General features: G+C 62.5%; 107 protein-coding genes, 3 tRNA genes, 3 pseudogenes and 1 riboswitch (2 of these 114 running past the window's edge). Of the genes and pseudogenes, 61 read left to right on the forward strand and 52 right to left on the reverse strand.

Going from position 1 to position 112054, the window contains the following annotated elements:
- On the reverse strand, positions 1-44 hold the 5' end (the start) of the coding sequence (locus N2597_RS00830; RefSeq protein ID WP_096764946.1) for an O-succinylhomoserine sulfhydrylase. It extends 1141 nt beyond the left edge of the window; the window shows 44 of its 1185 coding nt (coding positions 1-44); the start codon lies at positions 42-44; the stop codon falls past the left edge of the window.
- Positions 45-88: 44 nt separating this feature from the next.
- Positions 89-167, reverse strand: a riboswitch (SAM riboswitch).
- Between the two features lie 72 nt (positions 168-239).
- Between N2597_RS00830 and N2597_RS00835 the strand changes: the two genes are divergently transcribed.
- Entirely contained in the window at positions 240-1334 is a 1095-nt protein-coding gene (locus N2597_RS00835) for a 2'-deoxycytidine 5'-triphosphate deaminase (protein ID WP_170961364.1), read from the forward strand.
- A gap of 59 nt (positions 1335-1393) precedes the next feature.
- A tRNA-Gly gene (locus tag N2597_RS00840) sits at positions 1394-1467 on the forward strand.
- Positions 1468-1489: 22 nt separating this feature from the next.
- Here the strand turns inward: N2597_RS00840 and N2597_RS00845 are convergent.
- The gene (locus tag N2597_RS00845; RefSeq protein ID WP_039617748.1) at positions 1490-2077 is read right to left on the reverse strand and encodes a TetR/AcrR family transcriptional regulator; all 588 of its coding nucleotides are present in this window, start codon (positions 2075-2077) and stop codon (positions 1490-1492) included.
- Between the two features lie 98 nt (positions 2078-2175).
- Between N2597_RS00845 and N2597_RS00850 the strand changes: the two genes are divergently transcribed.
- The 4 genes from N2597_RS00850 to N2597_RS00865 all read left to right on the forward strand — a co-directional run bounded on the left by N2597_RS00850 (position 2176) and on the right by N2597_RS00865 (position 8175).
- On the forward strand, positions 2176-3294 hold the full coding sequence (locus N2597_RS00850) for an efflux RND transporter periplasmic adaptor subunit (RefSeq protein WP_096764947.1): 1119 nt from the start codon (positions 2176-2178) through the stop codon (positions 3292-3294).
- On the forward strand, positions 3291-6401 hold the full coding sequence (locus N2597_RS00855) for an efflux RND transporter permease subunit (RefSeq protein WP_183599024.1): 3111 nt from the start codon (positions 3291-3293) through the stop codon (positions 6399-6401). Before N2597_RS00850 ends, N2597_RS00855 begins: the two co-directional genes overlap by 4 nt.
- Positions 6402-6416: 15 nt before the next feature.
- Positions 6417-7061, forward strand: a complete 645-nt coding sequence (locus N2597_RS00860; RefSeq protein ID WP_183599022.1) for a TetR/AcrR family transcriptional regulator — start codon at positions 6417-6419, stop codon at positions 7059-7061.
- Positions 7062-7353: 292 nt separating this feature from the next.
- Positions 7354-8175 (forward strand): oxidoreductase, encoded by an 822-nt coding sequence (locus N2597_RS00865; protein ID WP_183599019.1) that lies wholly within the window; start codon positions 7354-7356, stop codon positions 8173-8175.
- Positions 8176-8311: 136 nt separating this feature from the next.
- Here N2597_RS00865 and N2597_RS00870 read toward each other — a convergent pair whose 3' ends face one another.
- A complete protein-coding gene (locus N2597_RS00870) occupies positions 8312-8590 on the reverse strand; it encodes a hypothetical protein (RefSeq protein ID WP_009994903.1) in 279 nt (92 codons plus the stop codon).
- A gap of 409 nt (positions 8591-8999) precedes the next feature.
- Between N2597_RS00870 and N2597_RS00875 the strand changes: the two genes are divergently transcribed.
- Positions 9000-9380, forward strand: a complete 381-nt coding sequence (locus N2597_RS00875; RefSeq protein WP_096764951.1) for a VOC family protein — start codon at positions 9000-9002, stop codon at positions 9378-9380.
- A 179-nt stretch (positions 9381-9559) separates the two neighbouring features.
- Here the strand turns inward: N2597_RS00875 and N2597_RS00880 are convergent, their stop codons facing one another.
- Positions 9560-11566 carry a methyl-accepting chemotaxis protein gene (locus tag N2597_RS00880; protein WP_183599017.1) on the reverse strand — a complete coding sequence of 669 codons (2007 nt, stop codon included), beginning with the start codon at positions 11564-11566 and terminating at the stop codon, positions 9560-9562.
- 341 nt (positions 11567-11907) lie between these two features.
- On the opposite strand from N2597_RS00880, the gene N2597_RS00885 reads away from it, so the two are divergent.
- Positions 11908-12774, forward strand: a complete 867-nt coding sequence (locus N2597_RS00885) for a transporter substrate-binding domain-containing protein (protein ID WP_106796845.1) — start codon at positions 11908-11910, stop codon at positions 12772-12774.
- Between the two features lie 28 nt (positions 12775-12802).
- Here the strand turns inward: N2597_RS00885 and N2597_RS00890 are convergent, their stop codons facing one another.
- The 5 genes from N2597_RS00890 to N2597_RS00910 all read right to left on the reverse strand — a co-directional run bounded on the left by N2597_RS00890 (position 12803) and on the right by N2597_RS00910 (position 15979).
- Positions 12803-13216, reverse strand: coding sequence for a tellurite resistance TerB family protein (locus N2597_RS00890; protein ID WP_009996104.1), 414 nt, complete (start codon positions 13214-13216; stop codon positions 12803-12805).
- 90 nt (positions 13217-13306) lie between these two features.
- Positions 13307-14020 carry a thermonuclease family protein gene (locus tag N2597_RS00895; RefSeq protein WP_183599015.1) on the reverse strand — a complete coding sequence of 238 codons (714 nt, stop codon included), beginning with the start codon at positions 14018-14020 and terminating at the stop codon, positions 13307-13309.
- An 11-nt stretch (positions 14021-14031) separates the two neighbouring features.
- Positions 14032-14718 (reverse strand): S24 family peptidase, encoded by a 687-nt coding sequence (locus tag N2597_RS00900; protein ID WP_183599013.1) that lies wholly within the window; start codon positions 14716-14718, stop codon positions 14032-14034.
- 124 nt (positions 14719-14842) lie between these two features.
- The gene (locus N2597_RS00905; protein ID WP_096765056.1) at positions 14843-15490 is read right to left on the reverse strand and encodes a response regulator; all 648 of its coding nucleotides are present in this window, start codon (positions 15488-15490) and stop codon (positions 14843-14845) included.
- Between the two features lie 90 nt (positions 15491-15580).
- On the reverse strand, positions 15581-15979 hold the full coding sequence (locus tag N2597_RS00910; RefSeq protein WP_038686735.1) for a hypothetical protein: 399 nt from the start codon (positions 15977-15979) through the stop codon (positions 15581-15583).
- Between the two features lie 118 nt (positions 15980-16097).
- Here N2597_RS00910 and N2597_RS00915 point away from each other — a divergent pair, with 118 nt between their 5' ends.
- Together N2597_RS00915 and N2597_RS00920 are read left to right on the forward strand one after the other, a co-directional pair.
- A complete protein-coding gene (locus N2597_RS00915; RefSeq protein ID WP_039623006.1) occupies positions 16098-16451 on the forward strand; it encodes a DUF952 domain-containing protein in 354 nt (117 codons plus the stop codon).
- Positions 16448-17536 carry a quinone-dependent dihydroorotate dehydrogenase gene (locus N2597_RS00920; RefSeq protein WP_183599011.1) on the forward strand — a complete coding sequence of 363 codons (1089 nt, stop codon included), beginning with the start codon at positions 16448-16450 and terminating at the stop codon, positions 17534-17536. Before N2597_RS00915 ends, N2597_RS00920 begins: the two co-directional genes overlap by 4 nt.
- Here the strand turns inward: N2597_RS00920 and N2597_RS00925 are convergent.
- From N2597_RS00925 to N2597_RS00935, 3 genes are read right to left on the reverse strand one after another with little or no spacing between them, the layout of a single operon-like run.
- Complete coding sequence (locus tag N2597_RS00925; protein ID WP_106796843.1) at positions 17512-18858, reverse strand: MATE family efflux transporter; 1347 nt, start codon at positions 18856-18858, stop codon at positions 17512-17514. The two genes, N2597_RS00920 and N2597_RS00925, sit on opposite strands and share 25 nt — an antisense overlap.
- A gap of 28 nt (positions 18859-18886) precedes the next feature.
- Complete coding sequence (locus tag N2597_RS00930; protein ID WP_106796842.1) at positions 18887-19384, reverse strand: CAP domain-containing protein; 498 nt, start codon at positions 19382-19384, stop codon at positions 18887-18889.
- Position 19385: 1 nt separating this feature from the next.
- Positions 19386-19652 (reverse strand): DUF6460 domain-containing protein, encoded by a 267-nt coding sequence (locus N2597_RS00935; RefSeq protein WP_038686743.1) that lies wholly within the window; start codon positions 19650-19652, stop codon positions 19386-19388.
- A gap of 194 nt (positions 19653-19846) precedes the next feature.
- On the opposite strand from N2597_RS00935, the gene N2597_RS00940 reads away from it, so the two are divergent.
- The 3 genes from N2597_RS00940 (at position 19847) to N2597_RS00950 (ending at position 21891) form a co-directional block, all read left to right on the forward strand.
- Entirely contained in the window at positions 19847-20779 is a 933-nt protein-coding gene (locus tag N2597_RS00940; protein WP_183599009.1) for a class I SAM-dependent DNA methyltransferase, read from the forward strand.
- A gap of 210 nt (positions 20780-20989) precedes the next feature.
- Entirely contained in the window at positions 20990-21625 is a 636-nt protein-coding gene (locus N2597_RS00945) for a YitT family protein (RefSeq protein WP_009993999.1), read from the forward strand.
- 131 nt (positions 21626-21756) lie between these two features.
- On the forward strand, positions 21757-21891 hold the full coding sequence (locus N2597_RS00950; RefSeq protein WP_009994000.1) for a hypothetical protein: 135 nt from the start codon (positions 21757-21759) through the stop codon (positions 21889-21891).
- 480 nt (positions 21892-22371) lie between these two features.
- Here the strand turns inward: N2597_RS00950 and N2597_RS00955 are convergent, their stop codons facing one another.
- Positions 22372-22833 carry a carboxymuconolactone decarboxylase family protein gene (locus N2597_RS00955; protein WP_106796841.1) on the reverse strand — a complete coding sequence of 154 codons (462 nt, stop codon included), beginning with the start codon at positions 22831-22833 and terminating at the stop codon, positions 22372-22374.
- Between the two features lie 21 nt (positions 22834-22854).
- Positions 22855-23355: an RrF2 family transcriptional regulator gene (locus N2597_RS00960; RefSeq protein ID WP_038686750.1), complete on the reverse strand. Its 501-nt coding sequence runs from the start codon at positions 23353-23355 to the stop codon at positions 22855-22857.
- A gap of 117 nt (positions 23356-23472) precedes the next feature.
- Between N2597_RS00960 and N2597_RS00965 the strand changes: the two genes are divergently transcribed.
- From N2597_RS00965 to pdeM, 3 genes are read left to right on the forward strand one after another with little or no spacing between them, the layout of a single operon-like run.
- Positions 23473-24105 carry a YitT family protein gene (locus N2597_RS00965; RefSeq protein ID WP_010057954.1) on the forward strand — a complete coding sequence of 211 codons (633 nt, stop codon included), beginning with the start codon at positions 23473-23475 and terminating at the stop codon, positions 24103-24105.
- A 48-nt stretch (positions 24106-24153) separates the two neighbouring features.
- On the forward strand, positions 24154-26664 hold the full coding sequence (locus tag N2597_RS00970) for a ligase-associated DNA damage response DEXH box helicase (RefSeq protein WP_096765064.1): 2511 nt from the start codon (positions 24154-24156) through the stop codon (positions 26662-26664).
- Positions 26665-26712: 48 nt separating this feature from the next.
- A complete protein-coding gene (gene pdeM, locus N2597_RS00975) occupies positions 26713-27438 on the forward strand; it encodes a ligase-associated DNA damage response endonuclease PdeM (RefSeq protein WP_038686755.1) in 726 nt (241 codons plus the stop codon).
- Positions 27439-27486: 48 nt separating this feature from the next.
- Here the strand turns inward: pdeM and N2597_RS00980 are convergent, their stop codons facing one another.
- The 6 genes from N2597_RS00980 to N2597_RS01005 form a co-directional block, all read right to left on the reverse strand.
- Positions 27487-28068 carry a transglycosylase SLT domain-containing protein gene (locus N2597_RS00980; RefSeq protein ID WP_038686757.1) on the reverse strand — a complete coding sequence of 194 codons (582 nt, stop codon included), beginning with the start codon at positions 28066-28068 and terminating at the stop codon, positions 27487-27489.
- Positions 28069-28381: 313 nt separating this feature from the next.
- Positions 28382-28939 carry a dihydrofolate reductase family protein gene (locus N2597_RS00985; RefSeq protein WP_183599007.1) on the reverse strand — a complete coding sequence of 186 codons (558 nt, stop codon included), beginning with the start codon at positions 28937-28939 and terminating at the stop codon, positions 28382-28384.
- A 191-nt stretch (positions 28940-29130) separates the two neighbouring features.
- A complete protein-coding gene (locus N2597_RS00990) occupies positions 29131-29931 on the reverse strand; it encodes a TIGR02186 family protein (RefSeq protein ID WP_183599005.1) in 801 nt (266 codons plus the stop codon).
- The gene (locus N2597_RS00995) at positions 29931-30851 is read right to left on the reverse strand and encodes a sulfite exporter TauE/SafE family protein (protein WP_038686761.1); all 921 of its coding nucleotides are present in this window, start codon (positions 30849-30851) and stop codon (positions 29931-29933) included. The genes N2597_RS00990 and N2597_RS00995 overlap by 1 nt, the downstream gene beginning before the upstream one ends.
- A 460-nt stretch (positions 30852-31311) precedes the next feature.
- Positions 31312-35088: a peptidoglycan-binding protein gene (locus N2597_RS01000; RefSeq protein WP_106796840.1), complete on the reverse strand. Its 3777-nt coding sequence runs from the start codon at positions 35086-35088 to the stop codon at positions 31312-31314.
- 337 nt (positions 35089-35425) lie between these two features.
- Entirely contained in the window at positions 35426-36109 is a 684-nt protein-coding gene (locus N2597_RS01005; protein WP_038686765.1) for a DNA-3-methyladenine glycosylase I, read from the reverse strand.
- A 250-nt stretch (positions 36110-36359) separates the two neighbouring features.
- Here N2597_RS01005 and N2597_RS01010 point away from each other — a divergent pair, with 250 nt between their 5' ends.
- The 4 genes from N2597_RS01010 (at position 36360) to N2597_RS01025 (ending at position 42515) form a co-directional block, all read left to right on the forward strand.
- The gene (locus N2597_RS01010) at positions 36360-38156 is read left to right on the forward strand and encodes an acyl-CoA dehydrogenase C-terminal domain-containing protein (RefSeq protein ID WP_183599003.1); all 1797 of its coding nucleotides are present in this window, start codon (positions 36360-36362) and stop codon (positions 38154-38156) included.
- A gap of 192 nt (positions 38157-38348) precedes the next feature.
- Entirely contained in the window at positions 38349-39557 is a 1209-nt protein-coding gene (locus tag N2597_RS01015; RefSeq protein WP_038686769.1) for an acetyl-CoA C-acetyltransferase, read from the forward strand.
- A gap of 70 nt (positions 39558-39627) precedes the next feature.
- On the forward strand, positions 39628-41844 hold the full coding sequence (locus tag N2597_RS01020; RefSeq protein ID WP_183599001.1) for a 3-hydroxyacyl-CoA dehydrogenase NAD-binding domain-containing protein: 2217 nt from the start codon (positions 39628-39630) through the stop codon (positions 41842-41844).
- 461 nt (positions 41845-42305) lie between these two features.
- Positions 42306-42515: a cold-shock protein gene (locus N2597_RS01025; RefSeq protein ID WP_003545273.1), complete on the forward strand. Its 210-nt coding sequence runs from the start codon at positions 42306-42308 to the stop codon at positions 42513-42515.
- A 163-nt stretch (positions 42516-42678) separates the two neighbouring features.
- On the opposite strand, the gene N2597_RS01030 is transcribed toward N2597_RS01025, so the two are convergent.
- Positions 42679-43179, reverse strand: a complete 501-nt coding sequence (locus N2597_RS01030; RefSeq protein ID WP_106796837.1) for a MarR family winged helix-turn-helix transcriptional regulator — start codon at positions 43177-43179, stop codon at positions 42679-42681.
- 58 nt (positions 43180-43237) lie between these two features.
- On the opposite strand from N2597_RS01030, the gene N2597_RS01035 reads away from it, so the two are divergent.
- Together N2597_RS01035 and N2597_RS01040 are read left to right on the forward strand one after the other, a co-directional pair.
- Entirely contained in the window at positions 43238-43642 is a 405-nt protein-coding gene (locus N2597_RS01035; RefSeq protein ID WP_183598999.1) for a GFA family protein, read from the forward strand.
- A 73-nt stretch (positions 43643-43715) separates the two neighbouring features.
- Positions 43716-44153, forward strand: coding sequence for a YybH family protein (locus tag N2597_RS01040; protein WP_106796835.1), 438 nt, complete (start codon positions 43716-43718; stop codon positions 44151-44153).
- A 15-nt stretch (positions 44154-44168) separates the two neighbouring features.
- On the opposite strand, the gene N2597_RS01045 is transcribed toward N2597_RS01040, so the two are convergent.
- Positions 44169-45359 (reverse strand): MFS transporter, encoded by a 1191-nt coding sequence (locus N2597_RS01045; protein ID WP_183598997.1) that lies wholly within the window; start codon positions 45357-45359, stop codon positions 44169-44171.
- Positions 45360-45497: 138 nt separating this feature from the next.
- Between N2597_RS01045 and N2597_RS01050 the strand changes: the two genes are divergently transcribed.
- On the forward strand, positions 45498-46055 hold the full coding sequence (locus tag N2597_RS01050; protein ID WP_183598995.1) for a TetR/AcrR family transcriptional regulator: 558 nt from the start codon (positions 45498-45500) through the stop codon (positions 46053-46055).
- Positions 46056-46060: 5 nt separating this feature from the next.
- On the opposite strand, the gene N2597_RS01055 is transcribed toward N2597_RS01050, so the two are convergent.
- A complete protein-coding gene (locus N2597_RS01055; RefSeq protein ID WP_183598993.1) occupies positions 46061-49564 on the reverse strand; it encodes a PAS domain-containing hybrid sensor histidine kinase/response regulator in 3504 nt (1167 codons plus the stop codon).
- Between the two features lie 222 nt (positions 49565-49786).
- Between N2597_RS01055 and mscL the strand changes: the two genes are divergently transcribed.
- The 5 genes from mscL to N2597_RS01080 all read left to right on the forward strand — a co-directional run bounded on the left by mscL (position 49787) and on the right by N2597_RS01080 (position 55296).
- Positions 49787-50233, forward strand: coding sequence for a large conductance mechanosensitive channel protein MscL (mscL, locus tag N2597_RS01060; RefSeq protein WP_009995006.1), 447 nt, complete (start codon positions 49787-49789; stop codon positions 50231-50233).
- Between the two features lie 327 nt (positions 50234-50560).
- Positions 50561-51727 carry a pyridoxal phosphate-dependent aminotransferase gene (locus tag N2597_RS01065; RefSeq protein ID WP_183598991.1) on the forward strand — a complete coding sequence of 389 codons (1167 nt, stop codon included), beginning with the start codon at positions 50561-50563 and terminating at the stop codon, positions 51725-51727.
- 208 nt (positions 51728-51935) lie between these two features.
- Positions 51936-52970, forward strand: coding sequence for a UDP-glucose 4-epimerase GalE (galE, locus tag N2597_RS01070; RefSeq protein ID WP_096763617.1), 1035 nt, complete (start codon positions 51936-51938; stop codon positions 52968-52970).
- A gap of 97 nt (positions 52971-53067) precedes the next feature.
- The gene (locus N2597_RS01075) at positions 53068-54120 is read left to right on the forward strand and encodes an enoyl-CoA hydratase/isomerase family protein (RefSeq protein ID WP_096768837.1); all 1053 of its coding nucleotides are present in this window, start codon (positions 53068-53070) and stop codon (positions 54118-54120) included.
- 237 nt (positions 54121-54357) lie between these two features.
- Positions 54358-55296: an MBL fold metallo-hydrolase gene (locus tag N2597_RS01080; RefSeq protein ID WP_183598989.1), complete on the forward strand. Its 939-nt coding sequence runs from the start codon at positions 54358-54360 to the stop codon at positions 55294-55296.
- 175 nt (positions 55297-55471) lie between these two features.
- Here the strand turns inward: N2597_RS01080 and N2597_RS01085 are convergent, their stop codons facing one another.
- Together N2597_RS01085 and N2597_RS01090 are read right to left on the reverse strand one after the other, a co-directional pair.
- The gene (locus N2597_RS01085) at positions 55472-57532 is read right to left on the reverse strand and encodes an ATP-dependent helicase (protein ID WP_086155890.1); all 2061 of its coding nucleotides are present in this window, start codon (positions 57530-57532) and stop codon (positions 55472-55474) included.
- 102 nt (positions 57533-57634) lie between these two features.
- Entirely contained in the window at positions 57635-57901 is a 267-nt protein-coding gene (locus N2597_RS01090; protein ID WP_086156412.1) for a hypothetical protein, read from the reverse strand.
- Between the two features lie 168 nt (positions 57902-58069).
- On the opposite strand from N2597_RS01090, the gene N2597_RS01095 reads away from it, so the two are divergent.
- On the forward strand, positions 58070-58333 hold the full coding sequence (locus tag N2597_RS01095; protein WP_009996062.1) for a hypothetical protein: 264 nt from the start codon (positions 58070-58072) through the stop codon (positions 58331-58333).
- Positions 58334-58619: 286 nt separating this feature from the next.
- Here the strand turns inward: N2597_RS01095 and N2597_RS01100 are convergent, their stop codons facing one another.
- From N2597_RS01100 to N2597_RS01115, 3 genes are all read right to left on the reverse strand, one after another.
- Positions 58620-58865: a DUF982 domain-containing protein gene (locus tag N2597_RS01100; RefSeq protein ID WP_009996061.1), complete on the reverse strand. Its 246-nt coding sequence runs from the start codon at positions 58863-58865 to the stop codon at positions 58620-58622.
- A gap of 451 nt (positions 58866-59316) precedes the next feature.
- Positions 59317-60591 carry an IS4 family transposase gene (locus tag N2597_RS01105; protein WP_341356215.1) on the reverse strand — a complete coding sequence of 425 codons (1275 nt, stop codon included), beginning with the start codon at positions 60589-60591 and terminating at the stop codon, positions 59317-59319.
- Between the two features lie 564 nt (positions 60592-61155).
- Positions 61156-61230: transfer RNA gene (locus tag N2597_RS01115), tRNA-Thr, on the reverse strand.
- A 155-nt stretch (positions 61231-61385) separates the two neighbouring features.
- Here N2597_RS01115 and N2597_RS01120 point away from each other — a divergent pair.
- From N2597_RS01120 to N2597_RS01165, 10 genes are all read left to right on the forward strand, one after another.
- Positions 61386-61580, forward strand: a complete 195-nt coding sequence (locus N2597_RS01120) for a hypothetical protein (RefSeq protein WP_009996058.1) — start codon at positions 61386-61388, stop codon at positions 61578-61580.
- Positions 61581-61671: 91 nt separating this feature from the next.
- Positions 61672-62964 carry a UDP-N-acetylglucosamine 1-carboxyvinyltransferase gene (murA, locus tag N2597_RS01125; RefSeq protein WP_038686791.1) on the forward strand — a complete coding sequence of 431 codons (1293 nt, stop codon included), beginning with the start codon at positions 61672-61674 and terminating at the stop codon, positions 62962-62964.
- A gap of 156 nt (positions 62965-63120) precedes the next feature.
- On the forward strand, positions 63121-63552 hold the full coding sequence (locus tag N2597_RS01130) for a DUF2948 family protein (RefSeq protein WP_096768833.1): 432 nt from the start codon (positions 63121-63123) through the stop codon (positions 63550-63552).
- A gap of 51 nt (positions 63553-63603) precedes the next feature.
- A complete protein-coding gene (gene hisD / locus N2597_RS01135) occupies positions 63604-64902 on the forward strand; it encodes a histidinol dehydrogenase (RefSeq protein ID WP_096768832.1) in 1299 nt (432 codons plus the stop codon).
- Between the two features lie 4 nt (positions 64903-64906).
- Positions 64907-65380, forward strand: a complete 474-nt coding sequence (locus N2597_RS01140) for a UPF0262 family protein (protein ID WP_038686797.1) — start codon at positions 64907-64909, stop codon at positions 65378-65380.
- Positions 65377-65862: an arsenate-mycothiol transferase ArsC gene (locus N2597_RS01145; protein WP_170961363.1), complete on the forward strand. Its 486-nt coding sequence runs from the start codon at positions 65377-65379 to the stop codon at positions 65860-65862. Before N2597_RS01140 ends, N2597_RS01145 begins: the two co-directional genes overlap by 4 nt.
- A 122-nt stretch (positions 65863-65984) precedes the next feature.
- Complete coding sequence (infA, locus tag N2597_RS01150; protein WP_003545338.1) at positions 65985-66203, forward strand: translation initiation factor IF-1; 219 nt, start codon at positions 65985-65987, stop codon at positions 66201-66203.
- A 55-nt stretch (positions 66204-66258) separates the two neighbouring features.
- Positions 66259-66879: a Maf-like protein gene (locus N2597_RS01155; protein ID WP_012482617.1), complete on the forward strand. Its 621-nt coding sequence runs from the start codon at positions 66259-66261 to the stop codon at positions 66877-66879.
- A gap of 32 nt (positions 66880-66911) precedes the next feature.
- Entirely contained in the window at positions 66912-67121 is a 210-nt protein-coding gene (gene yacG, locus N2597_RS01160; RefSeq protein WP_183600092.1) for a DNA gyrase inhibitor YacG, read from the forward strand.
- A gap of 178 nt (positions 67122-67299) precedes the next feature.
- Positions 67300-67375, forward strand: a tRNA-Phe gene (locus tag N2597_RS01165).
- Positions 67376-67608: 233 nt separating this feature from the next.
- On the opposite strand, the gene N2597_RS01170 is transcribed toward N2597_RS01165, so the two are convergent.
- On the reverse strand, positions 67609-68697 hold the full coding sequence (locus N2597_RS01170; protein WP_183600090.1) for a glycosyltransferase family 2 protein: 1089 nt from the start codon (positions 68695-68697) through the stop codon (positions 67609-67611).
- Positions 68698-69462: 765 nt separating this feature from the next.
- On the opposite strand from N2597_RS01170, the gene N2597_RS01175 reads away from it, so the two are divergent.
- Together N2597_RS01175 and N2597_RS01180 are read left to right on the forward strand one after the other, a co-directional pair.
- Entirely contained in the window at positions 69463-69687 is a 225-nt protein-coding gene (locus N2597_RS01175) for a hypothetical protein (protein ID WP_010060292.1), read from the forward strand.
- Positions 69688-69763: 76 nt separating this feature from the next.
- Positions 69764-70273, forward strand: coding sequence for a DEAD/DEAH box helicase family protein (locus N2597_RS01180; RefSeq protein WP_183600087.1), 510 nt, complete (start codon positions 69764-69766; stop codon positions 70271-70273).
- A 117-nt stretch (positions 70274-70390) separates the two neighbouring features.
- Here the strand turns inward: N2597_RS01180 and N2597_RS01185 are convergent, their stop codons facing one another.
- A complete protein-coding gene (locus tag N2597_RS01185; RefSeq protein ID WP_010060296.1) occupies positions 70391-70984 on the reverse strand; it encodes a TetR/AcrR family transcriptional regulator in 594 nt (197 codons plus the stop codon).
- Between the two features lie 167 nt (positions 70985-71151).
- Between N2597_RS01185 and N2597_RS01190 the strand changes: the two genes are divergently transcribed.
- The gene (locus N2597_RS01190) at positions 71152-71550 is read left to right on the forward strand and encodes a RidA family protein (RefSeq protein ID WP_077992598.1); all 399 of its coding nucleotides are present in this window, start codon (positions 71152-71154) and stop codon (positions 71548-71550) included.
- Between the two features lies 1 nt (position 71551).
- Here the strand turns inward: N2597_RS01190 and N2597_RS01195 are convergent.
- The 8 genes and pseudogenes from N2597_RS01195 to N2597_RS01230 all read right to left on the reverse strand — a co-directional run bounded on the left by N2597_RS01195 (position 71552) and on the right by N2597_RS01230 (position 79642).
- A pseudogene (locus tag N2597_RS01195) lies at positions 71552-72489 on the reverse strand (dihydrodipicolinate synthase family protein).
- A gap of 11 nt (positions 72490-72500) precedes the next feature.
- The gene (locus N2597_RS01200; RefSeq protein WP_183600085.1) at positions 72501-73454 is read right to left on the reverse strand and encodes an ABC transporter ATP-binding protein; all 954 of its coding nucleotides are present in this window, start codon (positions 73452-73454) and stop codon (positions 72501-72503) included.
- Positions 73451-74470 carry an ABC transporter ATP-binding protein gene (locus N2597_RS01205; RefSeq protein ID WP_183600084.1) on the reverse strand — a complete coding sequence of 340 codons (1020 nt, stop codon included), beginning with the start codon at positions 74468-74470 and terminating at the stop codon, positions 73451-73453. Before N2597_RS01205 ends, N2597_RS01200 begins: the two co-directional genes overlap by 4 nt.
- An 8-nt stretch (positions 74471-74478) precedes the next feature.
- Entirely contained in the window at positions 74479-75396 is a 918-nt protein-coding gene (locus tag N2597_RS01210) for a dihydrodipicolinate synthase family protein (protein WP_183600082.1), read from the reverse strand.
- A gap of 19 nt (positions 75397-75415) precedes the next feature.
- The gene (locus N2597_RS01215; protein WP_183600080.1) at positions 75416-76291 is read right to left on the reverse strand and encodes an ABC transporter permease; all 876 of its coding nucleotides are present in this window, start codon (positions 76289-76291) and stop codon (positions 75416-75418) included.
- Between the two features lie 3 nt (positions 76292-76294).
- On the reverse strand, positions 76295-77254 hold the full coding sequence (locus tag N2597_RS01220) for an ABC transporter permease (protein ID WP_183600078.1): 960 nt from the start codon (positions 77252-77254) through the stop codon (positions 76295-76297).
- Positions 77255-77329: 75 nt separating this feature from the next.
- A pseudogene (locus tag N2597_RS01225) lies at positions 77330-78914 on the reverse strand (ABC transporter substrate-binding protein).
- Positions 78911-79642, reverse strand: coding sequence for a FadR/GntR family transcriptional regulator (locus N2597_RS01230; protein WP_183600076.1), 732 nt, complete (start codon positions 79640-79642; stop codon positions 78911-78913). The pseudogene N2597_RS01225 and the gene N2597_RS01230 overlap by 4 nt, the downstream one beginning before the upstream one ends.
- 96 nt (positions 79643-79738) lie before the next feature.
- Here N2597_RS01230 and N2597_RS01235 point away from each other — a divergent pair.
- The 3 genes and pseudogenes from N2597_RS01235 to ku (N2597_RS01245) form a co-directional block, all read left to right on the forward strand.
- Positions 79739-79864 (forward strand): annotated as a pseudogene (locus N2597_RS01235) (ABC transporter permease subunit); the annotation flags it as partial.
- Positions 79865-80113: 249 nt separating this feature from the next.
- Positions 80114-81259: a right-handed parallel beta-helix repeat-containing protein gene (locus N2597_RS01240; RefSeq protein WP_183600074.1), complete on the forward strand. Its 1146-nt coding sequence runs from the start codon at positions 80114-80116 to the stop codon at positions 81257-81259.
- A 98-nt stretch (positions 81260-81357) separates the two neighbouring features.
- Positions 81358-82161: a non-homologous end joining protein Ku gene (ku, locus tag N2597_RS01245; protein ID WP_183600072.1), complete on the forward strand. Its 804-nt coding sequence runs from the start codon at positions 81358-81360 to the stop codon at positions 82159-82161.
- Between the two features lie 71 nt (positions 82162-82232).
- Here ku (N2597_RS01245) and ku (N2597_RS01250) read toward each other — a convergent pair whose 3' ends face one another.
- The 4 genes from ku (N2597_RS01250) to N2597_RS01265 all read right to left on the reverse strand — a co-directional run bounded on the left by ku (N2597_RS01250) (position 82233) and on the right by N2597_RS01265 (position 84716).
- On the reverse strand, positions 82233-83087 hold the full coding sequence (gene ku / locus N2597_RS01250; protein ID WP_077992586.1) for a non-homologous end joining protein Ku: 855 nt from the start codon (positions 83085-83087) through the stop codon (positions 82233-82235).
- 20 nt (positions 83088-83107) lie between these two features.
- The gene (locus N2597_RS01255) at positions 83108-83338 is read right to left on the reverse strand and encodes a DUF2188 domain-containing protein (protein ID WP_096763638.1); all 231 of its coding nucleotides are present in this window, start codon (positions 83336-83338) and stop codon (positions 83108-83110) included.
- A gap of 64 nt (positions 83339-83402) precedes the next feature.
- The gene (locus N2597_RS01260; protein WP_341356216.1) at positions 83403-84371 is read right to left on the reverse strand and encodes an IS481-like element ISRel2 family transposase; all 969 of its coding nucleotides are present in this window, start codon (positions 84369-84371) and stop codon (positions 83403-83405) included.
- 84 nt (positions 84372-84455) lie between these two features.
- Positions 84456-84716, reverse strand: a complete 261-nt coding sequence (locus N2597_RS01265; protein ID WP_077992582.1) for a hypothetical protein — start codon at positions 84714-84716, stop codon at positions 84456-84458.
- A 143-nt stretch (positions 84717-84859) separates the two neighbouring features.
- Here N2597_RS01265 and N2597_RS01270 point away from each other — a divergent pair, with 143 nt between their 5' ends.
- The 3 genes from N2597_RS01270 (at position 84860) to N2597_RS01280 (ending at position 87834) form a co-directional block, all read left to right on the forward strand.
- Positions 84860-85294, forward strand: coding sequence for an OsmC family protein (locus tag N2597_RS01270; RefSeq protein ID WP_077992580.1), 435 nt, complete (start codon positions 84860-84862; stop codon positions 85292-85294).
- A 48-nt stretch (positions 85295-85342) separates the two neighbouring features.
- Positions 85343-86824, forward strand: a complete 1482-nt coding sequence (locus N2597_RS01275) for an FAD/NAD(P)-binding protein (protein WP_183597524.1) — start codon at positions 85343-85345, stop codon at positions 86822-86824.
- Positions 86825-86928: 104 nt separating this feature from the next.
- Positions 86929-87834, forward strand: a complete 906-nt coding sequence (locus N2597_RS01280; protein ID WP_183597522.1) for a DMT family transporter — start codon at positions 86929-86931, stop codon at positions 87832-87834.
- Here the strand turns inward: N2597_RS01280 and N2597_RS01285 are convergent.
- Genes N2597_RS01285 through N2597_RS01305 form a run of 5 tightly spaced genes read right to left on the reverse strand, consistent with a single transcriptional unit; the run spans position 87800 to position 93820 of the window.
- Positions 87800-89482 (reverse strand): VOC family protein, encoded by a 1683-nt coding sequence (locus tag N2597_RS01285; protein ID WP_210281876.1) that lies wholly within the window; start codon positions 89480-89482, stop codon positions 87800-87802. The genes N2597_RS01280 and N2597_RS01285 overlap by 35 nt on opposite strands.
- 21 nt (positions 89483-89503) lie before the next feature.
- A complete protein-coding gene (locus N2597_RS01290) occupies positions 89504-91099 on the reverse strand; it encodes a response regulator (RefSeq protein WP_183597518.1) in 1596 nt (531 codons plus the stop codon).
- Between the two features lie 4 nt (positions 91100-91103).
- Positions 91104-91529: a response regulator gene (locus N2597_RS01295; RefSeq protein WP_064681164.1), complete on the reverse strand. Its 426-nt coding sequence runs from the start codon at positions 91527-91529 to the stop codon at positions 91104-91106.
- Positions 91516-93657 (reverse strand): PAS domain-containing sensor histidine kinase, encoded by a 2142-nt coding sequence (locus tag N2597_RS01300; protein ID WP_183736556.1) that lies wholly within the window; start codon positions 93655-93657, stop codon positions 91516-91518. Before N2597_RS01300 ends, N2597_RS01295 begins: the two co-directional genes overlap by 14 nt.
- Positions 93647-93820: a hypothetical protein gene (locus N2597_RS01305; RefSeq protein WP_170961361.1), complete on the reverse strand. Its 174-nt coding sequence runs from the start codon at positions 93818-93820 to the stop codon at positions 93647-93649. The genes N2597_RS01300 and N2597_RS01305 overlap by 11 nt, the downstream gene beginning before the upstream one ends.
- Before the next feature lie 28 nt (positions 93821-93848).
- On the opposite strand from N2597_RS01305, the gene N2597_RS01310 reads away from it, so the two are divergent.
- The 3 genes from N2597_RS01310 (at position 93849) to N2597_RS01320 (ending at position 95870) form a co-directional block, all read left to right on the forward strand.
- Entirely contained in the window at positions 93849-94226 is a 378-nt protein-coding gene (locus N2597_RS01310; protein WP_038686835.1) for a response regulator, read from the forward strand.
- 472 nt (positions 94227-94698) lie between these two features.
- On the forward strand, positions 94699-95403 hold the full coding sequence (locus tag N2597_RS01315) for a helix-turn-helix transcriptional regulator (RefSeq protein ID WP_009992967.1): 705 nt from the start codon (positions 94699-94701) through the stop codon (positions 95401-95403).
- 29 nt (positions 95404-95432) lie between these two features.
- Positions 95433-95870 (forward strand): response regulator, encoded by a 438-nt coding sequence (locus N2597_RS01320; protein ID WP_010058279.1) that lies wholly within the window; start codon positions 95433-95435, stop codon positions 95868-95870.
- Positions 95871-95906: 36 nt separating this feature from the next.
- Here the strand turns inward: N2597_RS01320 and N2597_RS01325 are convergent, their stop codons facing one another.
- The 4 genes from N2597_RS01325 to ybaL form a co-directional block, all read right to left on the reverse strand.
- On the reverse strand, positions 95907-96623 hold the full coding sequence (locus tag N2597_RS01325; RefSeq protein WP_096763644.1) for a sensor histidine kinase: 717 nt from the start codon (positions 96621-96623) through the stop codon (positions 95907-95909).
- 172 nt (positions 96624-96795) lie between these two features.
- The gene (gene secD, locus N2597_RS01330) at positions 96796-99342 is read right to left on the reverse strand and encodes a protein translocase subunit SecD (protein WP_106796811.1); all 2547 of its coding nucleotides are present in this window, start codon (positions 99340-99342) and stop codon (positions 96796-96798) included.
- An 84-nt stretch (positions 99343-99426) separates the two neighbouring features.
- Complete coding sequence (locus N2597_RS01335) at positions 99427-99807, reverse strand: hypothetical protein (RefSeq protein WP_039623014.1); 381 nt, start codon at positions 99805-99807, stop codon at positions 99427-99429.
- 54 nt (positions 99808-99861) lie between these two features.
- Positions 99862-101670 (reverse strand): YbaL family putative K(+) efflux transporter, encoded by a 1809-nt coding sequence (ybaL, locus tag N2597_RS01340; RefSeq protein ID WP_086155911.1) that lies wholly within the window; start codon positions 101668-101670, stop codon positions 99862-99864.
- A 79-nt stretch (positions 101671-101749) separates the two neighbouring features.
- Here ybaL and N2597_RS01345 point away from each other — a divergent pair, with 79 nt between their 5' ends.
- Positions 101750-102010 carry a helix-turn-helix transcriptional regulator gene (locus N2597_RS01345; RefSeq protein WP_009990767.1) on the forward strand — a complete coding sequence of 87 codons (261 nt, stop codon included), beginning with the start codon at positions 101750-101752 and terminating at the stop codon, positions 102008-102010.
- A 7-nt stretch (positions 102011-102017) separates the two neighbouring features.
- Here N2597_RS01345 and N2597_RS01350 read toward each other — a convergent pair whose 3' ends face one another.
- A complete protein-coding gene (locus tag N2597_RS01350; RefSeq protein ID WP_086155912.1) occupies positions 102018-103439 on the reverse strand; it encodes an ArnT family glycosyltransferase in 1422 nt (473 codons plus the stop codon).
- A 623-nt stretch (positions 103440-104062) separates the two neighbouring features.
- Between N2597_RS01350 and N2597_RS01355 the strand changes: the two genes are divergently transcribed.
- From N2597_RS01355 to cheD, 9 genes are all read left to right on the forward strand, one after another.
- Positions 104063-105697 carry a globin-coupled sensor protein gene (locus N2597_RS01355; protein WP_086155913.1) on the forward strand — a complete coding sequence of 545 codons (1635 nt, stop codon included), beginning with the start codon at positions 104063-104065 and terminating at the stop codon, positions 105695-105697.
- A 63-nt stretch (positions 105698-105760) separates the two neighbouring features.
- Positions 105761-106057 carry an STAS domain-containing protein gene (locus tag N2597_RS01360; protein WP_039617876.1) on the forward strand — a complete coding sequence of 99 codons (297 nt, stop codon included), beginning with the start codon at positions 105761-105763 and terminating at the stop codon, positions 106055-106057.
- A complete protein-coding gene (gene cheY1, locus N2597_RS01365; RefSeq protein WP_003570362.1) occupies positions 106054-106419 on the forward strand; it encodes a chemotaxis response regulator CheY1 in 366 nt (121 codons plus the stop codon). The genes N2597_RS01360 and cheY1 overlap by 4 nt, the downstream gene beginning before the upstream one ends.
- Positions 106420-106436: 17 nt before the next feature.
- Positions 106437-108722, forward strand: coding sequence for a chemotaxis protein CheA (locus N2597_RS01370; protein ID WP_039617880.1), 2286 nt, complete (start codon positions 106437-106439; stop codon positions 108720-108722).
- A gap of 4 nt (positions 108723-108726) precedes the next feature.
- Positions 108727-109194 carry a chemotaxis protein CheW gene (locus N2597_RS01375; RefSeq protein ID WP_096763649.1) on the forward strand — a complete coding sequence of 156 codons (468 nt, stop codon included), beginning with the start codon at positions 108727-108729 and terminating at the stop codon, positions 109192-109194.
- A complete protein-coding gene (gene cheR / locus N2597_RS01380) occupies positions 109191-110099 on the forward strand; it encodes a protein-glutamate O-methyltransferase CheR (RefSeq protein ID WP_038686855.1) in 909 nt (302 codons plus the stop codon). The genes N2597_RS01375 and cheR overlap by 4 nt, the downstream gene beginning before the upstream one ends.
- The gene (gene cheB / locus N2597_RS01385; protein ID WP_183597516.1) at positions 110096-111139 is read left to right on the forward strand and encodes a protein-glutamate O-methylesterase CheB; all 1044 of its coding nucleotides are present in this window, start codon (positions 110096-110098) and stop codon (positions 111137-111139) included. The genes cheR and cheB overlap by 4 nt, the downstream gene beginning before the upstream one ends.
- Positions 111140-111529: a response regulator gene (locus tag N2597_RS01390; protein ID WP_004672258.1), complete on the forward strand. Its 390-nt coding sequence runs from the start codon at positions 111140-111142 to the stop codon at positions 111527-111529.
- Positions 111526-112054, forward strand: the 5' portion of a protein-coding gene (gene cheD, locus N2597_RS01395) for a chemoreceptor glutamine deamidase CheD (RefSeq protein WP_012482667.1). The gene runs 26 nt beyond the window's last position; 529 of the gene's 555 nt are visible here — the first part of the coding sequence; it begins with the start codon at positions 111526-111528; its stop codon lies beyond the right edge, outside the window. Before N2597_RS01390 ends, cheD begins: the two co-directional genes overlap by 4 nt.

The raw sequence follows: 112054 nt of genomic DNA on the forward strand, positions 1-112054 counted from the left end.
CCGCCATGGACGAGTTGGGTTGCCGGGCGCCAGGTCTTGCTCATGCCATCACCTTCACATAACAAAAAAACCGGCCGCAAAAGCAGACCGGTTTCATAACCCGGTCTTTTTAGCCACTTGTTTAACGTGGCTGCAAGCCGACCGGCCAAATCACCACGGGATAATTCTGCAATACTGCTGTTAGCTGCTTGCGTCAATTCCCCGTATTTGGTTTTGTCGGCGCAAAAGATGGATGGGGCATGATGGCTCGCGAAACTGGAATTCTGGCGGACCGCGCGATAGCAGCGCTGTTTGAATCGGGGCGTCTTAACTCCGAGCGGGAGCTGGACCGTGATCAGATCCAGCCGGCAAGCCTGGACCTGCGCTTGGGATCCAAGGCCTTTCGCGTGCGCGCCTCCTTCATGCCCGGCCCCTCGCATCTTGTGTCGGATAAGCTCGATCGCCTCAGCCTGCACGTGATCGACCTGTCTCAGGGCGCAGTCCTTGAAACCGGCTGCGTTTACATCGTACCGCTGATGGAGAGCTTGGCGCTGCCGGCCGACATGTCGGCCTCGGCCAATCCGAAAAGCTCGACCGGCCGTCTCGATATCTTCACCCGCGTCATCACCGATTACGCCCAGGAGTTCGACAAGATCCCGGCGGGCTATTCCGGCCCGCTCTATCTCGAAATCAGCCCGCGCACCTTCCCGATCGTCGTGCGCCGTGGCTCGCGTCTGTCGCAGATCCGCTTCCGCGTCGGCCAGTCCCTGCTCGGCGAGCCGGAACTGTTGAAACTGCATGAAAGCGAGACGCTTGTCGCCAGCAAGCAGCCGAACGTATCGGGCGGCGGCATCGCGCTTTCGATTGATCTCAGCGGCGACAAGGACGGCCTGATCGGCTATCGCGGCAAGCACCACACCGCCGTCGTCGATGTCGACGAGAAGGATCAGCACGACATCTTCGATTTCTGGGAGCCGCTCTATAGCCGCGGCCGCAACGAGCTGATCCTCGATCCCGATGAATTCTATATCCTCGTCTCGCGCGAGGCCGTGCATGTGCCACCGGATTATGCCGCCGAGATGACCCCGTTCGATCCGCTGGTCGGCGAATTCCGCGTCCACTACGCCGGCTTCTTCGATCCGGGCTTCGGCCATGCCCCGGCCGGCGGCCGCGGCAGCCGCGCCGTGCTCGAAGTGCGCAGCCACGAAGTGCCGTTCATCCTCGAAGACGGCCAGATCGTCGGCCGCCTCATCTACGAACACATGCAGGAAAAACCGGCAAGCCTCTACGGCTCCGGCCTCGGCTCCAACTACCAGGCCCAGGGCCTCAAACTCTCGAAACACTTCCGCATCTGACAGTCAGCATTCTGTGCGACTTGACAGCGGCCCCCATCTGTTGGAAATCTCAACCCGTCGCGGGTGTAGCTCAATGGTAGAGCAGCAGCTTCCCAAGCTGAATACGAGGGTTCGATTCCCTTCACCCGCTCCAGCTCCTCATCACAACCGAAATCTCATTCTTCGTCCGTGTCGCCCGCGATGCGCTTGACTGCATCGGCGGCGGCATCCAGCAGTCGCTCCGACATGGCCTGATCGGTCATGATGCGAGAGATGGTTACGGCGCCGACCATGAGGGACAGCACGACCATGGCTTTGTCATAAGGTTTCGCGCGATCCGATGCCGGGATCAATTCGTCGAGAACCTGAAGGTGAGCTTCGATGCCGTTCTGAAATGGAGCCCGCACCTCCTCGCTCTGACGCGCCGCGTCGGAACCGAGCGCGGCCAGGGGGCAACCATCGCCTTTCTCTTCCTGGTGCCCGGTTGAGAGATACATGCCGACAACCGCGCCGAAGGGATCGGCGCTTCCGGCGGCAACCCTCGACCACCGGCGAATTGCACTCTCCATCGCTCGCCCGGACGCCAGCGCTGCGAGATCGTCTTTCGATTGGAACTGTTTGTAAAATCCGCCTTGAGTGAGGCCGGCACCTTTCATCAGATCTTTCAGCCCGATGCCGTCGAAACCATGCTCCCGGAAGAGCCGGCTTGCGACATTGATCACTGTTTCGCGGTTGGCCTCGGCTTGGGCACGACTGACTCTCATTTCGATCTCCAATTAGATTTCGTTTGACATCTATACCCCTTTTAGAGTTAGGTCGCAATCTAAATGATCTGCTGCGCCGGTCAATAAGGGTTAATGAGATGAATCGCAAAATATTACTCGCCGCTTTCGGTCTTGTGGCTGCTGCCGGCGCCACCGCTTTCGTGCTTTTCGAGGAGCCCTCCACGGCCAGTGCAAAAGCCGCCGATCCCCGCACGGCACCGCCCTTCGTCAAGCTGGTGGAGGCAAAAAATCCGGAGGCGGCCGAACGCACCTTCACCGGCACCATCGCCGCCCGGGTGCAGAGCAATCTCGGCTTCCGTGTGCCCGGCAAGATCGTGCAGCGTTATGTGGACGTTGGCGTGCAGGTCAAGGCCGGTCAGCCGCTGATGCGCATCGACGAGACCGATCTGCGTCTCGCATTGACGGCGAAACGAAACGCGGTCGCCGCAGCCCAAGCAGTGCTGGTCCAGGCGCAAGCCGACGAGCGGCGCTATGCCGCCTTGGTGAAAAACGGATTGGCCGCGACGCCGCAGCGCTATGAACAGGCAAAGGCAGCCCTCGACACCGCGACCGCGCAGCTTGCCGCGGCAGAAGCGGACGCGAAAGTCGCGGAGAACGAGACGGCCTATTCCGTCCTTGTTGCCGATACCGATGGGACGGTTGTCGAAACGCTCGGCGAGCCGGGGCAGGTGGTGACGGCAGGACAAACCGTCGTCCGGCTCGCGCAGGCCGGTCCGCGTGAAGCGCTGGTCTGGCTTCCGGAATTCCTGCGGCCTGAGATCGGTCAGACCGCCGATGCCAGCATCTACGGAAACGAAGGCCGGCGGGACAAGGCGCGGCTGCGGCAGATCTCCGACGCCGCCGACCCTCAAACCCGCACCTATGAAGCCCGCTGGGTTCTGGATGGCGCGGCAGCGTCGGCCCCGCTGGGCGCGACGGTGACGATCAGGATCTCCAACAGCAGCGACCAATCGCAGGCCGCGGTGCCTGTCGGCGCGGTTTTGGACGACGGCAGCCGAACCGGCGTGTGGGTCTTCGATGAGAAATCTTCGACCGTCCACTTCAGGCAGGTGAACATAGAGCAAATAGGCGAGGAGGTCGCGGTGGTTTCCAGCGTCAAAGCAGGCGAGCCGGTCGTCGCTCTCGGCGCCCATCTGCTGCAGGACGGCGCCAGCGTGCGCACCAAGGTAGAACAGGCAGAGGCGGCAAAACAATGAACTTCAATCTCTCCGCACTCGCCGTCCGCGAACGGGCCGTTACGCTGTTCTTCATCATTCTGCTGGCCGCCGCCGGCGCCTATGCCTTCGTCAAGCTTGGGCGCGCGGAGGACCCCTCATTCACCATTAAAACCTTGACCGTGACGACCGTGTGGCCGGGTGCCACGGCGCGCGAGATGCAGGATCTGGTCGCCGAACCGCTCGAGAAGCGCCTCCAGGAACTCACCTGGTACGATCGTGTCGAGACGACAACCCGGCCGGGATACGCCTTTCTGACTGTGACGCTGAAGGACAGTACGCCGTCCACTGCGGTCGAAGAGGAATTCTATCAGGCCCGAAAGAAGCTTGGGGATGAGGCCCGCAATCTGCCTCAGGGCGTCTTCGGACCTTTCGTCAACGACGAGTATTCCGATGTCAGCTTCGGTCTTTATGCGCTGAAGGCCAAGGGCATGCCGATGCGTGAGCTTGTGCGCCAGGCCGAGGTGATCCGCCAGGATCTTCTGCATGTGCCTGGAGTCAAGAAGATCAACATCCTCGGCGAGCGGCCCGAACAGATCTTTGTCGAATTTTCCTATGCCAAGCTGGCGACCCTCGGCATTTCGGCGCAAGACGTCGCGGCCGCTTTGCAGCGGCGAAACACCGTGACGCCGGCGGGGTCGATCGACACCCGCGGCCCGCAGGTCTTCATTCGCTTCGATGGCGCCTATGACAGCATCCAGGCGATATCAGACACGCCGATCGTCGCGGCCGGACGCACGTTGAAACTCTCGGATTTTGCCGAAGTGCGGCGCGGTTACGAAGATCCGGCTACCTATCTCATCCGCCATGACGGCGAGCCCGCCATCATGCTCGGCGCGGTGATGCAGCAGGGCTGGAACGGTCTGGAACTAGGCAAGGCGCTGGAGGAAAGATCCGCCGCGATCGCCAAGACCTTGCCGCTCGGCATGACGCTCGCAAAGGTCAGCGACCAGGCCGTCAATATCCAGGAAGCGGTCGGCGAGTTCATGCTGAAATTCGCCATGGCGCTCGGCGTCGTCTTGTTCGTCAGCCTCGTCAGCCTTGGTTGGCGGGTCGGGATCGTCGTGGCTCTGGCCGTTCCGCTGACCCTTGCCGTCGTCTTCCTCATCATGCTGGAGACCGGCCGGTTCTTCGATCGCATCACGCTTGGTGCGCTGATCCTCGCGCTCGGCCTTCTGGTCGACGACGCCATCATCGCCATCGAGGTGATGGTGGTGAAGATGGAAGAGGGGATGGATCGCATCGAGGCGGCGGCTTACGCCTGGAGCCATACGGCGGCCCCGATGCTGTCGGGCACGCTGGTGACGATCATCGGATTAATGCCGGTCGGCTTTGCCCGGTCGACCGCCGGCGAATATGCCGGCAACATCTTCTGGGTCGTCGGCTTTGCGCTGATCGTATCCTGGGTCGTCGCGGTGATCTTCACGCCTTATCTCGGCGTCAAGATGCTGCCGGCGATCAAGCCGGTCGAAGGCGGCCATCACGCCATCTACGACACGCCGAATTACCGGCGCCTGCGGCGGGTGATCGAGTTTACCGTGCGCCACAAGTTCGTCACTTGTGCGGTGGTCGGTATCGCCATGGGGATCTCCGTCGTCGGAATGGGAGCGGTGAAACAGCAGTTCTTCCCGACGTCGGATCGTCCGGAGGTTTTGGTTGAAGTGCGCATGCCTGAAGGGACCAGTATCGAGACGACGGCCGCCACGGTCGGGAAGCTCGAAGACTGGCTGCAGCAGCAGCCGGAGGCAAAGACAATCACGAGCTATACCGGTCAGGGCGCTCCCCGTTTCTTCTTTGCCATGGCGCCCGAGCTGCCGGACCCGTCCTTCGCCAAGATCGTCGTGCTGACGCCTGACGCTCACACACGCGAGGCTTTGAAGCTTCGCCTGCGTGCGGCCATCTCGGATGGCCTCGCTCCCGAAGCCTATGTCCGCGTTACCCAGCTGGTCTTCGGTCCCTATACGCCGTTTCCGGTCGAATTCCGCATCATGGGTCCTGATACCGACCAATTGTACCGGATCTCCGAAAAGGCCCTGGAGATCATGAAGAGCGTGCCGGATGTGCGCCAGGCAAACCGCGATTGGGGCAACCGCACACCGGTGCTGCGCTTCGTTCCCGACCAGGAACGGCTGGGCCTGATCGGCCTTTCGCCGGCGGAGGCCGCCCAGCAGATGCAACTGCTGCTGAGCGGGATCCCGATTACCGAGGTTCGCGAGAATATCCGCAACGTGCCTGTCATTGCGCGCAGTGCCGGCGACAACCGGCTCGATCCCTCGCGATTGGCGGACTTCTCGCTGATGAGCCGGGATGGTCGCCAGGTTCCGCTCGATCAGATCGGTCATTCCGAAATCCGGTTTGAAGAACCGATCCTGAAACGGCGCGACCGCACGCCCGTTGTCACGATCCGTTCCGATATCGACGAGGCGACGCAGCCGCCTGAGGTGTCCCAGCAGGTCATGAAGGCGCTTCAGCCGCTGATCGCCACCCTTCCTGTGGGCTATCGTATCGAGATGGGCGGGAACATCGAGGAGTCGCTCAAGGCCAACGCCGCCCTCGTCAAGATCTTCCCGGCGATGATTGCCGCCATGTTGATCGTTATCGTGCTGCAGGTCCGCAGCCTGTCGACGATGACCATGGTCATGCTGACAGGGCCGCTCGGTCTTGCCGGGGCGGTTCCGGTCCTGCTGCTCTTCAATCAGCCCTTCGGCTTCAACGCCATTCTCGGATTGATCGGACTGGCCGGAATCCTGATGCGCAATACCCTGATCCTCACCGAACAGATCAAGGAGAACAAGGCAGCCGGTCTCGACGATTATCACGCCGTCATCGAGGCGACGGTGCAGCGGACGCGTCCCGTTATTCTGACAGCCCTTGCGGCCGTGCTTGCCTTCATTCCTCTTACCCACTCGGTGTTCTGGGGGTCGATGGCCTACACACTGATCGGTGGAACGGCGGTCGGCACGGTGATGATCCTGCTCTTCCTTCCGGCTCTCTACGCCACATGGTTCCGCATCAAACCGACGAAAAATGAAAGCCATGAAAATACGCCGAAGGAGGTGGAACTACCAACAGCCATGGCTGCCGAGTGATTTCCGGAGGCGGCGATGATTTTTGCGGATCCGAGCGGAAGTGACCTTGAGCAGTCGAGGGCGCGGATTCTTGAGGTGGCGGAAAAGCATTTTCGGCGGATCGGCTATCATAAGACGTCGGTCGCCGACATCGCCGCGGAGGTCGGAATGAGCCGTGCGAATGTTTATCGCTTCTTTCCCTCGAGGACGGCGATCAACAGTTCCGTCTGCGGACTGGTGGTCAAAGAGGTTGCGGAAATCGCTCTCGCGATTGCGCGAACGGATCAGCCGGCGAGCAAAAAGCTGGTTGATCTTTTGACCGCCATTCACCGGCACAGCACGAGAATATTGGTGGAGGACAGACCAATGCACGAGCTGCTTGTCGCCGCCATGGATGGAAGTTGGGCAACCCTCAACGCACATAATGAGCAGATCCTGGCAATCCTCAAAGCGCTTGTCCGCGAGGGTGTGCAAGCCGGCGAGTTCGAGGTCGAAGACGCCGACGAAGCCGCGCGCGGCATCATCACCGCCTTCCTGCCGTTCTTCCATCCGGTTCTGGTCGAGCAGCGCGTTCAGGAGGGAAAGGCCACCGCAGTCAGCCTCCACGCGCAAATCCGCTTCATCATGAAGGCACTCGGCGCGTCGGACCGCGACACATCCCCGAAAGCGATAACCGCCTAATTCAGCGCTGCGACCTTTTTCTCTCCGACAAAGCCAGGGGCGGTCTGACGGCACGGATGGACGCAGCGCCATGCCTCCACGCGGTTGAAAGGCGCGATCATCGAAAAAACGCCGTGATGCAAAAAGGGCTTGATTTTATATTTCGAATGACATCTAAACCACGAATAGATGTCGATCGAAATCTTACGTGCTTAAATGCCAGGTTCTGAGAAGCTGTTGGCAACAAGGCTGAAAGGTTCCGACCCTTCTATGAAGCACGTAATCACCACTCGCGCCGAACCGAGGAGCATGCATGTCCAAAAATAGAGTTGTCGTCATCACCGGAGCATCCTCAGGGATCGGCGAAGCGTCAGCCCGCCTTCTTGCGCAAAACGGCTTCCAGGTCTTTGGAGGCGTCCGTAACCCGCAGCGCGCCAATGCCATTCCCGGCGTGCGCTATGGGACTGTCGATGTGACCGATGACGCCTCGGTCGCCAATTTTGTTGAATGGGTTTTGTCCGAAGCGGGCAAGATCGACATCCTGATCAACAATGCCGGCGTTTCGCTGGTCGGCCCTGTCGAAAACACGTCGCCCTCCGAAGCTCAAGCGGTATTCGATACCAACGTTTTCGGGCCTTTGCGCATGATCCGCGCTGCTTTGCCCTCTATGCGCGCCGCCCGGAGCGGGCTCATCATCAATATCAGTTCGGTCCTGGGCTTCCTGCCTGCACCGTTCATGGGAATATATGCCAGCAGCAAGCATGCGCTCGAAGGACTGTCGGAGTCGCTGGACCACGAGATTCGCGAGTTCAACGTGCGCGTGGTGCTGCTTGAACCGACCTTCACAAACACCAGGCTCGATGTAAACGCGGCACAAACCGCAGCACCCCTGGGTGCTTACGCAACACAGGCCGATGCGACCATCAAGGCGGTACAGGCCCAGATCAAAACCGCGCCGTCTGCGCTTGCAGTCGCAGAGAAAATCCTGGCCGCAATCAACGGTCCATACCGAATGCGCCAACCGGCCGGAGGCCAAGCAACGCTGCTCAGCCGGCTACGCAGGTTCATGCCGGCAAGCGCAGTCGACAGCAGCCTGCGAAAGACATTCGGCTTCGGCAAACGAAGCGCCTCCTGAATTTCGCTTGAACTTTCAGACGTCGTCGATTTCAACGGTATCATCAGGGTTCCCGCGGGGTCGCCGACGTCATCTATCTCTTGAACCAAGGCCGCAATTGAGCGCTCGACCTCCGGCAAGGCCATCCCCCTCAGACCTAATCTCCAAAGAACCGGATCGGCTTGTATCGCCGATGCGCGATGATCAGGCTTCTGTCGGGCTGGATGATGTAGGTTTCTTCCACCTGCCGGCCGTACTGGTCGATGAAATCATGCGGAAAGGCCGAACCAGCAGGCGATTTGGTGAGCTTGCTGCGCGGTTGACCATTGTAGGTGATGCTTCCGGGGATGGGTTCGAGGCCCGGTCCGTTGTAGCTGACGGCGCTGCATCCCGCGAGAACGAGTGTGCCGACGAGGCCAATGATTGCAGGTTTCATATCCATCCCTCCGTGAATGACATCACTCTACGCCTTAGCGAAGAGCGCGCACCACACAAATGCCCATGCCGCTCTTCAATCCTTCGCGAAGCGTCGCCGGGGCGCCGGATCGAGCGGTCGGCTGCCAGCTATTGAGATTAGGGCGAAAATCTCGCTCCACCAGGCGTGTGGCAACGCATCTATTGCCGAAACCGAAGCCGCCTGCTAGATCGGCTTGGTCGAAAAAGGCAGGATCGGTTGAGGTAAGCCCGGTCCCTTCCGTCAGAGCGTCAAAACGCCCTGACGAAGCTCTGCTCCGTGCCTCAGGGTGCGAGAACCCGCGACGTGATCCGCATGCAAATGCGGGATCCCGGCGGCGTGCGGAGACGGCAAACGGCAGTCCCGGGATTTTTTTGAACGGAGACTGTCAATGCGCCTGAACCATCTCGATTTTCACGTACCCGATATCGCCGAGACGGCGGATTTCTTCATCCGCCATTTCGGCCTGGAGCTGAAGGATATGCGCGGCAACAACGGCCTGGCGATCCTGGAGGATGACGCCGGCCTCGAAATTGTCTTCAGCCATGCCATCGCCAAGTTCGGCACCGCCGATCAGGTCGAACTGCAGCGCCAGACCTATCATATCGGCTTCATCCTGCCCGAAAGGGCTGACGTCGATGCCGTCCATGCCGGGCTTGCCGCCGCCGGTGCGGCACTCTCCGGCCCGCCGGCCGCCATGCGCGGCGGCTGGCTGTTTTATTGCACGGCACCGGGCAATATCCTCGTCGAGGTTGGTTGGCGGCCGGGTTAGAGTGAGCGGGAGTCCGGTAAACGCGGGGCCGAGGAATAGCCGCAACCTCGCGATTCCCTCTTCTCCCCGAGGGGAGAAGAGACTTGTGGCTGCCCCTCAGTTCCTCGAGCACCGCTCGCAAGCAAGTCCTCCTCGAGGGTGAGGGGCAAATCATAGGGCGCGAACCGCACAGCCGTGTTTCAGAACTCCGTCCAGTCCGCCTCCTGGCTTTTCGGCGTGCTGCCGCCGCCGAAGGCGTTGGCGAGCGTCTGGCCGAGGGCGCGGGCCGGTGAGGCGGTCGGGCGGGCGGTGCCTTCCCGGGCGACGCGGATCGCGGCGGACTTAGCCACCGGGCCCGCGGGCGCGCGCGGGGCTGCGGCCGGCGGCCGGGTAGAGGTGATCGGGGCGGCGACGGCGAAGCTGCCGGTGCCGGTCAGCCGGAACTGGCCGAGCAGAGTGTTGAGTGCCGTCGCCTCCGTGGCGAGGCTATGGCTGGCGGCGGTCGACTGCTCGACCATCGCCGCATTCTGTTGCGTGCCCTGGTCCATGGTGTTGACGGCGGTGTTGATCTCCTGCAACCCGATCGACTGCTCGCGCGAGGCTTCGGCAATCGCGTGGACGTGCTGGTTGATTTCCTGCACTTCAGTGACGATCGCATCGAGCGCCTTGCCGGTTTCGCCGACCAGCGACACACCGGTCTGCACATGCGCGCCGGAATTGGTGATCAGGTCCTTGATCTCCTTGGCCGCCTTGGCTGAGCGCTGCGCGAGCTCGCGCACTTCCTGCGCCACCACCGCAAAGCCCTTGCCGGCCTCACCGGCACGCGCCGCCTCGACACCGGCATTGAGCGCCAGCAGATTGGTCTGGAAGGCGATGTCGTCGATGACGCCGATGATGTTGCCGATCGCGACCGAGGACTGTTCGATCTGCTGCATCGCGGAGACGGCCTTGCGGACGATCTCACCGGATTTTTCGGCGCCGAGGCGCGTGCGGGTGACGAGCTGGCTTGCCTCCTCGGCGCGTCTGGCGGCGTCGCGCACCGTCGTGGTGATCTCTTCCAGTGCCGCTGCGGTTTCTTCGACCGAGGCCGACTGCTGTTCCGTCCGCCGGGAAAGCTCGTCTGCGGAAGACCGGATCTCGTTGGCGCCGGCGCCGATTGCCCGCGCATTGGCGCCGACCGCCTGCAGGGTCTCGTTGAGCTTCTCGACCGAGTGGTTGAAATCCTGGCGCAGCGCGTCGAGATGGGCGACGAAAGGCTCGTCGATATGCGAGGCGAGATCGCCGGCGGCAAGGCGGCGCAGGCCTTCGCCGAGGGCTGTGACGGCGCGCTCGAGTTCGGACGCTTCGCGCGCCTTCTGCGCCTCGCGTTCGCGGCGCTCGCCGTCGCTGACGCTGCGGTCTGCCTCGGCGCGGACCTCGAGCTGACGGCGCTCGATGGCGTTGTCGCGGAAGATCGAAACGGCCTTGGCCATCTGGCCGATTTCATCGCCGCGGTCGAGGCCGCCGATCTCGCTGTCGGTGTCGCCCTCGGCAAGGCGCGCCATGCGCAGCCGCAGCTGCGCCATCGGGCCTGCAATGCCCGACTGTGCGACCGCGACGCTGATGCCGATCGCGGCGAGAACGGCAATGCCGATCAGGAGGAGGCAGAAGGTGATCCGGCCGTTGACGGAAGCCGAGAGCGCGTCGCCGCCGTCATTGAGCAGCGCCATCATCGCATCATTGTTGGCGATCATCTTCGGCGTCAGCGTATCGAGCTTGGCATTGATTAGCGTGACGTTCGCCTGCGCGCCGGCGCTGTCCTTGGCTTTGCTCTGTTCGATGATCTTGTTCGCCAGGGCTTCGATGTCATCGATGCCTGCCTGCAGTTCGTCGATCGCCGCCTTGCGGCTCGGCACCAGCGCCAGCGCCTGTTTCAGCCGGTCGCGTGCCTGCGGCAGCTTGCTCGGCGTGGCGAGCGCCGTCTCGAAAGCCGGCGTATCGGGCTTCATCGCGGCCAGCAGGGAGACCTGCAGCACCGAGGCCACCACCGAGGCGCTGGCGCGTGCGCTCTGCGTCGAGGCCAGCGCCTCATGATCGATGAAGGCGCTGTAAGCGGCGTCCGCACGGCGAAAATCGGCGATGATATAGATCAGCCCGGCCATGGTGATCAGCCCGATGAGCGTCACGACCGCTATGATTTTCGTGCGGATTTTCAGATGCTTCAGCATGGAAATGTTACCCGATTGGCCGGGCGTGCCGCACCGGCGCTTTGAAATTAATTGTTACAAACAGAGCGCTGACGCCTGCATCATGCGATCGGCCGGCGGGTCCGATAACGTCGCCACAAATAAAGGGCACTATTCTTTAATTCCCCCCTAATGCCGGTGGGGAGAATGCCCGTAATTTTGAGGAACGAGCTTTACGCCGCAACCCCAGAGAGCCTGATCCTGAGGTGCCCGCAGCGGCCGCTAAGGAGAGCCCGGCGTTCCGGCGTCGGATACACGTATATTCCCCACCGGGCGTGACTCTGTTACATCACTCCAACCCCGCAACCCGAGACTGGATCACGATGACCGAATCCAAGCTGGCATCCCTGACGCTGAAGGGGTTTTTTGCGTTCGGGCTATTGCTCGTCTCAAGCCTTGCCGCCCCTGCCCAGCAGGCAGCGCCCTCGCTGCCGCTGCTCTTCGATGCGCGTGAGCGTCTTGCCAGACCCGATCTCTCCTCACTGGTTCGCCTGCGCTTTTTGACCTCGGTCGATTTCCCCCCCTTCAATTTCACCGACCAGAACGGCAAGCTTTCCGGTTTCAACGTCGATCTCGCCCGTGAAATTTGCAGCGAACTGGAAATATCGGACAAGTGCCAGATCCAGGCGCTCCCCTTTGCCGATCTTAAGGATGCGCTAGCAGCCTCGCAGGGCGATGCTGTCATTGCCGGTCTTGCGGTGACGCCGGAACTGCGCCGGCAATTCGTCTTCTCCCGGCCCTATCTGATGCTGCCGGCGCGTTTCGTGCGCAAGCTTTCAGTACCGGTGGAGGGCAAGACGGCGGCCGCTCTTGCCGGGCGCCCGGTCGGTGTCGTCAAGGGAACGGTGCACGAGGCGATGCTCGCTGCCTTTTTCCCGGCGCTGAAGGCCCAGACCTTCGACACCAAGGACGCCCTGCTTGCCGCCCTCAAGGACGGCAAGGTCGATGCCGCCTTCGCTGATGCGCTGCAGCTTTCCTTCTGGGTCTCTTCGCCGGCCTCGGACAAATGCTGCGCGCTGTTTGATGGCCCCTATCTCTCCGAGCATTTCCTCGGCGAGGGCATGACGATCATGCTGCGGCAGAAGGACAGCGTGCTGACTTCGGCCATCGATCATGCGCTTGCCGCGCTGTCGCGCAACGGCCGCCTCCAGGAAATCTATTTGCGCTATTTCCCCTATGGGCTCTACTGACAGGCAGGTCGCCTGAAGAGCTTCAGGCCTATCCCTTGCGGAAACGGGCGATGGCGCTGCGCTCGATCGCCGCGCAGGTGAGCTTGTCGAGGCCGAGCCGGTCGCGCAACAGGCTGAGCAGCCGCAGTTCCTCGGCCTTGACCGAGAGATCGGCGGAGGCCACTTCGACGGCAAGCGCATAGGCTGTGTCGTAGAGTTTTGTCGGGAGCGTGTCGCGGACGGTTTCGAGAACGACGTCGAGGCCCTCAGGCCCGGCAAGCAGCGAGGCGCAATCGCGCGCTATCGGAATCAGCCTGTCGTCATCGAAATCCTTGAAAACCGGCAGGAATCCGATCAACTGGCCCATCCTCGTCATCTCACGGTCGTTCATCGTGCTGTCGACGGCGGACGCCATCACCATCACGTAGATCAGTGCGTCATGGGCGGAAAGCGGCTTGTTCATCGGTGATTCCTTTTTCAAATCAGCCGAGATTAGGAATTGGCGATGGCCATTACAAGGGACCGGCGGCATCTCGCGTCCTGCGGCGGCCCGTCATTTGCGACGCGGGTCGTCGCCATAAATGCCTTTCTGCGCTTGCTTCGCCTTCTCGGCGATAGCGTCGAGCGGCGAGCCGGCCGCGGCTTCCGCCCAACCGTTTTCGGCGAGCCATGTGCCGAGATCCTGCGTACCGAGCCGGCAGGCGGCGGTCGCCATCCCCTTCCATTCCGCCGTCTCGAGGTCGCAGGTGAGGCTGCGGTTGCGCAAGAGCTGGCGCAGTGCCGTCTTCGCCATCATGCCGCAGGGCCATTGCCGGCTTGCCGGGCCGCATATCCTGTCGGCCGGTGTCGGGACGATGCCGGCAAGCTGAAGCCGGCGCTCGCCAAAGGAAAGCATGCCGGCATTTTCGGCCACAGGCCGCGCCAGCTCGATCGGCTTCTTGGCGGCCGGCCCCACCGCTTGCCCGCCGGCCAGTTCAGAGGGGCGCGGCGGATCGGCAGGCTTCGCCGCCACGGGTCCGGCCGGGGCGGGTGAGGGAGCGGCCGGTTGCGCCGCGCGCGCGATGATTTCGGCATCCGCGTCCGAGATCGGCGCCGATCGGCCTGTCGCCTCGGGGGTGATTTCCGCCGCCGTGTCGGTTGCCGGCGCCTCTGCGATAGTCGTATCCTCGCCGCCCGTGCCGCCGCCGAGCCTTGCTTCTGCTGATATCAGCAGGCCGGCCACGACCGCCATTCCTGCGAGACCGGTGAAGACGGCGGCAGGCCGCATGGAATATCTTCCTATTGGCTGGCCCAGATAATACGGGCGATCCACTCGACGTCGGACAGATCGAGCGTCCGGTTCGCATGTTCGGAATTGAGCGACATCAGCTCGATCGACCTTGGGCTCTGGCGCAGCAGTACCTTGGCCATCACCTCGCCCTCGCGGGTGCGCACGACGACGCGATCGTTGCGGCGCACCTGCGCGCCGGGCTCGACGATCAGCACGTCGCCGTCGCGATAGAGCGGCATCATGCTCTCACCCTGCACCTCCAGTGCATAGACGCCCGATTTCTGCGACGGCGCAGCCGGAAACTCGACCACGTCCCAGCCTTGCCCGGCCGGAAAGCCGCCATCGTCGAAGAAGCCGCCGGCGCCGGCCTGCGCGAAGCCGAGCAGCGGAATGGCGCCACCGTGCGGCTGAAACCTGCTGTCCGGCTGCCGGGCACGCTCGCCGGTCCGTTCTCCCGAAGCGTCGCCCGGTGGCAGGAGGGCGAGAAACTGCTCCATGGTCGCCCCTGTCGCGTCGAGCACCTTGGCGATCGATTCGGTCGAGGGCCAGCGCAACCGCCCGTCGGCCGAAAGCCGTTTCGACTTGTTGAAGGAGGTCGGATCGAGGCCGGCGCGGCGCGCAAGGCCGGATGGCGTCAGGTCATGCCGTTCGGCAAGCCTGTCGATCGCCTCCCAGATCTGCTCGTGTGACAGCATGTGCGCCCGTTTCCGTGCAGCCTATCCGGGCCGCGCTTCAGCCGGCCGGAAGTGTAACCGACCGGGCGGCGCGCGTAAAGGTAAAGGAGGAATAAAATCCTGCTATCGGCGGTTTCGGGCGCCCTCAGGCGACCATCGCCATATTGATCTTGCCGAGCTGAATGACGGCCTGGGTGCGGCTGTCGACATCGAGTTTCAACAGGATTGCCGAGACATGCGCCTTGATCGTCGCCTCGGAGACGCCGAGTTCATAGGCGATCTGCTTGTTCAAGAGCCCTTCGGCGAGCATGGTCAGCACCCGGCTCTGCTGCGGCGTCAGCGTGTGCAGGCGGTGGATCAGGTCGGCGACATCGGGGTCCTGCTCCTGGCCGTCGCGATAGCTTTCCGGTGTGGCGATATCGCCGGCAAGCACCGTCTGGATGCCGCGGCGAATGTCTTCGATGCCGGAGGATTTCGAAATGAAGCCGGAGGCGCCGAGTTCCAGCGCCCGGCGGATCGTCGTTGCGTCGTCGCTTGCCGAGACGATGATGATCGGCAGGCTGGCGAATTCGGCGCGCAATGCCATCAGGCCGGAAAAGCCGCTGACGCCGGGCATGGCCAGGTCGAGCAGCATCAGATCGGCGTCCGGATGGGCGCCGGCCGCGGTCCGCGCGGCGGCAAAATCGCCGGCTTCGACGATCGACTGGCGACCTTCCATGCCGATGACGGCCTGGCGCAACGCATCGCGGAAAAGCGGATGGTCGTCCGCAATGATGATGGTCTGTTCCTGCATCGAAAACTCCCTCCCAAGAGCCCGATCATGCTGCATGCGACGCCGTCCCCACTGCGATCCATGCATACCTTGCTGATAGATTATATCAGATCAGGTCTTCTGCGGAAGGGGATTGGCCTTTTCCTCGGCCTGGAACTCCTTCACCATCCCCATGAAACTCTTCATCATCTTCTCCATGATGCTGATCGAGCGCTCGACTTCGGCATCGCTCGGCAGCGCCCGCTCGATGAGGCCTCGCTGTTCCAGCTTGGTCACCCGCTCCGAAAGCCGGTCGAGTTCGTCCTCATAGGCCGCCCGCTCGTCGGCTGCCATGCGGCAGACGAGAGCGCCGTCCTTGTCCTGGCAGATCGACATGGCGCCGGTCTGGCGGTCGAGCCGGACGAAATGATCGCCGCTCTTTTCCAGCTGGAAGCGGCTCGCATCGGCCTCGGCCGCCACGGCTGCCAGCGGCAGGAGAACAGCGCCAAGTGTGAGAACCAAAATCTTCATCGTCTCATCCTCCGGATTTGCTTGTGCGGGTCCTGTTTTTTAGGCGCCGGGGCGTGGACATTGCCGCCTCTTTCCGGCAAAGCGCTGGTGATCGAGGACCAGCAATCGCGAGGCCATGATGACCCTGACACCGACCCTTTACAAGATCGTGACGGAACCGCTCTGGCAGCAAGCCAGACAAAGCGGTGTTTTTCATGGCGCCGGCATCGATCTCAAGGACGGCTTCATCCATTTCTCGACGGCTGACCAGGTCAAGCAGACCGCTGCCCTGCATTTCGCCGGCCAGTCCGACCTGATGCTGGTTGCCGTCGATGGCGGCGGCCTCGGTGACAAGCTGATCTTCGAACCTTCGCGTGGCGGCGATCTGTTCCCGCATCTCTATGCCGAGCTGCCGCTTGCGGCCGTGCTGTGGGAGGTGCGGCTGCCGCTCGACGAGACCGGCGCGCATATTTTCCCGGAGCTGCAGCCATGATCGATCCCTTCAAGCGTCTCGCCCGCAAGGGCCTCTTCCTGTTCGATCCGGAAACGGCGCACGGCATGTCGATCGCGGCGCTGAAATCCGGCCTCGTGCCCGCCTGCCAGATCACCGCCGATCCGCGCCTTCGCCAGACCGTCGCCGGCCTCACCTTCGAAAACCCGCTCGGCATGGCGGCAGGCTATGACAAGAATGCCGAAGTGCCGGAGGCGCTGCTGAGGCTCGGCTTCGGCTTTACCGAGATCGGCACGGTGACGCCGAAGCCGCAAGCCGGCAATCCGCGCCCGCGCATCTTCCGCTTGGTCGAGGATGAAGCCGTGATCAACCGTCTCGGTTTCAACAATGACGGCCATGACGCCGCCTTTACGCGCCTCGCCGCGCTGACGGGCAAGGGCATCGTCGGCGTCAATATCGGCGCCAACAAGGACAGCGAGGACCGCATTACCGATTACGTCGCCGGCATCCGCCGCTTCTATTCGGTCGCGCGCTATTTCACCGCCAACATCTCCTCACCGAATACGCCCGGCCTCCGCGACCTGCAGGCGCGCGAAAGCCTTGCGGCGCTGCTGTCATCAGTGCTTGCGGCGCGCGACGAGATGGCGGAGAAATCCGGCCGGAAGGTTCCGGTCTTTCTCAAGATCGCCCCCGATCTGACCGAGGAGGGCATGGACGACATCGCCGCCGAGGCGCTGGCGCATCCGCTGGACGGGCTGATCGTCTCCAACACCACGCTGTCGCGCGAGGGCCTCAAGGATCAGCGCCACGCCAAGGAGACGGGCGGCCTCTCCGGCGTGCCGCTGTTCGAAAAGTCGACCGCCGTGCTTGCCGGGATGCGCAAGCGCGTCGGCCCTGATCTGCCGATCATCGGCGTCGGCGGCGTTTCCTCGGCCGAAACGGCGCTGGAGAAAATCAGGGCGGGCGCCGACCTCGTCCAGCTCTATTCCTGCATGGTCTATGAAGGCCCCGGCCTGCCGGGCGATATCATCCGCGGCCTCTCCGGGCTCCTGGATCGCGAAAAAGCCGGCTCGATTCGCGACTTGCGCGACACCAGGCTCGATTACTGGGCGGCCCGAAAAGTTTGATCGGCCCGCGGCTTCACCAGCATCACCAGGAAGAAGCCGCGCAACAGCAGGAAGGCATTCATACCAAGCCACAGGCCGTGATTGCCGAAGAGCGGCACGAAGAGGGCGAGCATGGCGAGGTAGCCGGCAAAGGACATCAGCATCCGGTTGCGCATGTCGGCCGACCATGTCGCGCCGATGAAGACCCCATCCATCAAAAAGGCGAGCGCCCCGGTCAGTCCAGTCACCGCCGCCCAGGGCAGATAGGTCGCTGCCGCCTGCCGCACCTCGGGTGAGGTCGTCAGCACCGAGATCAGCCAGGGACCGGCGAGGAAGAAGAAGGCGGAAACGATCGCCGCCAGGCCGAAGGACCAGAGGATCGTAAGCTTCAGCCCGCGGTCGAAGGCCGGCCGGTAACGCGCGCCGACCGCCCGGCCGGTAATCTGCTCGGCGGCATTGGCAAGTCCGTCGAGGTAGTAGCCCGACAGCAGGAAAAAATTCATCAGCACGGCATTGGCGGCAAGTGTTACCGCGCCGAAGCCGGTGCCGATCCGCGTCATGATCGCGAAGGCGCCGATCAGCACGAAGGTGCGGATCAGGATGTCGCGGTTGAGCGCAAAAAGCTCGGCCAGCCGATGCCGGGAAAAGACCTCGGGCCATGCCGGCCGCTCCGATTTGGCAAAGCCGCCGAGCACGATGAACAGCCCGGCAAGCGCGCCGGCCACCTCGCCGGCCAAGGTTCCCCAGGCGACGCCGGCCACGCCCCAATCGAGCGACAGGCCGAGATAGATCGACAGCAGGATATTGATGCCGTTGATCAGCGCCTGCAGCAGCAGCCCGACACCGCCCCGTCCGCGCCCGAGCACGAAGCCGAGAATGGCGTAATTGGCGAGTGCGGCTGGCGCTGCCAGGATGCGGATCGAGAAATAGGTGGCGGTCGCCTCGGCGATCGCGCCTTCCGCGCCCATCAGCCGCAGACCCGCCACCTTGAGCAGCGGTGAAAGACAGAGCAGCGCCAGCCCGCAGCCGAGCGCCGAGATCAGTGCCCTGGCAAAGACCGCCTGCTGTTCGTGCTGGTCCCGCCGGCCATAGGCCTGCGCCGTCAGCCCGGTCGTTGATGCCCGCAGGAAATTGAAACTGCCCAGGATGAGATCGAAGAGCATTGCACCGATCGCCAGCCCCGCCAGCGCTTCCGGATCGCCCATATGGCCGACGACGGCCGTGCTCGTCAGCCCGAGCATCGGCGTCGTCAGGAAGCCGAGCGTCATCGGAATGGCGATCGAGAGCACCAGCCGGTGCGTGACCTCGAAGGCAAGGGAATGACTGCTGCTGCGCGTATCCATGCTTGCCCCATGTCGAGGCCGAATCGCCTCAGCTTGACAGCACCATCGCCCAATAGGGCAGGTTCCTGGAAGATGAATTGTGCGCGACGGCGACGCCGAGGCCGCCATAGTGCCCCAACATGTTTTCCAGATGATGCGGCGAGTTGATCCAGGCGGTCACCACTTCATCGACGCTCTGCTGGCCGGAAGCGATATTCTCCGCCGCCGGCAGCTGCACGCCGCTCGCCTTGACGCGGGCGCCGAAGCTGTCGGTCATGCCGATGAGATGCGCCATCTTGCCGGCGCTTGCCATGCGTTTGGCCTGGAAGAGGGCGGCCGTCTGCGCCGCCGGGTCGGGGCTAAGCGCCGGCAGCCCGTTCTTGGCCCGCAGCTGGTTGACGAGCGGCAGCACGCTTGCCGTCTCGTCCTCGCCGTCGGAGGGCGTGCCGGCAAGGCGCGGCGCGGTGGTGCAGCCGGCGATTCCGGCGGCCAACGCAAGTCCGGAAAGACGCAGCAGGCCGCGGCGGGAAAGATTGATGGAGGTCATGTTACCGGTGGTAGCTGAAAAGCCGAAGGATGAGGAAGAGCGGAATGACGATCGTCGCCCCGAGGAGGAGATAGTCGCCGACGCGCCCGAGTGCTGAAAAACCCCGATGCCAGATTTCCAGGATGAAGTCGCGGAAGCCATAAATGATGTTCCACGGCGTCAGGCCGAAGATGGTCATGACGAAACCAACGATCAGCGACACGACGATGAGTTTTATCAATGTGCGACCGAGGGAATCGCCGAGGAACCTGTTCACCTGATCGGACATGCGCCATCTCCTGTTTGCCCTTGGAATAAGGTTGCGGCGCGCCGCCCGCAAGCCCTTTCCAGAATTGGCCGCTTCGCCTGTGAAATAGGACTTGAGTTTTTTTGTGGCCGCCGCCAGATGCGGGCAGACGTATGTCATACAAACTGTGCAGCGGTTTGCGGTAATGACATGCGCAAGAGCCAACAGGTCTATTCATGCAGCCCCACCAGCTTTCTTCAGGCGATGTCATCGCCGACCGCCGCGCCGATTATGCCCGGATGCTCGAAGAGGGCGGCGAGCCGGAGGCGGCGGCCGAGTTGATGGAGCAGGCGCTCGAACTCGCACCGGCCTGGGCTGCCGGCTGGTATCGCCTCGCCACCTATCGCGAAAAGGCGGGCAGGGCGGAAGCCGCGATCGGAGCCTATCGCCGCACGCTTGCCCTCGATCCCGAAGATATTTTTGGCGCGGCCCTCAAGCTGGCCGTTCTCGGCGAAGGAGCTGCGCCCGACCGGCCGCCGAGCCGCTATATCGAGCGGCTGTTCGATGATTATGCCGAGCGTTTCGAAACCTCGCTGGTCGAAAAACTCGATTATAGCGTGCCGCAGAAGCTCGCAGCCCTCGTTTCTGCCACCGGCAGGCATTACACCTGTGCCGTCGATCTCGGCTGCGGCACCGGCCTGCTCGGCCCCGAAATCCATGGCCGCGTCGACCGTCTCGAAGGTTTCGACCTCTCGCAGAACATGCTGGCCAAGGCGGCCGAGAAGGCGGTCTACGATCACCTCGCCCAGGCCGACCTGTCGCTTGCATCAGATCTTTCCGGCCTCTTTGCCGAGGGGCCACGTGGCCGCGCCGACCTGGTGACGGCAGCCGACGTGCTGATGTATCTCGGCAATCTCGAAAGCGTCTTTGCCATCATCGACGATCTCGCCGCATCAGGCGCCGATCTCGCCTTTTCCGTCGAGGATGCGGGGGATGGCGGCGGCTTCCATCTCGCGCCGTCGCTGCGTTATGCCCATTCGGAAGCCTATGTGAGGATGCTGCTTGCCCGCCACGGCTTCGAAATCCTCGACATCGCCAAGACGGTCATTCGCAAAGATGGCGGCAATCCGGTTGCCGGCATTCTGTTCCTTACGCGCAAGCCGGCCTGAGCGAATGTTTCTTGCGATTTTCGAATAGGACAGTATTGCTTACCTATTCCGCTTGCTCGGACCCCGGAAAGCCTGATATTGCAGGGTATCCGAAGAGAGCGCGGCGATCAGACGCCGAGCGCTCCGGCTCATTTTCATAAGCAATAACCCACTGCGTCCGGATTTCTCCGGACGTGCTCGCGAACACGTCTGCTGTTGGAGACTGGCGACATGACACAGCTCATCAATGCCCTCGGCCTCTGGAATACGAGTGCTGCGCGTCACTCGCCGATCGAAGACGTGCAGGGCATATTCTCCGGCAGTCTCGTCGCAGCCCTCGGCCTATACGTACTTGCCAGCGCCGGCCTTCTCACCGGCAGCACGGCCGGCGTCGCCTTCCTTCTGCATTACGCTTTCGGCGTCAATTTCGGCCTCGCCTTCTTCCTGCTCAACCTGCCGTTCTTCTATCTCTCGTGGAAACGTCTCGGCATGGCCTTCACGCTGAAGACCTTCATCGCCATCGGCCTGACCTCGGCAATCGCCGATCTGCAGTCGCGTCTCTTTTCCATTTCGAGCATCCATCCGGCCTGGGCGGCTCTTCTCGGCGGTCTGCTGCTCGGCTTCGGCGCGCTGGCGCTCTATCGCCATCGCGCCAGCCTCGGCGGCGTCGGCATACTCGGCGTCTATCTGCAGGAGCGTTTCGGCATCCGCGCCGGCCTCGTCCAGCTGGCCATCGACATGTGCGTGCTGGCCGCCGCCTTCTTCGTCACCACGCCGCCGGTGGTCTTCTATTCCGTCCTCGGCGCCCTCGTCCTCAACCTCTTCGTCGCCATCAATCACCGCGCCGACCGCTACATCGCACTCTGACATTACAAATCGGTAACCCATTCTGAACAAAACGTAACTTGCCTGCGACCGGTCCCGGCGCGACATTTCTCCCCGCGCCGGATTTGATGAGGTGAGTTATGTCAGATTTGGAAAAACTTGTGAGACGCCGCATGCAGGAAGAATACGCCAAGGGCGCTTCCGCAGAGGAAATTACGAAAGTCGTCCGCGATCTGCTCAACAGCATCGACCTCTCGGGCACAGCGCCTGACGCCGTTGCCGCACGGGCCACGATCGATCGCGAATAACGGAATTTTCAACCGACCCGAAATTTCGGGTCGGTTGTTGGGATGCCATCATTCCCCGCGCGGCGCCGCCACCTCTGCATGGGTCGCCTATTTCAGCTGCGGCAAAGTTGCCCGTAGGACAGATGATGGGGCTGAGAAGCCCACGTCAAAATCGCAGCTCCGCCCGTATTCCTCGCTATTCTTGCTCCACAAACTACCCACACTCTGTCATCCTCGGGCTTGACCCGAGGATCCACGCCGCCGCCACCAGCGGGGCCATGGATCCCAGGCTCAAGGCCTGGGATGACGGAGGTTGGGGGCGTGTTTTGCCAAACTCGCCGTCGACGAAGCGGATGAAACGTCACACTTCCTGGTTCAACGCGCTGCCGGGTGTCCCATCCGCCTGCCGGCACGTTTGCCTGGGGCCTTAACCCCTCCTTCGGACTGAGGTGAGACGAGGATATGCCGCGACCTCTCCCCACTCACCTCTACGCATTGGCCTCAAGCCGCCTTTGTCACCGCATCGAGCGGATGCTGCGAGTGGAAGCCGACAGCGAGCCGGTTCCAGATATTGATCGCGCCGATCGCAACGGTGATCTTTGTCATCTCCTCCTCGGAGAAATACGCCTTCAGCGTCTCGTAGTCGGCATCCGGGGCGCCGGTTTTGGCGATGTTGGTGACGGCGTCGACCCAGCCGAGCAGGGCGCGTTCGCGCGCGTCATAGACCGGCGATTCCCGCCAGACGCACATCAGGTTGATCCACTGTTCGCTGAGCCCGTCGTGGCGGGCTTCCTTCACATGCATGTCGACGCAATAGGCGCAGCCGTTGATCTGCGAGGCGCGCAGCTTGATCAGGTGGATGAAGCGGCGCTCTAGGCCAGAGGTCTGGACATATTGTTCGAGTGCGGCGACCGCCTTGTAGGCATCGGGGGCGGCTTTGGCGAAGTGGAAACGCGGTTGCATGTCTTTCTCCTTTGATAGGGCTCAGCGAGCCGTCTTGCGTTCGTGGATTTCGAGGAAGGCGCAGCCTCGGGCTGCGATCGATCCGTCGTCGAGGGCATTCAATTCGATGCCGAGATCGGCAATGCTGGTCTTGGCGAGTTCGGCCCGGTAGACCCGCTCGGCCCGGAGCATCGCCGCGCTGATGTTGCAGGGCTTGGCGAAGAAGCGGTCGGAGACCGGGTTCGGGCCGCGCTGGCGGATTTCGGCGCAGCGGAAAGCCGGCGCCGGCCCCTCGACGGCGAGCAGGATATCGAGCAGCGAAATCTCTTCCGGCGCCTTCGCCAGCCTATATCCACCCCGCGGGCCCGGCACGGTATCGAGGATGCCGGCGCCCGACAGCGCCTGCAGATGCTTCAACAGATAGCTCGTCGACACGCCGTGGAATTCCGCCAGGGCCGCGGCCGAGAGCACGCCGCCTTCGGAGAGGCCGGAAAGCATCGCAACGCTGTGAATGGCCTGCTCGACGCCATCGCCCATCTTCATCGAAACAATCTCCAAATCGTGGATAAAAGATATCCATGATTATCTCGACTGTCAACTGGCGGCTGCTTGCCTTTCTCCTTGCGCCGGATAGAAGGAGAAAAACCGCAGGGGAACATCATGGCATCCAATGCCTTCGCAGGCCTTCTGAATTCCAGCGCCGACCGTCACTCACTTTTTGACGACGCGCAGGGCATCGTCGCCGGCAGCATGCTCGCGGTGCTCGGCGTCACGCTTCTTTCCGGCGCGGGACTGCTTGCCGGCGGCACCGCGGGCCTTGCCTTCCTCGCCCATTATGCGACCGGAATAAGCTTCGGCCTCTGCTTCTTTGCGGTAAACCTGCCCTTCTATTATCTCGCCTTCCGTCGCCTGGGCCCCGCCTTCACCATCAAGACTTTCGTTGCGATCGCGCTGACCTCGGTCCTGTCCGAATTCGCGCCCGGCTTCATCGGCGTGGCGCATGTCCATCCGGTCGCCGGAGCGCTCTTCGGAGGCCTCGTCATCGCCGCCGGCATGCTGGCGCTTTTCCGCCACCGCGCCAGTCTCGGCGGCATCGGCATCCTCGCCCTCTACATCCAGGATCGCTTCGGCTGGCGCGCCGGCCTCGTCCAGCTCGGCTTCGACGGCATCGTGCTGGCGCTCTCCTTCTTCGTCGCCAGCCCCTTCATCATCGCCTGTTCGGTGCTCGGCGCGGTCGTGCTCAACCTCACCCTCGCCATCAATCATCGCAAGGACCGCTATATCGCGATGTGAGCGGTCGGCCGCTCTTCTTTTTCGCCGGTGTTTCACTACCTTCAGGATGTGGACCAGATCGATTCCGAAGCCCGAGCCCTGCTTCCTGCCGCCTTTACCCGCTGGTTTGCGGAAAAGGGCTGGCGTCCGCGCGCCCATCAGCTGGAATTGCTTGCCCGCGCCGAGGCCGGCGAAAGCACCCTGCTGATTGCGCCGACCGGCGCCGGCAAGACGCTTGCCGGTTTTCTGCCGTCGCTCACCGACCTTACCCGTCGCGGCAAGATTCCACCCGGGTCCGCCTTCACCGGCATCCACACGCTCTATGTCTCGCCGCTGAAGGCGCTGGCGATCGATATCGAGCGTAATCTGATGAAGCCGGTCGCGGAGATGGGCCTGCCGGTCACCGTCGAAAACCGCACCGGCGATACGCCGAACGCCAAGCGCCAGCGCCAAAAACTCAGCCCCCCAGACATTCTGCTGACGACGCCCGAGCAGGTCGCCCTGCTTCTCGCCAACCGCGAGGCCGAGCGCTTCTTCAAGGACCTGAAATATGTGGTGCTCGACGAGCTGCATTCGCTCGTCACCTCCAAGCGCGGCCATATGCTGTCGCTCGGCCTTGCCCGTCTGCGCCGCCTTGCCCCAGGCCTCAAGACCATCGGCCTGTCGGCGACCGTCGCCGAGCCGATGGACCTGCAGAAATGGCTGGTCGCCCAGGAAGAGGGCAGGGAGCATCACGCCGGCCTCGTCGTCGTCGAAGGCGGCGCCAAACCCGACATTTCGATCCTGTCGACCGACGAGCGCATTCCCTGGGCCGGCCATTCCGCCAAATATGCCATTCCCGATGTCTACCGGCAGCTCCTCGATCACCAGACGACGCTGCTGTTCGTCAATACCCGCAGCCAGGCCGAAATGCTCTTCCAGGAGCTTTGGACGATCAATGACGACAACCTGCCGATCGCCCTTCACCACGGCTCGCTCGATGTCGCCCAGCGCCGCAAGGTCGAGGCGGCGATGGCCGAAAACCGGCTGCGTGCCGTCGTCGCCACCTCGACGCTCGATCTCGGCATTGACTGGGGCGATGTCGATCTGGTGATCCATGTCGGCGCGCCGAAGGGCGCCTCGCGCCTTGCCCAGCGCATCGGCCGCGCCAATCACCGCATGGACGAGCCGTCGAAGGCGATCCTCGTGCCGGCCAACCGTTTCGAGGTGATGGAGTGCCAGGCGGCACTCGACGCCAATTATATCGGCGCCCAGGATACGCCGCCGGTCGGCCGCGGTGCGCTCGACGTGCTCGCCCAGCACGTGCTCGGCATGGCCTGCGCCGAACCCTTCGACATGCTGGAACTCTATGACGAGATCACCAGCGCCTCGCCCTATGCCGATCTCAGCTGGGAAAATTTCGAACGCGTCGTCGATTTCGTCGCGACCGGCGGTTATGCACTCAGGACCTACGAGCGTTACGCCCGCATCCGCAAGAGCAAGGAGGGCCGCTGGCGCGTCTCCAACCCTGCTGTCGCCCAGCAATATCGCCTCAACCTCGGCACCATCGTCGAAAGCCCGATGCTGAACATCCGCATGGTCAAGCGCGGCGAGGGCGGCCGGATCGGCCGCGGCGGCGCCACGCTCGGCAAGGTCGAGGAATATTTCCTCGAGCAATTGTCGCCCGGCGATACCTTCGTCTTCTCCGGCAAGGTGCTGCGCTTCGAGGGCATCCGCGAAAACGAATGCCTGGCGTCGCAGGCCTTTTCGCTCGATCCGAAGATCCCGTCTTACAATGGCGGCAAGTTTCCGCTGTCGACCTATCTTGCCGAGCAGGTGCGGGCGATGATCGCCGACCCCGACCGCTGGCGCCATCTGCCCGATCAGGTGCGCGACTGGCTGTCGCTGCAGACGGACAAATCGATGCTGCCGAAGCGCGACGAGTTCCTGATCGAAACCTTCCCGCGCGGCAGCCGCGGCTACATGGTCGCCTATCCCTTCGAGGGCCGCCTCGCGCACCAGACGCTCGGCATGCTGCTGACGCGCCGGCTGGACCGGGCGGGCGCCAAGCCGCTCGGCTTCGTCGCCACCGATTATTCGCTCGCCGTCTGGGCGCTGGAGGATATGGGCCTGATGATCGGCAACGGCCGGCTCAGCCTTTCCGACCTGTTCGACGCGGACATGCTGGGTGACGATCTCGAAGCCTGGCTCAACGAATCCTTCCTGCTGAAGCGCACCTTCCGCAATTGCGCCGTGATTGCAGGCTTGATCGAGCGCCGCCATCCTGGCAAGGAAAAGAGCGGCCGCCAGATCACCGTCTCCGCCGATCTGATCTATGACGTGCTGCGCAGCCACGAGCCGGATCACATCCTCCTGCAGGCGACGCGGCAGGATGCGGCGACCGGACTTTTGGATATAGGCCGACTTGGCGATATGCTGATGCGAATCAGGGGCCATATCACCCACCGCCCGCTCGATCATATTTCCCCGCTCGCCGTGCCGGTGATGCTGGAGATCGGACGCGAAGCGGTGCCGGGCGAGGCCCATGACGCATTGCTCGCTGAAGCGGCGGACGATCTGATCGCCGAAGCGCTGGCGTAAGGATTGGACCTGACAGAATTGGGCCTGACGAGGGAAAAGACGACCGTGATGAACCGCCTGGCGCTGGCGCGCGACATATCGGCACTGGCCGCAGTACCGGCCGTCGAGACGTCGATCCACGGCATTGCCGCCGTCTGCGATCCGCTCGGCGCCCTCTATTTGCCCGATGCCGGCCTGCTCGTCGTCTCCGACCTGCATCTGGAAAAAGGCGCGGCCTTCGCCCGCCGCGGCATGATGCTGCCGCCCTATGATACGCTGGCGACCCTGACCGTACTGGCCGCCGTCATCTCGCGTTACGATCCAAGGCTCGTCGTCTCGCTCGGCGACAATTTCCACGATCGCATCGGCTCCGCGCATCTGCCGGAAAATTTCCGCGCGCTGATCGTCGGCATGGCGCGTGGCCGCGAATGGATCTGGATCAACGGCAACCACGATCCCGACGGCGTCGTCGATCTGCCCGGCGCCTGCGCCGACGAGATCCATTATGCCGGCCTGACCTTCCGCCACGAGCCGAAAAACGGCCTGCAGAGCGGCGAAATCGCCGGTCACCTGCACCCGTCGGCGACCGTGCGCCGGCGCGAGCGATCAATCCGACGCCCCTGTTTCGCCACCGACGGCGCCCGCCTGCTGATGCCCGCCTTCGGCGTCATGAGCGGGGGCTTGGATCTCGGCCACCAGGCGATGAAAGGCCTGTTCGACACATCGTCGCTGGTGGCGCATCTTTTGGGGCGCGATCGGATTTATTCTGTCAGGTATGGGAATTTGCGGGGGTAGCGATTGCTATTCGGATAGGGCCTGCCGTGGCCGCCCCTCAGACTATTATTAATCACACCCCCGCAACTGCTGCTGATAGGTTCCAGCCATCCGCGCGAACTTCTGCGCCGTCTGCTGCAATTGCCCGTTCGAGCGCCAGTCGCCGCGCTTGTATCCCGTCGGCCCGGAATAATAGGCGAGGTAGAGATTATAGGCATCGTTCAGCGGAATGCCGGTCTCCACGCTGTTTTGATAGTGGTACCAGCCGATGAAATCGATGGCGTCGGTGAAGTTCGTGCGCCGCGCCGCCCAGTTCCCGGTCTGCGACTGATAGTGATCCCACGTTCCGTCGAGCGCCTGCGAATAGCCGTAGGCGGTCGATGGCCGGGTCCAGGGAATGAAGCCGAAGAGCTTGGTACGCGGTGGCCGCGCATAAGGCTGGAAACCCGATTCGGTGTACATCGTCGCCATCAGGATCGGCACGGGCACGCCGTATTTCTTTTCTGTCCGCTCGGCCGCTCTCTGCCAGCTGGAAAAAAGCCCCTCGCGCTGGTCGAACACGGCGCAGATGTTTCTCGTCTGCTTCGGCGCCGTCGCGCAGCCGGCAAGTAGCGCGAGACCCACGGCGGTCAGAACGATACGAGTACGCATAACAGAACCTCTCGTTTCAGAGAGATTACTAACTCGTAAATGTTAAGAACCGGTTTTTAGTCGAATACGAAGCTTTTTGGAAAGGGCTGCCGTCGTCGACCGGGGCCGAGCCACGATCTAAGACCCCTCCCCAACCCCTCCCCACAAGGGGGAGGGGCTTGAATGCCGCGCCGACCTTATTCCCTTCACCGTCTCATCCGCAGAAGCGTTGATGTTTGTCGTGGGACGGTGCCGCGCATAGCCCCTCCCCCTTGTGGGGAGGGGTTGGGGAGGGGTTTCGCCCAGGCATCGCACAGCCATGGCCCGCAGCCTGCTACACCTTCACCTGCTCATAGCGCAGGATCACTGCGCCGCCTTGCGTCGTCGCGGAATCGATGAGCTTCAGCGGCAGCTGGGCCTCGGAGCGCTTGAAAAGCGGATTGCCGCCGCCGAGGATGACGGGTACCACGCAGACCCTGATTTCATCGATAAGGCCAGCTTTCAACAGGCTGTCGGCAAGCTCGGCGCTGCCGAAGATGAAGATCGTCTTGCCGTCCTCTTGCTTCAGCCGCGTCAATTCGGGGATCGGATCGCTGGCGACGCGGGCATTGTTCCAGCCGGGCTCGGTCATCGTCCGCGACACGGCGATCTTGGCGATGCCGTTCATATAGGCCTTGATCTTGTCTTCGCCTTGCGCCGTCGGCCAGTAGGAGGCCATGCCCTCATAGGTCTTGCGGCCGAAAACCAGGAGATCGCCTTCTTCGCCGAACTGCTCGGCCAGGCGCTGCAGCTCCGGCCCCCAGGCGAGATTGTGGAAGTCGATATCCCACGGCTTCGTGCCTTCGAAATACCCGTCGAGGGTCATCAGGTTCCAGACGATAAGCTTTCTCATGGCATCCTCCTTCTCGATTGTCGGATGTAAACCGGTTGCGAATAAAAACTGGTTCAAACCTTACGTGGCCGATAGCAAAATGCAAGCGGTTTTTACGAGGAGGAGCGGATGAGGTGCGCCGGGGCCAGCCGGCGCTCGACCGGTGGCCGCTATAACAGGACATTCGCGGGCGTACGGTGCCTTGCGGCGGCTCAGTCCCGGCGGAAGATGAGGCTGGCGCCCCAGCCGGTGACGACGGCGAGCAGCACGGCAACGCAGCCGTAGAGGATCGGCTGGTCATGTGCCGCATCGGTGATCGTCTGCTCGATGCCCGTCTTGATGACGCGCAGCGGCAGCGATTTCTCGGTGACGAGATTGCCGCTCTTGAAGAGATAAGCGCGCACCGTATGCACGCCGTTTGGAATATTTGCCGGCAGGCGCAGGCTCGCCTTGAACAGGTTCGAGGAAACGAACCGCACGCCGCTCGGGTTGCGGTCGTAAAGCGCGCCTCCCTGCTGCAGCCGCAGGAAAGCCTGGCGGAACTCGCCGAGATTGCTGCCGTCGCCGACGAAGCCGACCGGCGTCAGCGGAATGTGATCGATGCCGATCCCCTGATCGGTCAGCTCGAGCGGCGTCGTCAGATCGTCGATCATGCGCGAACTCGACATCGAATAGGAATGCGGCACCGCCTCGAAGGTCATCGAGCGCCTGTTCACCCAGATGCCGAAGACACGCTCCTTCTTGCGCACCGTCGCATCCTCGCGCGGGCCTTCCAGCAACACGACCACGTCATACTGGCCGATGGCGAGCAGCAGCTGGTCGGTGTTCGAGAGCGCCCCGAAGATCGTCAGATCCGCCCCGTGGAAATCCGAGGTGATGGCGATTTCGCTGGTCGACGTGCCGATCTCAAGGCCTTCTCGCACCGCTTCGGTTGATTGTCCCGGCAGCCATTGCGCGCCGGCCACCGCCGGCAGCAGGCAAAGAAGCGCGAGGAGGGCGACAAGCAGGCGCATCAGTTATCCCCCATCACCACCGAATAGACATCGGTCGGCGTTACCACCAACGCGATCGCCAGACGCAGGCCGACGGCCAGCACTAGCAGCCCGAGCAGGGCGCGCAACTGCTCGCCGCGCAGCTTCTGACCGACGCGAACGCCGTATTGCGCGCCGATGACGCCCGCCACCATCAGGATGAAGGCGAGCACGATGTCGACAGAGAAATTCGTCGCCGCCTGCACGATCGTCGTATAGGCGGTGACGAAGATGATCTGGTAGAGCGAGGTGCCGACCACGACATTGGTCGGAATGCGCAGGAGGTAGATCATCGCCGGCACCATGATGAAGCCGCCGCCGACGCCCATGATCGAGGTGAGGATGCCGATCGCAAAGCCGAGCGCGACGATCGGAATGACGCTGAGATAGATCTTCGATTTCTTGAAGCGCACCTTGAGCGGCAGCTTGTGCACCCAATGCTGGTGGCCCGGCTTGCGTGGCGCCGGCGGTTCGTTGCGAGCAGCCCGCCGCATGGCATTGATGCTTTCGAGCAGCATCAGCCCACCGACGGTCCCCAGGAAGATGACGTACATCAGCGAGATTATGAGATCGAGCTGGCCCACGCGGCGCAAAAGCGAAAAGATCCAGATACCGACCGTGGCGCCTGTAAGACCGCCGATCAGAAGCACAGTGCCGAGTTTCACATCGAGCGTGCCGCGCCGGAAATGGGTGATCGCCCCCGAAATCGACGACGCTACAACCTGGTTCGCGCCGGTGGCGACGGCGACGACAGGCGGGATATTGTAAAAGATCAGCAGTGGGGTGATGAGAAAGCCGCCACCAACGCCGAACATTCCGGAAAGGAACCCGACGGCCGCCCCCATGCCGAGAATGATGAAGATGTTCACCGACAATTCTGCGATGGGCAGATAGATTGTCACAACCGACCCCGAATGATGACCGCTCCTGCCGGGCGGTTTCCGTCACGTCCCCGTTCGAATGCGCACCTTACCGCGAAATCGTTGCCAGAGGCTTTCGATCAGCTCTGAGATGGAGATCGGTGGCAGAGATTCGCCGGATGCGCGAACGGATATTCCCGCATATTCCGGCTTTTTTCAGATTGCATGACGGGCGGGAGCAAAAAGCGGCGAAAGCCTTGCGGCATAGTGCCGCCAGGCTGGGATTTGCTGACGGAGTTGGCAGACTCCTTTCGGTTCGCGCCGCAATGGTTGCCCCTCACCCTAACCCTCTCCCCGTAAAAACGGGGCGAGGGGACGTGCCTTGCGAGATGCCAGTGAGGGAGGGAGAGGTCGCGGCAAATCCCCTTCTCCCCGCATGCGGGGAGAAGGTGCCGGCAGGTGGATGAGGGGCCGGTCTCGCCGATCTCCGGCGCGCCGCGCCTCAAATCGCCTTGGCCACCTGCTTGTTGCGCTCGAGCAGCGCCTTGACCGTCGCGTCGGTCACCTTGCCGTCCGGCTGCTGGCCGATCGACTTCTGGAAGTTCTTGATCGCGGTCACGGTCTTCGCGCCCATTTCGCCGTCGGGCACGCCGGCGTCGAAGCCGTTATTGTTGAGGATGGCCTGGATGTTGCGGATCGCCTTCTTCATGTCGACCGAGGCTGTCTTGGCGCCGGTGCCCGCCCATTCGTCGGGAATGTCGATGCCGTTGGCGCGGTGGTCGAGCGGCTCCGGCTTCCAGAGATCGGCCTTGGTGCGGGCACGCTCGAGCTGGTCCGGCTTCATCGCGTTGGCGACCTCGTCGCGCTTCTGGGCCGCATCCTTGTCGCCGGCCTTGGCGGCGATCGCGAACCACTTGTAGGATTCTTCGAGGTCGGCAGGAACGCCGTTGCCCCTCGCGCAGAGGATCGCCAGGTTGAACTGGCTGTCGGTGATGCCGAGGTTGGCGGCCTTGATGAACCAGGAGGCGGCCGTCGCATAATCCTGCTGGCCGAGCGCGCCGGAGGCGTAGAGGACGGCGAGGTTGTGCATGGCGCTGGCATTGCCCTGGTTGGCCGCCTGTTCGTAGAAGGACCTTGCCTTGGCAATGTCGCGTTCGACGCCGTTGCCCTTTTCGTACATGCTGCCGAGCCGGTACTGCGCCGGCGCAAAACCCTTGTCGGCCGAAAGCTGGTACCAGGTCGCCGCCTGCTTCTGATCGACCGTCACGCCGTTGCGGCCGTCCGAATAGCGCGCGCCGATCTCGAACAGCGCCAGCGCATCGCCGCCCTGCGCCGCATCGGCAAGCGATTTCGGCTGCACGGTGTCGGGAATGGTGATGGCGGCCTGCGGTGCTGCGGCCGGCGTATTCGGAAGGAAGCCCGATGTCTCCTGCGTCGGGCTGGACGAAGCGGCGGGCGCAAAAGTTGCAGCTCCTTCGCCGTCGAGCGGTGCAGCGTCGGTCAGATGATCGCCGGCGGTGGGTGAGGTTGATTCCGGCTGCGCCTGTTCGCCGGCCGGGGGAGCCGTTTCGGCTGCGGGAGCGGTCGTAGCGGCAACGCCGGCGTCCGTCTGGGCGGGTGTCGCTTCAGGCAGGGCCGGCTGCGGGTTTTCCGTCGCTCCGGTCAGCGCCGAGACCTCCGCCGGCGCCTGCGGCGCGGGTTCGCCGCTCGTCAGCGTCCGGGCCAGCGGAAAGGCCATGATGGCGAGCAGCACGGCGCCGATCGCCAGCAGGATCGGCCGGCGGTAGCGCGAAAAGGCGCTGATCTTGCCGGTTTTGCCCGTCTGGTCGGTCTTGCCCAGCTTGTCGGCCTTGGCAGTGGCGCTCTTTTTTTCGGCCTTGGGAGCTGCCTGCTTTGGGTTGGCGTCCACTTCCATCGCGGCTGCCTGCGCCGCACGGCGGGCCGCGGCGATGTAATCGGCGCGATCGGTTTCGCCGGCAGGTTTGCCGCGCGCGGCACTCTGGCTGGCGCGCACCCGTTCAAGGATCTTCTTGACGTCAGGCGCGCCCGAACCCGGCTCGAGCAGTTCATTCGCCGCATCCGTCGGCACCACGTCGGCAGGATCGATCGACGGCGCGGGGTCGATCACCGCGCGTTCGCCGGCCTTGGTCTCGGATTTCTTGCCTGGGCGGAGCCGCTTGCCCAAGCTGGCGAGCAGGCCGGCCTTTGCCGGTGCCGGCGTTGCGGCCTCCGGCACTCTGGTCGCGGCTTCGATGGCGATCGCGCTCGTCGCGCTCATGGCCGCGGCCTGGGCCGGGACGGCAGCTTCGGCTGCGACCTCAGCCGGGCGGATGACCGGAGAGGCCATCGCTGTCGGGGCAGCTCTCGGCGTCTGGGCGGCCTCGGCCACCATCAGCGCGTAAGGGTCGACATCGAAATCGACGTCGGCGACCGGCATCGGGGCGACCGGCCGTCCGCGCTCTTCCATCCCGTCGAGGCGGTCGGCGATATGCACCAGCGTCTCATGCAGCGCCTTGAAAGTCTTGTGCGTGCGCTCCTCGCTGTCACGGCTGATATCCTCGAGGTGGCGCAGATCCTCGGCCAGCGCCGCCAGCGCCGACATATCGGCGGCCGGCACGCCGCCCTGCAGCGCGCCATTGCGCGAATAGGCCTCGACGACGGCTTCCGCCGCCTGACGCGCCGCTTCGATAATATATTCGTCGCTCGTCGCCATATAATCTTCGATCGCGCCCATGCGCCGGTCGAGATCGGCGGGGATCGCAGCGCTTTCGCGCGGCTCGCTCATCAGCGCCGAAAGATTGGCGATCTGGTCCTCGAGGTTCTTCAGCGCCCGAGGATCTGTCGGCGGTGCTGCGGTGCTCTCCTCCAGCCGGGCGGCAATATCGCTCAGGCGCCCTTCCAGACGCCGGAAGGCGCCGTCGTCGATCGCCGCGGCCGGCGCCGGCTGCGGATGGGCCATCTCGTCGATTCGCCGGGCGAGATAATCGAGCCGCTGCGCCAGCACGTCGTTGACGGCGCCGTTCTCGAGCGCGTCGATCTTGCGGGAGATGTCGGACAGCGGTCCCGTGAGGTCGGGCTGCGCGGCCGTCTGCTGCGTGCGCTCCAGCAGATAGGAAAGATGTTCCAGCCGCTCGTCGAGCCGCGACGTCGCTTCGGCGTTGGTCAGATCCTCGACACGTTCCGTCAGCGCCTCCAGCCGCATCGCCAGCTCATCGGCCGGCGTCGCCCGGTTGGCGGCATCATGGCTCATCACGTCGATCTGGTCGGCGAGTGCCGAAAGCCGGCTTTCCAGCCGCTGCATCAGCGTCGGATCGCTGTTGGCGGCCGCACGTCCGCTGGCCGCGATCGCCCGGCTGATCTCGTCGAGCCGCATGTCCATGGCGGCGAACTGTTCGGCCATGACCCGGTCATGCGGCTGGATCATATTGCCGAACTGCTCCATCGCCGTGGCGATGGCGATGAGCTTATCTTCCAGCGCGCGAACCGCCGGGCTTTCGCCCATGCCGCCGATATGGCGCTTGATGTCGTCGAGCCGGTAGGCGAGCGAAACCAGCTCTTCCTGCAGCCCCTCGGTATCGAGGGCGGCAAGCCGGTTCTCGAAGCCGTCCCAGCGGCTTTCCATGTGACGCAGCGATTCCTCGCGCGCCAGCCCGTCCATCAGCGATCGCAGATCCTCGAAATCTTCACGCAGGCCGGCCGCTTCCGCGCCGGCCGAGCGTCCGGTCAGCTGGGTGATGCTCTGGGCGAGGCGGTTCATGTCGGCGCGGATGTCGTCGGCGAAGCGGCCGTCGCCGGCACTTGTTTTGATCTCGCGCAGTTCCGTGCGCAGCGCATTCATCTCGCGGGTAACGCCTTCGGAAATGTCGCGCTTCAGGTCTTGGCGCAGGTTGACGAGCGCCTGGGCGATCTCCGTCATCGTATCGTCGCCGGCGCGGAAGGCGGGTGCCGGCTGAGACGCTGTGGCGCGTGGCGCGGGTTCGCGCAGCTGCGGAGCCGGTTCGCGCCCGTAAGGCCGCTCACGACCGGCTTCCAGCGCGCGCTGGCGCTGGCGGATTTCAGCGAGCGGATCTGGCCTCGGCTCGATCGGCGCTCTGGCCGGGCGCGGCGAATTGGAGCTGGCGTAAACGTCGCGCTCGGCCGTTGCCGTGCGCGGTCGGGGTTCGCGCCCGCTTCCCATTAGCCCTTCGATGCGCGCCTCCAGCCCTTCGATCGTGCGGTTCAGCGCATCGAGCGAGGTCCTGTCGGACTGCCGGGAAGGATTTGATCGCGATCCGTTCATCTTCTTGCTCGCTTCGACTGCTCGACCTCTCGTCAGAGCTCGATCCGTGGCTTTTCCGTCTGTGGCCAGCGTCTTCACGCGGACCGGAGCGCATCATCCGAAAGAAGATCGTCGATTAGACTTTCCTCAGGCTGAACGATGTAGCGGCATCCTTTAGAAACGCGAGACGGGGAAAAGGAATGCGGGTCGCTACTGCTCAACCCGCACCTTTCACGAAACGTGGTAAACAAGCCGTTAATATCGATGAGAATTTTTTAACGTTTGCAGTCCAACGGCCGCTTTTGGCAGCAATTGCGGCTGAATTCGTCAAACCGGAAACGCATGACACGGCGGGATCTCAGTGCGCCGCATCGATCGAATAGGCGCTGATGCGGGAGAGATGAATGAAGGAAAGGCCGGTCTCCTCGGCCCAGTCGTTGAAGGCCTTCTGGATCAGCGGCTGGTCCTTCTTCGCCGTCCCGGAGGTAGACAGCGGCACGCCGGCCGATCTGAGGCAGGCAAGCACATCCATCGTCGCAACGAAGCTGTCGCGGCCGATGCCCCGCAGGAAATATTGCCCGGTCATGCCGCCGAGCCGGCTGCCGCGTTTGCTCAACAGGTCGAGGAGACCGACCTGGTCTTCCCGCGGCCAGTCGGCGAGGAAGACGCCGGCGCTGCCATATTCCTTCGCCAGCTCCCTGATGAAAGCGGCATTGGCGCGAACGGACATGATCTTCGCGCCGTTGCGGATGATCCGCTCGTCCGAGGTCAGTTCATGCCAATAATCATCGGGCGCGATATTCAGCATTGCCGGATCGAAACCGGAAAACGCCGCCTCGAAGCCCGGCCACTTCGCATCGATCACCTTCTGGACGAAGCCGCTGTAGAAGATGCGCCGGGTCATGTCGGCGAGAATACGATCGTCGGGCATGGCGCGCAGCCGGTCGTGATCCGGCCGATGCTTTTCCAGCAAGGCCTGCAGCGCGGCCGCTCCGCCTTTCCGCTCTTCCGCACGCTGCCTTATCGCCTCGAAACTGATCATGCCGGCCGCCCCTTACGCAATTGCCGTTGGAAAGACGCCTCCGCTTATACGCCGTTCCACAATGGGCAAGGAAGGGGAGATGACGTCTCGTGCTTCCGGGCACTTCGTCGCCCGCAGATTCGTGGTCCGCGAATTTTTTCGAGAAAGATCGCAAAGCTGCAGAATTTGACGTTTACGCAAACGTCAATATTTTGTAAGACAGTGCCCGAGGCCGGTGCGACCCGGTCAGTCGAATGGAGGAATTCGCGAAATGCCAGTCTACAAGGCCCCGGTGAACGATACGCTCTTCGTCCTGAATGATGTGCTGGGCCTCGAACGCTACAACAATCTGCCGGGTTTTGCCGATGCCACGCCTGACATGATCGAGGCGATCCTCGGCGAGGCGGGGAAAGTTGCCGAGGAGGCGCTCTTCCCGGTGAATTATTCCGGCGATCAGGAAGGCTGCCATCGCCACGACGATGCCAGCGTCTCGACACCAAAAGGCTTCAAGGAGGCTTATAGGGCCTATCGCGAAGGCGGCTGGATCGGCCTTGCCGTGCCTGAGGAATTCGGCGGGCAGGGGCTTCCCTATACGCTGCATTGCGCCGTCGGCGAATATACGTCCGCAGCCAACATGTCGCTGATGATGTACCCCGGCCTGACGCAGGGCGCGATCGCCGCGATCCTCGTCCACGGCACGCAGGAGCAGAAGGACACCTACTTGCCGAAGATGGTCGACGGTTCCTGGTCGGGCACCATGAACCTGACAGAGCCGCATTGCGGCACCGATCTCGGCATGCTGCGCACCAAGGCGGTGCCGCAGCCTGACGGCAGCTACAAAATATCAGGCCAGAAGATCTTCATCTCCGCCGGCGAACACGACCTGACCGACAATATCGTCCACCTGGTGCTCGCCCGCATCGAAGGCGCGCCCGAGGGCACCAAGGGCATCTCGCTGTTCATCGTTCCGAAATTTCTGGTCGGCCAGGACGGCGCGCTCGGTGCCCGCAATACCGTCTCCTGCGGCGCGATCGAGCACAAGATGGGCATTCACGGCAACGCCACTTGCGTGATGAATTACGACGAGGCGACCGGTTTCCTGATCGGCGCCGAAAACCGCGGCCTCAACGCCATGTTCGTGATGATGAACGAGGCCCGCCTGATGGTCGGTCTGCAGGGCATCGCCATTTCCGAGGTCGCCTATCAGAACGCCGCCGCCTATGCCCGCGACCGCATCCAGGGCCGCTCGCTGTCCGGCGTCAAGGCGCCGGACAAGAAGGCAGATCCGATCATCGTCCATCCCGATATCCGCCGGACGCTGATGACCATCCGCGCCTTCAACGAGGCCGGCCGCGCCTTCCTGCTCTGGACCGCGCTGAAATCCGATATCGCCCACCGCGCCACCGACGAGAAGGAGCGCCAGACGGCCGACGATATTCTCGGCCTCGTCACGCCGATCCTCAAGGGCGTGATGACCGACCGCGGCTTCGACCATGCCGTCATGGCCCAGCAGGTCTTCGGCGGTCACGGTTATATCGAAGAACACGGCATGAGCCAGTATGTGCGGGATGCCCGCATCGCCATGATCTATGAAGGCGCCAACGGCATTCAGGCGCTCGATCTCGTCGGCCGCAAGCTCGCCTTGAACGGCGGTCGCGCCGCCATGGCCCTGTTCAAGGAGATCGGTGATTTCTGCGAAGAGAACCGCAGCGACGAAAAGCTCTCCTTCTTCACCAAGCATCTGAAGAAGGGCTTGAACGACGTCCAGGGCGCGACCATGTGGTTCATGCAGAACGCCATGGCCAAGCCCGACAATGCCGGCGCCGGCTCGACCGACTATATGCATCTCTTCGGCCTCGTCGTCCTCGGCTATATGTGGGCGAAGATGGCGAAAGCCGCCGAGGACGGCCTTGCGTCAGGTGATGGAACCCGTGAGGATTTCCTGAAGAACAAGCTGGTGACCGCCCGCTTCTTCATGGAACGCATTATGCCGGAAACCGCGCTGCGCAAAGCCCGCATCGAAGCCGGCGCCGATGCGATGATGGAACTCGCCGCCGAAGCGTTTTAATTGAGGTTCCTTCTCCCCAGCGGGGAGAAGATGTCCGAAGGACAGATGAGGGGGTGAGCGACGAAGGAGCGAACGGCCGCGCGCAAGCAAGGCCGAGTTTGCCGCGAGCGCCCCCTCATCCGACCTTCTCCCCGAGGGGGGAAGGGGGAGTTGAAATTCACCGGCGCCGCCGCGCCGTCAGGGAGATGAGGAATGACCGAGGTTTTCATTTACGATCACGTCCGCACGCCGCGCGGCCGCGGCAAGAAGGACGGCGCCCTGCATGAGGTGCCCTCCGTCCGCCTCGCGGCCAAGAGCCTGGAAGCGATCCGCGACCGCAACGGGCTCGATACCACAACCGTCGACGACATCATCATGGGCTGCGTCGATCCGGTGATGGATGCCGGCGCCGTCATCCCCAAGGCCGCCGCCTTCGAAGCCGGTTATTCCACCAGGGCGCCCGGTATGCAGATCTCCCGTTTCTGCGCCTCCGGCCTCGATGCCGTCAATTTCGGCGCTGGCAAGATTGCCCAAGGCGCCGATGACATCGTCATCGCGGGCGGCGTCGAAAGCATGTCGCGTGTCGGCCTCGGCATGTCGGGCGGCGCCTGGTTCATGGACCCCTCGGTGAATTTCCCGGCCTATTTCATGCCGCAGGGCGTATCGGCCGATCTCATCGCCACCAAATACGGTTTCAGCAGGACCGATGTCGACGCCTACGCCGTCGAGAGCCAGAGGCGCGCTGGACATGCCTGGGAGCAGGGTTGGTTCGACAAGTCGGTCGTCCCGGTCAAGGATCAGAATGGCCTGACGATCCTCGATAAGGACGAGCATATGCGCCCCGGCACCGATATGCAGGCGCTCGCATCCCTCAATCCGTCCTTCCAGATGCCCGGCGAGATGGGCGGCTTCGAGGCCGTCGGCATCCAGGCGCATCCTGAGATCGAGCGCATCAACTATGTTCATCACGCCGGCAATTCCTCCGGCATCGTCGATGGCGCGGGCGTCGTCCTGCTCGGCTCGAAGGTGGGTGGCGAGAGCATGGGACTGAAGCCGCGCGCCCGCATCAAGGCCTTCGCCAATATCGGCTCCGATCCGGCCCTGATGCTGACCGGCCCTGTCGACGTCACCGAGAAACTGTTGAAGCGGACCGGCATGAGCCTTGCCGATATCGACCTCTTCGAGCTCAACGAGGCCTTCGCCGCCGTGGTGCTGCGCTACATGCAGGCCTTCGACATCGACCACGCCAAGATCAACGTCAATGGCGGCGCCATTGCCATGGGCCACCCGCTCGGCGCCACCGGCGCGATGATCCTCGGCACGGTGCTCGACGAACTCGAACGCCGCGATCTCAATACCGCGCTGGTGACGCTCTGCATCGGCGCCGGCATGGGCACGGCGACGGTTATCGAACGCGTTTGATCGGATCTGAACCCTCCCTTGTCGGGGAGGGGCTTCACCGCAAGAGAGTTCAGGGAGAGGAATTCCCAAGATGAGCAGCTACAACAATTTCACGCTCGAAACCGACGCCGATGGCATCGCTCTCGTCACCTGGGACATGCCCGGCAAATCGATGAACGTCTTCACCGCCGAGGTGATGGAAGAGCTCAACGCCATCATCGACGCCACGACGGCCGACGCCGGCGTCAAGGGCGTCGTCTTCACCTCGGGCAAGTCCTCCTTCTCCGGCGGCGCCGACCTGTCGATGATCAAGTCGATGTTCGGCTCCTATCAGAAGGAGAAGGCGAAGAGCCCGGAAACGGCCGTTCAGACGCTTTTCGGTCTCGTCGGCCGTATGTCCGGCCTGTTCCGCAAGCTCGAAACGTCGGGCAAGCCCTGGGTATCCGCCATTAACGGCACCTGCATGGGCGGCGCTTTCGAACTGTCGCTCGCCTGCCACGGCCGCGTCGCCTCCAATGCCAAGAGCGTCAAGATCGCGTTGCCCGAGGTCAAGGTCGGCATTTTCCCCGGCGCCGGCGGCACCCAGCGTGTGCCGCGGCTTGCCAATGCTCAGGATGCGTTGCAGATGATGACGACGGGCCAATCGCTGACCGGCTCCCGCGCCAAGGCGATGAACCTCGTGCATCAGGTGGTCGAGCCGGATCAACTGATCCCGGCCGCCAAGCAGATGATCAAGGACGGGCTGAAGCCGGTTGCCCCGTGGGACGAGAAGGGCTTCAAGCTGCCGGGCGGCGGCATCTGGACGCCGGCCTCCGCCCAGCTCTGGCCGGCCGCACCGGCAATCCTGCGCCGCGAAACCTCCGGCAATTACCCCGCCGCGCTCGCCATCCTGAAATGCGTTTATGAAGGCCTGCAGGTGCCGTTCGACACGGGTCTCAAGATCGAGCAGCGTTATTTCACCGAGGTGCTGCAGACCCGCGAAGCCTTCTCGATGATCCGCTCGCTGTTCATCTCCATGCAGGAGCTCGGCAAGGGCGCCCGCCGTCCCGCCGGCATTCCGAAGACCGAACTCAAACATGTCGGCGTCGTCGGCGCCGGTTTCATGGGCGCCTCGATTGCCTATGTCACCGCCGCCGCCGGTCTCCCGGTGACGCTGATCGACCGCGACATGGAGGCTGCCGCCAAGGGCAAGGCCGTCTGCGAAGGCCTCGTCAAGGATTCCGTCGGTAAGGGACGCTTTACGCAGGACGAGGCGGCGGCGCTTCTCTCCCGCATCACGCCTGCCGCCGACTATGCCGGTCTCGCCACCGCCGATCTCGTCATCGAGGCGGTGTTCGAAGATCGCGAAGTGAAGAAATCGGTCATCGAGGCGGTTGAAGCCGTACTGCCGGAAGGCGCGATCTTCGCCTCCAATACCTCGACCCTGCCGATCACGGGTCTTGCGAAGAACTCGAAGCGCCCGGCCGATTTCATCGGCATCCACTTCTTCTCGCCTGTCGAAAAGATGATGCTGACCGAGGTCATCCTCGGCAAGGAGACCGGCGACAAGGCGCTCGCCGTCGCGCTCGACTATGTCGCGGCGATCAAGAAGACGCCGATCGTCGTCAACGACACCCGCGGTTTCTTCGTCAATCGCTGCGTGCTGCGCTACATGTCGGAAAGCTACGACATGCTGATCGAAGGCGTGCCGCCTGCGATGATCGAGAACGCGGCCAAGATGGCCGGCATGCCGGTCGGTCCCCTGGCGCTCAACGATGAGGTCGCCATCGACCTGTCGCTGAAGATCCTCAAGGCCACCATCGCCGATCTCGGCGAGAAGGCGATCGACCCCAGGCATATGGAGCTCATCTCCCGCATGGTCGAAAAGGAGGGCCGCTTCGGCCGCAAGAACTCCAAGGGTTTCTACGACTATCCGCCGAAACCGGCGAAGAAGTCGCTTTGGCCCGAGCTCAAGGACTTCTATCCGCAGAAACAGGCGGATGAGGTCGATGTCGCCGTCCTCAAACAGCGTTTCCTCGTCACCATCGCGCTCGAAGCCGCCCGCACGGTCGAGGAAGGTATCGTCACCGATCCGCGCGAAGCCGACGTCGGCTCGATCCTCGGCTTCGGCTTCGCGCCCTATACCGGCGGGGCGCTGAGCTATATCGACGGCATGGGTGTGAAGGCTTTCGTCGAGTTGGCGGAAAAGTTAGCCGAGGCTTACGGCAGCCACTTCAAGCCGACGCCGCTGCTGAAGGACATGGCCGCCAAGGGCGAGACCTTTTATGGGCGGTTCGATCCCTATGCGGGGGCGAAGGCAGCGGCGTAAGCGCGATCCGCGGCCTTGGTATTAACGGGAGTATCTTTACCGTTGTGCCGTGGCCGCCCCCCTCTGCCCTGCCGGGCATCTCCCCCACAGGTGGGGAGATCGCAAGTGGCTAAACCTTCCCGCCTCTCTACCGTTTCGCCCGGCGGACACCAGTTGTTTGGGGAAGCCGGTGCGCCCAGCCAATCTCCCCACCTGTGGGGGAGATGCCCGGCAGGGCAGAGGGGGGCTTACACGGCACGACGTTAGTGAACACCCCGCCAAGCCGAATTCGACTTTCCCTTGCCGACGCCTTGCCGCGGACACAATTTGCAATTACATGTCTCCGCATCGATCTTGCTAGATGAACTTTGAAACGGCGCTTGCGTCGTTCCTGGCGACCTTCCTCCAAAATCGGTTTTCATCGCCGCTTGGGCTTTGCCCGGGCTGCAATCTTCTATGAGCGATTCGAAAAGGATATCGTCATGAGCACAGGTACAGTAAAGTGGTTCAACGCAACCAAGGGCTTCGGCTTCATTCAGCCGGATGACGGCGCAGCCGACGTTTTCGTCCACATCTCCGCCGTCGAGCGTGCCGGCATGCGCGATCTCAAGGATGGCCAGAAGCTGTCTTACGAGCTCGTCCGCGACAACAAGTCCGGCAAGATGTCGGCAGACCGCCTCCAGGCGGCCTAAATCTTGACGCGTCCTCTTGGACGCGTGGAGCTTTGAATATCATCTCCGGATCGTGACCACGGATGTACTGGCACGGTTCGTTGAGATGGCAGGGAAGGTCGGGTTAGCCCGGCCTTTTTGCGTTTCTGGCCGGCAGGCCAGAGGGGGCGCTCAGGGTGCGACCTCAACCTCCGGACGCCCCGTCACTCTCCAGCATCGCCATCACCCGCGCCATGACAGCCCGCGCCGCGTCGAGCTCGGCCGACGTAAACGCGGCGCCGAGCCCATCCGCCCATCCGGCCTGCGCCACCTCGATCACCCCCAGCCGCTCGGCCCCTTCGTCCGTTAGCCGCACCAGCTTCGCCCGCTGGTGCTCCGGATTGTCGGCATAGGCGATCAGCCCTTCGCCCGCCAGCACGTCGGCAAGCCGCTGCACACCCTGGCGGGCGAGGCCGAGCGCGCGCGCGATTTGCGCCACCGACATGTCGCCGCGCCGCGCCGCCGCCAACACCTGCCAGCGCGCGCTCGTCTGTCCCGCGGGCTTTGCCAGCCGGTCGCCGGCCGCGATCAGATGGCCGGCAAGACGAAGGGCCGTGATCGCGAAAGCGGAAAAGGCGTCCCCTTCCACGGTTCGCTCCGGTCGCTTTTGTTTGACAACATGTTGTCTATTCTGTATCTCATCCATCGTGACAACATATTGTCATAGTTCTGCGCCCGCTGCAACGCCGAAGGAGGAGATCACCATGAAGAAGACCTACAGAGGAAGCTGCCATTGCGGCAAAGTGCACTACGAGGTGGACATGGACTTCGAAGCGGGCACCGGCCGCTGCAATTGTTCGATCTGCGCCAAGCGGCGCTATTGGGGCGCCAACGTCAAGCCGGAGGACTTCCGGCTGATGTGCGACGAGGAGGAGATGTCAGACTACCAGTTCAACACGATGAGCGGCCATCACCGCTTTTGCCGCACCTGCGGCGTGTCCGCCTTCGGCGACGGTTATGTCGAAGCGATCGGCGGCGCCTATGTCTCGATCAACATCGCCTGCCTCGACGATATCACCCCTGAGGAACTGGCGGCCTTATCAGTCCGTTATGCCGACGGCAGGCACGATGCCTGGTGGAACGAACCGGCGGTGACGAGTTACCTCTGAAGCAATTCAGCAGCCGATGTCGGATCGTCCTCCTCCCGTTCGTCCTCTGTCCACAACGGAAAGGAGAACGACCGTGAAAGACGAAGCCAGGATCAACGAAGAGGCGATCATCGCCATGCTGATGATGCGGGCCAAGGCGCTGGGCGAAAAGAACGCCGCGGAGGCGCTTTCCTATGAGGCCGAGGATTCCGTCGAATTTTCGCTGGCGCCGCCGCTGGTCTACTACGGCCAGGACGAGGCGGGTCTGCAGGCGTGGTTCGACACGTGGGAAGGCCCGATCGGCGGCGAGGTACGCGATGCCAAGTTGACGGTCGGCGGGGGTGTCGCGTTCTGGAGCGGCCTCATGCATATGACCGGGACCAAGACCGATGGCGCCGAGGTCGATCTCTGGTTCCGCCAGACCCTCGGCATCGTCAAGCAAGACGGGCATTGGATCGTCGCTCACCAGCATGCCTCCGTGCCCTTTGCCATGGATGGCAGCGGTCGTGCATTGCTCGATCTCAAGCCGTGACGTGGGCCTTGTATGTCAGGCCATCATCCTGCGGCCACTACGGACAGCGATGATCCCGATGCCCATCAAAAGCAGGATGGCCGTCGCATAGATATCCGTCGTCAGGCCATAACCTGCCGATTTCGCCAGGAAGCCGGCAAGGATCGCCGGCAGGCTGAAGGCGAGATAACTCTGGACGTAGAAGGCGGCAAGCAGGCCTGCCCGTTCCTCCGCCTTGGCGAGCGGCATGATGGTGCCGATCGAGCCGAGGAAATTGGTGCCGAAGCCGGCGCCGGTGAAGACGGTGCCGACGAGAAGCAGCGGCACATTGGCAAGATGCACGCCGGCAACGACCGTCAGGATGCCGAGCGTTTTGGCCGACACGCCGAAACCGAGATTGGCCGATGCCGTCTTGCCGCGCCTGAGATAGACGGCGATTGCTCCGCTCACCATCAGCGCGGTCACGACAGCCCCGCCCGTCAGCGGCGCGCGGCTGCCGGTCGTGCTGGCGACCAGCGACGGTACCAGCGAGAGGTAGAAGCCGGCAAGCGTCCAGTTGGCGATGTTGATCGGCGTCACCAGCGACAGCGGCCGCTTCACCTGCGGCGGAATGACGACCCGCGGCATCAGCGAGCCGAGCGCGCCGGGTCGCCTGCCGCCCGTCTCCCGGGTCAGCCAGATGCCGCCCGCCTGCAGGGTGAAGGCGATGATCAGCAGCGCATAGGTGAGATGCATCGGGAACGGGCCATATTGGATCAAGGCGCTGGTGCCGACCGCGCCGACCGCCATGCCGCAAAGCGGCGCGATCGAATTGACGATCTGCCCCTTTGCCCGATCGACATCGACAAGCGCCGCTCCGAGCGAAGCGCCGGCAATGCCGGTCGCCACACCCTGAACGGTCCGTGCCGCGATCAGCCAGCCGGGGCCGTTGGCGACGACGAACAGCCCCATGGCAAGGATTTCGAGTAAGAGGGCTGAGAAGATCACCGGCTTCCTGCCCAGATGGTCGGAGATCGAACCGGCGATCAGGAGCGCCGCCAGCAGGGCGAAAGCGTAGACCGCGAAGATCACCGTAATCACCACCGGCGAGAGCGAGAAATTCTCCTGATAGATGCGGTAGAGCGGCGTCGGCGCCGCTGAAGCGCCGAAGAAGGTGGCGAGCGTCAGTGCGTGAAAGCCGATCGAGGGGGCTGGCGCATTCTCTGTGGATTTGACTGAGGCGAGCATATATAAGCCCCTTAAAGCTAAGCCGTTGCGTTAGCTCCATTTAAGGCGCTTGCGGCATAAAGGCAAATTCTTTGCGTTAATGCATCTTTCAAAGATTTTGAACCATAGAACTGAGAAGGCGTAAGTCGGGGTGCGGGCATGGCATTGAAAGAAAATCTCCGGCCGGGTGGCAGAAGTGCCCGGGTTCAGGCATCGGTTCACAAAGCCGTCCGCGAGCTGCTGGCCGAGATGAACCGCGCCGAGGTGACGATCCCGCTGATCGCTGCCAGGGCGGGGGTGACCCCGTCGACCATCTACCGCCGCTGGGGCGACCTGCAGGAGCTGCTGGCCGATGTCGCCGTCGAGCGGTTGCGGCCGGATATGCAGCCGGTCAATGCCGGCAGCGGCAGGGCCGACCTCGAAGCCTGGGCCGAGCAATATGCCGAGGAAATGTCCTCCGGGCCAGGCCGTGAGATGATCCGCGATGTGCTGGCGGCGCAGGCCGGCGCCAATGCCTGCAAATGCGCCGAATATATGCGCCAGCAGATCGTCGTCATTGCCGACCGGGCGAAGGCGCGCGGCGAGGCCTTTCCCGATGTCGACCGTGTCATGGATGAGGTCGTGGCGCCGATCATGTACCGCATCCTGTTCGGCGACGTGCCGGATGCCGCGCGTGTGCGCTCTCTCGTCGCACGCCTCATGACCACGACGGACTGAATCTCTTACTCTGCGGCTGCGCGTTTGAGGCCGGATATTTGAGTGATATACGCGCGCAGCGCCGCCGGACGTACCGGTTTGTGCTGAACGGCGATGTCGTGCCGCTCGGCCTCGCCGCGCACCTCAAGCGTGCGGTCGGCGGTGATCAGCAAAGCCGGGAGATCCGTGCCGAACTGCCGGCGCAGGTGCAGGATCGCGGCAATGCCGGTGCCGTCGTCGAGATGATAGTCGGCAATGACGAGATCCGGCGGCCCGCCATCGCCATCGCTTGATATGACGTCTGCGAGGCAATCGAGCGCCCTGACCTCGCAGCCCCAGCCGCTGAGCAGCAGCCGCATGCCTTCAAGGATCTTCGGCTCGTTGTCGATGCACAGGACCTTGAGCCCCTTCAGCGGCTGCCCGCCGCGTTCGGCAGGGGCGACGGCTGCCGCGGCTTCGGCCGGGCGCGAAGCGTCGAGCGGCATGGCGATGCGGAACTCGGTGCCTTTGCCATGCATCGAATGCAGCTCGACCCGATGATTGAGCACTCGGGCGATGCGGTCGACGATCGAAAGGCCGAGACCGAGGCCGGAGGCGGTCTTTGCACCTTCGTCCAGGCGCGCGAATTCCTTGAAGACGGTGCGGAATTTCGACGGCGGAATGCCGATGCCGGAATCGATCACCTGGATGATCACCTGGTTGCCGCGTCGCCGCGCCCCGACCAGCACCTTGCCGGTGATCGTGTATTTGATGGCGTTGGAAACGAGGTTCTGGACGAGGCGACGCAGGAGATTGGGATCGGAGCGCACTCTGAGCGATGTCGGCATAACCACCAGCTTCAGCTGTTTTTCCCGCGCGATCGGCGCAAAATCCGTCTCGATGCGCTCCAACAGGTCTGACAGCGCGACGGAGGCGAGCCGCGGCCGCATGGCGCCGGTATCGAGCCGGGAGATATCGAGCACCGCGCCGAGAATGGTCTCGACCGATTCCAGCGCCGAATCGATGTTGCGCACGATCGGGCTGGTGTCGGATTGCGCCATGCGTTCGACCAATGCGGAGGAATAGAGCCTGGCGGCGTTGAGCGGCTGCAGGATGTCGTGGCCGGCGGCGGCGAAAAAACGGGTCTTGCCTATATTCGCTTCGTCGGCGGCGGCCCGCGCTTCGGCGAGTTCGCGGTTGACGCGGGTGAGCTCCGCCGTGCGTTCGGCGACGCGCTGCTCCAGCGTCTCGTTCGCCTGCTTCAGCGCCTGGTCGGCGCTGACGCGCTGGGTGATGTCGGTGAAGGTGGCGACGATGCCCTTGTCGGGCATGGCGTTGGAGCGCACCTCGATGATCCGCTCGCCGCCGCCGAGCACCAGCGCGAAGGGTTTGTCGAGCGTCAGGAAATGCCGCACCGTCTGCTGCAGGTCGCCGGGCGCGATGTCGCCGCGCTGGCTGAGAATGGTGACGATGTCGGAGAGGGGAAAACCGACCTGGCCGGCATTCTCCGGCAGATCGAGCAATTGCCGGAAGCGGCGGTTCCAGATCGTCAGCCGGTTGGAACTGTCGAAGACGGCAATGCCCTGGTCCATCTGCGAAAGCGCGGTCTGCAGCATGTCCTGGTTATATTGCAGCGCCTCGCTCGCCTGGTCGAGCAGCCAGGCGGTGTCGGACGAGGCGTCCTCGATCTTCTGCAGGATCAAGGACAGCACCAGCCGCGCCGAGGAGGAACCGATGGCGCTGCCGAGCAGCTGTTCGCTGAAATGGATGAGCGCCATATCGGCCGGCTGTTCGTCCTCCAGCTTGCGGCCGGAGCTTTGTTCGTAAGTGGTGAACGAGCGCTGCATGCGCTCTTCGCCGAGATAGCGCGAGATCGCCACCTTGAGGTCGCCGACGCTGATGCGGGTCTTCCAGCCGCGCGTGGCAAATTGCGAGCGCGAATGCCGCTTGACGAAGATGCCGGCCTGAATGCGTTCCAGCGGCCTGGCATTGCGGGTGAGCGATCCGACGATGACGAAGGCGGTGTTGACGAGCAGGCTCATGACCGTCGCATTGACCAGCGGATCGGCATCGGGCGCAGTAAACAGAGTCGCGCCGGGGAAGATGAAGCCGAGCACGGCGCTTGCCACATGCGAATAATCGGGACCGCCGAGCGACGGCAGGAACAGCAGGTAGATCCAGATGACGAAGCCGGACGTCAGCCCGAGGATGGCGCCGCGCGCATTTGCCCGCCGCCAGATCAGCCCGCCGAACAGCGCTGGGGCGATCTGCGCGATCGCCGCAAAGGAGAGAAGCCCGATCGAGGCGAGGCCGGCCGTGCTGTCGGTCGAGCGGTAATAGGCATAACCGAACAGCAGCACGGCGAAGATGGCGCTGCGGCGGATGTTGAGCAGCGTCTTGGCGAAATCGTCGCGCTGGCCGGCGCGGCCGGCGAGCTTGCGCCTCAGGAAGATCGGCATGATGATGTCGTTCGATACCATGATCGACAGTGCCACGGAATCGACGATGACCATTGCCGTCGCGGCGGAGAAGCCGCCGATGAAGGTGATCAGTGTTACCACGGGCATCTGGCCGGCGAGCGGCAGCGACAGCATGTAGAAATCGGCATTGCCGCCGCCGCCGAAGGTCAGCAATCCGCCGATCGCCACCGGCAGCACGAAAAGATTGATCGCGATGAGATAGAAGGGAAACAGAAAGCCCGCGAGTTTCAGCTGCTTTGCCGTTCGGTTTTCCACGACCGTCACGTGAAATTGCCGCGGCAGCATGATGATCGCAAAGGCCGACAGCAGGATCAGGGTGATCCAGCGGCTGATCGGCGTATGATAATTCAGCGCCGACATCACCAGGCTGTTTTCCACGGTCTTCTGCCAGAGATCGGCCGGACCGTCGAAAAGAAACCAGATGACGCAGATGCCGGCCGTCAGGAAGGCGACCAGCTTGACCACCGATTCCATCGAAACCGCGAGGATCAGTCCGTCCTGATGTTCGGTCGCATCGGTATGGCGCGTGCCGAACATAATGGCGAAGCAGGCAAGCACCAGCGTCGCCAGCAGTGGCAGGTCGAGAAAATAGAGATTGCCGCTGCCGATGCCGTAATCGGACGGGTTGACCATGGCGCTGACGGTGCTCGAGATCGCCTTCAGCTGCAGCGCGATATAGGGAATGGTGCCGATCAGCGAGATCAGCGCGACGATCGTGGCGACCGTCGGGTTCTTGCCGTAGCGCGCGGCGACGAAATCGGCGACCGAGGTGAGTTTTTCGGCCTTGGCGAGCTCGATGATGCGGCGAAGCAGCGGCATGCCGAGCGTGAAGACCAGAATGGGGCCGATATAGATGCCGGCAAATTCCAACCCTCGCTGCGCCGCAAGCCCGACGCTGCCGAAATAGGTCCAGGAGGTGCAATAGATCGCCAGGCTCAGCGCATAGACGACCGGCCATCCGCCTTCCGGCGCACCCGGGCCGCGGTCCTTGCGGTCGCCATAGCTCGCCACGGCGAAAAGCAGCAGCAGATAGCCGAAGGCAGACGCGAATATGACCCAGCCTGGAAGCATTGACCCTCCGCCGGCGAAAAGCCGCCGGCACCTGCCGCAATACAGGTCAGCTTAAGTCATTTCAGGAGCCTTGAAAATTCCCGCCCATCTACACCTTAAGTCAAAGGCTGCACGCGGGACATGGCCGGATTATTGCGATTTGCAATTGATTAATTGCGATGAAGATGTAGCTAATGAAAACAACTGCATACCTCTGAAATGGATCGAAGGGAGACGGATCGGATGCTCAATGAGTTCAAGGCCTTTATCGCCCGCGGCAATGTCATGGATCTTGCAGTCGGCGTCATCATCGGCGGCGCCTTCGGCGGCATCGTCAAATCTTTGGTCGATGACCTTATCATGCCGATCGTCGGCGCCATTATGGGCGGCTTCGATTTTTCGAATTACTTCCTGCCACTGTCCTCGGCCGTCAACGCGCCCACACTTGCCGCCGCCCGCGCCCAGGGCGCGGTATTCGCCTATGGCAGCTTCCTCACCGTTCTCATCAATTTCCTGATTCTGGCCTGGATCATCTTCCTGATGGTCAAGGGCGTCAATTATCTGCGCATGCAGGTCGAGCGCCAGGAAAAGGCCGCACCGGAAGAGCTGCCCCCACCGCCGGCGGATGTTCAACTGCTGACGGAGATCCGCGATCTCCTCGCCACGCGCCCGACGGCTGATCGGGGCTGAAGTCGGCGGCTCCGTCCCAAACCCACTGCTGTCCGTTCGTGTCGATAGCTGCCCCTCACCCTAGCCCTCTCCCCGTAAAAACGGGGAGAGGGGACGTGCCTTGCTAGAGGTCGGTGGGGACTGGAGAGATTGCGGCAGATCCCCTTCTCCCCGTCAGAAGGGGGAGAAGGTGCCGGCAGGCGGATGAGGGGCAGGCGTCAATCTCCCAGCGGGATTTTTTCCGTCGGCCCAGCCCGGCCATTCATCACGAAAATCGATATAGCATCACTGGATATCATGGGATTTGCCGGCGCAAATCTTCTATGAAGGCGGAAACCGGAGATATGCATGTCGATCGTGAAAAGCCTGAGCCCGCGCGCCATGGCGGCGCCCGAAAGCGGGATCGTCGAAGTCGTCAATTATGCCCGCGGCCGGCAAGGCCTGCTGCCGCTCTGGGTGGGGGAAGGCGACCTGCCGACGCCTGATTTCATCAGCAGGGCGGCGATGGAGGCGCTTGCTTCAGGCGAAACCTTCTATACTTGGCAGCGCGGCATTCCCGAGCTTCGCCGGGCGCTGTCGGATTATTATTTCAGACATTTCGGAATCCGGCTTCCGGTCGAGCATTTCTATGTCACCGGCTCCGGCATGCAGGCGATCCAGATCGCCGTGCAGGCGCTGACCTCGCCGGGCGACGAATTCGTCTATCTCACCCCGGCCTGGCCGAATATCGCCGCCGCGCTCGAAATCGCCGGCGCGCGCGCCGTCGGCGTCGAACTGCAGTTCACGGGCGGCAGATGGGGGCTCGATCTCGACCGCCTCGCAGCCGCGATCACGCCGAAGACTCGGGGTCTGTTCATCAACACGCCGTCAAACCCGACCGGCTGGACCGCAACCCAAAAGGATCTCGACGAAATCCTCGCCCTTGCCCGCAAACACGATCTCTGGATCATGGCGGATGAGATCTACGCCCTCTATTATTTTGCCGGTGGCCGGGCGCCCTCCTTCCTCGACATCATGGAAGAGGGCGACAAGATCGTCTTCGTCAATTCCTTCTCGAAGAACTGGTCGATGACCGGCTGGCGCGTCGGCTGGATCGTCGCTCCGCCCGAGATGGGACAGGTGCTCGAAAACCTCATCCAATATTCGACATCGGGTGTGGCGCAGTTCATGCAGAAGGGCGCCGTCGCGGCGCTCGATCAGGGCGACGATTTCGTGCGCGCCAACATCGCCAAGGCCGCCCGTTCCCGCGACATCCTCTGCGATGCGCTGATTGCCACCAACCGCGTCGAGACGCTGAAGCCGGACGGCGCACTCTATGCCTTCCTGAAGATCGACGGGGTTACCGACAGCCGCAGGGCCGCGATCGACATCGTCGACAAGACGGGCGTCGGTCTCGCCCCCGGAACCGCTTTCGGCGCCGGCGGCGAGCTGTTCCTGCGCGCCTGTTTCCTGCGCGACCCCGGCCAGATAGCGGTCGCTGCCGAGCGGCTCTGCGATTATATCGTCAAACTCTGAGAGGGCCGCCGAGAGCGCGCGCCGGGCCGATTTTGCGTCGGAACGGCCGGATCGCTAAAACTTGAGCAAAGCCCGAAATCGGCCTCTAACCACGACTCCAAACATAAGCGTTGAAAGGGTCCCGAACGGCCCTGCGATAAGAAAATTGGAAAGAAAAACCGGCGCCTGATGCCCCTGCTTCTAAAAAGCGAAAGCAGGGGTGTGGGACATGGCGGTTTTGGTGACGGGTGGGGCCGGTTATATCGGCAGTCACATGGTTTGGGCGCTCATCGATGCGGGCGAGGATGTGGTGGTGCTCGACTGCCTCTCCACCGGCTTTCGCTGGGCCGTGGCGCCGGCGGCGCGTTTCTACCTCGGCGACATTGCCGATCCCGACATCCTGAAGAAGATCTTCATCGAAAACGACATCGAGGCGATCATCCATTTCGCCGGCTCCGCCGTCGTCCCGGTCTCGGTCGCCGATCCGCTTTCCTACTACGACAACAACTCCGGCAAGACCCGGGCGCTTCTCTCCGCCGCGATCAAGGCCGGCATCCGCAATTTCGTCTTTTCGTCGACAGCGGCCGTCTACGGTCAGCAACAGAACGACCTGCCGGTGAAAGAGAATGCCTCCCTCAATCCGGAAAATCCCTATGGCCAGTCGAAGCTGATGACCGAATTCATGCTGCGCGATGCCGCCGCCGCCTATGATTTCAACTATGTCGCGCTCCGCTATTTCAACGTCGCCGGCGCCGACCCCGATCGCCGCACCGGCCAGTCGACCGCAGGGGCCACGCATCTGATCAAGGTCGCCTGCGAGGCAGCACTCGGCAAACGCGACAGTGTCCATGTCTATGGCATCGACTATCCCACTCATGACGGAACCGGCGTGCGCGACTACATCCATGTCACCGATCTTGCCGACGCGCATCTGAAAGCGCTGCAGCATCTGCGCAGGGACAAAGGCTCGCTGGTTGCCAATTGCGGTTATGGCAGCGGCTATTCGGTGCTCGACGTCTTGAACATGGTCACCCGCCTGCACGGGCATTCTTTCAAAATCCATATGGCGCCGCGTCGCCCCGGCGATTCGGCCAGCGTCGTCGCCGACGCTTCGCTCGCCCGCCAGGTGCTCGACTGGAAGCCCCGCCACGATTCGCTCGAGACCATCGTTCAGAGCTCGCTCGATTGGGAACTCTTCCTGTCGAACAGAAATGTCGACGACCTGCACAGCATCCACCGGGCGCTTGCCGCCGCATCCTTCTGAACCGTGCTCGACGGCAGCCTGTTTACGGGCTTGCCGGAAATGCTCTGGAGCGATGCCGCATCGTCGTCTATGCATGGTTCAAAAGCGGAGGTGAACCATGCAGGACAGCGAAGTCATCATTGAGCGGCGAGGCGCTGCCGGCATCATCCGGCTCAACCGGCCGCGGGCGCTGAACAGCCTGACGCTGGCGATGATCCGGACGATCGCCGAAGCGCTTGACGGCTTTGCCCGCGATGCCGACGTGGCGATTGTCGTGGCGACGGGGGAAGGCGAACGCGGCTTCTGCGCCGGCGGCGATATCCGCGCCCTGCACGAGAGCGCCCAGGCCGGCGACGGCCTCGCCGGAACCTTCTGGCGCGAAGAATTCCGACTCAACCATTTGATTTCCGTCTATCCCAAACCCTATGTGGCGCTGATGGACGGCATCACCATGGGCGGCGGCGTCGGCCTATCGTCGCACGGCCGCCACCGCATCGTTACCGAGCGCACCCGGCTGGCGATGCCAGAAACCGGTATCGGCTATGTCCCCGATGTCGGCGCCACCTGGCTTCTGCCGCAGGCACCCGGTGAAGCCGGGACATGGCTCGGTCTGACGGGCCTCGATATCGGCGCGGCCGACGCGATCCACGCCGGGCTTGCCGATGTTCAAATCGCTTCCTCGCGACTAGGCGAGGTGATCGATGCGCTGTCCACACTACCATGCGGTAGTTCGTCGATTGATGTCGATACCGCCTTGCAGGCGTTTGCGGAACCTCAGGGTGAAAGCCGGCTGCGGCAGAACGCAGCGGTGATCGACCGTGCGTTTTGTTTCGACAGCGTCGAGGAGATACTCGCGGCGCTCGGCCGGGAGGCGGGAGAGTTCGCCGACGAGACGCGCCGCGTACTGCTGGCGCGTTCGCCGACCAGCCTGAAGCTCGCTCTGCATCTGCTGAGAGCCGGCCGCCGCAGCGCGTCGCTGGCCGAATGCCTCGGCCGTGAACTCGGCGCCTGCCTGCAGATGTTGCACAACCCGGATTTCTTCGAGGGCATCCGCGCCGCCGTCATCGACAAGGACCGCAATCCAAAATGGTCGCCCGCGTCAGTCGAGGCTGTGGAACCGGCAATCCTGGAGCGTTTCCTGAAACCGGCCGACCCGCCGCTTTCGCTCTGACACCGCACCTCTGAGTACTAAGTGCAGGCACAGTTCGGCGGGCGATAACCGATGCTTCTTCACGCCAGCCTGTACACTACCAAACCTTCGCGACGGCCCGCTGAAGCTATAGGCTGGCCTATCCTAAGGCGTAGCCTTTCCTCTCCCTTGACCTGATCGACCGTCAGCACGCCCCGACATAGTGTCCGCGACGTGACCCCTAACCGACATCTCGATCACGCAAAACAGGAGCGCATCATGTCGCCGGCAGAAGCAAAACCCCGTACGACCGGTCAGCAGGAGCCTGGCAGGCCGAAGCCCGAAGAGTTGGTTCCGTCGCGCTATGCGGTGCGGATCGGTGAAATTGAAGTGCTGATTATCAGCGATGGCGTGTTGCCGCTCCCGACTGCGATGCTGGGACACAACGCCGACGCGGCTGACCGGGCAGTCTGGCTGGACGATATGTTCCTGCCGCGAGACGCTTTCGACTGGGCGTTGAACGTGGTTCTTGTGCGCAGCAGCGGGCAGACCATTCTCATCGACGCCGGGCTAGGCTTGGATCCGGACTTGAACTTGCCGCGCGCCGGGCAGTTGATCAAGCGATTGGAAGCCGCTGGCATCGATCTGACATCGGTGACCGACGTGGTACTTACCCACTTGCATATGGATCACATCGGCGGGCTGCTGGTCGATGGCGTGAAGGACCAGTTGCGTGCTGATCTCAGGATCCACGTGGCGGCCGCAGAGGCCAAGTTCTGGGAGGCGCCCGATTTCAGCCACGTGTCCATGCCGCCGGGCTTTCCGGATGCGCTTCGGGCAACGGCAAAGCGGTTTCTCGGCGAGTACGGCAGCCATCTCAAGCTGTTCGATGAGCGGTCCGAGGTGGCGCCGGGTGTTGTCGTCCAACGCACCGGCGGCCATACCCCTGGCCACAGCGTGGTTCGCCTGGCATCCGGCGGCGACCGCCTGACATTCGCCGGCGATGCCGTGTTCGCGGTCGGGTTCGAGCACCCCGACTGGTACAATGGTTTCGAACACGATCCCGAGGAGGCCGCTCGCGTTCGCATCGATCTTCTCAGGGAGCTGGCAGCGAACGGCGAACAGCTGGTGGCCACCCACCTGCCGTTCCCGTCGGTCGGCCGGGTGGCGGTCGACGGTGACGTCTTCCGTTGGGTGCCGGTGTTCTGGGACTACTGAGCGCCTGCCAGGTCAGAGCTGAAGCAAAGCGCGTCGCATGGATCGGATCCGCTGCGGCGCGTTCAGAGCATGATGCCGAAAAGTGTGAGCGGTTTTCGGGCGACATCATGCTCTAACTCTTTAATTCAGAACAGGATTCGGATTTTCGGCCGACCGGGCCTAAAATCATCCTGTTCTAGCGCCACATGCCGCGCATCCGGGCGCCGACATCGATGCGCACCTGCCGCGCCTGCGCTTGCGCGGCGGCGTCCGATTTCACCTGCGGCCAGTTGCAGGCCTCGAAGAATTGCAGCAGGGTCGCCGGAATGAAGCGGCTGCGCGAGGCATAGACGTGACGGTCGCCCTGGGCGTTCTGCCCATAGGTGAAGAAACGCTGCGGCACGACGAGGTCGAGACCGTCGCGGGCGCGGGTCATCGCCACATAGAGCAGCCGGCGCTCCTCCTCGATTTCGGCGGTGGCGCCGACGGCAAGATCGCTCGGAATGCAGCCGTCGACCACGTTGAGCATGAAAACCCTCGTCCATTCCTGGCCCTTGGCCGAATGGATGGTCGACAGAATGAGATAATCCTCGTCGAGCAGCGGCACGCCGGCCTGGTCGCTGGTCGCATCCGGCGGATCGAGGGTGAGCTCGGTGAGGAAACGCTCACGCGAGGCATAACCGCCAGCAATCTGCTCGAGCTGTAACAGATCGGCCTGCCGCGTTGCCGCGTCCTCATGCAGACGCTCCAGATGCGGCGCGTACCATTGCCGCGCCAGCTCGATTTCCGCCGGCCAGCCGGCCCTGCCGGATTTCATCTCCTGCAGCATGGAAACGAAAGCCGCCCAGTCCTCGCCGGAGCGCGGCGGCGCCGGCATGGCGGCGAGCGCCGACAGCGGGCTTGCATCCTCGGCCATCAGGTCGAGCGCCTTCTGCGCCGTCGACGGGCCGACGCCCGGCAGGATTTGCATCAGGCGGAAGCCGGCCACCCGGTCGCGCGGGTTCTGGGCGAAGCGAAGGGCGGCCAGCATGTCCTTGACATGGGCGCTGTCGAGAAATTTCAGCCCGCCGAACTTGACGAAGGGAATGTTGCGCCGGGTCAGCTCAACCTCCAGCGGCCCGCTGTGATGCGAGGCGCGGAACAGCACCGCCTGCTGCTTGAGCTTGAGGCCCTCTTCGCGATTGTCGAGCACCTTGTCGGCGACATAACGCGCCTGCTCGGCCTCGTCGCGCACGGTGACGAGGCGCGGCCGCTCGGCCGATTGCCGCTCGGTCCAGAGATTCTTGGTGAAGCGCTCCGAGGCGAGATCGATGACGGCGTTGGCGGCTGTCAGGATCGGCTGCGTCGAGCGATAGTTGCGGTCGAGCGTGACGATATTGGCGGGCGGGCTGAAGGCGGCGGGAAAATCGAGAATGTTGCGCACCGTCGCTGCGCGGAAGGAATAGATCGACTGCGCATCGTCGCCGACGACGGTCAGTCCCCGACCGCCGGGCTTCAGCGCCATCAGGATCGAGGCCTGCAGCCGGTTGGTGTCCTGATATTCGTCGACCAGCACATGGTCGAAACGGCTGCCGATATCCTCGGCAATCACGTTCTCGCCGACCATCTGCGCCCAATAGAGCAGGAGGTCGTCGTAATCGAGCACGTTCTGGGCCTGCTTGGCCTCGACATAGCAGGCGAAAAGCTCGCGCAGCTGTTTTTCCCACGCCGCGCACCAGGGAAAGGCGTCGCGCAGCACCTGGTCGAGCGCCGTCTCCGAATTCACCGCCCTGGAATAAATGGCAAGGCAGGTGCCCTTGGCCGGAAAGCGGCTTTCCGTCTTGGAGAAGCCGAGATCGTGCCGGATGAGGTTCATAAGGTCGGCGCTGTCTTCGCGGTCATGAATGGTGAAATCGGCGTCGAGGCCGATCTGCTGGGCATATTCGCGCAGCAGCCTAGCGCCGATACCGTGGAAGGTGCCGGACCAATGAAGCGCATCGGTCATGACGCCGGCCTTCGAACCGAGCACGTCGCGGCAGATGCGCTCGACGCGCCGCGCCATCTCGGCGGCGGCCCGGCGCGAAAAGGTCATCAGCAGGATGCGGCGGGGATCGGCGCCCTTGACGATCAGATGGGCGACCCTATGCGCCAAGGTATTCGTCTTGCCGGAACCGGCGCCGGCGATGACCAGCAACGGCCCGGCAATATGGCTGCCGTCGGTGAGCGTGCCGTGCTCGACGGCCATGCGCTGCTGGGGATTGAGTTTCTCGAGATACATCCAGCCGTCCGGTCGGGCTCCGGCAGAATCACTGCAAGAGGATTAGATGTTCCTTGAATGTTCGCGATTGCCGGCGATGTCAAGTCGGGAACCGGGCAATCCTCAATCGGGGAAATCCGGCCCCACTTCGCGACGCACCAGCTTCAGGCTGCGGTCCGGCTGAAGAATATAGGTCTCCTCCACGCGCTGGCCACTCTCATTGTAGAACTGGTTGTAAACGGCGCTGCCGACCGGCGACTTGGTCAGCTTGGTTCGCGGTTGGCCGCCATAGGTGATGCTGCCGGGGATGGGGTCGAGCGCCGGGCTGTCGGCCGAGGAGCAGCCGGCCAGCAGGGCGCCGGCGAAAAAGGCGGGCAGTAGCGCTTTCATCGTCGTCATTCCTCTCGGACTGCCGCCAGATATGGAACGGCGGCGCCCTCCGCCAAGGGTGCAGCACCGCACAGTGAGAATATCACTTGCACATCCCAGGGCCTGGCAACGGAACCAAAACGCCCTCCCACGTGTTGAAATGCCGGATCTGAAACGCTGGAGACCATCATGCAGACGCTTCCTCGCCTCTGGGCGTCCACTCTGATCATCGGCTGCGGTGTCTTTGCCGGCTCGGCCTATGCCTCGCTCGAAACCGGCACGGATTATTCCGCGCTTCCGAAGGACCAGATCGCGCTCAACGAATATACTGAAACGACCGCCTGCACGCCTGTAGAGCCGCACTATCTGCCGTCCTTCATCCGCACGGGCGACGGCACGATCATCGGTGTCGGGTATATCGAGGTGGAAAATGCGGGTGACGCGGCCTGCTGAAAATCCGATCTGCTCTGAAGCATGATGCCGAAAAGTGTCGGCGGTTGTCGGACGACATCCATGCCTGGCCCTTCGAACGAGGCTCGCCTGCGTTTTGGGTGACGAGCCTCTGACCATCATCATGATGGCTGGGTGTTTTCTATCGAAACAGCTGTCTCAGGCGCAACGCCTTTTGCGCCCAAACCCGGCAACGGCTCGATCCAGGGTTAAGTAAAAATTATACAATGTATCGTTCCGGCACGCCTTGCCGAACAAATCAAAAAACAGCCGGGCGTTCCTCGCCGTGTTAATGCAGCAGCTTCAGCTTCGCCTCTTCGGCAGCCGCCAGGAATTCGGCTCTTGCCTCTTCCACGCTCTTCCGTCCGTCGAGTGCTGCCCGACAGGTGCTGCGCGCCTTGATATAATGCAGTCCGCGCGCGCTCGGCCAGAGATCCGCCAGGCATTTCAGCGCATCGAACGGCCCGTTGACGGTTCTGAGGTCAGCGCCTTCGAAACCGACCTTGACCGGGTCGTGCCATTTTTCAGTTGCCATCGATGCTCCTCCAGGGTTTCGACAGAACTACGGTGCAGCGCCCGCCTATCCTCAGGCGAGACACGGCCATGATAGCCATTCTAGCGAGATTTTTGCGGTCAACAATGGTGAATCGTTTGTTGCTGGTGAAACGGAAATGCCACCTGGCGACACGCGATCGTAGGATTCGAAGGGGGGACGCCCGTACGCGAAGGAGAGGCCTTCAATAAACCATAAGGTGCAGGCCCGTATCGCTGATCCGTGCTCCGCAAGCTAAGAGTTCAATATATGGTTAGGCGGAAATCTGATCCAGACTGCTATTTTCTATGGCGCGCTGGCAATGCCGCCTCTTGCCCACGGCGCGGAGATATCGGCTGAAGAAGCCTTCCTCGTCAATATTTCCATCGAAACTGTCCCGCGAATGCAGCGGGAATATCTGCGGGTCAACCTTCAGCGGCTGGGGCTATTAGATTCACACATTGTCGAAAGCTGATAAGAGGAGGTCTACGCCGCGTTTGGCGGCCTGGAACTGCTGCCATCCGTCGAGCATGACAATTGGCCCAGGCTTGCCATAGTAGCCGGTCCAGCCGCCGAGGCGGGCGCAGACCCAGGCGGCGTAGGCCAGCGACCCTTTGGGATGCGGGTTCTTCTGTCTGGCGGTGTTGCCCTCCAGCTTGGCGCAGAAGGCTTCCAGCAGCGGTCGGTCGCTTGGCGCGAAGGCGTCTTCGATGGGGCGCAAGGTGCCGCCGGGCGGGGCGCCGTCGCGGGCATGCACCAGTTGCTGCACGATGACGGCGGCGACGAAGGCGGCCGTCACCAGATTGCTCAACGCCCCCTCGTCCTCGATGCGCAGGCCTTCGATATCGAAGCCCTGCGTCTTCAGGGTGCGGAACAATTGCTCGATCGTCCAGCGGCGGCGATAAAGGGCGATGACCGCCGCCGCCTGGTCGGCATCCGACACCGCGTAGGTCGTCAGCAGCCGCCAATGGATCGGCGTCTCGCCCGGTGGCGGCGTGCTCTCGCGCACATCCAGCAGATAAAGGCGCACCCCACCCGGGGTCTTCTTGTAGATGCCGTTCTTCGGGTGCGGCAATGTCACCGCGCTGAAGCGGATCGCCAATTGCGTGTCGCGCTCCTTGCGGCCCGGCTTGGCCGGCAGGGTGAAGGCAAGGTTTGCAGCAACCGGCAAGGCATCGGCCATGGCAAACAGCGACGGCTGGTCCTTGCCGAGGCTGCGGTCTTTGGCGGCGCGCACGACAAGGTCGACATTGGCAGGCCTTCGGGTGAAGGCCTCATAGATATCGCTTTCGCGGTCGGCAATGACGGTGATGTGGCGCGCGGCTTCGCAAACCTTTGCCGCCCGGTCGGCGCCCTCCAGCCAGCGATAGCTCTCCTTCTCCTCGATCGCACGCGCCCGCTGGGTGCCGCGCTTGCCCTGGTCGCGGCTTAGAAACTGTCCATGGATCGCCCCGACGATCGCGCCATCGTCGGCGTCGACCCCGATCATCGCATGCAGATAAAGACCGCCACCGCCGCTGGAACGGACCACCGTCGTATCCTGAATGGCCAGGATGTGCCGATCCGCGCAGCGGCCGGCCGTGCGCAAGGCCGCTTCATCGATCATCGCCTGCGGATCGACCGCTCCATTGCGCAAGAACCGGGTCAAGCGGATCTCTCCGGCCCGATTGCCGCCGAGCTTGCGCACCCGCATTCCCTGGCCGGCCGTCGCAATAAGGCGCTCCAGCAAGAACGCCCCCCTTTTTCCAGGCGACGGTCGCCAAACCGCCCCAGGCTCAAATCATCCATCGCTCAATTCTCCTGCTTGCAGCAAGAGAATCAGAACGCCATTCCATAGGCAATTCTAAATGTGTGAATGCCATAGGCGGCTGGGGAAGAGGGAGACGATAGATATCGCCTCCCATGTGGCATCAGAGAGTGTTGATCGATAGTATGTAGAGGGCATATTTGACGGGGTTAACGGACTGCCCCACGAACCAATTCCAGGTCAAGACGTTGTGGTAACTGGCGAATTGGTCGAACGGTGGCAGTTATCCCCGTTCCGACCCTATTATCTCGAAGCGACCGAAATCCCCGATTGTACGGGCATGCTGTCCGCTTCCTGCGGATGGCTGCCCCTCACCCTAACCCTCTCCCCGTAAACGGGGCGAGGGGACGTGCCCTGCTAGGGGCCAGCGAGGGACGGAGACGTTGCGGCATATCCCCTTCGCCCCGTTTACGGGGAGAAGGTGGCGGCAGCTGGATGAGGGGCGGCCGGGCACACGAGATATGATGTTATTGCCTGAAAGAAAACTGGTGCTGCCGAGTGGGATTGAACCACCGACCTCACCCTTACCAAGGGTGTGCTCTACCACTGAGCTACGGCAGCAGGACCAGGACCCGTGCGAGCCGGGCGGCTCAATCGCGGGAACGGGGCGGCTATTGCCACAGCTTGACGACAAGCGCAAGCCGCAAATTCCAACTTCGCGTGGATTGCGGTGTAGGGGACTTTTGGATCGGCGCGAATTCGGCTAATCCTGTGACATGAACGACAAGACCGAAACTGGCCACCAGAGCCGCAAAGAGGCAATCGAGGCACAGGCGAAACTGCGCCGCGAGCGCGCCGCCGAAAAGCTCAGGGAAAATCTCAGCCGACGCAAACAGCAGGTGCGCGCCCGCCGTTCCGGCCAGGCCGACGAAACAAATGGGCTGCCCGCCGCAAAAATGGACGAATCGTAATGTTCCGTCCGGCACGAATTGAAGCCTCTTAAGAAATCCCCTAAACACCCCACTCCTCTTTCAAGCCAGAACTTTCAGGAAGTAAGCGCACATGGATCGTATCAGAATCGTCGGCGGTAATGAGCTGAATGGCATCATTCAGATTTCCGGCGCCAAGAATGCCGCACTGCCGCTGATGATCGCCTCGCTTCTGACCAGCGACACGCTGACGCTGGAAAACGTGCCGCATCTGGCCGATGTCGAACTTCTGATGCGCATCCTCGGTAATCATGGCGTCGACGTCGCCGTCAACGGCCGCCGCGAGCGCCAGGAGGATTCCTACGCCCGCACGATCCATTTCACCTGCCGCACCATCGTCGATACCACCGCTTCCTATGAACTGGTCTCGAAAATGCGCGCCTCTTTCTGGGTTATCGGCCCGCTCTTGGCGCGCGAAGGCCATTGCCGGGTGTCGCTGCCGGGCGGCTGCGCCATCGGCACACGCCCCGTCGATCTCTTCATCGAAGGCCTGACGGCGCTCGGCGCGACCATGGAGATCGATGCCGGTTACATCAACGCCAAGGCGCCGGATGGCGGCCTGATCGGCGCGCGCTACACCTTCCCGAAGGTTTCCGTCGGCGCCACCCATGTGATGATGATGGCGGCGACCCTTGCCCGCGGCACCACTGTTATCGGCAATGCCGCCCGCGAGCCTGAAGTCGTCGATCTCGCCAACTGCCTGAACGCCATGGGTGCCAAGATCTCCGGCGCAGGCACCGCGACCATCACCATCGAAGGTGTCACCTCGCTCTCCGGCGCCCGCCACCGCGTCCTGCCGGATCGCATCGAGACCGGCACCTATGCGATGGCCGTTGCCATGGCCGGCGGCGACGTCGTGCTCGAAAATACCGATGTGTCGCTGCTTGAAACCGCGCTGGAAACGCTGCGCCGCGCCGGCGCGGATATTTCCGCGACCAACAACGGCATGCGCATCAAGCGCAACGGAGCCGGCATCAAGCCGGTCGATATCGTCACCGATCCCTTCCCGGGTTTCCCGACCGACCTGCAGGCGCAGTTCATGGCGCTGATGACCCGCTCGTCCGGTATCTCGCACGTCACCGAGACCATCTTCGAAAACCGCTTCATGCACGTGCAGGAGCTTGCCCGGCTCGGCGCCAGGATCACGCTGTCAGGCCAGACGGCGAAGATCGAAGGTGTCCAGCGCCTGCGCGGCGCGCCTGTTATGGCGACCGATCTGCGCGCTTCCGTTTCGCTCGTCATCGCCGGCCTTGCTGCCGAGGGCGAAACCACGGTCTCCCGCGTCTATCATCTCGATCGCGGTTTCGAGCGGCTCGAGGAGAAGTTGACCCGCTGCGGCGCCGTCGTCCAGCGCATCAGCGAGTAACAGAGACCTTCATTCCGGTTGCGAAATCGGTCGCAGCATCTTATTTCCCTTGTCTAACGCATCGCCATTCCGGCGGTGCCTGTTAAAAACAACAGCATGATGTCGTCCGAAAAGCGCTCACGCTTTTCGGCATCATGCTCTGGGGATTGAGCCTGAATGACCGACCTGAAGCTTGTTGCGCTCGATGACGAGGACCTCGCGATCATTTCCGCGCATATGCAGGATAGCGTCTTCAAGGTCGGTGACATCGACTGGTCGCCGCGCGGTGCCCAGTTCGCGCTTGCCGCCAATCGCTTCGTCTGGGAAAGTGCCGTGCGCAAGCGCAGAGGGTTCGAGCGCCGCCGCGCTGCCTTGGTCTTCAAGCGGGTCCTGGCCGTGCGTTCGCTCGGCATCGACCGTGGCGAGCGAGATGAAGTGCTGTCGCTGCTGGCGCTGCGCTTCGAGAAGAAGGGCGAGGGGCCGGATGGCACGGTCGAGCTGGCGCTGTCGGGCAACGCCTCGATTGCGCTCGATGTCGAATGCATCGAGGTGCAGATGGCCGATATCGGCGGTGCATGGCAGGCGGCTTCCAAGCCGCGCCATCCCTGACGCGCAAGACGTTTGAATGTTGCGGTTTCGAGTTGAGAAGGAATATCGGCCTTGGCAATCTGGCTGGATCAGGCATCGGAAGGTTTCGAGCAGCATTTCGCCGCTTTCCTGACGACGAAGCGCGAAGTCTCCGAGGATGTGAACGCCGTTGCGCGCGGCATTATCGATGACGTCAGGGCCCGTGGCGATGTGGCGCTTGCCGAATATTCGCTGAAATTCGACGGCATCGATTTCGCCACCGTGCCGATGCGCGTCACGCCCGAAGAGATCGATGCCGCCGTCGAGGCGGTGCCGTCGGAAGTGCTGGGGGCGCTGAAGCTCGCAGCACTCCGCATTGAATCCCATCATCGCCGGCAGCTGCCGAAGGACGATATCTACGAGGACGATCTCGGCGTCCGTCTCGGCTCGCGCTGGACGGCGATCGAGGCGGTCGGGCTCTACGTCCCGGGCGGCACCGCGAGCTATCCGAGTTCGGTACTGATGAATGCCGTGCCGGCCAAGGTCGCCGGCGTCGACCGTATCGTCATCGCCGTTCCGGCCACCGGTGGCGCCGTCAATCCGGCGGTGCTGGCCGCCGCCAGGCTTGCCGGCGTGACCGAGATCTACCGCGTCGGCGGCGCCCAGGCGATCGCCGCTCTCGCCTACGGCACCGAGACGATCGCGCCGGTCGCCAAGATCACCGGGCCCGGCAACGCCTATGTCGCCGCCGCCAAGCGCCACGTCTTCGGCACCGTCGGCATCGATATGATCGCCGGCCCCTCCGAGGTGCTGGTCATTGCCGACAAGGACAACAATCCCGATTGGATCGCCGCCGATCTTTTGGCGCAGGCCGAGCACGATGCCAGCGCCCAGGCGATCCTGATCACCGATGATGTCGAATTCGGTAAGGCGGTGGAGCAGGCGGTCGAACGCCAGCTGCAGACGCTGAACCGCGCGGATACGGCAGCCGCCAGCTGGCGCGACTTCGGCGCGGTCATCCTCGTGGCCGATCTGAAACAGGCCATTCCGCTCGCCAATCGCATCGCTGCCGAACATCTCGAGCTTGCCGTCGCCGATCCGGACCGGCTGCTCGACGGCATCCGCAATGCCGGCGCGATCTTCATCGGCGCCCATACGCCCGAAGTGATCGGCGATTATGTCGGCGGGTCGAACCATGTGCTGCCGACGGCGCGTTCGGCGCGCTTCTCCTCCGGTCTTTCGGTGCTCGATTTCGTCAAGCGCACCTCGATCCTGCGCCTTGGGCCGGGTGAGCTGCGCACCCTCGGCCCGGCGGCGATCGCGCTGGCGGTCTCCGAAGGCCTCGATGCCCATGCGCGATCGGTCGCGATCCGCCTCAACCTCGAAAGGTGAGGGCATGGCGGCGGGCGATTTCCGGCTTTGCGACGTCGTCCTCGACGATACGATCGGCCGTTCGACGCCCGATGTCGAGCATGAGCGTGCCGTCGCCATCTTCGATCTGATCGAGGAAAACAGTTTTGCGCCGATCGGCCATGCCGGCGGACCCTACCGGCTGAACATCTCGCTGGTCGATTCGAAGCTGGTCTTCGCCATCACCACGGAAGAGGGCGGCAATGTCGCCACCCATATCCTGTCGCTCACGCCTTTCCGGCGGATCGTCAAGGATTACTTCATGATCTGCGAGAGCTATTATGAAGCCATCCGTTCGGCGACGCCGAGCCGCATCGAGGCGATCGATATGGGCCGGCGCGGCATCCACAACGAGGGGTCGCAGACGCTGAGGGACAGGCTGGCCGGCAAGATCGAAGTGGATTTCGACACCGCCCGGCGGCTGTTTACCCTGGTCTGCGTGCTCTACTGGCGCGGATGACGGAGATGGAGCTCGCCGCCGACGTTGGGGAGGGAAAGAGGCCGGGCGCCATCCTCTTCATGTGCGGGATGAACGCCATCCGCTCGCCGATGGCGGAAATCATTGCCCGTAGCATTCTGCCCTCCAATACCTATATAAGGTCGGCCGGCGTTCGCGCCGGCGAGCGCGATCCCTTCGTCGATGTCGTGCTCGAGGAGATCGGGCTTTCCCTCGGGCGCCGCCAGCCGCAGACGCTTGATGAGCTCGAGGACGATTATTTCGATCTGATCATCACGCTGTCGCCGCAGGCCCATCACGCCGCACTCGAGCTGACGCGGTCGAATGCAATCGACGTCGTCTACTGGCCGACCATGGACCCGACGGTTGTCACAGGAACGCGCGAGCAGATTCTCGAGAGCTATCGCGAGGTCCGCAATCACCTAGCCGGTCTCATCGAAAGCCGGCTGCTGAAACGAAATGGCATTGCTGCGCAATCGGCGTGAAAACAAATGACGGAAAGCCCGATCAACAAGGTTCACAAACCCGCCTTGATTGTGTAGTTTCCGCCCAAATTTAAAGGCGCGCGCTGCGCTGCCTCTTCAACCCACAGGAAGAAAACCACTATATGCCGAAAGAAGAAGTCCTCGAATTCCCGGGAATCGTCACCGAACTTCTGCCGAATGCGACGTTTCGCGTGAAGCTCGAAAACGAACACGAGATCATCGCCCATACGGCCGGCCGCATGCGCAAGAACCGCATCCGCGTTCTCGCCGGCGACAAGGTGCTTGTGGAAATGACGCCCTACGATCTGACCAAGGGCCGCATCACCTACCGTTTCAAGTAAGCTTGCCCGAGGTCCTGCAAGCGGTTTTCTCCCGTCTGCCGATGGTCGAGGTTCCATGGCGCTGAAATACAAGCTCATTCTCGCCTCGGGCTCTCCCCGTCGCGTCGACCTGCTAAACCAGGCAGGCATCGAACCTTCGCGCCTGATGCCGATGGATATCGACGAGACGCCGAAGAAGTCGGAGCATCCGCGTTCGCTCGCCCGCAGGCTTTCGGCCGAGAAGGCGGAAGCGGCGCTCGCTGCCATCAAGGGCGATATCACCTGGAAGGGCAGTTATATCCTCTCCGCCGATACGGTGGTTGCCGTCGGCCGGCGCATTCTCGGCAAGGCCGAGTTCGCCGACGAGGCGCTGAGCTCGCTCCATCTTCTGTCGGGACGCAACCATCTCGTCTATACCGGCGTTTGTCTGGTGACGCCGGATCGCAAGATCCGCCAGAAAATCGTCGAGACAAAGGTGCGCTTCAAGCGGCTGTCCGGCTTTGAGATCGAGAACTACCTGGCCTCCGGCCAATGGCGCGGCAAGGCAGGCGCCTACGGCATCCAAGGCCTTGCCGGCACCTTCGTGCAGAAGATGGTGGGCTCCTACACCAATGTCGTCGGCCTGCCGCTTTATGAAACCATTGTGCTTCTGACCGGCGAAGGCTTCGATGTGCATAGCCGGTGGCCCGAGGCCTGAGCCCGCGGCCGACGCCAGAGAACGGACCGATCATGCCCGAAGACAGGAAAGCCGCCAAGGTCGAACCGCTGCGCAAGACGCGCCCTTGCCCCGAATGCGGCAAGCCTTCGAATCGCGAACATTATCCCTTCTGCTCCAACCGCTGCCGCGAGGTCGATCTCTCACGCTGGCTGACCGGCTCCTATGCCATTCCCGTTGCCGATGACGAGACGAAGGCCGACTATCCCGACGAGGAAAACTAGAGGCTCCACTGGCGAAGCTCTTATTTTTCCTGATGAATCGGCAAATCCAGCGTGACCGTCAAAAAAGAGTCATTTGACGCTTGCCATGAGCGAACAAGATGCTATAACCCCGCTCGCTTCCGGGGCGAACCAAGGCCCCACGGTTCTTTTTCAAGAAGGCACCATCGGAAGCAGGTTAGCCCAGGTAGCTCAGTTGGTAGAGCAGCGGATTGAAAATCCGCGTGTCACTGGTTCGATTCCGGTCCTGGGCACCATCAAAAATCTAAAACAAAGCTTTATTGAGTTTCCTGGTCCTCGTTGGCCTGCGACAAGCCTTTCTGCAGTACCGGAGTCCTGATAAGCGAAATGCCCCGCCAGGACGGGGCATTCGTATCAGTGGTGCCGCGCTATTGAGGAGGCGCGGCAGGTAGAAGGATGACAGAGTTCGGAAAAACGTCAATTTACCTGAACTCATTAGCCCCGCCTCCGCACAGCATCGCCCAGCTTCTCAGGGCTCGAGAGATGAACTTAGTTTGGCATCCACCCCTGCCAGCCGAACCAGGTGGCGTCTTGATCGCCGGCTCTCGTAAGAGGGCTCGACAAGCGGAATGCTCTTTAGGTCGAATTTCGATCTAAACTGGAGATCTGAATTTTTAATGTCTAGCCAGCGCAGTCCCTTTTGGAGGATACGCTGGATCACGAAAAAGGGGTCGCTTTGGAGTATCGACCAAAGAACCATGGCTGACAACCATGAGCTCTTGGCTTGGCGAAATTGCCAGTACGCATATTTCCGAGTGGCGTTCATCGCACTTCGCGCAGCGTAGTGGGGCAGATGAGGATTTGCGGCGAGCGAACGCCTGACAACTTCCAGAGCGCCCTGACCCATCTGCAGGTGATTTGATGACATGTTGCCCGGATACTGGCGGTAGCCAACCAGCCGTTCCGGAATGACTTCGACAAGATAGCGCGCGGCCAACCTAAGTTCGAAATCGAGGTCTTCACAGCCGCCAATTCCTGCTGCTGCATATGAGGTATCAAACCCGCCAATTTCGAGCGCAACATCGCGACGAACAAGAAGCGCGCTCCCATTGCCAACGTATTTGAAAGTGAGATGCCGGGCGTAGATATATCCTCTTGCAACATCGGGGCGGTAGGAGCAAACGATCTCATCGTCTCGATTGATTATATGGTGCAACACATAAACAGCGGCCCACTCACGGGATAATCTGTGGAGCGCATTTACCTGCTTCTCGATTTTGGTCGAATGCCAGAGATCGTCCGCGTCAAGAAACGCCACATATGGCCCTGATGATGCCCTGATGCCGGTATTTCTTGCCGCCGCGACACCGCGGGTTGCTGTGGACAGGAGACGAATTCGCGAATCCACCCTGGCCATTTTCTCGACCAATCTTGCCGTATCGTCGGTAGAGCCATCATTGACGACGATGATCTCAAGATTCGCATAAGTCTGTTGCACTGCGGATCGAAGTGTACGTTCGATGTACGGTGAAGCGTTGAAAGCGGGAACGACCACCGACACTAGCGGCCGGGTCAAATGGACAGTTTCCCTACGATCCTCAACTGAACAAGAAACCATACAAGATGATCTTCAGGTTGTTGCCGTGTGTAGAAGGGTGCGGCGGTGCCGGCCAGCGCTCGATGAGGTGCTCCGAAAGGCACTGATCCCTTTTGGCGATACTGCATACGAACTCGCCCCCTATGATACAACGATCGTAACATGTGGACATAATCCCGGAAAGGTAGACAAATGAGGTATATCCGGCGCACGCGGCCTTCAGCGGGGCGGCCGTGGCGCGAACTCCACAAGTACTGGACGGCCATCGATCGGGATAAGCCGACCAATCCTGTTATCACCGCCTCGGCCGCGGTCGTCCCAAAGCGCGTACCCGCCCCGGTCGAGGCGGGCCGGTTATGCCATCGAATGGAACCAACACCGGGCATTGCCGTTGTAAGCAGGAGTCCCACCATGAGCAACGTCCGTCAGGCGCCAACGAGATGGTGATGGTACTCCGAGGAGAACGCGCATGGATCTCACAACTCTTCTCATCATCGTTGTAATACTTCTGTTGCTTGGCGGTGGCGGCTGGTACGGCCGAGGACGCTGGTATTAAACGACGGTCTACACGCACCACTGGGTTGACGAGCGCTCCGGCTGGACGGCGCTGTCGCCACAGCGAAGCTTTGCGTGGTCCATCGATCCCATTGTCGATCCGCAATGAGCAGTCCAATCACGTAGGTTGGCTTCGGCGCGCTGACGGTTTATGCATAAGCGGCTGGAGCAACGGAACAATCGCGACCCGGTCTGGTTTAAGCTAGGTCCGTATTCCCAGCGGAGGCGACGATGTGGGCAGTTCTGATCGGTGCCGCTCTGATAATCGGCGGCCTTCTTTTTCTCTTACAGCCGGCGCTCCGTCGAAAACCGAGTGATCCTCACCTGATGCCACAAGGCGGGGCGACGCTGGAGCCGCGGCGTCAAGGCCTGAGGTTCCTTGGCTTATCGCGGAATTGGCCGGCGCTTGCGATTATCGCGGTCGGCGCGCTTCTTCTGGTTTTCGGGAGCTACTAGGCCCGCGCCGTTGGCTGAGTGTATACGCCTGTGAAGTATCTTCTCAGCGGATTGCTGACCGTGTTAAGTGTCGCTTATGGGCATCAAGAACTACTTGATCGAAGGCAGCTCGGGCACTGGAAAAACGTCTGTCGCTACTGAGCTGGAGCGGCGTGGTTTTCATGTCGTCCATGGTGATCGGGTCCTGGCCTATGTTGGGGACCCCGAGACCGGCGAGGCGCTTGAGGGACCGCCGCAAGGTGTGGACCGCGTCGTTTGGGGTTACGCGCATTGGATCTGGCCTGTTGAAAAGGTCCTGGCCATCACCGCTGACACCACTCATCCTGCCACGTTCTTCTGTGGCGGCTCCCGCAATTTCCATAAGTTCCTGGACGTGTTCGACAAGGTTTTTGTGCTCGACATAGATGTCGAGACGTTGAACAGACGACTGGACGGGCGGCCAGATGAGCCAGGTTTCGCGCCGGACGAGCGTGCGGTGGTTCTGCAGTACCATAGGAGCAGCAAACACTTTCCCGCCGGGATCGGTATCGACACAACCGGAACGGTCCCGAGCGTCGTCGACGATATCCTTGCCCAACTGAGTTGAAGCCTGATGGTATTGCGATGGGGTGGGGAAGCACCCGGGGCCCATCGCGGCCCAGGATGGGCAAGGCCACCAGGGCGATTGGCGCCGGGTCGCCGATACGCCGCGCGTATAAGGCGCTTACGCCGACGTCTTGAGGAGGCCTGCCGCCAAAGCACCGAAGGTTTCGACGGCTTTCGGCAGCACATCCTGCGGCTCGTCACTGGCAGCTATCCAGAGCGCGGCATTGAGCGCCGCGCCGTTGAGCAGCCGGGCGGCTGCTTCCGCGTCCACCGGCTTGAGGGTTCCCTGTGCGATCAAGCGCTCGATCGCCTGCCTGGTAGCCTGAAGACAGTTGCTTTGGCTCGGCCATTGTGAGGGATCACCCAACACGGCAGGTCCGTCGAGCAGAACGATGCGCTGGACCTCCGGATCGAGCGCCATCTCAATATAGGCGGCACCTTCGGCAAGCAGGCCCTGCCAATCGTCGCCCGCACGGGCGCCGATCTCCTGGGCGCGCGAGGCCATTTCCGTGTCGATCTGGTCGACAACCGCGGCCAGCAGCCCGCGCTTGTCTCCGAAGTTGTGGTAGAGCGCCCCCCTCGTCAGCCCGACTTCGGCCGTCAGCTCGTCCATCGAGGCGGCCGCATAGCCCTTCTCGGCAAAGGCCTTTCGCCCTGCGGCAATCAGCTTCCGACGATTTTCCTCCATCGTCTCAACTCGTCGTTTTGCCATTTCAACTCCAATTCTCAGATACGCGTCGTATGTGAAGCTTGACATGCGCAACGTATCTAACTAAGTCATATACGCACCGTATATCAGATGGCGCTGCGACATGTGAAGCTTCTGCAGTGACACGGCTGCGCCCACGTTCCAATCAAGATGACAAAGCGAGAGTGACAATGACCAAACGCGAAGCAATCTTTCCCGCCGACAGACATGCTCTCTACGAGGAACACGGCTATTCGGCCGCAATCCGATCCGGCGATCTTCTGTTCGTCTCCGGCCAGGTCGGCAGCCGTTCCGATGGTACGCCTGAACCAGACTTCAAACGCCAGGTCGAACTGGCTTTCGAAAATCTCAAGGCGGTGCTGGATGCCGCGGGTTGCACGTTGGACGATATAGTTGACGTCACGACGTTCCACACCGACCCCGAAAACCAGTTTGAAACCATCATGGCCGTCAAGCAGAAGGTTTTCAGCGAGCCGCCCTATCCGAACTGGACGGCGGTTGGCGTGAATTGGCTGGCCGGCTTCGATTTCGAGATCAAGGTCATCGCCCGCATCCCTTCGAATGCATGATCTACCGAACGAAGAGTTCGGGGATCATCATGCGGGCGCGATCGCGCAGATCTGCCGCTTCTTGCTCATCGATAAAGCGGTAAGGCCATCGCAACCTAGTGGTGACGGGCCCCCAGTTGCCGATCGCCGCGAGCAGTTTGTCGAGGGCTGCGTTTGAATAGCCACGGTCACGGCGAAACGGGACGATGTGAGCGTCCATAAAGGCGCAGATGCGCTTCTCGATATCAAGCGCGGCGCCGAGGTCGGTGTGCATCAGTTCCGTCCAGGCTTGGGCACCGTGAGGACTGAGGCAGGCGACGTTGGAAAACGCACCGGCAGCAACGCCGCGCTTCATGCCGGTGGCGAGATGGTGGCCGGGAATGAACAGAGAAAATTCGCCAAAATATGCGCGCGCCTGTGCATACCAGGCGTCGTCGCCATCGGCGATCTTCATCCCGACCACCGACGGGCAGGGGCCGCACACGTCACTGAGCTCGGCTGGCGACAGGACACGTTTCGCATGCGGGGGATTGTATAGGACGAGCGGAATCCCGTCGGCGGCCTCCGACGCCCGTGCAGGAAGTCGACGGCTTCGAGATTGGTGAGCGGCCACCAGTCGGGCAGGATCACCTGGATTGCCAACGGCTTGTGTGCAGTAGCGCGGCGCAGGCGATGGAGCATGATGATCGGATCGGGCTGGCAGGCGCCGATGACGAAGGGCATTGCGGCGGCCCGGCAACGCGATGCCAGAACGTCTTGAATTCGCTCGTATTCCATTTCGGTCTGGTTATGAAATTCACCCGCCGTGCCATTCGAATAGATGCCGTCGACCTTGGCGGCGATCAGCATGTCGATTTCCTCACCGAGCTTTTCGAAATCGATGCTGTCGTCCTCGGCGATCGGCAGGAGCAGGCTTGCCCAGTTGCCTGCTATAGGGTGGCGGCGGTTTTTTATCGTCATCTCGCTTCCCTTCAGTCGAGATCATCGCGAATGCAGGCCTTGAAATGCCCGGGCGTCATTTCGCGCAGCGCCGGCACGGCCTCGCCGCAGGCCGGCAGGGCGTTCGGACAGCGCGTGCGAAAGACGCAACCGCTCGGCGGATCGGCGGGGCTCGGGATATCGCCCTTCAGGATCTGGCGGTCGCGCGGCGCCTCGGGATCGGGCGAGGGGATCGCCGAGAGCAGTGCCCGCGTGTAGGGATGCAGCGGCCTGGCATAGAGCGCAGCGCTTGGCGCGATTTCCATGATCCGGCCGAGATAGAGGACGATCACCCGGTCGCAGATATATTCGACCACGGCGAGATCGTGACTGATGAACAGCATGGTCAGGCCAAGTCGCTGCTGCAGGTCACGCAGAAGATTGATCACCTGCGCCTGGATCGAGACATCGAGTGCGGAGACCGGCTCGTCGGCGACGATGAATTCCGGCGCGAGCGTCAGCGCCCGGGCGATGCCGATCCGCTGCCGCTGGCCGCCCGAGAACTCGTGGGCGTAACGATTGACGGCGTCCGGCGGCAGATCGACCTGTTCGAGCGCGGCGCGGGCGCGTTCCAATCTCTCTTTTGCCGTGCCACGGCCCTGGATCTTCAGTCCCTCGGTCAGAATTTCGCCGATCGTCATACGCGGCGAAAGGCTCGCGAACGGATCCTGAAAAATATACTGCATCCGCGGCCGCAGGTGCCGCATTGCCGATGATGACAGGCTGGTGAGTTCGGTGCCGTCGAAGCGGACGCTGCCGGCGGAGGGTTCGATGAGCCGAAGCACCGATCGCCCGATCGTGGTCTTGCCGCTGCCGGATTCGCCGACCAGCCCGACCACCTCGCCCCTGCCGATGTCGAAGGAAATCGCCTGCAGAATGGTCAGCTTGGTCCCTCGGGACGTATAATCCTTTCCGAGGTCGCGGACGGAGAGAAGGGGCTCGCTCATCGGATCTCCTGCCAGCGAATGCAGCGGCTCTTGTGCCGCGGATTGACATCGGCCAGCGGCGGCACCGCCGCGCGACAGGCGTCGACGGCAAATTGGCAGCGCGGCGCGAAGGCGCAACCCGCCGGCATGTTCATCAGGCTCGGCACGACGCCCGGAATGGCCGCCAGCCTTTCGCCCGCCTGCTTCATCCGGCTGGCATCACCGAGTTTCGGCATCGAGGCCAGCAGCCCGATCGTATAGGGATGTCGCGGATTGCGGAAAACCTCGGCCACCGGCCCTGTCTCGACGATCCGTCCGGCATACATCACCGCCACCCGATGGGCGATTTCGGCGACGACGCCGAGATTATGAGTGACGAAGAGCATGGCCATGCCGCGTTCGCGTTGCAGCTTCTGCAGGAGGGCAAGGATCTGCGCCTGGATGGTGACGTCGAGCGCCGTCGTCGGCTCGTCAGCGATCAGCAGCGTCGGGTCGCAGGCAAGGGCCATGGCGATCGTGGCGCGCTGGCGCATGCCGCCGGATAATTCGTGCGGATATTGACCGGCACGGCGCCTGGCATCGGGAATGCCGACGCTGTCGAGAAGCGCGACGGCCGCATCCATGGCGGCTTTCCGCTTCGCCCCGCGATGAACGCGGATCGGCTCCGAGATCTGGTCGCCGATGGTGTAGACCGGATTGAGGCTCGACATCGGCTCCTGGAAGACCATGCCGATATCGTTGCCGCGAATGGCGCGCAGTTCCTGCTCGGCGAGGCAGACAAGGTTGCTGACCGTACCATCCTTGCGCTTAAGATCGATGCTGCCGGCCGCGATCGCACCGATATTGCGGGTTAGAAGCCGCATGACCGAAAGGCTGGTGACCGATTTGCCCGAGCCGGACTCGCCGACAAGCGCCAGCGTCTCGCCGGCGGCCACACTCAGATCGATGCCGTTGACCGCCGTCACCTCGCCCGAGCGGATGCGGAAGACGGTCCGCAGCCCCTTGATGTCGAGAATGGTGTCGGCGGTCTGTGGCATGGCATCCATCAGGCAAGCAGGCCGGTGGCGCGGAGGATTTGGTCGATCCTTGCCGTTTCGGCTTCGTTGAGGGCCGCACGCGGGCGCGGCATCAGCGCCGTATCGATGATGCCGAGGCTCTTCATCGCCGCCTTGAAGGCACCGATACCGGCAGCGCCGCCGCTGACCCGGCCCGCTCCGACCCAGACGATTTCGAAGAGCCGGCAGAGCCGCTCCTGTTCCTTGCGGGCCGCGACCCAGTCGCCGCGCTGAGCGGCATTCCAGAGCCTGACATAACCGTGCGGATCGACATTGGCGATGCCGGGCACCACGCCATGGGCGCCCATCTGCAGCGCCGTGTCGACGACGATCTCGGAACCGGTCATCAGGAAGACGTCCTTGTTGTCGGCGAGATCGAGCAGCACGTAACGGAAACTGCCGTCATCGCCGCTCGAATCCTTGATGCCGATGATGGTTCCCTCCTTCGCCAGCGTCACGCTGGTCTGGCGCTGCAGTTTCACATGCACGCAGACGGGAATGTCATAGGCGATCAGCGGCACGTCGACCGCATCGCGGATATAGCGGAAGTGATCGATCGTCTCGGCCTGGCTGGTCACAGTATAGAACGGCGCCGTGACGACCACCGCGTCGGCGCCGGCCGATTTGGCGATCCTGGCATGGTTGATGACCCGGTCGGTCGTCGGATCGATGACCCCGACGATCAGCGGTACCCGGCCGTTGATGACCTTGGCCGAATGCTCGATGATCTCCTGCCGGGTTTGTTCGTCGTGGAAGATCACCTCGCTGGTCGAGCCGAGCACGAACAGGCCGTGGCAGCCGGCCTCGATCAGATTTTCCAGCACCCGCGTATAGGACGGGTAATCGACGGTGTAATCCTTGTTCAACGGGGTTACGACGGGAGGAACGACACCCTTGAATTTGCTCATTTTCGCTTTCTTTCGATCGTCAGTTTAATTCGGCGCGAGGGTCGAAGGCATCGCGAAGACCGTCGCCAATGAAGTTGATTGCAAGGACGGCAAGCACCAGAAAGCCGCCGGGAAACAGCCACTGCCAGGGATATTGTTCGAGCACGGCAGTGGAGCGGGCGGCATTCAGCATGTTGCCCCAGCTTGCCGCCGGCGGCGCAATGCCGAGTCCGAGGAAGGAAAGGCCGGCCTCGAGCAGGATGGCATTGGCGATCTGCAGCGTCGCGAAGACGACCAGGATGTCGATCGAGTTCGGCAGGCCGTGGCGGAAGAGCAGGTGCGGCAGACCCGCTCCCATGCCCCTTGCCGCCGTCACGAAGTCACGCTCGCGAAGTTCCAGCAGCCGCGCGCGCACCATGCGCGCCAGCAGCGGCCAGGAGAGCAGCGAGATGACGAAGACCGTTGGCCAGATGCCGGTGCCGGCGATCGAGGCGAGCACCAGCAGGAAGATGACCGGCGGCAGCGTCATGACAAGATCGACGAAACGCATGGTGACGGCATCCGCAAAGCGGCCGGCAAGCGCCGAGACCGCGCCGACCAGGAAGCCGATGACGGCGGAAATGACGGTCGAGGTGAGGGCCACCAAAAGCGAGATCCGGCCGCCGTCCATGACGCGGGCAAAAATGTCGCGGCCGACGCCATCGGTGCCGAACCAGTGTCTCGGTCCCGGCTGCGCATTCATCGCCAGCAGATCGATGTCGTTGGGTTTGAAGCTCCACCACAGCGGATAGGAAAGGATCGCCACGATCACCAGCGCGATCATGCACAGGCCGGCGAAGGCGGCCCGGTTGAGCAGGAAGCGATTGAGGGAGCGTGCGATCGGGCCCGGACTACGGGCAGGGTTTGGTGCCGGCATCGCTCAGCCCACCTTGATCCGCGGATCGACCAGCGCATAGGCGAGATCGGTCAGAAGGTTGACGGCGATGACGCAGGCGCCGATCACGAGCGTCGAACCCATGATGACAGGATAGTCGCGGCCTTCCACCGCATCGACCATCAGCAGGCCCATGCCGGGCCAGTTGAAAACGCTTTCGATGAAGATCGCGCCGCCGATCGCAAGGCCGATGGTCGAGCCGATCAGGGTGATGACGGGAAGCAGCGCATTGCGCAGCGCATGCTTGGTAATGACCCAGAATTCGAAGACGCCCTTGGCGCGCGCCGTGCGTACATAGTCCTGGTTCAGGACCTCGAGCATGGAAGCGCGCATGTAGCGCATGATCAGCGCCGTCTGCGCCACGGCCAGCAATGTCGCGGGCAGGACGAGGTGATGGAGGAGGTCGGCGACGGAAAATTCCCGACCGGGCGTCAGCATGCCGCCGGAGGGCATCCAGCGGAAATAGACCGAAAACAGATAGAGGCCGACCAGGGCGCTCAGAAAGGGCGGGCTGGATATGCCGGTGACCGCAAAGACCGACAAGGACAGGTCGGCGATGGAATTGCGGCGAACCGCGCTGACGATACCGGTCGCGATGCCAGCGACGATCGCGATCGCGATGGCCGATTCCATCAGCAGAACCGTCGGGCCCACCCGCGAGAGCACGAGGCCGAGCACAGGCTGATCGGGCCGTTTGATCGAATAGCCGAGATTTCCCGTCAGCGCTTGCCCCAGCCAGGCGATATACTGCACCGGCAGCGGCTGATCGAGCCCGAGTGTGACGCGCAGTTCCGCAAGATCCGACGCGGACATCGGCACATTCGGGTCGATATAGGCGTCGATCGGATCGCCGGGGGTAAGGCGCAGCATGACGAAGATCAGCATGCTCAAGGCAAAGAGCATGCCGACGCCGATCAGCAGGCGCCGGAGACTGTATCGCAGCATTGAAATTCGTTCCTGTGCGGGGCGGACAGGTTCGCCGACCTGGCCGCCCTTGGCTTCCTCAGGATGCGCTACGCCCTATTCGGCGATCGCCCATTTTTCCGGATGCGCCTGGTAAGGGCCGCCGCCTGGGGCGGGCGTCCAGATGAAGTTCTTGAGCTTGGAGGAGGCGACGCCATAACGTTTCGCCACCCACAAGACCCCAGGGCAATTCCTTGTTCATCACCTTGCAGACCTCCTGGTAGCGGGCCTCGCGCTTTGCGGCATCCGTCTCGCCGAGAGCTGCGTCGAGAGCGGCGGTCAGCACCGGCATGCGCACGCGGGCGACGTTCGGGCCGGCCGGCGGGATCTGCTTCTCGTTGAGGCCGACATTGATGCTGCCCGGGTCGGGGCCGTTCTGCAGGCCGGCATAAACCATCTGGAACTGCGCGACGTCGGGCGTCGGGTTGAGCACGATGCTGTTATAGGTCGGCGTGTCGACGGCGCGCGGCGTGACGTTGATGCCGACCTGGGCCAGCATTGCCTGGACCGCAGCCATGACATTGGCGGCAAGCGGCGTAGTGTAATAGGTCAGAAGCGTTATCGGCTTGTCGCCGTTGATCTGATCCCAGCCGGCTTCCTTCAGCAACTGCTTGGCCTTTTCCGGGTCGTAGGCATAGGCCTCGATGCCCTTCGGCACCACCTGGTCGGCGATATAGGCGCAGTTTGCCGGTTTGGCGGCGCCGCCGTAAAGGCTCTGGATGATCGCGTCGCGATTGATCGCATACATCACCGCCTGACGCACCCGGACATCCTTCCAGATCGGTGCGTCATGGTTGAAGCCGAGATAATTGACGACGAAGGAGTTGCCTTCGATGACGCGGAAATCCTTGTTGTTGCTGAAGGCGGTCAAATCGTTCGAATCAACATAGGTGAACTGGATCTCGCCGGCGCGCAGTGCGGCGATCGCCGCAGCCGGATTGGCGAAATAGCGATTGATGATCTTTTCCAGCGACGGTTTGCCGCCCCGGTAGTCGGTGTTGGCGGCAAGTTCGACATATTGATCGGTGACATATTTGCTGAACTTGAACGGCCCGGTGCCGATCGGCGCAGTCGACCACCAGCTGTTCTTGGCGAGCTGGTCCGCCGGGATCTGCGACAGCGCGTGCTCCGGCAGCATCATCACCTTCGTCAGCGTGTCCATCAGGCTTGCCGATGGAGCCGACAGTTTGATGACCAGCGTCTTGTCGTCCTTGGCCTCGGCCGAGGAAACGGCGTTCAGGCGAGCCGCCAGAACCGAGCCGGTCTTGGCGTTCTTGGCAAGCTCGATGGTGAACTTGGCATCCTTTGCGGTGAAGGGTTTGCCGTCATGCCATTTCGCGTCGGCGAGCCTGAACGTGTAGGTCATCTGGTCGGGACTGACCTCATAGGATGAGGCGAGCTGGCCGACGACTTTCTCGAGCTTCTCGTCATAGGTCACCAGCGGCTCGAAATAGACGTTGAGCCAGGTGAAGCCACCCGTCGCGGCGAGAGGGTTGAAATTGCCCTGGAAACCGCCGGGTCCGACATCGAAGCCGCCCGACAGCGTGGCGGCCTGGGCCGGGCCAGTGACGGCCGGAATGGCGGTCGTCGCCATCATCGCAGCAAGCGCGATGGTCGACGATAGTCTGAACAGTCGTCTCATTGTGTTCCTCCCACATTGACACTTTTCTTGTTGGCGGCGATCACTCGGGAAATTCCGTCGTAATGGCGGTCCAGGCGTTTCTGCGCTTCCGCGACGTCCTTCGCCTCGATGGCATCGACGATCGCCGCGTGATCCCTCCAGGTCGCGACAGGATCGACATTGTCGAGGTTTACGAAGTCTGATGCCTTGTAGAAGGCGAGCCAGAACACATCGATGAGCCTGGCAAGGGTCTCGTTGTTCTGGCAGCGGAACAGCAGGGTATGAAAAAGCTGGTCTTCGTCGGCAAAGGATTGACCACGCTCGGCATGAACCCGCATGCGGTCCACCGTGGCGCGCAGCTCGGCAATATCGTCGTCGCCGATCATCTCGACCGTCTTGCCGATCAGGCCGACTTCCAGGGTCCGGCGGATCTCGATCACTTCCTCGATCTGGCGCAGCGCGCCGCCGAGGCCATAGGCGAGATTGTCGAGCAGCGGCTCGAATGAGAAGGCCTTGACGAAGATGCCGATGCCGCGACGCGATTCCAGCACACCCACGGATTCCAGTGCCTTGATGCCCTCACGCAGGGAATTGCGGCTGACGCCGAGCTGGTTCGCCAGCTCGGATTCGGCCGGAAGCAGCGTGCCGGGCTTCAATCCGTTGTCGCTGATATAGGCCCGCAGGCTTTCCTGCACGGAAACGTGGAGCAGAGGCGCACGGGTGAGGGGCTTCATGGATTTCAGCGACATTCCGTTCTCATTCGGTCTGCAATGATGTAAAAACATATCCACTTGTAGGATATCCGTCAACCGACTTTGATCCCGACATCGCCGCGGACTATTAGGGTCTTCGGACACTTCGTCTTCGCGATCGGCACCAATGAGGAGGCCGTGCGGCTGTCGGGACACCAGCCGAAACGCTACAAGATTGCGGTATTCAAGATTTCAGGCCTGACCGCCGGCATTGCCGCCGGTTGATGCGGATGCTCGAGACCCGGTGACCGGTTGCAAGCTCTAGCCTCTGAATCGCAAGACGCCCTGCGAAGTGAAGCAGGCCGTCAAACTCCTGCCACATGCCCTGCATTAATTCGGCGCGATGGCGTATTTCTTAAATCGGAATTGATTTAAGGATAGGCCATGCAGCAACTCAATGGGTTCCCGCATTCCTTGCGCCTCTGAGAAGATGCGCCGTGCCCAGGTAATCGCGCCGATGGAGATCCGATGCCCGCAATCCTGCGAAAGAAATCTCATGGCGTCTCCACGCGGGAGCAGGTCATCGACGGTGCTGAGGATATCGGCGTCTCCTATCAGGTGTTTTCCGATACGGTGGTCGAAGACGTCGTCGTCAAGAACTCGCCGCGCGGCTTCAAATTTCACAACGGCAAGAACCTCGTCGTCAGGCGCTGCGAAACGGACAATGTCAGGGGCGACGGCATCTATCTGACGAAGACGTCGAACGTGCTTCTGGAAAACAACCGCATGGGCGCCGCGCCGGGCGAGGGCGCCGATTGCTGCCAGTTCGCCTATCAAAACAGCGACGACAATATCAGTTCCGATATCGTGATCCGCGGCAACCTCTTCCTGCAATCGCCGACGAGCAGTTCGAACAAGGGCGCGCTGGTCTGTGATAAAACCCGGAGATACCGCGTCGAGTACAACTTCATCGGCGGCAAGAATTTTTCCTTTTCGTCGATCGGCGATAATGCCGTGGTGCGCAGCAACATCATGCGCGACGGCAGGATGAACGATTATTCCTTCGGTTACGGCATCGGCGACAAGGCCGATCATGCCGGTCATCACCTCTATGACAACTGGATCGAGAACAACAATCGCGGCATCAGCCTGAGCGGCTTTTCCGACCAGGAGCGGGCATTCCGCAAGGACATCGATATCCATGACAACATCATCAGCGCATGCGACGTCGCCTTTTTCGCCAATCGTCCGTGGTCGGGCAGCCTCCGGCGCAACATATTCATGCGGTGCCGGCAGGACATCCTATTGAAAGGAACGGGCCAAGCCACGGCCGGTGAGATTGACGGCAATTATCATAATGACGGCAGCTTTCTGAACGTTACGCCGCCGCCGCTTCGCTTCAATGCCGACGGCAAAGCCTCCGTCGCCTCGGGTGAATGGACATCCGAACCCGATGAAATCGTCATCCAGTGGCGCGACAAGGGCATCGACATATCAGGCGCCAACCGGCCTTCCATTGCCGTCGAGCCCGGCATGGAATTGTCGTGCGTGCTGCTGGCGCGCAAGGGCCGCAATTGGATGCTGGCGATCGCCGAGACAGCCTATGACGAATTCACGCCGCGCGCATGGCAGGAAAAAAAGCTGCCCTGGCAGAAGCGGTATTTCTCGATCTGAACGGCGCCGCGCGCAACCGCTGATCACCCGGCCCGGAACCAAAGACCGGCTTTGCCGTTGATTGCCATGTCCCACCGTGTCGGGGAGACAGGACCGTCATGGCACGTCAGACATTCTGGAAGGGTTATCTCAAGCTCTCGCTCGTCACCGCCTCCGTCTCGCTGACGCCGGCGACGACCGAAAGCAACAAGGTGCATTTCCACGTCCTCAATCGCCAGACGAAAAACCGCGTCGAAAGCCGCTATGTCGACAGCGTGACCCATAAGCCGGTCGCCGACAGGGACCAGGTGAAGGGTTATCCCCGCGGCGAGGGCGACTATGTTCTTCTCGAAGACGAAGAGATCGAGGAAGTCGGGCTTGAAAGCACCCGCACCATCGAGATCGACAGTTTCGTGCCGCGCGGCTCGATCGACTGGATCTGGTACGACAAGCCGCATTTCCTGGCGCCCGCCGACAAGGTCGGGGTGGAAGCCTTCTGCGTCATCCGCGAGGCGATGAAGGCGAACGACGTCGTCGGCATTGCCCGTCTGGTCCTCTATCGCCGCGAGCGTGCCGTGCTGCTGGAGCCGCAAGGCAAGGGCATTATTCTCTGGACCCTGCGTTATGGCGACGAAGTGCGCGAACCCTTTGCCGAGATCGACGATAAAGCAAAGATCGACAGCAAGCTTTTGACGCTGATGAAGCAGCTGGTAAAGGAAGAGACCAGGGATTGGAGCCCGACCATGGTGCAGGATCCGATCCAGAAGCGCCTGAAATCGATGATCCGCGGCAAGCAGAAGAACCTGAAGAAGGCCGCACCGGCCAAGAAACCGGCGCCGGTGAAATCGACTGGCAAAGTCATCAACATCATGGATGCGCTGAAAAAGAGCCTGGCGGAAGAAGGGGAAAGGAAGCCGCGTTAGAGGACATCTGCGAAGCGTCTTTAAAGCTGGAGCGGTTCTTGCGCTTCGCCTGACAGGATTCGAGAGCCATCTCAGCCTGCCTTCTTTTTCTGGCTGTCGCTGCGGGCCGGCGCCTTCTTCTTTGCCGGCGTTTTCTTAGCCGCACCCTCACCGGTCATCTTGGCGCTCTCGCGCAGCGCCTCCATCAGGTCGACGACCTTGCGTTCCGGCGCCGGCTTCTTCTTCGGCGGCTCCCGGCCCTCGATCTTTGCCTTCACCAGTTCGACGAGAGCAGCTTCGTAACGGTCCTCGTAGGCGCTCGGATCGAAACTGCCGTGCTTGGTCTCGATGATATGGCCGGCGAGTTCAAGCATCTCCTTGTCGAACTTGATGTCGGGAATGTCCTTGAAGACAGTGTCGGCCGAGCGCACCTCATAGTCGAAGTTGAGCATGGTCGCGACGATGTGGCTGTCATGAGGCCGGATCAGCAGCGTCCGGTTGCGCTTGAAGAGCACGGCTTCGGCAAGCGCTGCCACCTTGCCGTCGCGCATGCCCCGGACGATCAGCGACAGCGCTTCTTCGTCATGTTCGTCGACGGGGGCGAGATAATAGGGACGGTCGAAATAGAGCTTGTCGATACCGTCATAGGCAATGAAAGCCTTGACGTTGAGCACCTTGTCGCTTTCCGGCATGATCTCGGCGATCTCGTCGCCTTCAATGACGATGTAATCGCCATTCTCCATCTGGTAGCCCTTGACCTGATCGTCCCGCTCGACCGGCTTGCCGGTCTCGCTGTCGACGAATTGCCGTTCAACCCGATGGCCGGTCCTGCGGTTGATGATGTTGAAGGAAACGCGGTCGGAGGAGGAAATGGCGGTATAGAGCCCGACGGCGCAAGCAAGGTCGCCTACCTTCAGATGACCTTTCCAGCTTGCTCGCGCGGCCATTCCCCTTCCCCCTTTGCAAATCAGAGCCGGCCGTTGCTTTTGTCTGTTTCGAGCTCCTGAAACGCCCAGCCGCCGTCGGGTGAGGGATAAGCCAGCAACGCGTCGCCGTCGCCGATTTTCTGACGTGAAGCAGCATCCTTGGCGTGGACGATCGCTTCTTCGGCCGTCGCATAGGTTTCCGACAGAGTCTCGCCGAGCTTGTAAGCCCAGCCATTGTCGTGCGGTACAACCTGATAAGTGATATCGGCCATTTCGGATCTCCTCTTCTTAAATTCGTGATGTCGGCGAAAACCAGGCACGCTTCGCCATCACGCTCTAGTTGTGGAGCCTCAACAGGTTGTCCTGGGTAAGAGCGAGCCTAGTGATTGGTGGTTTTGAGTTTAGACTTCCGTGAGGCCTGTGCCAATTGTAGCGATGAAGCCATCGTGGCAGTTCGGCGGCGCGCATGTCCGAGTTGGGATAGGCGACGGCGTAGGCCCACTCTCTGAGGGCGGTCTGGATGAAGCGTTCGGCCTTTCCGTTGGTTTTAGGCGTATATGGTCTGGTGCGAACGTGCTTGAGGCCGTTGTCGCGACAAGCTTGGCCGAATGGCTTTGATGTGTAGCAGGGACCATTGTCGGTCATGACGCGCTCGACCGCGATCCCGAGGCTGGCATAATAGGCCAATGCCGCCTTCAAGAAGGCCACGGCGCTTTCTTTCGTCTCGTCCGGCAATATCTGTGAGAAAGCGATGCGAGAGGCATCGTCGATGGCCACATGAACGCATTCCCAACCGGCGCCCCAACTCTTGCCTCTGCGCGAACTCTGGCGAGTGCGATCGCCGGTGATGCGGTGGCCGACCTCATGAAACCGGCCGAGCTTCTTGATGTCGATATGAATCATCTCGCCGGGAGCCTGGCGTTCATAACGACGCACAGGCTCGGCCGGCTCGATATCCTTGAGGCGGGAGTGGCCTGCGCGCTTGAGAACCCGGCTCACCGTCGCTGCAGATACACCGGTTTCGATCGCGATGTGCTTGCCAGTCAGGCGCTGGCGGCGAAGCGTGATGATGCGCTCCGCCAGCGCCTGACTGGTCTGCCGGGGCATGGCATGAGGTCGGGAGGAACGATCGAGCATCGCCTCTCGACCACCGGCCTTGAAACGCTCGACCCAACGGGCGACGATCTTGGCCGCGACGCCATAGGCCTGTGCTGCCTGAGCCTGGGTCAGATGCCCTTCGATAACAGCAAGCGCCATTTGTTCCCGGCGCAACGGCGTCAGTCGGGCATTCTTATGAATGTTCATTCGCGGCGATCCTTCCGACTCGAGGTGTGATAGCTCCAGTCTCCTAAATCCGCTTTGAATGGACAACCTCCCGAAAGCTCACATCTAGTTCCGATTTGGTTTACGCCTTTCGTCGAGCGCGATGATTTTTTCCAGGGAGGCGATGTCCTCGCTGGTAACCACGGGAACCGGATCGGCCGCAATCGCCTCCAGCACTTCCTGCGAAATGGCGCCGTTGCGGATCGCCCATTCCAGCGTCTCGCGCGTTTCCCGCTCGGCCTTGAGTTGTGCATAGAGGGCGATGATCAGCCGGTCGCGTGCGTCCATCCGCCGGCCCTGACGATCCATGCTGCGGACATGCGCCATTGCGATGCACCTTTGTCACTGGTTTCGTACAGGTGTAATCAACTGATGACGGATGGAAAGGTTCCGTTGCCGAGCGTCGCCGCGCCGTTGCAGGCCGAAGCGCAACTCGCTATCTCTGTGAGGCTATTGTCAGAGGATTTTTCATGGCCGATCTGAAGCCTCGCCCCCGTCCGACAGGCGCTGCCGCCACCCTCGGCCGCACCGGTTTTCCGCATGTGACTTCCACCACCAAGGGTGAAATCGATATCGTCACTGCGCCGTCGCAGCCGGGCTTCAGCCCGCTCGACCTGCTCTATGCCTCGCTCTCTGCCTGCCTCGTGCTCAGCGCCCGCATTGCCGCCAGCCAGATGGGCGTTCTCGACAGGATCAGCGAGATCGCTGCCGACGTCACTGGCGAAAAGGCGGAAGAAGGGCTTTCACGCGTTGCCAAATTCAACATTGTCTTCTCGATCACGGGCGATATCGACGAGGAGACTCGCCGCAAGATTGTCCATGCGGCTGAAGATGAGATCTGCACGGTCACCAACACCATCCGCGGCAATCCTGAATTTTCGACGACAATATCAGCACCGCATTAATCCTACACAATTATTATAGACAATTGCCGGGCGAGGATTGCGCTAGGAATGTCCGGCTTCTATGTTTGGCCATCGAAGCAAGATCCGGCCACCATGCAGTCCAAGCCCCTGCCGACGTCAAAACAGCCCGTCGTCGCCATCATCGGCGGTGGCGTTTCCGGTGCGGGCGTCGCCTATCATCTCGCCCGGGCGATGGGCGGCGAACATCCCGTGATCGTCGTTTTCGAGCCGCGGGCGGAGCTCGGCCGTGGTCTTGCCTATGACACGGACGATCCGGCCCACCGCATCAATGTCCCGGCCGCCAAGATGAGCCTGCAGCCTGACGACCAGGGTGAATTCCAGGCCTGGATCGAGGCCCGGGACGCAGTCGCCTGCGACCCCGAGGCAAGACGCTCCGACGGCCAGATCTTTCCCCGGCGCCGGCTCTTCGGCGATTATGTCGCCTCCCTGCTGAAGCCGTTTCTGGACGACGGCAGCGTGCGCCATCGCCGCGCGGCGGTGAGCCATGTCGAGCGCCGGGCCGGCCGTTGGTCGATCCGCGACGAGAAAGGCGGCGTGACTGAGGCCGATATGGTCGCGATCGCCACCAGCCATCCGCCGCCGGCCGCTCCCGGCCGGCTTGCGAGCCTTCTTGCCGCCCACCCCCGTTTCGTCCCCGACACGACGAAGCCGGGCGCGCTCGACGTCATCCGTCCCCACGACCGGGTGCTGGTCATCGGCAACGGCCTGACCGCCGCCGATGTCATTGCCTCGCTTGCCGAACGCGGACATCACGGTCCGGTGACGGCGATCTCGCGCCGCGGCCTGCGCTCGCGCGGCCATCCGCCGGTGCCGCAACCGCTCTTCGGCGATTTCCTCTCCGATGCGGCACACTCCGCCGTTTCGCTGTTGGCCGAAATCCGCGCCGCCATCAGCGCCGCGAAAGCGCAGGACATAAGCTGGCATGGGGTGATCGATCAGGTGCGGGCGCAGGGCTATGATCTCTGGCAGGCGCTGCCGGTTGCTGAACGGCGCCGTCTTGCCCGCCATCTGCGTCCCTATTGGGATGTGCATCGTTTCCGCATCGCACCGCAGGTGGAAGCCGTGCTCGATGTGGCGATTGCTGCCGGTCGCCTCGAAATCCTTGCCGGTTCCGTCGCCGATGGGCGCATCGAAGGCGAACTCATCCTTTGCACCCTGCAGCCGCGCCATCGCGGCCAGCCGCTTGAGCGGATCTATGACGCTGTCATCGTCACCACCGGTCCGGCCCATGGTGGCATTCTCGAAACCCAGCCCTGGCTCGCGGCGCTCGCGGCAGACGGCCATTTGTCGCTTGACCCCACCGGTCTCGGCCTTGCCTGCACCGAGCGCTCGGAGGCGATCGGCCCGTCGGGAACGGCGGATCCGTCGCTGTTGATCTCCGGTCCGCTGGCGCGGGGCACATTCGGCGAGTTGATGGGACTGCCGCAGGTGACCGAGCACGCCTTCTTCATTGCGGCCGAAATCGCCGCAAAGCTGCGACTGGCTGACACAAAGACGCATCCGACCTGATTTTCCGTTTCGATGTCGTTCTCCGACTGTCTCAGGCAATCGACTTCTGCTACGCAGTCCGAAGTCAATGGCCCGGCCTTCGGGCAATCAGAAATATCGAGACCATGTCGCAAACCGCTTCCACCCTTTCCGAAGCCTCGCCTTCCAATCGTCTCGCTCTTGCGGCGCTCGTTCTCGGCGGCGCGGCGATCGGCGGCTCGCCGATCTTCGTGCGGCTTTCCGAAGTCGGGCCGATGGCCACCGCCTTCTGGCGCGTGGCGCTGGCGCTGATCCCGATCTTCATCGTCTCGCTCATGAAGAAGGATGCGGGGCCGAAGCCGCAAAACCTTTCCGATTATGGCATGCTGGTTCTTCCCGGCGTCATGCTGGCGCTCGACCTTGCCGCCTGGCACCTTTCGCTCACCATGACCTCGGTCGCCAACGCGACGCTGCTTGCCAATCTCGCGCCCGTTTTCGTCACGCTGATCGCCGTCCTGGTTTTCAGGGCGAGAACCAGCGGCGTCTTCCTGTTGGGGCTGCTTCTGGCACTTGCCGGGGTCGTTATTCTGAAAGGCGGTCCGGCAGGGCTCGGCAATGGCGATTTAACCGGCGACGGCGCCGCGATGATCGCCGCCTTCTTCTATGCCTGTTATATCCTGGCGATCGGCAGGCTGCGCAGCCGGTTCGATACGATCCGCATCATGCTGTGGAGCACGGCATCGGCTGCCGTCTGCATCTTCCCGATAGCCTTTTTCTTCGAAGGTCAGATGCTGCCGGCGACCCTCTACGGCTGGTCGATCCTCTTCGGCCTCGCCTTTATCAGCCATGCCGGCGGGCAGGTGGCGATCACCTATGCGCTGGCCTATCTGCCGCCGGCCTTTTCATCGCTGACGCTGCTGCTGCAGCCGGTCGTGGCCGCGATCCTCGCCTGGGCGCTGCTCAATGAGGCGATCGGCACGATGCAGGCGCTCGGCGCCGCAGTGGTGCTGGCCGGCATCATGGTCGCCCGAACGTCTCGCTCGTCGGCTTGACGGCTTGCTGCTCCAGCGGCGGTGTCTCATCGCCCATTCTCTGGAGCAGCCACTTCTGGATGATCGGCACATCGGCATCACCGAGGTCGTGACCGCCCGGGATGACGTCGGAATCGACGGTGGCGCCCGAACTCTTCAGTCTCTCCTCGAGTTCGCTCGCATATTGGCCGTAGGCATCGGTCTTGCCGCTGATGACGAGCAGGTCCGTGCCCTTCAGATCGGCATGCGGGAAGTCGCTGAGTACAGGCATGGAGCGCAGCAGCACCGCCTTGTGAACGAGGTTCGGGTGCAGGTAGAGCAGCGAGTTCAATAGGTTGGCGCCGTTGGAATAGCCGACATAGACGATCTTCTTGGGGTCGAGCCCGTAAGACTTGACGGCGCCGTCGATGAAGGCCGCAAAGGCCTCCGCCTCGGTCTTGATGTCGTCCTGGTCGAAGGAGAAGGGTGTGATGCGCTTGTACCAGCGCGGAAAACCCTCTTCCGTGGCACGGCCCCGCACGCCCATGAGGGTTGCACGCGGCGCCGCCTTGTTGAGCAGCGGCATCAGCGTCGTCTCATTGCCGCCCGAGCCGTGCAGCAGCACGAAGACGCTGCCGTCTGGATTCGGCGGCGTGTAGAAGCGATGGACGAAGGGCAGCTCGCGATAATTGACGCGCGGCTGGCCGGGCATCGAAAATTGCGGCAGCACCACCTTCAGCTCGTCGAGATTGGTGATCGCGCCGGGCGGCGCAAAAAGCTTCGTTCCGAGTGCGGCTTGCTCCTCGTCGACAGTCATGCCCGGCTTGTCGGTCGCAAGCTCTACCAGCGTACCACCCGGCTCGCGGGCATAGAGTGAACGGAAATATTTGCGGTCATGCATGTTGGTCGGCGACGCATTGGTCGCCTCCAGGGCTTTGCCGACCGATAGCAGCGTCTCCTCGTCCGGGGCGCGGAACGCGAGGTGATCGACGGTGCCGGTGCCGGGCGCCCCGGACCAGAAGCCGCGTGCATCGCGCACGTCGATAATGTCGCCCGATTGCGAAACCAGCCTGTCGATCGTGCCGCGATTGGCCTGGAAGCGGTAACCGAAATGGCTCTCGAGAAAGCCCCGGCTTTCGCCAGGCTTCTCCGTCAGCATGGTCGCGCCGCGCACGCGCTGGACTGCATGTTCGACCGGGATCGAGGCGCCGTCCCAGGCGGCGGGCGATGTGAGGTTCTTGGCGCCGGCGAGCTTGAGGATGATATTGTCGGGATCTTTCAGCCTGAGAACAGGCTCGCCGAATTCGTCGGTCGGTCCCTCAGAGCGCAGGCCGAAGCTCATGGCGCGCGTCAGCCAGTAGCCGATGCTCGCCGGATCGATCGCCAGCGAAATCTCGCTGATCTGGCCGTAGCCTGCCCGGCCGGGGGCGCCGTCTTCCCAGACGAGGAAGGTAAGCAGCGAACCCGGCGTTCCCGCCGCATCGCCATAGAGCAGATGGAGCTGCATCACATCTTCGTAACCGGCCGTCTGCTTGACGAGCCGCATGCCGAGAAAGCCGGCGTAAAAGTCCACGTTTGCCTGCACCTTGCGGGTGATGGCCGTCACGTGATGTATGCCTGATACCATCGAGAGCAGTCCTGATTGAAGCGGCGTCGTCAGGAGCGCGAGTATGAAAGTTGCAAAGATCATACCGTTGCCAATGACCACCGATTAGTTTTGTTCCGCACAAAGCGCAAGCGAATCGCCGCGCTGCAGCAGCTCCAAATGATCGACATCTACGAGGGCCTCTTCCAGTTGCTGCAGGGTCGGCGGCTTGACCATATAGGCGCGCGCGCCGAGGTTTCTGGCCCGCTGCATGTCGGTCTCGTCGCTTGAGGTGCTGAGAATGCAGACGGGAATCCGCTTCAGTCGGGCGTCGGCCGAAAGTGCGTTCAGCACCTCGAAGCCGTCCATGATCGGCATGTTGATGTCGAGCAGCATCAGGTCGATCTGCGGCAGGTCGGCTGTGCCGGCGCGCTCCTCGAGCAGCCGCATCGCCTCGCGTCCGTTGGTGGCGACATGCAGGTTGAAGGTCACCTTCTCCCGCCGCATCAGCTTGATCTTCAGAATCTGAATGTCGGCCGGGCTGTCTTCGACCAGCAGCACTTCGGCAAGCCTGCCGGAACCTTCGCCCGGCTGCTCCGCAGGCTTTGGGCTGGGCGGAGCGGCCGATGCGGCCGGCGGCGCGGGCCGCGCCGCGGCGAGCGGCATTTCGACGATGAAGGTGGCGCCGGACCCCTTCTCCGGTTCGCACCAGATCGAGCCGCCATGCAGCTGCGCGATGCGGCGGCAGATGGCAAGCCCAAGCCCGGTGCCCTCGATGCCGCGGCCGACCAGCCGCTTGAACGGCTGGAAGATCAGCTCGCGGTGCTGGGGATCGATGCCCGGTCCGTTGTCACGCACCGTCAGGCGGCAGGTATGGCCCTCTGCTTCACCTGAGATCGTCACCTCCGGAACCTTTTGATCGCAATAACGGATGGCATTTGACACCAGGTTCTGCAGAAGCTGGGTCAAAAGCGTCGCATCGCCCATGACCTCCGGCAGTGCGCCGCGAATGATCACGGCCCCGCGGCTCTCCATCTGCTGGCGCAGATTGTCTTCCACCTGGTTGAGCACATCCGACAGCGAGACCGGCGTCAGCTCCGGCCCGCCATAGGCTTCGAGCTTGGTGAAGCCTGAGACCTTGACGATCAGGTCTTCCATATGGTCGGCGGCGCTCAGCACGTAATCGAGCAGTTCCCGGTCTTCGGCCGGAAGTGCTGCGGAACCGTGCAGGATGCGGCTGAAGGATTTGATCGTCCTGAGCGGCTCCTTCAGATCATGGGCCATGGCGCGCGTGAAGATCTCGAGCGACTGCCGCTTCTGCTCCAGCTGTGCTTCCAGCATGCCGTGCATGATGGCGTTCTGAATGCAGCGGTGCAGCGTTTCGGGCGAAAGCGAATCCTTGGTGAGATAGTCGCGCGCACCGGCCTTCATCACTTCGACGGCGACGGTCTCGCTGCCCTGGCCGGTCAGCATGATGACATTGGCGACAGGATCGTCCTCCAATATATCGGCCAGCACGCCGAGCCCGTCGCGCCCGGGCAGCGAATAATCGAGCAGGATGCAGTCCGGCCGCTTGCGCCCGTTCAGCGCACGGCCCTCTTCGCCGGTCTCCGCCTCGACGACGGTATAGGCGGTGCTGGAGACGCGGCCCAATATGCGACGATAGACCTCGCGATCGTCGATATTGTCGTCGATGATGAGAATGCAGCAGTCTTCCGCCAAACCGTCAGTCCTCGAGCGGCAGGATGGCGATTTCGAACCAGTATTCCTTCAGTCGCTGGATCGCGGCGAAGAGGCCGTCGAGATCGACCGGCTTCTGCACATAGGTATTGGCGCCGAGCGCATAGCAGCCTTCGATGTCGCGCTCGTCGTCGGAGGTCGTCAGGATGACCACCGGAATCTTGCGCCAGCCGTCATTCGACTTGATCGCCTCCAGCGTCTTGCGGCCGTCAAGGCCGGGCATATTGAGATCGAGCAGGATCAGCCCGGGTTTCGGCACCATCGTTGCGAGCATGTCGAGCGCTTCCTGCCCGGAGGCCGCCCAACGGATCGAGTTGCGCAGGTTGGTGCGCTTGAAGGCGCGCATCGTCGCTTCGAAATCGTCTTCGCTGTCTTCGACGATGAGGATCGGTTGCGTGTCACGCTGCTGCATTCTGCCCCTCGCGCTTTTTTCCCAGGGTGAAATAGAATGTGGTGCCGGCGCCAACTTCGGATTCCAGCCAGATATCGCCGTTGTGCCGCGCGATGATCTTGCGGACGAAGGTGAGGCCTGCTCCGGTCCCGTCGTCGGAATCCTGCGACTTTTCGAGACGTTTGAAAATGCGGAAAATATCCTCATGGAACTCCCGGGGTATGCCTTTGCCGTTATCCCTAACGAAAAACACGTTGCGGGCAACCGTGCCGTCCTCGCCGACATAGCGTTCGAGATAGCCGATCGAGACCAGCGGCGCCGGCTTGTCGTTGTATTTGATCGCGTTGGTGATGAGATTGCGGAATACTTCGGTCAGCCGCGGCGCGTCGCAGACGACGTCCGGCAGCCGGCCTTCGATGACGACCTTGGCATGCCGCTCCTCCAGCAGCAGCTCCATCGTCGCGACCACATCCTTGACGATCAGACCGATATCGGCGCGTTTGACCGCCAGCTGCTGTCGCCCGAGCCGGGAGAAGTAAAGCAGGTCGTTGACGAGTTTTTCCATGCGCTGGCTGAGACGCACCAGACGGTTCAGGCGGCGCACGCCGTCATCGTCGAGCTTGTCCTCGTAGTCTTCGAGGAGAAAGCGGGAATGGTTGTGCAGGCCGCGCAGCGGCTCCTTCAGATCATGCGAGGCGATATAGGCGAATTCATCGAGGTCGTGGTTGCTGCGCTCGAGTTCGGCCGTATAGGCCTCGAGCTGGGCAAGCGTGGTTTTCATCCGCTCTTCCTGCCGGGCGCGCTCGCTGATGTCGCGAACGATGCCGACAAAGGTCTTTGTCTCACCGCTGACGACGACGCTGATCGAGACGTCGATCGGAAAGACGATGCCGTTCTTGCGCCGTCCTGAGACCATGCGCGTCGTGCCGATGATGCGTTCCTCGCCGGTCTGACGGTAATGGCCGAGATAGCCGTCATGCTCGGAATGATAGGGCTCCGGCATCAGCATCTTGATGTTCCGGCCGATCGTCTCCTGCGGCGAATAGCCGAACATGCTTTCGGCCGCCGGATTGAAACTCTTGATCGTTCCGCGTTCGTCGATGACGATGACGGCGTCGGGCGTGCTGCGCACCAATGCGCCGAAGCGGATGCGCTCGGCCTCGAGATTATGGTGGTTGCGCAGGAAATAGAAGACGAGGATCGCGATCAGCCAGAGCGTGGCGGCGGTGATCGTGCGGTTGGCGATCTCCTGCCAGAAGCCCGCTTCGTCGTGCCGGACGGCAAGGAAGCCGAGCATCAGCAGCACGGTGCAGGCAAAGGCGAAGAAGAGCGGCGCATTCCTGTTGCCGAACCAGAGGGCCGTCAACACCAGCGGCACGTAGAGAATGCCGTTGGCAAGGCCAAGCGGCGTATAGAGATCGACAAGAAGGCCGGTGAAGCAGACCGCCGCCGGGATCCAGAGCGGGATCTGCGCCCGGTTTGCCGGCTGCAGCCACCAGGAGCGGGCAAGAAGGCCCGAGCCGAAGAACACCAGGCCGATCGCCGTATGCAGCGCCATCGCCGCATAGGGCCCCCAGCGGTAGCCCTGTTCGGCATCGGTGACATAGCTGGCGAGCGCGATCATGCCGAGCGTGATGACGACGTAGCTGGTCAGCTCCTGGACCACCCGGCTTGTCGACGTCTCGATGTGGAGGGAGAGCAGCAGCGAAACATTGGCGATCAGGAAGACCAATGCCGTGTTGGGGCCCATGCCGCCGCCGATCTCGGCGATGAAGTCTGACGGAACCAAGAGGTGCGAGATCAGCACGTCGACATTGTGGAAACGCCGCCCGAGCGTGGCGATTTCCACGAGCCGGGCCGTCGCGATCGCTGCCGCAAACCCCGCCATCACCGTTGCCGCCATGCGAAAGCGGCGGTCGGCCAGCATCGAGGCGGCAAGCCCGGCGCCGGAAAGCACGAAGCAAAGCGCGGCATTGAAAGCCATCGACGGGAAACCGGGGATTAGCGAGATGACGATGGCGATCTGCAACAACCAGCCAGCCAGCGCGCTGGCGCCGAGTAGCAACATCAGGCAGCCGACAGCAATCGCGAAGGCGCGGTAGCGCCGCCTACGCTGATCCTGCAGGTCCACGTTGCCCTTATCCTGCACCCGTATATCCTCCGCCGGTTCGCGCCATTTTTTCCGAAATCGAGGAATACTCAATAGGCAGGCGAAGCCGCCGCCGCGCTTTTTGCGAAATGATTTTTCGATAAAACAGATCGAATTTTGGTGAAATCGCGATATCGTGCGAGCGAAGGACGGCGAGGTTCATTCGAACAATATCCAAATCATGGTGCTGGATGCCTACCATCGTTTACGTCGACGACAGCAGGGATGATCTCTTCTATCTCGACTATATCCGCAGGAAGCAGCAGATAGATGTCGATCTGTTCTGTTTTTCGACGGCCGAGACCGCGCTGGAAGCGCTGAAGCAGCGGGTGGCGGAAGGCTGGGCTCCACCGGAGCTGCTGGTCGCCGATCTCTATATGCCGCTCGACAGCGGCATCGGCCTGGTGAGCAAGTTGCGCGGCGACGATCGGTTCAGCGCAATGCGGCTTGCGATCTGCAGCGGATCGGATGCCGATGAGGATCGCGCCCGCGCGTTCGAGGCCGGCGCCGATTTTTACCTCGAGAAGCCGCTTGACCTTGCCGAGATCGTTCTCAATCTTGAAGTGTAGGAAACCGCGAAAACCGGTGGTCCTGGCGTTCGTTCGGGCGATATGACAAACCGCAATTGACAAGGCCGAGTGTGCATCCCAAGATGCAACCGAAACGAAGCGGACGGAATTAAAAATAAGCGCTGAGAGAACCGAATGGACCCGCGTTCGCCGCCACGAACTTCAGCCAACCCCTTAGCTAATGGGCCGATCGGCTCTCTCGCGCTTACGTCTGGCACTGCCTTCCCACATTCATGGATGTTGAACGCGTGAAGATTTACGATACCCAGGTAAGAACTACTGCCCCTCAGTATAATCTGCCCGTGCATCACCTGTAGTTGAGATAACTGATGATATCCGCCTTGCGTACCGAAAGTCCCCGTTTCGATATCTCTCATCAACCGTCTCGCAATTTTTGTAGCTCTTCGCCTTTAAGACGTATATCCCAAGATTTAGGGATTGGGGGCATGGCGGGAGGAGAGGAAGATTGGGAATGAGCAATGCCGCGGCAACTCCTTTTCATGCCGGGCCGGAGCTGAGCCGGGCAATCAACCGCACCGATTTTTTCCGTCTGCTAAAAGCGGCGGCGCAGCATTATCACTTCGACAATTTCGCGCTTGCCCGCATTTCCGAAGCTTCGGCTCCTTTCGGCGAACGCGATGTCGTCATCACCAGTGTCCCCGAGCGCCGCGTCGGCCTTTTTATCGCGACGTTGAAGGAGACGCTTGGAACTGTCCGGGCAAAGAGCGCCCAGTTCCTGGCAACTCCGGTGCATGGCAGAAGTGCTGAGCCGGATACCTATCCCTCCGATCGCCTGTTCAACGAGTTCCGCAGCGGCGTCTTCCTTTTCATTCCGCTGTTCACGCCGGAAGGGCGGCGATATTGCCTGGTGCTCAGCGGCGAGCGTGAGGAGCCGGATCAGGGCGAGATCGCCGACCTGCTTCTCGACGCCATGCGCATTTTCGACAAGCTCTACGAGGAAATCCTGACGCAGGAAATGTCCGGACGGCTCACCCAGCGCGAATCGGAAATCGTCAAATGGACGAGCGAAGGTAAAACCTCGGCGGAAATCGCCATCATCCTTGGTCTGTCCGAACACACGGTCAATTCGCATATCACCGCGGCCGCGCGCAAACTCGACGCGGTGAACCGCGTCCACATGGTGGCGATCGCCCTGAGAAACGGTTTGGTTTCGTGACAATGGACTTTGGGACTGGGGAAAATGAGATGACCAGCGAAACGGTCCGAAAGAATGCGGTAAAGGTTCTCTTTGTCGACGATGAATTCATCGAATTCCGCGCGCTCAAGAAGAAGATCGCCGAGCTCTCCGAGCCGCTGGTCGAGGTCGAATATTCGCCGTCGATCGGCGACGCGCTGGAAAAGATCCGCGCGGCGCGCTTCGATCTCATCCTGCTCGACAACCGCCTTCTGCCCAATGCCGATTTCCGCGAAACGGTGCCGGAGCTGCGCGGAATCGGCTATACCGGCCCGATCGGCGTCGTCTCGACCGATATATCCGGCGGCTATTTCCAGGAGTTTCCCGATTACGGCGTCGATTTCCGCATCGGCAAGGACGAAATCGACGCCCAGACGCTGCAGCACATCATCCGCGAATATGTGCACTATGACGTCCCGGATTTCTGGAAGGACGATTACAGCATTTAACGCATGTCGCCCCAGGACTGTGGGCGGTTTGCCGCCTCAAGAAACCGGAAGGCGGATGGTGAAGCGGCTGCCGCTTTCGTCCGAATGTTCGAGGCTGAGATCCCCGCCAAGCGCCTTCAGAAGCTCCTGCGCCGTCGGCAGTCCGAGGCCGGCGCCCGCGACCGCTCCCGCCTTCGGCAATTTCCAGAACGGCTCGAAGATCCGCTCCCGATAGGCGGGGTCGATGCCGGTGCCGTTGTCGGAAACCCGGATCAACCAATTCTCCCCCTTCTGCTCCGCCGTGATCGCCACATGCGGCGGCGATGAACGGCGATAGGTGAGGGCGTTGGAAATGAGCTGCCTCAGCACCAGGCCGAAAAGGGCAGGGTCGGTGCGGATGGAGGGCAGGCCCCGGCAGGCAAGCGTCGCGTCGTGCGCCCCTGTTTCATCGATCAGTTCGGGCCAGACCTGTTCGGCCAGCGCCTGCAGGTTGACGGCTTCGGGCGTCACCTGAGGCGCGCCACCGGCAAGGCTCATCAATGCCTTGGTCAGGCGCTGCGCGGCCTGCGCCTTTTCCATGATCATCCTCAGGCTCTGAAGCTGTTCGTCGTCGAGCGTCTCCTCGAGATCGTCGAGCAGCAACTCGGCATACATGGCGATATGGCGAAGCGGCGATTGCAGGTCGTGCGAGGCGGTTGCGAGAAAACGTTTGATGCGCTCTTCGTTGTCGCCGGCAATATTGGTGTCAAGCGGTCTCGTCGGGTTGGATGACATCTGGCGGTTTCCCCGATCTCTGCTGCGGTGCCGCGCATCTTTTTCCAACGCGCAACGGACGCTGTAATATCTTGAATTGCTGCATAATTTTTTCCTGGCAATAGGCAACAATAAAAACAGGGCGCCGGTTCTGCAACCGGCGCCCCGTTCAAGGATGCGTTAACAGCTGGTTTCAGCCTGCCGATGTGCGCGAGCGGCCCTCTTCCGGCGGGATGATGTCGACGCCCGCATCGGTTGCCGGCGCCTTCGCGTGGCGACGGCGCCAGTCGCCGAGGAAGAGCAGGATGGGTGCGGCAATGAAGATCGACGAGGCGCCGGCAACCAGAATGCCGAATACCATCGGGATCGCGAAGCTCGATACGGCGCTGCCGCCCCAGATTGCCATCGGCACCAGCGCGAGGAAGGCCGTCGCATTGGTGTAAAGGCTTCGCGCCAGGGTCTCGTTGATCGACTTGTCGATGATCTCGCGCAGCGGCATCGACTTGTAGAGCCGCATATTTTCGCGCATGCGGTCATAGACGACGACCTTGTCGTTCACCGAGTAGCCGACCAGCGTCAGGATGGCGGCGATGGCCGTCAGGTTGAAGTCTAGGCCGGTGATCGCGAAGAAGCCGATCGCCTTGGTGACGTCGAGCACCAATGTGACGATGGCGCCGACGGCAAACGGCCATTCGAACCGCACCCAGATATAGATCAGCATCGCCAAGCTGGCGATCACCACCGACAGAATGCCGGCCGAGGCAAGCTCGCCGCTGACCTTCGGACCGATGACGTCGGTGCCTTCGACGGTGGCGGTCGGATCGATCTTGGCGACTTCGGCCTTCAGCTTGGTGACCGCCGCGGTCTGCGCCTCTTCGCCGCCCTCCTGGCGCTGCGCGCGAACGAGAATGCTGTTGTTGCCGCCGAAGGACTGCAGCGTGATTTCGCCGAGGCCGAGACTGTCCAGACCTTCGCGGAACTTCGCCAGATCGGCCGTCCCTTGCGTCTTGACGGACATCTGGATGCCGCCGCGGAAGTCGACGCCGTAGTTGAGGCCGGGATAGATGAAGAGCGCAACGGAGGCGATCGAAAGCAGCGCCGAAACGGTGACGCCGAAGAAGCGCGCCTTCATGAACTGGATGTGCTTGTCGTAAGGGCTGAAGGGGATCAACGGCCGGATGTTCAGCACCTTGAATTTGCGGCGGCGGGTAATCTCGATCATCGCGACGCGAACGAAGGCGACCGAGGTGAACATCGAGATGATCAGGCCGAGCGCCATGGTCACCGCAAAGCCGCGAACCGGCCCGGAACCGAAAAAGAACAGGATGCTCGCCGCGATCAGGGCCGTCATATTGCCGTCGATAATCGTCGAATAGGCACGGTTGAAGCCCGTATCGATGGCGGCAAAGGCGCCTCTGCCCTTGCGGGTCTCTTCACGGATACGCTCATTGATGAGAACGTTCGCGTCGACCGCGAGGCCGATGCCGAGAACGACACCGGCAATGCCCGGCAGCGTCAGTGTTGCGCCGACCAGCGTCAGAGCCGAGAGGGTCAGGATCGTGTGGATCAGCAGCGCCACATTCGCCAGGATGCCCCAGGTGCCGTAAAGAACGAAGATGAAGACTGCGACAAGGACGAAGCCGACAATGCCGGAGTAGAGGCCCATCTTGATGGCATCAGCGCCGAGATCGGCGCCGACGGTGCGCTCCTCGATCACGGTCAGCTTGGCGGGCAGGGCGCCGGCGCGCAGCATGGCGGCAAGCGTCGTGGCGCTGTCGGCCGAGAAGTTGCCGGATATCTGGCCGGAACCGCCGGTGATCGGCTCGCGGATGACGGGCGCGCTCAGCACCTTGTTGTCGAGGACGATGGCGAAGGGATTGCCGACATTCTGCCGGGTGATTTCGGCAAAGCGAGTGGAACCGGCGCTGTCGAAGCGGAAGCTGACGATCGGTTCGCGCGTGTTCGGGTCGAAGCTGACGCGGGCATCCGAGAGACGGTCGCCGGAGATTTCGACACGGTCGAGAACAGCATGGGTCCGGCCTTCGTCGTCCTGCATCATCGTGACGCCGGGGCCGGGCTGGTTGTTCGGCGACAGCATGTGGAACGACATCTTCGCCGTGGAGCCGAGAAGCTGGCGCAGCCGCGTCGGATCCTGCGCGCCGGGCAGCTGCACGAGCACGCGATTGGCGCCGATGCGCTGAATGGTCGGCTCTGAGACGCCGACCTGGTCGACGCGCTGGCGGATGACTTCCAAGCTCTGCTGGACGGCGTTGTCGACATTGGCGGAGATGCCGGCCGGCGAGAAGCCGACGGTGATGGTGGCGCCGTTCGCCGTGACATCAAGATCCGCCTGGCCGGCGCTGAGGCCGGTGCTGATCGGGTTGGCGAGCGTCTTGAGTTCGGTGACCGCCGCATCGCTCTGCGCGGCGTCGGCGAGCGTCACGACGATCTGATTCTGGCTGCGCACGACGGCTTTCGGCTGGATGCCCTTTTCGCGCAGGACGCGGCGGGCATCCTGAAGCAGCGATTGCAGCCGCTCCTTGGTCAGGTCCGCCTCGTCGACTTCCAGAACGAGGTGCGAACCGCCGCGAAGGTCGAGGCCGAGCGACACCTGCTCATGCGGCAGCCATGCGGGGATGCGCTGAAGGACGGACTGCGGCAGGGCGTTCGGCAGGGCGATCAATAGGCCGATCACGATGATCACCGAATAGGTGAACACCAGCCAGGGTGAATTGCGCATGTTGTATTCCTTAGATAATCGAGGGCCGGCGCTCGGGCGCAGGCGGCATGTCGTCAATGCTCGGAAGCGCCGCTCGGCGCCATGTCAGGCGGCGGCCGGCGGTGCGCGCGGCTGATGGGCCCTGAAAACTGAAGCATGAAGCGGAGCTTCGAATGCCGGGAGAGGAACGGCGCTGTTCCAGCCGGCGAAATCGATAGCCGGGGCAGCGGCAAGGGCAGGCGACCCGGCGTCGTAGGCGGCCTGTTTCGGCGCAAGCTTGCGCTCGGCGGCAAGCACCCCGCGCACGGCATCGCGCGCGCTCAGTTGCGGCGGCTGCGGATCGCGGCCGGACGAGGAAAGCGTATTGACGGCGGTGGCCGGCGCAATGATGAGATTGCCGCCGAAAAGCAGGCCGAGATAGGCAAGGGCGGCGAAGAGCAGGGAAGCAGCGATACGGTTCGTCAGACGGCGCTGGTCCAGCTCCATCTCCTCCGTCCCGGCAATGTCACTCCCGTATCGGCTCAAAAGCGCGCCAATCTTTCATTCTCTTTCCGGCGGAGGGTCATCCGTCGGGACAATTGTATCAGGCCCATCACTGTCTTCATAGGCCACACTCTCATGATGCACTTGAGCGAGCCGGTCAACCATGCCCAGTGCGATTTCGCGTTCGCCCATGATGACGGTGTCGGCGCCATATTGCTTCAGCGCATCGACTTCGGCGTCGGAATGGGCGCGGGCGACGATGAGAATGGATGGATTGGCGCTGCGTGCCTGCTCGGCGATGCGGCAGGCTTCGAAGGCGTTCGGGATGGCGATGGCAATGCTGCGCGCCGCCGGCAGATTGGCGAGATCGAGCGTCTCGGTGGCCGCGGCATTGCCCATGAAAGCTTCGATGCCCTGGGCTTGCAGCTCGCCGACGCGCTTGTCGGAATCCTCGATGACGAGGAAGGGCGTGCCCGCCGATTTCAGGTTCTGCCCGACGATTCTGCCGACCCGCCCGTAACCGACGACAACGGCATGACCGTGGAGGCCGCTCGGATGCACCTCGTCATCTTCGGCCGGCGCCGTTTCCTCGGCGGGCGCAATCGCGCGCTCGGCCTGGCTCTCCTCGTGTCTCGCGCCTTCGAGCAGCGGGCGCATGCGGTCGCAGAGGAAGAACAGCAGCGGATTGAGGATGATCGAGATGATGGCGCCGGCCAGGATCAGGTCGCGGCCTTCCTCCGGCAACAGCCCGAGATCGACGCCGAGGGCGGCCAGGATGAAGGAGAACTCGCCGATCTGGCCGAGGCTCGCCGAAATCGTCAGCGCCGTGCCGAGCGGCTTCTTGAAGGCGAGCACGATCAGCAAGGCGGCGACGGATTTGCCGATGACGATGATGAAGATGGTGGCGATGATCGGCAGCGGCCTGTCGATCAGGATGTTCGGATCGAACAGCATGCCGACCGAGACGAAGAAGAGCACGGCGAAGGCATCGCGCAGCGGCAGGCTTTCCTGGGCGGCGCGATGGCTCAGCTCGCTTTCGGCCAGTACCATTCCGGCGAAGAAGGCCCCGAGCGCCAGCGACACGCCAAAAAGCTTGGCCGCGCCGAAGGCGACGCCGAGTGCGATGGCCAGCACGCCAAGCCGGAAGAGCTCGCGCGAGCCGGTATGGGCGATGCGATGCATCATCCAGGGAATGAGCTTACGGCCGAAAACCAGCATCAGCGCCACGAACAGCGCCACCTTCACCAGCGTCATGGCGATCATGCCGCCGATGCCGAGGTCGAGTCCGAACAGGAGGTTCAGTCCGGCCGAGAGCGGCTCGGCGGGAGCGTGACCCTCGCCGCCGATGCCTGCAGCCGCCGGGATCAGCACCAGGGCCAGCACCATGGCGAGGTCTTCGACAATCAGCCAGCCGACGGCGATCCGGCCGCGCTCGGTCTCCACCAGCCGCCGCTCCTGCAGCGCTTTCAACAGCACGACGGTGGAGGCGACCGAAAGCGCCAATCCGAACACCAGGCTGCCGCCGGTCGGCCACCCCATCATGGCGCCAAGCCCCCAACCGAGCAGCGTCGCGAAGGCGATCTGCGCGATCGCGCCGGGCAGCGCGATGCCGCGCACCGACATCAGGTCTTTCAGCGAGAAATGCAGTCCGACGCCGAACATCAGCAGGATAACGCCGATTTCGGCAAGCTCTGGCGCAAGGTTCTGGTCGGCCACGTAACCTGGCGTATGCGGCCCGACCAGCACGCCGGCGATGAGATAACCGACGAGCGGCGGCATGCGCAGCCGATGGGCAAATGCACCGAAGATGAAAGCCAGCACGAGGCCGCCGACGATTGTCGAGATCAAGGGCGTATCGTGCGGCATCATTGTCTCCCGATCTGGAAATCTCGCGCAAACTATGACATATATGGTCTATATCAACCAATATGGGTAACTTGAAATCATGGGTCAAGGCGCAAGGGCGACAATTCTCACGCCCGCTCTCTGCCGCGCGGCGCGCGGCCTGCTCGACTGGACCCAGGCTGATCTGGCCGATAGGGCCGCGGTTTCGCGCAGCACCATCCGCGATTACGAGGGACGCCACCACGACATCCATCGCGCGACGGAGGCGCAGCTGCGCCTCGCCTTCGAAGAGGGCGGCGTCAGGTTCGTCGAAATAGAAGGCGCGGGCACCGGCCTCTGCCTGCCCGATCGGCAGGATTAAACCGGTCTCAAGGCGCCAGGCAGGTGGCCGAGACTTTGTAGATATAGAGCGTCTTGCCCTTGTAGTAGCCTGCGGGCGGCTGCCAGCTCTTCAGCACTTCGGGCGTTTCTGATGCGCAGGCGAGGGGACCGTCGGTCAGGAAAAGCACCTTGCCGGTGGTCTCTGCGGGCAGGGCGAATTCCTGCTCGTAATAGCTCTCCGGAAGGCCTGCCGGCGCCCGCGCATAGATCCGGTAGGATGCGTCGCGCAGCGTATAGAAAAGATCGGCGACCATGTCGCGGTTATCAGTGACGATGATATCGGTGCCGGCCTGATTTGCGAGCGCTGCGGCCTCGCGACTGACCTCGGCGCGGCCGAGATAACGCTTCATCAATTCGTCGCCGTTGGGTAACAACAGCTGCTGCGGAAAGATCGTCGCCAGCGGAAACAGCAGGCTTGCGATGCCGTTGATGGTGAGCGACAGCCTCAGCCCCTTCGGCCACAACCGATAAAGCAGCCAGACGGCGAGGATCGTCCCGGCGACATAGGCGGTCACGGCCCAGTTGGCATAGGCCTTGGCGACCGTCGCCTGCAGGGTGATGAGCACCACCACCGGCATCGACAGCCAGACCAGCATCTTCTCGCGGTCGTCGCTCCGGCCCTTGATCATGCGGTAGACCGCCCAGAGGATCGCGAAGAAGATGATCGGCCCGACGACGCCGAACTGCGCGGAGAAGAATTCAAGCCCGCGACGGAGATTGATGCCGAGGTCGCTCCAGTGGGCGATATCCTGCGTATGGCGAACCGTCGTATTGTCGTGTTGCAGGTTCCACCAGAGGTTCGGCAAGGCAACGACCGCCGCGACCGCGACGGCGATGATGAAATCCCGAATGGCGATGCGCGCCGCCGGAATGAGAAGCAGGGCGAGTGCGCCGCCCGGCACAACGAACAGCACGGCATATTTCGTCAGGAAGGCGAGGCCGACCCCGAGGCCCATGACGAGCGCCAACCCGACTGAGCGCCGCTGCGTCAGGCCGAAATAGGCAAGCAGGGCGAGGGCGATGAAGAACAACAGGATGACATCGGTCGAGAAGAACACCGAGGAAAGCGCCACGCCCGGCAGCGTGATATAGGTGGCGCCCGTCCAGCCTTCGATCTCCGGTCCGACGAAACGTTTTGCCACCTTCATCAGCACCAGTGCCGCCGCCATATGGATCAGCGGTCCGAGCAGCCTGATCGAGTAGGTGGCGTTTGAGCCGGAAAATTCGGTCATCGCCCGGATCACCCAGGCGATCATCGGCGGCTTGGAATAGTAGCCGAGATCGAGATTCTGCGCCCAGAACCAGTACTGCGCCTCGTCGACAAATAGGTCCGTCGCATCGAAATTGAGCGTGACGACGCGCCAGAGCGTGAAGCCGAGAACGATGAGAAGACCAGATCTGGGGGACATGAACTTAAGTGTTCCGCTGACATGAAAGGCGCGAGTGCGATTACACCAAAGGCGCCGGACTGCCAACGGGCAAGGCGTTAGAACACGCGAAGCATGCGGATGTCGCGGTTTGCCGCGAGGGAATCGAGCCGGGCGATGGCTGCGAGCACGCCCATTGCGATCAAGCAGGAACCCAATCCGAGAACAATCATTGCTCTGTCCTTGTCGACGTCATGTCTTGGTTGTCGGCCGGCATATAACACGGAGCTTGCGTGTGCCTTGTAGCAGCCGTGCAACTCTCCCGCAGTATTTCTCGCGAACTGCCTTGAATTGCTTCAAAAGCCGGCGCCTGGACAGGCTTATTAACCTTCAGGCAAGGAATTAACCATAAACATTGGGTTACACGTCGGAATGGGAAGATGCACTCGTTCCCACCAGGCATGACGCCGTCCCGCCGTACCGGTTGATCCGGTATCCAATCTCTTCAGACAGCTCCGAAACATAGCTGATCAGGGGGCTCGATCCGCCGGTTGTCACCGGTGGTGAGGACCGTCCCCCAAGCTTCGTGTTCATTGGATGCTGCGAAAGTTTTTAACCAGGCATTCGCCTGGACAGTGGGTCGGGGACAGGCGTTGAGGCAGGACATGCCATCAGATCAGGCTCGTGGAGCGCAGGCAGGCAGCTTGCGCGACCGCCTGCGCTTTGCCGGTCTCGACGCCGACCAGTGCGAGTTGGTGCGCCGCAACCGGCCGGCCCTCGAAGCGCATCTGAAGGCAGGTCTCAGGGATCTCTTTCACAGGTTCCAGTCATTCCCCGACGCCTCGCGCAATTTCGAGAGCGAGCGCCAGGTCGAACGCCTGCATGATCTGCAGTCCTCGCATTGGGACGTGTTGACGGATGCCCGCTTCGACAGCCTCTATGCCGAGCGCGTCAAGGTTCTCTCCGATACCGAAAACAAGATGGGTCTCGACCCACGCTGGCACGTGGCCGGTCACGGCGTCATTCTGGAGCACGTCCTTTCCGGCCTCGTCGAGGAGATCGCCGGCCGGCCGCTGTTGCCCTCGACCAAGCGCCGCACACGCGAAATCTCCGAGCTAATGACGGCGATCATCCGCATTGTCATGGTCGATGTGGAAATCGCCGTGTCGCTCCGCTTCAATGCGCTGCGCGCCGCCCAGCACCGCGCGCTCGCCGATCAGCGCGCCGATAATGAAGCCGAGATCATCAGGATCTTCGGCGATGTCATTGAAGGCCTGTCCGCCCGCGATCTGACGCGGCGCGCCCCCGTCGACGCCGACAGCGCCTATGCCGGCATCGCCGCAGCGCTGAACGGCGCCTTGGATGGTCTCCAGGCCGAATTCGCCGACATCACCGGGCGCACCGTCAAGGCGGAAGCGGCAACGGCTTCGCTTGCCGACCTGTCGCGGCAGTTCGCCGGCACCGCGTCCGGCCAGGCCGACCGGCTGCAGCTTTCCGCCACTGCTCTTGCCGCCCTTGCCGGCAGCGTGCGTGGCGGCGCCGCCGACAGCCGCGCCGCCGAACAGGCGGCCGCCGCAACGCGCGCTGCCGTCGAGGAAAGCGGCGAGGTCGTCGGCCGCGCGATCAGCGCCATGGCCGATATCGAACAGTCGGCCGAAAAGATCGGCCAGATTATCGGCGCGATCGACGAGATCGCCTTCCAGACCAATCTTCTGGCGCTGAATGCCGGCATCGAGGCGGCTCGTGCCGGTGACTCCGGCCGCGGTTTTGCCGTGGTCGCCCAGGAGGTCCGGGCGCTGGCCCAGCGCTCGGCGGAAGCCGCCCGCGAGATCAAGACGCTGGTGACGACCACCAAGGCGCAGGTCGACGCCGGCGTGCAGATGGTCGGCCGCACGCAGGATTCGATCGGCAGCATCGTGCGCCAGGTCACCGACATCAATGCCGCCATTGCAGGCATCGCCACAAGGACCGGCGAACATGCCGCAAGCCTCGACGGCGTCACCGCGGACGTCAGGGGCCTGGGCGCCGAGGTGGCCGATAGCGCAGGCCTTGCGGAGCGCTCGGCTGATGGCGCCGACGATCTCCACACCGTCATTCTCGAGCTCGGCCGGACGGTTCGCGAATTTCGTATCGCGCGCGAAAACGCCCATGCCGGCCGGCCGACGCCGGTCCGCGTGGCGCCGTCGCGTGCCATCGACGCCTCCGCCCGCCCGGCAATGGCCGAGGACGAATATGAAAATGATGATTTTGGCCTTCCCCAGTCGTTCGCAAGCGTCGGAGGTGGGCGGAATGTTTACTAACCTATCGGATTATCGCCTCAGCTCATCTTTTCGGGCTGGGGACCAGGGGACAAGGACAAGCTGATGGTAGCAAAGAAGAGTGGCAAGACGCTGAATTTGACAGCGGTGCTCGACCTCAACGAGGCCTCCGCCTTGCGTGAAAAGCTCCTTTCGTTCAGGGGCAGCGGTCTTTCGATCGACGCATCCGGCGTTGAGCGGATCGGTGCTCTTTGCGCGCAGGTCCTGATGTCCGCCGAGAAGACCTGGGCACAGGACAAGCAGCCGTTCACCTTCTCCCAGGTGTCCGACGCATTTCAAAAAACCATGCAGCTGGTTGGCGTCAATTTTGACCACCTGCTTGCCAAGGAGATTCGGCAATGAAGAAAAAAGTACTGACCGTGGATGATTCCCGCACCATCCGAAACATGCTGCTCGTGACGCTGAACAATGCCGGCTTCGAGACGATCCAGGCGGAAGACGGCGTCGAGGGGCTCGAGGTCCTCGAAGAGTCCAATCCTGACGTCATCGTCACCGACATCAACATGCCGCGCCTCGACGGTTTCGGCTTCATCGAAGGTGTCCGCCGCAACGAGAAATATCGGGCGATCCCGATCCTGGTCCTGACGACCGAGAGCGACGCGGAAAAAAAGAACCGCGCCCGCCAGGCTGGCGCCACCGGCTGGATCGTCAAGCCTTTCGACCCGGCCAAGCTGATCGATGCCATTGAGCGCGTAACCGCTTAAACCCAGGATTTTCTCCTATGGATATGAACGAAATCAAAGAGATCTTTTTCCAGGAGTGCGAGGAACAGCTCGCCGAGCTGGAATCCGGTCTTCTGAAATTGAATGATGGCGATCGCGATCCCGAAACCGTCAATGCGGTGTTCCGTGCCGTGCATTCGATCAAGGGTGGCGCCGGCGCCTTCGGCCTTGATGATCTGGTCGCTTTCGCCCATGTTTTCGAGACCACTCTCGATTGCGTTCGATCCAACAAGCTTGAGCCGACCCAGGACGTCCTGAAGGTGATGCTGAAGTCGGCCGACGTGCTCGCCGACCTGACCAATGCCGCGCGCGACGGCGGCAGCGTCGATGAGAGCCGCAGCCGCGGCCTCGTCAAGGAGTTGGAAGCGCTGGCCAACGGTGAATTGCCGTCTCCCTCGGCCGCCGCTGAGGCGCCCGCGCCGAAGGCCGCGGCAAAGGCGGCCCCGGCCGCTTCGGCGCCGACCCCCAAACCGACCGATGACAGCGGCTTCCAGCCGATCCCCTTTTCCTTCGACGATTTCGGCGGCGACGAAGCCGGCTCCGACCTGCCGGCCTATGAAGTCACCTTCAAGCCGCGTTACGAACTCTATTCCAAGGGCAATGACGCCACCCTTCTGCTGCGCGATCTCTCGCGTCTCGGCGAGATGACCATCTATTGCAATATGGATGAGCTGCCGGGTCTCGAGGAACTCGATCCGGAAGGCGCCTATTTCTTCTGGAACGTCACGATCAAGACGGACAAGGGCGAAGACGCCATCCGCACTGTCTTCGAATTCGCCGAGTGGGATTGCGAGCTGACGGTGAAGCCGGTCGAGGCAGCCAGGGCCGGCGCAGCCGGCAATGAGGAACTGCCGATGGTGCCAGTTCCCTTCGACCTGTCGATCCTGGACGAGACGGACGGCACGGAACAGGTTTCCGCCACGCGGTCCGAAGATGCGACGGCCGCCATTGCCGCCGCCGAAACCGCATCCAACGTCACGCAGATGGCCGCAGCCGCCGCCCGCGTCGAAAAGAAAGAATCGGCAGCTGCCGCAGCCGCCGCGGCAAGTGCCGCCGCCCAGAACAATGCCGCCGGTGCCGGCCAGACGATCCGCGTCGATCTCGACCGCGTCGACCGTCTCATCAACCTCGTCGGCGAACTGGTCATCAACCAGGCGATGCTGTCGCAGAGCGTCATCGAGAACGACACGACCGGCACCTCCTCGATCAACATGGGCCTCGAGGAGCTGCAGCAGCTCACCCGCGAGATCCAGGACTCGGTCATGGCGATCCGCGCCCAGCCGGTGAAGCCGGTGTTCCAGCGCATGTCGCGTATCGTCCGCGAAATCGCCGACATGACCGGCAAGTCGATCCGCCTGATCACCGAAGGTGAAAACACCGAAGTCGACAAGACGGTTATCGACAAGCTGGCCGAGCCGCTGACCCACATGATCCGCAACGCCGTCGACCACGGCATCGAGACGCCGGAAAAGCGCGCAGCTGCCGGCAAGAACACCGAAGGCACCGTCCGCCTCACCGCCAAGCATCGTTCGGGCCGCATCCTGATCGAGCTTGCCGACGACGGCGCCGGCATCAACCGCGAGAAGGTGCGCCAGAAGGCGATCGACAACGACCTGATCCCGGCCGACGCCAACCTGTCGGACGAGGAAATCGACAACCTGATCTTCCTGCCGGGCTTCTCTACCGCCGACAAGATCTCCGACATCTCGGGCCGCGGCGTCGGCATGGACGTCGTCAAGCGTTCGATCCAGGCACTCGGCGGCCGCATCAACATCACCTCCAAGCCGGGCCACGGCTCGGTCTTCACCATGAGCCTGCCGCTGACGCTCGCCGTCCTCGACGGCATGGTGGTCACCGTCGCCGGCCAGACGCTGGTCGTGCCGCTGACCGCGATCGTCGAAACCCTGCAGCCGGAAGCTGCCGCGATCCACTCCTTCGGTGCCAACCACCGGCTGATCTCGATCCGCAACTCCTTCTGCCCGCTGGTCGATGTCGGCCGCATCCTGAACTTCCGTGCGACCCAGGCCAATCCTGTGGAAGGCGTGGCGCTTCTGGTGGAATCCGAAGGCGGCGGCCAGCGCGCCCTGATGGTCGATGCCATCCAGGGTCAGCGCCAGGTGGTCATCAAGAGCCTGGAAGCCAACTACACCCACGTGCCGGGCATTGCCGCCGCCACCATCCTCGGCGACGGCCGCGTCGCTCTCATCCTCGATGTCGACGCGGTTGTCGGCGCTTCCCGCGGCCAGTCTTTGAAAGCGGAAATGTCGTTGGCAGCGGTAGGATAAGGCAATGTCGTACACCGTAAAAAGTCTGAGCGAAGGGGACCGCGAGCTGATCGCGTTCCGCATCGGCGATCAGGAATTTTGCGTGAACATCATGTCGGTTCGCGAAATCCGGGGCTGGACCCCGGCGACCGCGATGCCGCACTCGCCTGCCTACATACTCGGTGTCATCAACCTGCGAGGCGCGGTGCTGCCGATCATCGATCTTGCCGCCCGCCTCGGCATGAAGCCAGCCGATCCGACCGCCCGTCATGTCATCATCGTCGCCCAGGTCCGCCGCAAGGTCGTCGGCCTCCTGGTCGATGCCGTCTCCGACATTCTGACGGTGACCGACGAGATCGTTCAGCCGACACCCGAAATCTCCTCTGACCTCGAGCGCCAATTTGCCCGAGGCATTCTCGCCATCGACAAGCGCATGATCTGCCTGATCGAACTTGAAGCCCTCTTTTCCGAGACCGAAAGCGAAGCCGCATGAGTGCAATGGGTGCAAAGGATCAGAGGCAGGGAGCCGACGAGGTGCTGGCGAGCGGAGAATATCCGCTGACGCGCCGCGACCTCACGGAAATCGCCGCCATGATCTACTCGGATGCCGGCATCTTCCTCAACGAGACGAAGGCCTCGCTGGTCTATTCGCGTCTGTCGAAGCATATCCGCAATCTCGGCCTTTCCGGCTTCCGGGAATATTGTGAACTCGTCGCTTCGCAGGCGGGTGCGGCGGAGCGCCGCGAAATGCTGTCGCATCTGACGACCAATTTCACCCGCTTCTTCCGCGAAAACCATCATTTCGAGCATCTGCGCGATCATGTGCTGCCGGAGCTTCTGCAGCGGGCGAGAGCCGGCGGCAGGGTGCGCATCTGGTCGGCCGCTTCCTCCGACGGGCAGGAACCCTATTCGATCGCGCTCACCGTGCTGTCGCTGATGCCGAATGTCGCAGACTATGACTTCAAGATCTTGGCGACCGACATCGACCCGAAGATCCTCGCGATCGCCCGCGCCGGCGCCTATGACGAAACCGCGCTCGAAACAGTTTCGCCCGCCATGCGCAAGCAATGGTTCAGCGAAGTCGAGGTGCAGGGCCGCCGGAAATTCCAGGTCGACGACCGCGTCAAGCGGCTGATCACCTACAATGAGCTGAACTTGATGGCGCAATGGCCCTTCAAGGGCAAGTTCGACGTCATCTTCTGCCGCAACGTCGTCATCTATTTCGACGAGCCGACGCAGATGAAGATCTGGCAGCGTTTCGCCGGCCTGCTGCCGGAGGGCGGCCATCTCTATATCGGCCATTCCGAGCGCGTCTCCGGCGAGGCGAAGCACGTCTTCGACAATATCGGCATCACGACCTATCGCTACACGGCCAAGGGTCTCGGGAGGAAGGCATGAGCGCGCCGGCAAGGGTTCTCGTTGTTGACGATTCGCCGACGATGCGCGGCCTGATCACCGCCGTCCTGAGTTCCGATCCGGAGGTCAACGTGATCGGCCAGGCGGGCGACGCGCTGGAAGCGCGCGAGGCGATCAAGCGCCTGAACCCCGACGTCGTGACGCTCGACATCGAGATGCCTAATATGAACGGCCTCGATTTCCTCGAAAAGATCATGACGCTGCGGCCGATGCCCGTCATCATGGTGTCCACGATGACCCATCGCGGCGCCGAGGCGACGCTTGCAGCACTCGAGATCGGAGCATTCGATTGCGTCGGCAAGCCGGCGCCGGGTGAAGCCAGGCCCTTCGGCGACCTCGCCGAGAAGGTCAAGGCCGCCGCCCGCACGCAGCGCCAGTTTTCCCAGCCGGTGGCGGCTGCCACGCCGCCGCCCTCCGTCGCCGATTTCCGCGTCGGCCGCAAGATCGTCGCGATCGGCTCGTCGACCGGCGGCGTCGAGGCGCTGATTACCGTGCTGCAGAAATTCCCGGTCAATTGCCCGCCGACGGTCATCACCCAGCACATGCCGCCGACCTTCACCAGGAGCTTTGCCGAGCGCCTGAACCGCCTCTGCGCGCCGGTGGTGCAGGAAGCGACCGATGGCGCCCGTCTGGAAATCGGCAAGATTTATCTGGCGCCCGGCGGCGAGCGTCATCTCCAGGTCACCGGCGCTTCGGCGCCGTGCTGCCGTCTCGTCGACCGCCCCCCGGTCAATGGCCACCGCCCCTCGGTGGACGTGCTCTTTGATTCGGTTGCGGAACTGGCCGGCCGCAACGCCGTTGGCGTGATTCTGACCGGAATGGGCCGCGATGGCGCCGCCGGATTGTTGAAAATGCGTCACGCCGGCGCCAGAACCCTCGGCCAGAACGAAAAAACCTGTGTCGTTTACGGAATGCCAAGGGTTGCGCACGAACTTGGCGCCGTTGAGCAGCAGCTGCCACTGTCTGCCATCGGTGAGGAAATATTGAAAATGACAGCCGCCCGAAAGGAAGGGACCGAATAAATGTCGATCGCGGAGAAAATCAAAGTTCTGATCGTCGATGATCAGGTAACGAGCCGGTTGCTGCTCAGCGACGCGCTGACACAGCTCGGTTTCAAGCAGATCACGTCGGCCGGCGACGGCGAGCAGGGCATGAAGATCATGACCGAGCAGCCGCATCATCTGGTGATCTCGGACTTCAACATGCCGAAGATGGATGGCATCGGTTTCCTTCAGGCCGTGCGCACCAACCCGAACACCAAGAAGGCGGCCTTCATCATCCTCACCGCCCAGGGCGATCGCGCGCTCGTGCAGAAGGCAGCCCAGCTCGGCGCCAACAACGTGCTCGCCAAGCCGTTCACGATCGAGAAGATGAAGGCGGCCATCGAAGCCGTGTTTGGAGCCCTGAAATGATCACTGAGGGGGCAGCCCGCCGCGTGCACATCATTCAAGGCGAGTATAAGGTTCTGAGCGATCCGAATGCGGTCCTCTCGACCATTCTCGGCTCGTGCGTGGCTGCGTGCCTCAGAGACCCTGTCGCCGGCATCGGCGGCATGAACCACTTTCTGCTCCCCGGTTCGGCGACGTCGCCGACATCAGGCGGGGATGCCACGCGCTACGGCGTGCATCTGATGGAACTGCTGATCAATGGTCTCCTGAAGCAGGGCGCCAGGCGCGACCGGCTGGAGGCAAAGATCTTCGGCGGCGCTAAAACGATCTCGACCTTCTCCAACGTCGGTGAGCAGAACGCGGCCTTCGCCATGCAGTTCCTGAGGGATGAAGGCATTCCGGTGGTCGGCTCCTCCACAGGCGGAGAACATGGGCGCAAGCTCGAATACTGGCCGGTCTCCGGTCGTGCCCGGCAATACCCCCTGACCGGCGCCGAAACCCAGAGAACCGTTGCGCTCGAGCAGCGTCCCGCCGCTCCGCAGAAGCCCG

Origin of the sequence: Rhizobium sophoriradicis, from assembly GCF_025200795.1 — a bacterium.
GTDB lineage: Bacteria > Pseudomonadota > Alphaproteobacteria > Rhizobiales > Rhizobiaceae > Rhizobium > Rhizobium sophoriradicis.

Bases quoted from the DNA above. Each gene is read 5' to 3' on its own strand.
- N2597_RS00920 (WP_183599011.1), top strand. From the start codon at position 16,448: ATGATCGATCCCTTCAAGCGTCTCGCCCGCAAGGGCCTCTTCCTGTTC.
- N2597_RS01095 (WP_009996062.1), top strand. From the start codon at position 58,070: ATGCAGACGCTTCCTCGCCTCTGGGCGTCCACTCTGATCATCGGCTGC.
- N2597_RS01390 (WP_004672258.1), top strand. From the start codon at position 111,140: ATGTCGATCGCGGAGAAAATCAAAGTTCTGATCGTCGATGATCAGGTA.
- N2597_RS00950 (WP_009994000.1), top strand. From the start codon at position 21,757: ATGCAGGAAGAATACGCCAAGGGCGCTTCCGCAGAGGAAATTACGAAA.
- N2597_RS01120 (WP_009996058.1), top strand. From the start codon at position 61,386: ATGAACGACAAGACCGAAACTGGCCACCAGAGCCGCAAAGAGGCAATC.
- N2597_RS01350 (WP_086155912.1), bottom strand. From the start codon at position 103,439: ATGTCCCCCAGATCTGGTCTTCTCATCGTTCTCGGCTTCACGCTCTGG.
- N2597_RS01205 (WP_183600084.1), bottom strand. From the start codon at position 74,470: ATGCCACAGACCGCCGACACCATTCTCGACATCAAGGGGCTGCGGACC.
- N2597_RS01080 (WP_183598989.1), top strand. From the start codon at position 54,358: ATGTCGCCGGCAGAAGCAAAACCCCGTACGACCGGTCAGCAGGAGCCT.
- N2597_RS01345 (WP_009990767.1), top strand. From the start codon at position 101,750: ATGGGTCAAGGCGCAAGGGCGACAATTCTCACGCCCGCTCTCTGCCGC.
- N2597_RS00845 (WP_039617748.1), bottom strand. From the start codon at position 2,077: ATGAGAGTCAGTCGTGCCCAAGCCGAGGCCAACCGCGAAACAGTGATC.
- ku (WP_077992586.1), bottom strand. From the start codon at position 83,087: ATGGCCGCGCGAGCAAGCTGGAAAGGTCATCTGAAGGTAGGCGACCTT.
- N2597_RS01075 (WP_096768837.1), top strand. From the start codon at position 53,068: ATGCAGGACAGCGAAGTCATCATTGAGCGGCGAGGCGCTGCCGGCATC.
- N2597_RS01265 (WP_077992582.1), bottom strand. From the start codon at position 84,716: ATGGCGCATGTCCGCAGCATGGATCGTCAGGGCCGGCGGATGGACGCA.
- N2597_RS01220 (WP_183600078.1), bottom strand. From the start codon at position 77,254: ATGCTGCGATACAGTCTCCGGCGCCTGCTGATCGGCGTCGGCATGCTC.
- N2597_RS01305 (WP_170961361.1), bottom strand. From the start codon at position 93,820: ATGAACCTCGCCGTCCTTCGCTCGCACGATATCGCGATTTCACCAAAA.
- N2597_RS01180 (WP_183600087.1), top strand. From the start codon at position 69,764: ATGGGCATCAAGAACTACTTGATCGAAGGCAGCTCGGGCACTGGAAAA.
- ku (WP_183600072.1), top strand. From the start codon at position 81,358: ATGGCACGTCAGACATTCTGGAAGGGTTATCTCAAGCTCTCGCTCGTC.
- N2597_RS01260 (WP_341356216.1), bottom strand. From the start codon at position 84,371: ATGAACATTCATAAGAATGCCCGACTGACGCCGTTGCGCCGGGAACAA.
- N2597_RS01210 (WP_183600082.1), bottom strand. From the start codon at position 75,396: ATGAGCAAATTCAAGGGTGTCGTTCCTCCCGTCGTAACCCCGTTGAAC.
- N2597_RS00955 (WP_106796841.1), bottom strand. From the start codon at position 22,833: ATGCAACCGCGTTTCCACTTCGCCAAAGCCGCCCCCGATGCCTACAAG.
- N2597_RS00890 (WP_009996104.1), bottom strand. From the start codon at position 13,216: ATGAACAAGCCGCTTTCCGCCCATGACGCACTGATCTACGTGATGGTG.
- N2597_RS01090 (WP_086156412.1), bottom strand. From the start codon at position 57,901: ATGAAAGCGCTACTGCCCGCCTTTTTCGCCGGCGCCCTGCTGGCCGGC.
- N2597_RS01085 (WP_086155890.1), bottom strand. From the start codon at position 57,532: ATGTATCTCGAGAAACTCAATCCCCAGCAGCGCATGGCCGTCGAGCAC.
- N2597_RS01335 (WP_039623014.1), bottom strand. From the start codon at position 99,807: ATGGAGCTGGACCAGCGCCGTCTGACGAACCGTATCGCTGCTTCCCTG.
- N2597_RS01255 (WP_096763638.1), bottom strand. From the start codon at position 83,338: ATGGCCGATATCACTTATCAGGTTGTACCGCACGACAATGGCTGGGCT.
- N2597_RS00965 (WP_010057954.1), top strand. From the start codon at position 23,473: ATGGCATCCAATGCCTTCGCAGGCCTTCTGAATTCCAGCGCCGACCGT.
- N2597_RS01005 (WP_038686765.1), bottom strand. From the start codon at position 36,109: ATGATCAGTTTCGAGGCGATAAGGCAGCGTGCGGAAGAGCGGAAAGGC.
- mscL (WP_009995006.1), top strand. From the start codon at position 49,787: ATGCTCAATGAGTTCAAGGCCTTTATCGCCCGCGGCAATGTCATGGAT.
- N2597_RS01030 (WP_106796837.1), bottom strand. From the start codon at position 43,179: ATGGATGAGATACAGAATAGACAACATGTTGTCAAACAAAAGCGACCG.
- N2597_RS01170 (WP_183600090.1), bottom strand. From the start codon at position 68,697: ATGGTTTCTTGTTCAGTTGAGGATCGTAGGGAAACTGTCCATTTGACC.
- N2597_RS00850 (WP_096764947.1), top strand. From the start codon at position 2,176: ATGAATCGCAAAATATTACTCGCCGCTTTCGGTCTTGTGGCTGCTGCC.
- N2597_RS01230 (WP_183600076.1), bottom strand. From the start codon at position 79,642: ATGTCGCTGAAATCCATGAAGCCCCTCACCCGTGCGCCTCTGCTCCAC.
- N2597_RS01140 (WP_038686797.1), top strand. From the start codon at position 64,907: ATGGCGGCGGGCGATTTCCGGCTTTGCGACGTCGTCCTCGACGATACG.
- N2597_RS00985 (WP_183599007.1), bottom strand. From the start codon at position 28,939: ATGAGAAAGCTTATCGTCTGGAACCTGATGACCCTCGACGGGTATTTC.
- N2597_RS01015 (WP_038686769.1), top strand. From the start codon at position 38,349: ATGACCGAGGTTTTCATTTACGATCACGTCCGCACGCCGCGCGGCCGC.
- N2597_RS01010 (WP_183599003.1), top strand. From the start codon at position 36,360: ATGCCAGTCTACAAGGCCCCGGTGAACGATACGCTCTTCGTCCTGAAT.
- N2597_RS01315 (WP_009992967.1), top strand. From the start codon at position 94,699: ATGAGCAATGCCGCGGCAACTCCTTTTCATGCCGGGCCGGAGCTGAGC.
- N2597_RS01145 (WP_170961363.1), top strand. From the start codon at position 65,377: ATGACGGAGATGGAGCTCGCCGCCGACGTTGGGGAGGGAAAGAGGCCG.
- pdeM (WP_038686755.1), top strand. From the start codon at position 26,713: ATGAACCGCCTGGCGCTGGCGCGCGACATATCGGCACTGGCCGCAGTA.
- N2597_RS01065 (WP_183598991.1), top strand. From the start codon at position 50,561: ATGTCGATCGTGAAAAGCCTGAGCCCGCGCGCCATGGCGGCGCCCGAA.
- N2597_RS00905 (WP_096765056.1), bottom strand. From the start codon at position 15,490: ATGCAGGAACAGACCATCATCATTGCGGACGACCATCCGCTTTTCCGC.
- N2597_RS00935 (WP_038686743.1), bottom strand. From the start codon at position 19,652: ATGTCCGATCAGGTGAACAGGTTCCTCGGCGATTCCCTCGGTCGCACA.
- N2597_RS00940 (WP_183599009.1), top strand. From the start codon at position 19,847: ATGCAGCCCCACCAGCTTTCTTCAGGCGATGTCATCGCCGACCGCCGC.
- N2597_RS01155 (WP_012482617.1), top strand. From the start codon at position 66,259: ATGGCGCTGAAATACAAGCTCATTCTCGCCTCGGGCTCTCCCCGTCGC.
- N2597_RS01175 (WP_010060292.1), top strand. From the start codon at position 69,463: ATGTGGGCAGTTCTGATCGGTGCCGCTCTGATAATCGGCGGCCTTCTT.
- N2597_RS00860 (WP_183599022.1), top strand. From the start codon at position 6,417: ATGATTTTTGCGGATCCGAGCGGAAGTGACCTTGAGCAGTCGAGGGCG.
- ybaL (WP_086155911.1), bottom strand. From the start codon at position 101,670: ATGCCGCACGATACGCCCTTGATCTCGACAATCGTCGGCGGCCTCGTG.
- N2597_RS01200 (WP_183600085.1), bottom strand. From the start codon at position 73,454: ATGAGCGAGCCCCTTCTCTCCGTCCGCGACCTCGGAAAGGATTATACG.
- N2597_RS01045 (WP_183598997.1), bottom strand. From the start codon at position 45,359: ATGCTCGCCTCAGTCAAATCCACAGAGAATGCGCCAGCCCCCTCGATC.
- N2597_RS01100 (WP_009996061.1), bottom strand. From the start codon at position 58,865: ATGGCAACTGAAAAATGGCACGACCCGGTCAAGGTCGGTTTCGAAGGC.
- N2597_RS01285 (WP_210281876.1), bottom strand. From the start codon at position 89,482: ATGATCTTTGCAACTTTCATACTCGCGCTCCTGACGACGCCGCTTCAA.
- N2597_RS00915 (WP_039623006.1), top strand. From the start codon at position 16,098: ATGACCCTGACACCGACCCTTTACAAGATCGTGACGGAACCGCTCTGG.
- yacG (WP_183600092.1), top strand. From the start codon at position 66,912: ATGCCCGAAGACAGGAAAGCCGCCAAGGTCGAACCGCTGCGCAAGACG.
- galE (WP_096763617.1), top strand. From the start codon at position 51,936: ATGGCGGTTTTGGTGACGGGTGGGGCCGGTTATATCGGCAGTCACATG.
- N2597_RS00880 (WP_183599017.1), bottom strand. From the start codon at position 11,566: ATGCTGAAGCATCTGAAAATCCGCACGAAAATCATAGCGGTCGTGACG.
- cheB (WP_183597516.1), top strand. From the start codon at position 110,096: ATGAGCGCGCCGGCAAGGGTTCTCGTTGTTGACGATTCGCCGACGATG.
- secD (WP_106796811.1), bottom strand. From the start codon at position 99,342: ATGCGCAATTCACCCTGGCTGGTGTTCACCTATTCGGTGATCATCGTG.
- N2597_RS00910 (WP_038686735.1), bottom strand. From the start codon at position 15,979: ATGAAGATTTTGGTTCTCACACTTGGCGCTGTTCTCCTGCCGCTGGCA.
- N2597_RS01280 (WP_183597522.1), top strand. From the start codon at position 86,929: ATGTCGCAAACCGCTTCCACCCTTTCCGAAGCCTCGCCTTCCAATCGT.
- N2597_RS00870 (WP_009994903.1), bottom strand. From the start codon at position 8,590: ATGAAACCTGCAATCATTGGCCTCGTCGGCACACTCGTTCTCGCGGGA.
- N2597_RS00925 (WP_106796843.1), bottom strand. From the start codon at position 18,858: ATGGATACGCGCAGCAGCAGTCATTCCCTTGCCTTCGAGGTCACGCAC.
- N2597_RS01375 (WP_096763649.1), top strand. From the start codon at position 108,727: ATGTCGTACACCGTAAAAAGTCTGAGCGAAGGGGACCGCGAGCTGATC.
- N2597_RS00980 (WP_038686757.1), bottom strand. From the start codon at position 28,068: ATGCGTACTCGTATCGTTCTGACCGCCGTGGGTCTCGCGCTACTTGCC.
- N2597_RS00885 (WP_106796845.1), top strand. From the start codon at position 11,908: ATGACCGAATCCAAGCTGGCATCCCTGACGCTGAAGGGGTTTTTTGCG.
- N2597_RS01295 (WP_064681164.1), bottom strand. From the start codon at position 91,529: ATGCAGCAGCGTGACACGCAACCGATCCTCATCGTCGAAGACAGCGAA.
- N2597_RS00875 (WP_096764951.1), top strand. From the start codon at position 9,000: ATGCGCCTGAACCATCTCGATTTTCACGTACCCGATATCGCCGAGACG.
- N2597_RS00900 (WP_183599013.1), bottom strand. From the start codon at position 14,718: ATGCTGTCACACGAGCAGATCTGGGAGGCGATCGACAGGCTTGCCGAA.
- N2597_RS01215 (WP_183600080.1), bottom strand. From the start codon at position 76,291: ATGCCGGCACCAAACCCTGCCCGTAGTCCGGGCCCGATCGCACGCTCC.
- N2597_RS01020 (WP_183599001.1), top strand. From the start codon at position 39,628: ATGAGCAGCTACAACAATTTCACGCTCGAAACCGACGCCGATGGCATC.
- N2597_RS00990 (WP_183599005.1), bottom strand. From the start codon at position 29,931: ATGCGCCTGCTTGTCGCCCTCCTCGCGCTTCTTTGCCTGCTGCCGGCG.
- N2597_RS01055 (WP_183598993.1), bottom strand. From the start codon at position 49,564: ATGCTTCCAGGCTGGGTCATATTCGCGTCTGCCTTCGGCTATCTGCTG.
- N2597_RS01050 (WP_183598995.1), top strand. From the start codon at position 45,498: ATGGCATTGAAAGAAAATCTCCGGCCGGGTGGCAGAAGTGCCCGGGTT.
- N2597_RS01355 (WP_086155913.1), top strand. From the start codon at position 104,063: ATGCCATCAGATCAGGCTCGTGGAGCGCAGGCAGGCAGCTTGCGCGAC.
- N2597_RS01025 (WP_003545273.1), top strand. From the start codon at position 42,306: ATGAGCACAGGTACAGTAAAGTGGTTCAACGCAACCAAGGGCTTCGGC.
- N2597_RS01360 (WP_039617876.1), top strand. From the start codon at position 105,761: ATGGTAGCAAAGAAGAGTGGCAAGACGCTGAATTTGACAGCGGTGCTC.
- N2597_RS01310 (WP_038686835.1), top strand. From the start codon at position 93,849: ATGCCTACCATCGTTTACGTCGACGACAGCAGGGATGATCTCTTCTAT.
- N2597_RS01325 (WP_096763644.1), bottom strand. From the start codon at position 96,623: ATGTCATCCAACCCGACGAGACCGCTTGACACCAATATTGCCGGCGAC.
- infA (WP_003545338.1), top strand. From the start codon at position 65,985: ATGCCGAAAGAAGAAGTCCTCGAATTCCCGGGAATCGTCACCGAACTT.
- N2597_RS01320 (WP_010058279.1), top strand. From the start codon at position 95,433: ATGACCAGCGAAACGGTCCGAAAGAATGCGGTAAAGGTTCTCTTTGTC.
- N2597_RS01035 (WP_183598999.1), top strand. From the start codon at position 43,238: ATGAAGAAGACCTACAGAGGAAGCTGCCATTGCGGCAAAGTGCACTAC.
- N2597_RS00960 (WP_038686750.1), bottom strand. From the start codon at position 23,355: ATGAAGATGGGCGATGGCGTCGAGCAGGCCATTCACAGCGTTGCGATG.
- N2597_RS01190 (WP_077992598.1), top strand. From the start codon at position 71,152: ATGACCAAACGCGAAGCAATCTTTCCCGCCGACAGACATGCTCTCTAC.
- N2597_RS01275 (WP_183597524.1), top strand. From the start codon at position 85,343: ATGTCCGGCTTCTATGTTTGGCCATCGAAGCAAGATCCGGCCACCATG.
- N2597_RS00855 (WP_183599024.1), top strand. From the start codon at position 3,291: ATGAACTTCAATCTCTCCGCACTCGCCGTCCGCGAACGGGCCGTTACG.
- cheR (WP_038686855.1), top strand. From the start codon at position 109,191: ATGAGTGCAATGGGTGCAAAGGATCAGAGGCAGGGAGCCGACGAGGTG.
- cheY1 (WP_003570362.1), top strand. From the start codon at position 106,054: ATGAAGAAAAAAGTACTGACCGTGGATGATTCCCGCACCATCCGAAAC.
- N2597_RS00930 (WP_106796842.1), bottom strand. From the start codon at position 19,384: ATGACCTCCATCAATCTTTCCCGCCGCGGCCTGCTGCGTCTTTCCGGA.
- N2597_RS01185 (WP_010060296.1), bottom strand. From the start codon at position 70,984: ATGGCAAAACGACGAGTTGAGACGATGGAGGAAAATCGTCGGAAGCTG.
- N2597_RS00895 (WP_183599015.1), bottom strand. From the start codon at position 14,020: ATGCGGCCTGCCGCCGTCTTCACCGGTCTCGCAGGAATGGCGGTCGTG.
- N2597_RS00865 (WP_183599019.1), top strand. From the start codon at position 7,354: ATGTCCAAAAATAGAGTTGTCGTCATCACCGGAGCATCCTCAGGGATC.
- N2597_RS01000 (WP_106796840.1), bottom strand. From the start codon at position 35,088: ATGAACGGATCGCGATCAAATCCTTCCCGGCAGTCCGACAGGACCTCG.
- murA (WP_038686791.1), top strand. From the start codon at position 61,672: ATGGATCGTATCAGAATCGTCGGCGGTAATGAGCTGAATGGCATCATT.
- N2597_RS01130 (WP_096768833.1), top strand. From the start codon at position 63,121: ATGACCGACCTGAAGCTTGTTGCGCTCGATGACGAGGACCTCGCGATC.
- N2597_RS00945 (WP_009993999.1), top strand. From the start codon at position 20,990: ATGACACAGCTCATCAATGCCCTCGGCCTCTGGAATACGAGTGCTGCG.
- N2597_RS00835 (WP_170961364.1), top strand. From the start codon at position 240: ATGATGGCTCGCGAAACTGGAATTCTGGCGGACCGCGCGATAGCAGCG.
- N2597_RS01240 (WP_183600074.1), top strand. From the start codon at position 80,114: ATGCCCGCAATCCTGCGAAAGAAATCTCATGGCGTCTCCACGCGGGAG.
- N2597_RS01270 (WP_077992580.1), top strand. From the start codon at position 84,860: ATGGCCGATCTGAAGCCTCGCCCCCGTCCGACAGGCGCTGCCGCCACC.
- N2597_RS01370 (WP_039617880.1), top strand. From the start codon at position 106,437: ATGGATATGAACGAAATCAAAGAGATCTTTTTCCAGGAGTGCGAGGAA.